This window comes from Vibrio sp. 1751 (assembly GCF_033339895.1).
Taxonomy (GTDB): domain Bacteria; phylum Pseudomonadota; class Gammaproteobacteria; order Enterobacterales; family Vibrionaceae; genus Vibrio; species Vibrio alginolyticus.
Genome location: NZ_JAWOVM010000011.1, coordinates 1 through 91185, shown reverse-complemented (window position 1 = coordinate 91185; position 91185 = coordinate 1). Strand labels below are relative to the sequence as shown.

Below are 91185 nucleotides of genomic sequence, written 5' to 3'. Positions count from 1 at the left end.
CAGTATATGGGGGCTAATTGTTTGGATTCAATAAGAGAAATAAAAAAAGGAGGTAATTACTTACCTCCTTTTTCATTATGGCTGAATTTACTCTGCTCCAGCTGCCTGATTGTCTGCGTTACTGTAAATAAGCAGTGGCTCTGACTCGCCATTAATGACGGACTCATCAATCACGACTTTACTAACGTCTGTTGCAGATGGTAATTCGTACATGGTTTCAAGTAGCACGCCTTCAAGAATCGAGCGTAAGCCACGAGCACCTGTTTTACGCTCCATTGCTTTTTTCGCGATAGCGCGCAGCGCATCTTCACGGAATTCAAGTTCGGCGTTTTCTAGCTCAAACAATGCTGCATATTGCTTGGTCAGTGCGTTCTTCGGTTCACATAGGATCTGAATCAACGCTTCTTCATCAAGCTCAGTCAGTGTTGTTGTTACAGGTAGACGACCAATGAATTCTGGAATGAGGCCGTACTTCACTAAGTCTTCAGGTTCAACTTGAGTAAATAGCTCACCTACCGTCTTCGATTCATTCTTCGAACGAACTTCAGCACCAAAGCCAATACCTGTACCTGTTGCAACACGCTGCTCAATCACCTTGTCTAAGCCAGCAAAAGCACCACCACAAATGAACAGGATCTTAGATGTGTCCACTTGTAGGAATTCTTGCTGAGGATGCTTACGACCACCTTGAGGTGGAACCGATGCAACCGTACCTTCGATAAGTTTTAGTAGCGCCTGCTGAACACCTTCACCAGATACGTCACGCGTAATAGATGGGTTTTCAGCTTTGCGTGAAATCTTATCAATTTCATCAATGTAAACGATGCCGCGTTCCGCTTTAGCTACATCGTAATCACATTTTTGCAGAAGCTTTTGGATGATGTTTTCAACGTCTTCACCTACGTAACCGGCTTCGGTTAGTGTCGTCGCGTCTGCCATTGTAAATGGCACATCCAAGAATCGAGCTAATGTCTCCGCAAGTAGTGTTTTACCGCTACCTGTAGGACCAATTAGAAGGATGTTACTCTTACCAAGCTCCACACCTTCGCTCGTTGTATCACCATTGCGTAAACGCTTGTAGTGGTTATATACCGCAACTGCGAGCACTTTTTTCGCGTAATCTTGCCCGATCACATAGTCATCAAGGTGTTCACGGATCTGTTTTGGCGTTGGTAACGCTTCAGATTCTTTCTTAGGGAGAACATCCTTGATTTCTTCGCGAATAATATCGTTACATAAGTCGACACACTCGTCGCAAATGTACACTGACGGACCTGCGATTAGCTTGCGAACTTCGTGCTGACTTTTGCCGCAGAAAGAACAGTACAGCAATTTACCGCTGCCACTTTCTTTGCTTTTATCTGTCATTCGCTAACCTCTTAGCCTTTACTCTTCATGAATGAGTGTATATCAATTTTTGCCAAAATGCGCTGGCAAATTACTCGCCACGGTGGCTTAACACTGCATCCACGATACCGTATTCCACAGCCTGCTCTGATGACATGAAGTTATCACGATCAGTATCGCGCTCAATGACTTCAAGAGGTTGGCCTGTATGTTCTGCTAACAACTTGTTTAGCTTCTGTTTAATCGTCAGGATTTCCTGAGCATGGATTTGGATATCAGAAGCTTGACCCTGGAAACCACCCAATGGTTGGTGGATCATTACACGAGAGTTAGGCAGTACGTAACGCTTACCTGGCGCACCACCTGCAAGCAGGAAGGCACCCATTGAACATGCTTGACCCATACATACTGTGCTCACATTTGGCTTAATGAACTGCATGGTGTCGTAAATAGACATACCTGCTGTTACGCTGCCGCCTGGTGAGTTGATGTATAGGAAAATATCTTTATCTGGATTTTCAGATTCTAGGAAAAGTAGCTGAGCCACGACAAGGTTTGCCATGTGGTCTTCCACTTGACCCGTTAAAAAAATCACGCGCTCTTTCAGCAGACGTGAGTAGATGTCGTAAGAACGTTCGCCTCGGGAAGTTTGTTCAACCACCATTGGTACTAGCGCGTCCATAATTGGCGACATTGCATTTTTTTCTTGGTAGCTCATATTCTTATGTCCCTAAAATAAATGGCCCGGATGATGACTATCATACGGACCATTGTTAGCAGAATAGTTAACGTTAAGTCAACCTTCTACGCAAGATATTGCTTATTAAGCAGCAGGTTGTTGTTGGTTAAGTAGCTCGTTGAAGCCTACTTCTTTCTCAGAAACCTGTGCTTTAGCGATGATCGCGTCGATTGCTTGCTCTTCTAGAGCTACGTTGCGCATGTTGTTCATCATTTCTTCGTTTTGCTCGTAGTAAGCAATAACTTCTGATGGATCTTCGTATGCAGTAGCCATTTCTTCGATTAGCGCTTTAACTTTCTCGTCGTCCGCTTTTAGCTCTTCAGATTTGATTACTTCACCTAGTAGAAGACCAACAACTACGCGACGTTTAGCTTGTTCTTCGAACAGTTCACGTGGAAGCTGAGCAGCAGCTTCTGGGTTACCACCGAAGCGTTGTGCAGCTTGTTGACGTAGAACTTGGATTTCTTGCTCGATAAGCGCTGATGGTACGTTGATGTCGTTTTGCTCAACTAGACCGTCAATCGCTTGCTCTTTGATGCGGTTCTTAACAGCTTGCTTAAGTTCGCGTTCCATGTTCTTACGAACTTCAGCTTTAAGTGCTTCAACACCACCTTCAACAACACCGAACTTAGCAACGAACTCGTCGTTTAGTTCTGGTAGTTCACGAGCTTCAACTTTGTTCACTTTGATTGCGAACTTAGCTGCTTTACCTTTTAGGTTTTCAGCGTGGTAATCTTCTGGGAAAGTCACGTCGATGTCGAATTCCATACCAGCAGTTTTACCTGCGATACCGTCTTCGAAACCAGGGATCATGCGACCAGCACCCATTTCTAGAGGGAAGTTCTCAGCTTTACCACCTTCGAACTCTTCACCGTCGATAGAGCCAACGAAGTCAATGCTTACGCGTTTGCCATCTTCTGCTGCTTCTTCAACTTCAACCCAAGTTGCTTGTTGCTTACGTAGAGTATCGATCATCTCTTCTACGTCTGCATCTTTAACTTCTGTTAGTGGTTTTTCAACAGTGATGCTCTCTAGGCCTTTAAGCTCAACTTCTGGGTAAACTTCAAAAGTTGCAGTGAAAACTAGGTCTGAACCTTCTTTGTTCTCTACAGGAGCGAAAGTTGGAGCGCCAGCTGGGTTGATTTTCTCTTTAACGATAGCTTCGATGAAGTGGCGTTGCATTACTTCACCAAGAACGTCTTGACGTACTGCTTTGCCGTACATCTTAGCAACCATTTTTAGAGGCACTTTACCCTTACGGAAACCATCGAAACGACGGTTTTTAGCGATGTTGCGTAGTTCAGCTGTTACAGCGTCTTCGATGTTTGCAGCTGGAACAGTAATGTTTAGACGGCGCTCTAGGCCCTCTAGCGTTTCAACAGTAACTTGCATTATATATAAACCTCTAAAGTGGCTCGGTTTTCCGAGCGTATGAGCGAAACTCAGAGGAGCTTACGCTTCATCCTTGTGTAGTGTTCTGTCCGAACACCTAATTTAAAATCGAGTATCGATACTGGTTGTCAGTACCGGACTAATCAGTGATATCTTCGATAAAATAACCAAAGGTATCTCCTATTAGCCTCAGGACAGAATTTTTAGACGCGACATTCTAGCGATCTGTCGCAACCCTGTCGAGCCAATAGCCACTATGTGGACATTGTCTGCGCTAAATTCTCGAATGCTGACCCATTTTTTCTTCAAAAATGCGATTCAGACACCGTCTAAGCATTGCCAGCATATCTAGAATGGGGACAATAGCGACTTTTTCAAGAGAATCGACCGGTTTTTTTATCGAAAAGCCTAAAAAGAGATCTTGCTCTTGTTTTACTCCACAGAGTTGAAAACTAAATCCCTAATCCTTCCTACAAACTATTAACATTTTCTTACGTGACCAAAGGAAGTTGTAAGGAGTGTAAGGATGTCGCAAAAAAAACGGATTCTGCTGACATTTTTTGCTTTCTATTTCCTGTCCGCAATTATCGGTGGCCATTGGGTTTGGCAGACCAGTTATCAATCTCTACTTGATAAACACCAATCACAGTTGGAGCAGTTTTCTGGCCATATAAAAAATAAACTCGATAAGTACGCCCATATTCCAAATCTTCTCGCTAAAGATGATCCTCTTTATCAAGCGCTTCTGCACCCCAACAACAGTGCGCAACTGGAAATCACTAATCGGTATTTAGAATCCGTTAATGGCGTGATTGAAGCAGCGGATACGTACTTAATCGATCAATGGGGTACAACGATCGCGGCCAGCAACTGGCGTAAAGAGCGCTCCTTTATCGGGCGAAATTTTGCATTTCGCCCTTATTTCAAACAAGCCATTGTAGGCAAAAGAAGCCAATACTACGCACTGGGCTCAACATCTGGTAAACGTGGCTACTACTATTCTTATCCCATCGTATACGCTGGCGGTGTACTTGGTGTCGTCGTGGTGAAGATGGACCTAAGTAAGATAGAGGACAACTGGCAGCAACCAAACAGTGTTTTTGTCGCCAGCGACCCATACGAAATTGTTTTCATGAGTAGCCGAAGTGAATGGCTGCTCAAAAGCTTACAACCACTGACAAAAAAAGAGAAAAAGCAAGTTTGGGCAAGCCAACAATATCTTGATGCGCCAATTGAAACGCTTGGATTAGTGGGTAGTTTGGACGAGGTGCATTCTGAGCTTAAACAGGGTTACCCATACAATAAAGGAACCTTGGTAGTCTCTTCGCTGCCCCTACCCGAACTCAAACTGACTATTCGTGTGCTGTCTCCTAAACAGTCGATCGTTTGGTTCACCATGGGTTACATCTTTGTACTCACTCTAGCATTCATGGTTTTGTTTTTAATTGGTCAGCTTATCTATCACCGTCAACAGCGTCACTTGCAACTTGAACGAATTCAACAAGAAGCAAATCAAAAGTTGGAATATCAAGTCATGGCACGGACTGCCGAGTTGCAAGCGGAGATCGCACAGCGTATCGATACCGAACAAACTTTACGCGTTACTCAAGACGAATTGGTGCAAGCAGCGAAACTCGCGGTGTTAGGACAAATGTCGGCCAGTATCAGCCATGAACTGAATAATCCACTTGCGGCAATTCGTAGCTTTGCGGAGAACGGCAAGCTGTTTCTAAAAAAAGAAAAATATGAGCGAGTGGAAGATAATCTCACTCGCATTTCTGCTCTCACTGACCGTATGGCAAATATCAGTCAGCAACTTCGCTCTTTCGCCAAAAAAACCAGTGGTGACGAGTTGGCTCAATCTCGACTGTTCCCTGTTATTGCCTCTGTAAAAGAACTGATGAAGCCCGCATTTAAATCAGGGCGCGTCACGTTAGAAACAAATTTGCCAGAGCATGATGTTGAAGTGCAGATCAATATTATTCAACTGGAGCAAGTGTTGGTCAATTTACTGACTAATGCGATAGAAGCACTCAAAGAGCAACAAGACAAACAGGTAGAATTATCTGTAGAACACGATGAGCACACTGATTTGGTTTGGATTCATGTTGATGATAATGGCCCAGGGCTTGGCTCTTTCTCACTTTCTGATTTATGTGAACCGTTTCTAACCACTAAACTGAACGGTTTAGGTTTGGGTCTCTCTATCTCGCAACAAATCTTAGCCAGTATGAATGGAAAATTATGTGCCCATAATCGAGAACAAGGCGGCGCTCGATTCTCATTGTGTTTACCTATCACTTCTTACAACACTGAACCATCAAAAGGATAAGATCATGTGTCAGGTGTTTTTTATTGATGATGAGGCCGATCTCAGAATCGCTATAGAACAGACCTTTGAACTGGCGGATATCGACGCCAAGTTTTTTGTGGATGCAGAATCGGCTTTAATAGCGATGCAGCAAGGAGAAGAAGCTGGCGTCGTGGTCACTGATATCTGTTTGCCGGGCATTTCTGGTATGGATATGCTGACAACTTTGACTCAACGCGATGCAAACTTACCCGTCATCATGATCACTGGACACGGTGATATTTCCATGGCTGTGCAAGCCCTTCATCAAGGCGCTTACGACTTTATTGAGAAACCTTTTGCGCCAGAACATTTGGTTGAAACGGTTAAGCGGGCGATTGAGAAGCGCAAACTAACCAATGAAAATGAAAAACTGCGCCTGTCACTTAAAGCCAGTAAAACCCTTGGTCCACGAGTTATTGGTGAAACCTCTAGCATCCAAATATTACGAGAGACCATCACCCAAATCGCCGATACCGACGCCGATATTTTATTGTTTGGTGAAACCGGTACAGGGAAAGAGTTAATCGCTCGTTCTTTACATGAGCAAAGCTCTCGCCGGAACCAAAACTTTGTCGCCGTAAATTGTGGAGCGGTTCCAGAGAACTTAATTGAGAGTGAACTCTACGGCCATGAAAAAGGCGCATTCACTGGCGCCGAAAGCCGTCGTATCGGTAAATTTGAGTTTGCACAAGGCGGCACACTTTTCTTGGATGAGATCGAGTCGATGCCTATCCAAGCCCAAATTCGTTTATTGAGGGTATTACAAGAGCGCGTGATTGAGCGTGTCGGTTCAAATGAATTATTGCCTTTAGATATTCGAGTGATTGCCGCAACAAAGGTCGATTTAAAACACGCAGCTGAAGAAGGTACTTTCCGTCAGGACCTCTACTATCGGCTCAATGTCGTGACCCTGGATCTCCCGCCACTACGCGAACGAAAAGAAGACATTCCCGCCCTCTTTCACCACTTTCTGTTGGTAGCAGCTTCACGTTATGGCAAAAGCTCACCTAGCTTGTCACCCCAAGATCTAGCGCAACTGATGAGCCATGACTGGCCTGGCAATGTTCGAGAACTCAGAAATGCTGCAGAGCGTTTTGTGCTATTGGGTAAGTTAATTCAGTTGGGAGAATCGAACCCAGTTGCTAAGTCTTCCTCAAGCCTTGCAGAGCAAGTGGCGGAGTTTGAGAGAGCAGCCATTGAAGGCGCTTTATTAGAAAACAACGGTAGTATTAAACAGACAATGTGCCAATTGAATGTGCCAAGAAAAACTCTTTACGACAAGATGCAGCGCTACCAAATAAATAAAGACCTTTACAAATAAAACACGTTCAAATAGCTGGCATTATATTCAACTTGAATCATAATTTTTAACAACGGGTTTATCATGGTTGTTATAGATATGAACGAAAAAGTGAGAATACCGATTGTTACAGATACCGTGCTCGTAGACGGTTGCTATCAAGAAGAGAGAAGATTCGGTGAAGAGCGTCGTAAAAATAAAAAGAGGTGGCGACACTATGAACGTCGAATTAATTCAGACCCGCGCAAAACTTGTTACAAGTCAATAGACGAAGAGGTGTGAATTCTCACACCTCTTTCTACTTTCTGGCTTCCATTACTTGGTAATGATCTCCGGCCCCATCAAGGTAGTAGGCAACCAAGTCGAAACCCATGGTACATATGTGACGATAATTAGGAACAAGAACATCACTCCAACCCAGGGTAATGCTGCCTTCACTACGTTCATCATCGACATTTTGGCAACACCAGCGGTCACAAATAAGTTAAGACCCACGGGCGGCGTTATCATTCCTATCTCCATATTCACCACCATCATTATGCCCAAATGAATTGGGTCTATACCTAATGCAATCGCAATTGGGAACACGAGCGGCGCAACAATGATCAACAAGCCTGATGGCTCCATGAACTGACCACCAATCAGCAACAAGACGTTCACCACAATCAAAAAAGTGATTGGTCCGAGACCAGCCGAGAGCATCGACTCGGTGATCATTTGCGGGATGCGTTCTTCCGTTAAAACATGCTTCAAAATTAAGGCATTAGCAATGATGAACAGCAGCATGATGGTGAGTTTGCCCGCTTCATACAGGGTGTGTTTCGTGTCTTTATGAACAAAGGTTTGGAAGATTTTAACGAGCGCAGGTTTAGTGTTTTTCTTGTCTGCAAATGGCCCCATGTCTTTGTATACAAAGTTAGCAATAAAGAATGAGTACACAGCAGCAACCGCAGCGGCTTCTGTCGGCGTAAAGATACCGCCATAGATACCACCAAGAATGATGACGACCAACAACAAGCCCCAGCTTGCATCCTTGGCGGCATCAAAAGTTTCTTTCCAACCGACAAAAGGTTGCTTTGGAAGGTTCTTGATTCTCGCGGCAATGTAAATCGCGATCATCAACATGACACCCGCCAGCAAACCGGGAATCACACCACCAAGGAACATACGTCCAACTGACACATCCGTTGCGGCTGCATACACCACCATCACAATCGAAGGTGGGATCAAAATCCCTAGCGTACCTGCGTTACAAATTACCCCAGAGGCAAACTCTTTTGAGTAACCGTTTTTGATCATACCTGCGATAACAATACTACCTATGGCAACAACCGTTGCAGGTGAGGAACCTGACAACGCGGCAAACATCATACACGCTACAACCGAAGCCATCGCCAAACCGCCGCGGAACCAGCCTACAATGGCAATGGCGAAACGAATGATCCGCTTTGCTACGCCACCCGTCGACATAAAGCTTGAAGCCAATATAAAGAATGGAATAGCCAATAGCGTGTAGTGGCCCGCGAATGCATTAAACAGCGTTTGAGCAACTGACGCTAAAGAGGCATCCGAATGCATTAAAAGGAAAAGAACACTGGAAAGGCCCAGCGAAATAGCAATTGGCACGCCAACCAGCATAAAGCCAATTACCATCAAAAATAGAAATAAGATATCCATGGCTTATTGCTCCTTGTTTTTAGCGTCTTGCGAGGCCTTTGGAGCCATTACGTCTTCAGCGTCACTCATCTCAGCTTTAAGAGATTCGAGCTCTTCCTCCGCTTCATGTCCTGCAATCAAGCGATCGAGCTTACCAGTAGCGATTTGCCACGTGACTTGAACAAATCTAAACGTTAGTAGCGCCATTCCAAGTGGCAAAGCGAAGTAAGGAATAAAACGTGGCAGCTTTTCATAACGCTCTCCCTCATTTAACCAGTCGGCCATGAACTGGAGTATTTCAGGCATCGGAATATCGTCCGTTTCATACCACGCTCGGTCGGTAGCGAACGGATACCAGTAGTTCCAAGCGCCAATTAACAGCAAAATAGAGAAGGCTAAGCAACACATTGCTGCAAAAAGCGCCAGGGCTTTTCGTTTACCTTCCGGAACGATGTTAATAATGACATCGACACCAATATGAAAGTGTTTTTTCACACCATAAGATGCGCCAACCAACACCATCCATGCGAACATGAAAACGGTGAGCTCAAGCGCCCAAAGAATATTGTCGTTAAAGACATAACGAAAGATGACATTGGCAAAGGTCAGCAAGGTCATGGCACCCAAGAAGAAAGCAATCAAAGTCTCTTCAATGGCATCGGTGATTCGTCCAGCCTTGGCAAAAAAAGTCTGTTCCATAATTACATCACGTCGTCTGTAGGGGGAAAGAGCCCCCTCAGTTTGAGAGGGCTAAATGTGCTAGCTGTTATTATTTTTGGTTAGACGCCAAAGCGGCTTCGATTAGGTCAGAACCAATGTCTTTTTCGAACTTCTTCCATACTGGTTGAAGTGCAGTGACCCACTCTTGGCGCTGTTCTGGCGTTAGAGTACGAACCACACCACCGGCTTCGATGATATTGTTCTTATTCGCAAGGTTTACTTTGGTTGACTCAGCATTACGCTGCGCAGTTACCTCTTGAATAATGGTATTTAACTGCTCGCGCTGATCATCTGGTAGGTTTTTCCAGAAGTCGTTTGACGTCACAACTAAGTAATCCAGAATTCCGTGGTTCGTTTCCGTAATGCCATCTTGAACTTCGAAGAATTTTTTGCCGTAAATGTTTGACCAAGTATTTTCTTGACCATCAATAACCTTAGTTTGCAAGCCGCCGTAAACTTCTTTGAACGACATTTTTTGTGGGTTAGCACCTAGCTGCTCAAACTGAGCAACGAGTACATCAGAGGCTTGAACACGGAACTTAAGTCCTTCAGCATCAGTTGGAGAAATGAGCGGCTTGTTGGCTGACATTTGCTTCATGCCGTTATGCCAAAACGCAATGCCTTGTAGGCCACGACGTTTCATTGAATTTTTCAGCTTTTCACCCGCTTCCGAGTTTTGGAAACGGTCAACCGCGTCGACATCATCGAACAAGAAAGGAAGATCGAAAAGGCGGTACTTCTTGGTGAATTTCTCAAACTTAGAAAGAGAAGGAGCAGCGAGTTGAACATCACCATTCAGTAGCGCTTCCAACACTTTGTCATCATCATAAAGTGTTGAGTTAGGAAACACCTGCATACAGACTTTACCGTTCATCTCTTCGTTGACGCGCTTTTCAAGTAACGAAGCCGCGATGCCTTTAGGGTGTTTGTCCGCATTCGTTACATGGCTAAACTTGATGACCGTTTCACCTGGGTCACAATTTGCGGCAGCATTAAAACTGGTAACAGCAAGTGCAGAGACAGATAGTAGAGTTAGAGGCTTAAACATTATTATTCTCCTTGTTGAATCACATCCCATCCCGTCCATGAGTAACTAGGTGTTAGGCGATGGGTACGGATGTTCAACAAAGAGCAATTAATGGACCATGTTAAAATTTATATGTATTTCAATAAATTAAAAAAGACCATTAACATGAATCCGAAGTGTAACGAGTGAATTCCACCCAAGAAAAAGATATAAATGGGTGGGAAATGACCCATTTATGAAGAACAGCTTATCTCCATTTTCTTCCCCCATTCCGGCGGCAATTTCGCATAATCATCAAACTCGGGTTGCTCATCAAATGGGCGTTTTAACAGTCCGGCCAATCGGTGTAATTCGCTAAAGTCCCCTTCTTCCGCTTTATCAATCGCCAACTGAGCCAAGTAGTTACGCAAGATGTATTTGGGATTGGCTTGACGCATCTGTTTGCAACGCTGTTCGGTTGAAATCTGGCCCCCTAGTTTATCAACCTCTAGCTCACACCGAGCTAAGTACAGATCAAGCCAAGCTCGCGCAGCTTCTCGGTCGAGAAATAAATCGATTACGGCTTGGGAAGGCGCATTATCAAGGTTTGAAAGTGTTCTGAAGAAGCGAGTGTAGTCCGTTTTGTTCTGGTGAAGAAGCTCAAACATAGCTTCAAACAAACGCCCGTCTTCCGCTATCTTAGTTTTTAAGCCCAACTTCTCACGCATGAGGCGGCTGAACTGCTGGCTTAAATGAACTTCAAATTGACTCAACGACGATTCTAAATCTTCTCGTTCAACGAGTGGCGATAGCGCATGCGCCAATGCTGACAAGTTCCAAAGCGCAATTCTAGGCTGTTGATCAAATGCGTAACGACCCTGGTAGTCTGAATGATTACAAATGTATCCCGGCTCATAATCATCAAGAAAGCCAAACGGACCATAATCAAAAGTTTGCCCAAGAATTGACATGTTATCGGTATTCATCACACCATGCGCAAAACCAAAAGCTTGCCAATATGCGATCATCTCGGCTGTTTTAGTCACGATGGCGTCAAACATCGCGGCATATGGTTTCTCCGCCGATGCACAATCAGCAAAGTGCCACTCAATCACCTTATCCGCCAACAGCTTCTGCTCTGCTAACTGGTTGGTGTAAAAGAAATGCTCAAAGTGACCGAATCGAACATGGGTTTCAGCCATTCGAAGTAACAAAGCGCCCGATTCCGTTTTTTCTCGATAAACAGGTGTATCACTGACCATCATACCGAGAGCACGTGTCGTGGGAACCCCAAGGCCTGCCATGGCTTCACTGCACAGGTACTCACGGATAGTCGAGCGTAATACCGCTCGCCCATCCCCCATTCGCGAGTAAGGCGTTAGCCCTGCACCTTTGAGGTGAAGATCAAACCAAGTACCATCCTGATGCTCAATTTCTGCCAACAGTAATCCACGTCCATCGCCCAAATCTGGGTTGTAAACGCCAAACTGATGGCCTGCATATTTCATCGCAAGAGGACGAAATTGTTCGAATTCACTTAGCCCAGAAAAAACCGCCAATAACTCATCGTTTTGCTCTTCTGGTAAACCAAACTGCTGTGCAAACTCACCATTCCAAGCGACCCAGCGAGTGTTGTCCAAGGGTTGTGGCTCGACCAACGTATAGAACGCTGACGGTAATTGACTAAAGCGATGGGTGAAATTGACCCGTTGCCAAATGGACATGTAGGGTTCCTTAATAAAAAGAAGTACTGTTGTGAGTATACGTGTGAATGTCCCTGTCATTCAGCCATGAAATTGGCATGGGTATTTTGCGTGAATAACGCGAAGGCGGCAGGAAGGTATCAACCTGCCGCAGACCATCTCCTAAACGGAGGTAGCATGTAAAAACGATCAAAGGGTTAAGCGGAAAATTCTTCACCCGTTTTTGGTGGCTGTGATGTCGTATCAAAACGAGCGCGTTCGATATCCACTACCGTTTTATAGCTCAACGATAACAATGCCAGCTGGTACGCGCCAAAAATACCATAGGCCACACCGACGAGGCTCAACATAAAGAGATTCGTAAAGTGGCTAAAGATCAGCTGACTGAGCAAGCCCGCACCCAATGGAATTAGTCCCATCAAAATGAATACTTGTTTGTTGTATGCTCTGCTCTGGTTCCACGAACGACGCAAACTGCGCGGTTGATGATCCATTGCAGTCGCTGGCAACACAAATGACCATCGCGCCATTACCCAATAGCCAGGAATGCTTGCAATCGTTGTGATAATAGCCATAGCAACAAAGTCGGCTTCACCACTTTCTGCAATGTAGATAAACGACAACACAAAGATCGGGATACCAATAACGAGCATCATCATCAGTCCAAACAGTATCCACCAGCCTATGAAACGGAATTCTCGAGCTGACAAACGAAATACATCCAACGCAGAGTGCATGTAATCGCCGGCTAAATAAATTCGATGCACACGCACAGCCGCCATAGCGGCAACAAGTGGGTACAAAATAATTGTGACGAAATAAAATCCTGCGACATTGCCTTCTTGAACGTTCGCTTGATCTTTCCCCGTCATTTCAGGATACATAAAAGCAAAAATTGAGTGCACGATAATCAACGGAATACAAGCAATAACAATTGCGAGTAGATTCCTTCTGACCATCACTGCCGCTTCTCGGCATATTTCCGAAACAGAAAAGGCCTCGGTAGACATATAACATCCTTAGTTCATAAAAATCGGCCCCTAGGGTAACCGCAGAGTAGAAAATCGCTTTAAAAATAATGAGAAACACATCTCATAAGACAATGAGAACGAAACCAAAATAGATCAGATAAAAAATAAGCCACTCAATGTGAGTGGCTTATACCGCAATTCAATACCGTTTTAGACGCGACGTCGCCAGCCTAATGTTGCAAGTAACATCAAAGCCCAATAAGAAACACTGCCGCTACCTTCAGAGTTCTTGAATGTCGTTGTCTTCAAAGAAGCAACAACCGTCACGATAACTTCCCCCGTAGCAGTGGCACCATGACCATCTGAAACCGTATATTGCAGCTTGATGCCGTCAGTAGGGCTATCCGGTGCTTGAAAACGGATTTTGCCATTCTCTACACTCGCACTTCCCACACCCGTTACGTTCTGTACGCTTTCTACAACCAGTTGATCGCCGTTCACATCCGAATCATTGCTCGCTGCATCAATCAGAATACTTTCACCAACGGCAACGGTCGCCGTATCTGCAAGCGTAACTGGCGCTGCGTTTTTCATGGTTAAATCGACGGTAGCACTGGACGTTTCATTACTAGGATCAGTCACGGTTAAACGGAATGTCAGAACCTCACCCGCTTTTGCACCTTGAGGCACCGTAAAGCTTGTGCTAACACTGGTTGCATTGCCAAGAGAAACTGAAGTGCCAGCCAACTGCTCCCATTTATAACTCAACACATCACCATCAGCATCCGTACTATTTAACGCAGACAACGTGACTCGCTGCCCAACCGTCATGTCTTTATTATCAATATCAATCACGGCCACTGGCGCTTCGTTGCTGCCAAGCACTTCCACTTGCACATTCACGATTGAAGATGAGTACGCACCATCAACCGACAACAAACGATATTGGAAAGTGTCCAGACCAACGAAGTTAGCTTCAGGTTGGTACTGGTTGCCAGAGATGGTGCCGTGCTCAGGCTTCTGCACAATGTCCACATTGAACTGATACCCTACCGCCATGAAATCATTGTCCATCAGGTTCAGTTTGATTGGCGTATTTTTATTGGTTTGTAACGAATCAGATTTCGCTTCAACCAAGTTGCTCGCATCCACATTTAATAATGCTGCAAACGGAATATAAGAGAACCCGGCTTTTTCTAGACCAAACGTGCCAATCTCACTGTAATCACCAGTCCACATTACAGGTAGGGAGGCTTTTTCAGTTTTTAGCAAGCGGCCGAAGTCAAAGTTTGCATCAAATTGACCGCCTTCCAATTCAACGACCAATAAGTGCTGACCCGCACTCAATTGGCTTGATTGGGGGAATAAAATTCGAGATGACTTTTGGAAGTTACCTTGTTGTAAAAGCTCAGCGTTGTTTTGATTCAATATTAATCGATAACCAATGTTTCCAGAAAATGGGAATCGCCAAACTCGATAAGTCATGTCACTTTGAGCGCTATCTCTTTGCGCGTAAAGTTGAAGGCCATCAAGCTCTGTATCACTATTCAAGTCCAGTGACACCGCCAGAGTGTTACTCCCACTCGCGTACACATAACCTTGGTGAAGAGAGTTCAGCCATGCTGATTTATTTGGTTCGTTTGTATGCTCAAGAGAAAAGCTACCGCCGTTGGTGTTGCTAGCAATGTTGGAAATACGAACCCCAGTATCAAACCCTGTGATCGCTCTCAGACCCGGGATCGATGTATCTGAAATGACATCGCCACCATTAGGGTACAAATCGTCAGCGTCACTCCTACCATCATTTTCTAACTCATTCAGACCATCAGCCTGCATGATTTGAACCTGCATCGCGCCAACATCATTAAAGCGGTTCTGGACATTGACTGACGTCGCCAGGATACCTTCAGCCGCCAATGCTCGGTCGTAACCGCTAAAGGTGCGATTTTCCAAGTAAATACGTGGACCAAACTCTTTCAAGTACGGGTCGAGATACACCAGCTTGACATCGTCGTTGTTCACAGAAATAGGCGCTGGACTTTCATGAGTTACCGTTGGTACAACAAAACCAGCAGCGTGTTTGCTCCATGCACTCATGTTCACCGGAGTGTCACCAGCGTATGAATCTCCCGGTTTCTGCGCCCATGAACCGCCACCCATCACGCCCCAAGAGCCAATCGAGGCATCACTGTTCCTTGCGTACAAATCCGGTAAGCCAAGCATTAAGTGACCAAGCTCGTGTACGATCACGCCCAACGTCGCTTGATGATCAACTTGATAGTCAGCGAACACACAATAGTCTGTGATCTTTTTACCATCTAGTGTGACATCATCGTGAGAGAATTTGTGCGGCCAAATCGCAGGACGGTTGAGAACCCCTGTTGAACGATCGCCCCCCGCAAAAATAAACATGACAGAGAGTTCTGACGGTTCTACGGTACCATTTTGATTGCTGTCGTAGGCCGAAAGATTAAAGTATGGATCCAGTTTTTGATAAGCCTCGGTGAAAACCGCATTCAACTTGGCGGTGCATGTCTTATCAGTCGAACTAGAGTGACAGTTAGGGTGGCTTTGTGCCACAGTCACATCTATCACACCGTCATTGGCGGTGCCGTAACTCTCAAGTGCAGGAACAACTTTGAATTTACCTTGAGAGTTTTTATCAAAGTAATCCACAACGCTTTGACCATTGGTATTAAATACGCGTTGCTCAAAATCATGCACCATTGCTTGGTCATCAAACGAAACTTGCACAACCAATAGGGGCTGCTGCTTCACCGTTGAACTGCTCATCGCCTGGTAACCTTGCGCCGAACGCAGTAGGTTTTTTCGTGCCATCGGCTCAATGGTTTTTAGAGAAGATAATTGCGGTTTAACTTGTAAATCCGGGCGAAACTTCGCCGACTCAGGTGGCTCACTCGACTGCGTTTTCACCACACCTGTCGAGATCAATATTGGCGTGTCTGACTCGCGCTGAATCTGCGCGAAAAACCAAACGCCGTCTTCCTGAAGTAAGGCATTGCCCTGCTTATCTTCAAACCAGTGGAAATCTGCCGTTCCACGTAGAATTGCCTCACTGGAGCTACCATCGCTCAACGCAATAGTATGCCAAACCGGCGATGGCGGAGTAGTTGCCATGCTCTTCCCTGCAAGAAGCGCAGTTAGCATAGCCATGGCGAGTGTGTTGAATTTCAAAGTACGACTCCATCTTTTCGATTCGTTCATTCATACCAAGCACAACAAACACAAAGTAACCCTATGGGCATAGAGTAAGACTGAGTGACTATTGACGAAGGCTGGTATCAATTCGCTCAGATAACACGACGTAGTTTGGTGTCACACTACAAAAGCGTCGGATTCCAAAACGCTGTTATGAGCGTAGCTTCTGAGAATATAAATTGAGTGAATGAATAGTATCGAAACGAAAGGAAGAAGAAATGAACTTCTACGAATTTGTAGGTAAAACTGGGCAACATTCCACATATTCTATAAATGTACGAGCACTGCTATTAATCAATGCTCGTAATGGTCGCGCGGCCATTGTTTAACGCTATATTAACCTGTAAGAACGGCGTCTTCTGGGTATTTGACCAAGGTAGGTTCAGGACGTGCCAACATGTAGGCAAGCGTGAGCGGCCCAATACGACCAATGATCATCACCACGATCATAATGTATTTACCAGGTTCAGAAAGTTCCGCAGTCAAACCGGCGGTGAGCCCCACTGTGGCAAATGCGGAAATGGTTTCAAACATAACCTTATCAAAGCTGGCCTTCTCGGTAAGCATCAATAAAAACATTGCGCTTGTCAGGATGGCTCCGCTCACAACGATAATTGCCAATGACTTAGTCACAGTTTGCCAATTTATGGTTCGCTTAAACATAACCACATGTTTCTTTTGGCGTAAAAAGGTCCACGTAGCCATAAACGCAACAGCAAATGTGGAAACTTTAATACCGCCCCCCGTTGAGGTGGAACCCGCTCCAATTAACATCAGAACAATCATGACCAGTAAGGCTGGCTGGGTAAACAACGCCAAGTCAACACTATTAAACCCTGCCGTTCGAGCACTCGCAGATTGAAAGAATGCCGCCAACCATTGCCATGTTGCAGGTAAAGACGCCATTGTGTTTGGGTTGCTTCGCTCAAGTAACCAAAACATCATCGTTCCGACTAAGAGCAATATCGGTGTCGCAATCAGCATGATTTTGGTGTGAAGATGCAAAAAGTGGAAACCTTTGCGCCAGTTTAGCCAGATGTCACCCACAACAGTAAAACCAAGCCCGCCAAAAATGAATAGCCCCGCCAGTGTAAAGATAACCAACGGATCATTCACAAAGCTCATCATACTGTCAGAAAACAGCGCGAACCCAGCGTTGTTAAATGCAGAAATTGCATGAAACAAGGCGTAAAACATACCAGTCTGCCAGCCCATTTCAGGGACCCAGCGGATAGAGAGAAAAATAAACCCGATCGTTTCTGCAACAAGCGCGAAAACAACAATCCGCTTTACTAGTCGGTTTAGATTGACTTGCCGATCTTGCCCTAATGCTTCTTTCGCCAGCGCTTGTTGACGTAAACTCAAACGCACGCCGAACATATAGAGTAAGACCGCCGACAACGTCATCTGCCCCAACCCACCGATTTGCATTAAAAACATCAGCAAGATTTTACCCGCAAGCGTAAAGTGTTGCCCAGTATCGACAACACCAAGCCCTGTCACACTAATAGCGGACGTTGCGGTAAACAAAGCATCCGTTATCGACAGGCCCGTAACAGAAAAAACTGGCAAGGTTAGCAATACCGCAGAAGGCAGTAAAACACCGAGAAAACTGAGCAATATAATTCGCGGTTCGTTGCCTTTCGCTTTCTCTTGTTTACCATCTGGTGCGTAAAAAACACCTTTCTGATGAAAATACGTCATAGCGATTTTAATTTATTTGCGAGCGCATCTTGAGGGCCGACCACAATAATTAGGTCACCAATTTCTAGTGTGGTATTAAGGTCAGGTGCCTTGGTAATTTCTGGGCCCCGTTTAAACCCTAGCACTTGCACGCCATCGACTTTGCACAGAGCCAAATCACTTAGTGTCTTACCCATCCAACGAGAGCCAATCACAAACTCCGTCATAGCTAAGCCACTGCCTAATGGGTGGAACTCAAGAACCCGTTTATCGAGCATTTTACGCGCGACACGTATTCCCATGTCACGCTCAGGCATGATAATGTGGTCTGCGCCAATTTTTTGCAGAACACGAGCTTGGAAGCGGTCGTTGGCTTTAACCCATACTGACTTTACTCCCGCCTCTTTAGCAATCAATGTCGCAAGAATACTGGCATTGACATCCGCTCCGATGGCAATCATCACCATGTCGTAATCATCAAGTTTGAGCTCAGCAACCGTCTCTTCGTGAGTACAGTTAGCCACAACCGCCTGACTAACAAAACTGGCGGCTTCTTTAACTCTGTCTTCGTTGATGTCAACGGCTAAAACTTGAGCGCCTGAATCTTGTAACTCTTTACACACTGCCAAACCAAATCGGCCAAGACCAATAACGGCGAATTGCTTATCACCTGTTTTCATTTGTGCCCCATCTTATGCATTCATTAGCAAGCAAAAAAGTTTGCGCCCATTCCTTACCTTGTGCAAACCTGCGGACAGATAATTGACAAAAGCTTAACGCACCTTGATTCACTTTACGTGTTAAGCGTATGACACTGATTAACTTTTTTCCTCATTACCGAATAGAAACCGTCGCGATGGCTACATAATTGGATGCCTTAAAACGCAAAAAGCCGCAAGAATGCGGCTTTTAGATCATGGGATAAACTGGCTATTTTGATTCGCGCTTATCGTGCGGTTTACGTTTATTCTTAGGCACGTAATTTAAAATTGAAATTGGTACTGGCTTTCTTGGCGCAAAACCTTCAATTTTCACTCGCTCTAGCAAGTGCCCTAAACGACTTTCAATCATGCAGAGGTTCTTAAAGTCGTCTTTTGAAACCAGTGATATCGCCTCACCTTTCGCGCCAGCACGACCTGTACGACCAATACGATGTACATACTCATCCGCTGGGTAAGGTAAATCGTAGTTGATGACAACTGGCAGATTATCAATATCAATACCGCGCGCAGCAACGCCGGTTGCGACTAAGTACTGGATTTCACCCGCTTTAAACTTTTCTATTAATTCCTGGCGAACACGCTGATTACGGCCACTGTGGAATGCTTCTGCCACAATGCCACGTTTCTCAAGTTGGCTTACCAGTTTGGCTGCGCCGTGTTTAGTTTCAATAAATACCAGTACTTGCGACCAGTCATTTTCTTTAAGCAAGTGACTTAACAGCGACGACTTCATGTCTTTATCGACGGTCGTGATCCACTGTTTAATATTTGATTTTGAGGCACTGTGCTTTGCAATCGTGATCTCTTCAGGATCAATAATCGCATTTTTCGCCAAGTCACGAACAGGGTTAGATAACGTCGCTGAGAACAGCAAACTTTGCACATGTTCTGGCATACAGTCGACGATTTTGTCGATCGCATCGATGAATCCCATATCCAACATTTTGTCGGCTTCATCAAGCACTAGCATTTCCACTTCATCAAAGTGAATCGCGCGTTGACCGTACAGATCAATCAAGCGCCCAGGCGTGCTTACCACAATATCGACACCCTCGATCAAGGCTTGTTTTTGTGGTGCATAATCCACACCACCAAACATCGCCATTGAGCGTAATGGTAAGTTTTTACCATAAGCTTCAATACTTTGATGAACCTGAAGCGCAAGTTCGCGTGTTGGCGTTAGGATAATCGCACGAGCGCGTTTTTTACGTTGCGTTTCGCCTCGACTAAGCTTTTCTAAGATTGGCAGAACAAAACTGGCCGTTTTACCTGTGCCCGTTTGCGCTGCTGCAATTAAATTGCGGCCACGCAATACGATTGGAATGGCTTTTTGTTGGATAGAAGTGGGTTTTTCATAACCTAGCGCTTTTACTGCATCAGCAATCGATGCGCTTAAACCAAGCTTAGAAAATGGCATAGAAAGGTCTCAACAGAGGAAATGGGCGCGTAGTGTATCAGAATCCCCGTGAAGTAACAGAAGGATTCATGCGCGAAAAACTAGGAACATGATACAATCTTAGCCCAGGAAATTGGGCTGCAAACCTTTTTCTAATTTTTTCCTCACTTTGTAGGAAACATCATTAAGCGTGATTTTCCCCGTTTTGTGGCGGTCGATACCTGCATTCTGTCGATAGGCAATTGAGCCTTGTCTGAACAAAACGAAAGACGGCGGTTTACCAATCGCAGCAGGGTAGAGAATGGCCATGTAAGCATCTTCTAAGCTATTAATTTTATTTCGATAGGGCCAATAGTACGCTTTCACATAGTCAAGTTGTTCAAGCGCGCCCATTCTCGCAAGAGTCTTTGTGTTCACTCCTAATGACTCTGCGGTAGAGGGCATAAATTGAATTAACCCTGTAGCCCCGCTTCCGGAACCATTTTTGATGCTTGGACTGAAAGTTTCAGCAGTTTCAAATGCCATGCACGCCATAAGATGATTAGGATTGATCTTTAGCTCTTTACTAATACGGATGACTTTAGATTTGAACTCTGGAGAAACTTTACCTCCCCACGCTACCGCGTTCTCGGGATCTGCAATCGAAGAGACCGTTGATGCGTCATGTTCTTCGACAATTTTAGAAAGTAGAGGAAGCGTTTGGCGTAGTCGATGGCTCGAACTCACCAAGCGAATTGATTTGGTAAGAAACTTGTCTTTTTTTTGGTGTAGTTTTTGGAACTTTACTAACTTATACAGTTGCTTATAAACCGTTTTCACAACGAAGCCGGATGTAGGGAACACTCCCAGAATGTAATCCATTTCCTACAAATTTAATATAAATATCAGCAACAGGAATTCTAGATGTGATCAATGTCACCATAAAAATTCTCAAATTCGATACACACCGATGTAAGTGGTCAATGTGTCTCCAACACGCTAGAAGTAAAAGTAAAGAGGCATTAAAAAGGTCTTACCAATTTTTTGGTAAGACCTAGGTTTACTGATTCTCGGATAAGCGAATGTATATTCTTACAGTTCAGCTTCCCGAACCAGTTCTGCAAGCGTCGACAAACGCTGCTCACTTTGTTTTACGTAAGGATTATTCGTATCCCAAGCATATCCAGCCAAAATCGCACTAATCATCTGTTTAATACGTGGATTCGGGTTTTGATAGAAAATCACATCTTGCAACGTGCCGTTGTACCAGCCTTCCACATAAGTGCGGAATGTGTTCACTCCCACCATTAAGCGTTGCGAGTACTCTTCTTGCCAATCAACCTTTTCACCATTCAGCTGACGAACCACGCAGTCCGCTGCAAACTCTGCCGATTTCATGGCGATAGTGACACCCGATGAAAATACAGGATCAAGAAACTCACCAGCATTACCAAGCAACGCGTAGTGCTCTGTCGCTAAACGTTTGACGTTAGCAGAATAGCCACCCAACTCGCCTGCTGGATTCGGGTAATTCGCGTTTCGCAATAAAGCAGCCAAACCCGGCTCTTCATTGGCTAACTGCTGCAACGCTGCAATCTTATCTTCTGGGTATTGTTCAAAAAATTCTGGCTCACCCACCACACCAAACGAACAGGTACCATTAGAGAATGGGATTAGCCAGTACCATACGTCGTGATTTTCAGGATGAACTGAAATTAAAATTTTGTTGCGATCGTATTCCGGCTCTTGGGGAGAGATATGATCTTCGATATGGGTAAAGATCGCTTTTCTAGGCGGAAGACAAGAAGGTTCTTCTAGCTCCAACAAGCGTGGCAAAACACGCCCAAAGCCACTTGCATCCAGCACAAAATCTGCTTCGATTTGATAAGCCTTCTTATTTGAGTCGAGCACTTCTAATCGAGACTTTTTCCCTTCAAACACTAGGTTGAGCAGCTCATGCTGATAACGAATCTCTACGCCTTGCTCTTCAGCGCTATCTGCCAATACTTTATCAAAGTTGGCACGTTGAACCTGAAACGTCGTGCCCGGTCCTGGTGTGTATTTGTTTGTAAAGTCGAACTGGGTGTATACGCCATTACGACGAAATGCAGCACCATCTTTATACTGGAAACCAAACTGCTTTACTGCATGAGTCATTCCTGCTTGTTCAACAACTTCCATACATGCAGGGAGTAGGCTTTCTCCTATGGAAAAACGTGGAAAAGTCGCTTTTTCTAAGACAACAACATCTATGCCACGCGATTTTAATAAGGCAGAAACGGTTGAACCTGATGGCCCCGCTCCTACGACAACAACTTGCTTGAGCTCTATTTTCATTCTGAATTTAGTTTGCTTGTAGTTTTAATAAGGTATGACCAAGGCCAATATTGTCGGTTCTTTCAACGACAGATAAACCTGCCGCTTCGACAATTTCTAAGAAATCATCACTGCGATAAAAGCGACTATTACCGTTAGCTAAACAGGTAAAATAAAGAGAAGTGGCATTAAGGCTATAGGAAGCTCCCGCGTATTTTTGAGCATCCCAAAACAGCTCCAATACGTAAATAGTATCTCCCTTCGTTAACTGGGCTTTAACTTTTTTAAGGATATTGAGGATCTCAATTGGGGAAAAGCAATCCAAGAACTGGCTCATCCACCATACGTCAGCATGCTCAGGCAATGTTTGTGCTTTATCAAGCATGTTTGCAGGGTATGGACGTACACGCTCGACGAACTGGTTTTCTGAAACATTCTTTATCGCTACTTCTAATTGCTGCGGTAAATCAACAATCGTCACTTGAACGTCAGGGTCATGTTTACAACACTGAATCGCCCATTTTCCCGTATTTCCGCCAATATCCACAAGATGCTTTGGCTTCCTTGCAAATACCTCTTTAAGCAGAAGTGGGAACGAGCGATCCGAATAGAAATGATCGAACTTAAACCAGCTCTGTTTGGCTTGTTCTGGTAACGTCGATAGACCTTGATAAATGGTCTCCCAATTGCCCAACTCTTTCAAACCTGACGGTTTACCTTCTTGAATTGCTTCCGTCAAATGCATCATCGCGGCGTAACAAACATCTGCCGTAAAATCCATGTTTGCATTCGTCATACCATCATGAAGAAGGTAAAAACCAAGGTTTGCAAGCGAATAGTTAGGTCGTTCCCATAAAACAATATGCGCACTAATCGCCATATCCAACAGTACTTTAACACCATATTCTGATACTCCCGTTTTCTCGGCAATATCTGTGGCACTCATGCCTTGAGCGCCAGCGCTGTCTAAAGCGGCTAAAATACCTAAATCTCGAAGCGTTTTGGCGGTCTGGAACACGATTGGTGCAAAAGATAACTTCTGAGCTTCTGTCTTCGCTTCAAAAGCATTAAAAGGGTCATTATTTTGATTTAACACGGAAAAACCTAACTGCAATTAATAGTTTTATTGTTGAGATTGATTGCCCAACAATGCAATAGCTCGCTGAATATCAACATTCAAGTTGTTTACCCAACGATTGTAATTGCGGTGGATTTTGCCATCACTTGCTTTGAGATTTACTGAGTTGAGATAAATAATTGAGTAATATTTATTATTGTATGGGATTTTTACTTCTGCAGAGTGTTTACGAACGTGGATTTTTGCAATAAGAACACCAGGGCTTACTTCTTCGATCGTCCAGCCTCGGTTAGTTGCTGATTGCACTATGGCCATTTTTACTTGTTTATTTTGAAGATCATAAGCAACTGGAGTATCCTCCACATTCATTACAGGTTGTACTCGTCCACAACCAACAAGAAGCAAAGTTAATAATAACGAGACATACAGCTTAAAACGCGACATGATAATTTCCTTTTTATTGTGAATTTGGGTCAACCCCAATTTGTATCGAGCTGTAAAATAAACAATTTAACCCAATATGCCAAACTCGAAGATCAACATTTCGTTCAATATTGATGCGTGGACAGCGAATTCATTCGGTTTATCCGAATCCAATGAATGGAAACAATGGGCAACAGAGATAAAATGGCCAGAAGATGGCAAAATCAATGTTGCAAATATTCCTGCGATGATGCGCAGAAGAATGAGCCCACTCAGTAAACTGGCGGTACAAACTGCAATCGAAATGCTTAATCAACATCAAGTTGATTACCTTGTATTTTCAAGCCGTCATGGTGAACTGCATCGCAGCGTCGCACTAGTTGAAGATATAATTAATGGAGAAGAGGCGTCTCCGATGGCTTTTTCTCAATCGGTGCACAATACCGCCGCAGGGCTTGCCACTATCGCAACTAAACAACCCATTCCCCTAACTTCTATCGCTGCGGCAGAAAACACATTCCAAAGCGCAATATTAGAAGCATGGCTGTTTTTGTCCGACAATCCTGACAAAAAAGTACTGCTTGTTGATTTTGATGAGCCTATGCCTGACTCTTATTTAGAATATGAAAACCAACAATACCAAGGGTTTGGACTTGGCTTAATACTTTCTCATGGAGACAAGTTCGCGATACAAAGCTCCATAAACGCAGAACGTTCCGGTCATCCTCTTCCTCAAGGTTTAGTATTTTTGCAACAATACTTGTTAGATAAAAGCCAGTGGACTATTCACGCTCCGAAACAAATTTGGGAATGGCACAAAAAATGACTCGCTTAAATCAGTATTGGCGTGTGCTAGCAACAGGCTTTTGTTTTTCAGTATTTGGGTTAGGTGGTTTAGTACTGAGCTTCATTGTTATTCCGACCATTCGTATTTTTGTTTCAGACCAAACGGAACGCGAATATAAAGTTCAAGGTGCGATTCGATATTCATTCAACACATTTTGTAAATTGATGAAGTTGAGTGGCGCAATCGATTATCAAATTATTGGTGCCGATATTCTTCAACAAGATCGTAATTGTTTAATTGTTGCCAACCACCCTAGTTTAATCGATTACGTTCTCATTGCTTCACAATTAAATCGCTGCGACTGTTTAGTAAAATCGGCAATATGGTCGAATCCTTTTATGAAGCACATCGTAAAAGCAGCCGGATATATTCCCAATGAAGCACCGGATGATTTATTAGCACTTTGTGATGAACGATTTAACAAAGGCAACGTGTTGCTTATATTTCCTGAAGGAACAAGAACAACACCAGGTGTAGAGCCGAAATTACAACGCGGTGCAGCACAAATTGCGGTAAGAACAGAACGAGATTTAAGAGTTGTCCATATTACGGTAACGCCAAGTTTCCTCACAAAAGAGAAAAAATGGTATCAAGTACCGGCAACAAAGCCCTTTTTCAGGGTTGAAGTTAAGGATAAAGTTGAGATTACCCCCTTTATAAAGCAAACTACGTCGCCGACAATAGCGGCGCGACGCTTACAACAGCACCTAGCTGAAAACATTTTTCCAGAAAACTTTTATTAATAAGCAGGTCCCAGTGGAACAGTTACACAACGACATTAAGCAACTTATTATTGATGCTTTAAACCTTGAAGATTTAACCGTAGATGATATTGAAACGGATGCACCACTTTTTGGTGATGGACTTGGCTTAGATTCTATCGACGCGCTTGAGCTTGGACTCGCAATAAAAAAACAATACAACATCGTTATTGATGCCGACGACTCAAATACGCGCGAACACTTTGCGTCTGTAGCAAATCTAGCGAAATACGTTTCTTCTCAAACTAATGAATAAGTTGTAGGTATATTCATGACTGATGTAAATAAAGATCAAGTATTTGAACAAGTTAAAGATGCGCTTGTTGAGCTGTTCGAAATTGACGCAGCCGACATTCAATCAGATGCGCACTTATACCAAGATCTCGATCTTGATAGCATTGACGCCGTTGATTTGGTCGTACACCTACAGAATGTCACTGGCAAAAAAATCAAGCCAGCAGAGTTTAGTGCAGTAAGAACCGTTGACGATGTGGTTAACGCTGTTACTGAGTTATTGAAGGAAAGTTAATGCGCCAATTGCTGACTGGTCTGTCTGCAATTGTACTGCTTGCCTACCCCTTCGCCGTCTATTTCGGTATAGATAAATTTGGCTTGAACTTAGTTGGGGGCTTGTTAATTGCTGCGTTACTTTTGCGTGTTTTCGTCGCAAATAAGACCCCACTAAAAGAGTTTAAATTCTTGGCGCTCGCTACGGGCGCTGTTGGCATTGTCCTAATTACGCTTGGCATGGTGTTTAAACAACATGGGTGGCTTCAGTTTTACCCTGTCGTTGTCAATGTATGTATGCTGTGTGTGTTTGGACTGAGCTTAAAACAGCCGCAATCGATCATAGAGAGGCTTGCTCGCTTGCAAGAACCCGACCTTCCGGCTAGTGGCGTGGCTTACACTCGCAAAGTGACGATGGTTTGGTGCGCCTTTTTTACGCTCAACGCTGCCGTTGCACTCTATACCTGTTTCCTACCAGTAAAAATATGGACGCTTTATAACGGCCTCATCAGCTACTTACTTGCTGGTGGCTTGTTCGCTGGAGAATGGATCGTGCGTCAATTTGTTCGAAAGGAACACTAATCGTATGAATACAACGTATTCGAGCTTTACCTCCCTTGCGACCTTGTTCATCGCAGAGAGGTCTGAGCAATCCCCAGTCTCTTACGATCGCGACACGGTTATCACGTGGGGTGATTTCCAGCAGCACGTCGCAACACTTGCTCAGCAGTTAGAAACCCAACCAACGCAAAACATTGCGTTGTGTTTTGGCAACAGCTACCTGTTTGCCGTTGGCTTTTTTGCTTGTTGTTATACAGGAAAATCCATTGTATTACCTGGTAATTACCAACTAGAAGCACTCAAAGAGCTCAGTGAGCACTACGATTTGTTGCTGCATGATGCCGATGTCTCGGTTCCAGAATTGGTGAGCTCGCTTTTGATCGAAGCTCAATCATTGCTAGAAACCACCGTGATTAACGAGCCAGAGGCCAAACAACCTTATTTTTGGCGTGAATTAAACCTGGCAGAAATACCAGTAACGCTATTTACTTCGGGTTCAAGCGGCACACCAAAAGCCATTGCAAAAACGCTGAAACAGCTCGATATCGAAGTTGCTATTCTAGATAACCTGTGGGGCGACACGGTTGCCAGCACACGCGTTGAAAGCACCGTCTCTCATCAGCACATTTACGGCTTGCTGTTTCGTGTATTGTGGCCTTTGTGTTCTGCACGTCCATTTTCAGCACACAACCTAGAGTTCCCTGAGCAAATTGTCCATCACGCCGATGTTGACACCACGCTAGTAAGCAGCCCTGCGTTACTAAAACGACTCAGTGAAGAGCATAATCCGGTTGCGATTCGGTGCGTATTTTCTTCTGGTGGCCCCCTGCCAAACCAAGCCGCGCAACACAGCCAGCTGTTGTTTGGGTCACTTCCTATTGAAGTTTTTGGCAGCACAGAAACCGGCGGCATCGCTTACCGTCAGCAGCACGTAGCCAGCACTCCCTGGACGTTATTCCCTGGTATTGAAGCCGAGCTTAACCATGAAAATTGTTTAAAGCTCCGCTCGCCACACATTGATGAAAACACTTGGTACCAAACTGCGGATGAATGCTATTTCCATGATAGTATTTCTTTTGAATTGCGTGGACGCACTGACCGAATCGTCAAAGTCGAAGAAAAGCGTGTTTCCCTTGTCGAAGTGGAAAAACGTTTAGATCAATTGCCGTGGGTTCAAGAAAGCGTGGTGATCCCAATGGAAGAATCTGGTCGTCTCACGTTAGTCTCGATCATCGTACTTAACGATCAAGGCAGCGATGTGCTTAATGAACTTGGTAAAGGCAAATTTTGGCTTGAGCTTCGCAAGGCACTGCGCAATTGGCTAGAACCGATCGCTATCCCGAGAAAATTCCGAGTGGTCGACGAAATTCCCTTGAACAGCCAAGGCAAACGCCAAGTTGCTGAAATTGAAAAACTATTCCAATAAAGCTAGTAACATGGATAAAAGAAAACCAACTATTCAGAATATTGAAGTGAGTGACCATACCGCGGAGCTGTCGCTGCGAGTGGATGCTGACATCTTAGATTTCCAAGGTCATTTCAATCACTTCCCTCTTTTACCCGGCGTCACTCAAATTGATTGGGCGCTGTTCTACGCCGTTCAACATTTGAATACTCCCAAGGTATTTAAAGGAATGGAAGTCATCAAATTTCAAGAGCCGATTCTACCAAACGCAGCCGTTTGCCTCTCACTCTCTTGGGACAATGAGCGCGAGAAATTGACCTTTAAGTACACATCGAAAAACGGTGAAACCTTGGTGACTCACTCTTCAGGCAAAATGAAACTGGGTGAGTCACGTGAGTGATTATCGCCCCTGCTTTTTAATTCCTTGCTACAACCACGGCAGCACAATTGCAGACGTGGTTGCGTCGTTATCCTCTTTCGCTTTGCCAGTGCTGGCCGTTGACGACGGCAGCAATGAAGACACCAAACAAGCGCTTTCTGCTTTGAGTGAACAAGGGCTGATAAAACTGATTAGTTTGAGTGAAAACCAAGGCAAAGGTGGCGCGGTGATGGCAGGCCTACATCAAGCTCACCAACTTGGTTTTACGCACACCATTCAAATCGACGCAGACGGTCAACACGACCTAGAAGCATTGCCGAAATTGCTCAGCGCCAGCGAAACAAAACCAGATAACCTGATTTCGGGCCAACCGATATACGACGAGAGCGTACCTAAATCCCGTTTGTATGGTCGCTACGCTACGCACGTGTGGGTGTGGATAGAAACCTTGTCACTGTCTATCAAAGACAGCATGTGCGGTTTTCGCGCCTACCCAGTGGCGAAAACGGTCGCCGTGTTGAACAAGTACAGTATCGGCAAACGCATGGATTTTGATATCGAAATTCTAGTGCGAATGTACTGGGAAGGCGTCGACATTGATTTTGTTCCAACGCGCGTGATCTACCCTGAAGGTGGCATTTCCCACTTCGACGCATTGTGGGATAACGTCAAGATAAGCTGGATGCACACTCGCCTATTTTTTGGCATGTTGCCGCGCATTCCTTCGCTACTCGCCAGAAAGCGCCAAAACACAGATGACAGTAATGCCCACTGGTCGAAACGAAAAGAACAAGGCACGATTTTAGGCATCAAAACCTTACTCGCGGTTTACCGCTTGTTCGGCAGAAAAGCGTTTGACCTGATTTTAAAATTAGTCATGCGCTACTACCACTTCACGGGTAAATCTGCCCGTGAAGCGTCTGAGATTTACCTGCAAAACTTGCAGTACTACGCAACGCAGCAGAGCATCGCACTACCAAAACAGTTGGACAGCTATCATCATCTGCTTTCTTTTGGGCGAACCATGCTCGACAAACTGGCAGCATGGCAAGGTGACTTTAACGTCGATAACCTAACCATTCACGGCCAGCATCATTTCGAAGAGATGGCGCAGAAAAAACAAGGCGTGCTCATTTTAGGCTCGCACCTTGGCAATATCGAACTCTGCCGTGCGCTTGGTCGTCGACACTCTCATGTCAAAATCAATGCCTTGGTATTTACCCAACACGCTGAACAATTTAATGCGGTAATGAAGGCGGTAAACCCAAATTCGGAACTGAATCTGATTCAAGTCAGCTCAATGGGACCAGACACCGCGATTCTGCTTCAACAAAAAATCGAGCAAGGCGAATGGGTGGTGATCGTTGGCGATCGCACTTCCACCTGCAAAGAAAATCGTGTCGTTTGGGCAGATTTTCTTGGTAAACCTGCACCATTCCCGCAAGGCCCATTCATGCTAGCCTCGGTATTAAAAGCGCCGGTTTACTTACTCTTCGGCCTACGCGACGATGAAGCGAACACTCCGCATTTTAATGTGTACTTTGAACACTTTAGTGACCAAGTCACGCTACCACGCAAGGAGCGTCAGCAGGCACTAGAACGCGTTGTTCAACAGTACGCACAAAGATTAGAACACCACACACTGCAAGCGCCGTTACAGTGGTACAACTTTTTTAACTTCTGGACTTTAAGTAATCAGCCACATGACAAACAACAATAATCACAACATCACTTTTGGTGCCCAATCTTTAACCATCGAAGATGTCGTTGCCATTGCTCAAGGTGCAAAGGCACACATGAACACCTCGCCAGAATTTACCGCGAAAATTGATCGTGGCGTGGCGTTTCTGGAACGATTACTGAAGGAAGAAGGCGTTATTTACGGCGTGACCACGGGTTACGGCGATTCATGTACTGTGGCGATTCCACCCGCTCTTGTGGATGAACTTCCGTTGCACCTTACACGCTTCCATGGTTGTGGCTTAGGTCAAATCCTTTCTCATGAGCAAGCTCGTGCGGTGCTGGCAACACGTTTATGTTCATTGTCGCAAGGCGTATCTGGCGTGTCTCACGATCTGTTGAACCAAATCGTTACGCTTATCAACCACGACATTGCGCCGCGTATTCCACAAGAGGGCTCGGTGGGCGCAAGTGGCGATTTAACGCCTCTGTCTTACCTAGCGGCGACCTTAATTGGCGAACGTGAAGTGCTTTACAAAGGTGATGTGCGACCAACACAAGAAGTGTTTGCAGAGCTGGGCATTGAGCCAATTCGCCTAAAACCAAAAGAAGGTTTGGCGTTAATGAACGGTACATCCGTGATGACTGCCCTCGCCTGTCTTGCCTACAAACGCGCAGAATACCTAGCTCAGCTTTGCACCAAGATTACCGCGATGGTCTCTGTGGGTATGCAAGGTAATGACTTCCACTTTGATGAAGCGTTGTTTGCGGTAAAGCCTCACCCTGGTCAACAGCAAGTTGCGGCTTGGCTGCGTGATGATCTCAATGCTGAGCGTCCGCCACGCAATAGCGACCGACTGCAAGATCGCTACTCGCTGCGTTGTGCGCCACACGTAATTGGCATGGTGCAAGACTCACTGCCTTGGCTACGTCAATTGATTGAGAATGAACTAAATAGTGCCAACGACAATCCAATTATCGATGGCGACAACGAGCGCGTTCTGCACGGCGGTCACTTCTACGGTGGTCATATCGCAATGGCGATGGATACGTTGAAAGTGAACATTGCCAACTTAGCTGATTTGCTGGACCGTCAGATGGCGCAACTGATGGATTACAAGTTCAATAACGGCCTGCCGTTTAACTTAACCGGTGCAGAAGGCGAGCGTAAACCGATCAACCACGGCTTTAAAGCGGTTCAGATTGGTATCTCAGCTTGGACGGCAGAAGCGTTGAAAAACACCATGCCAGCGAGCGTTTTTTCTCGCTCAACCGAATGTCACAACCAAGACAAAGTGAGCATGGGCACCATTGCGGCTCGTGATTGCTTACGCGTACTTGAGTTAACAGAGCAAGTTGCTGCGGCTTCACTCCTAGCAAGCGTTCAAGCGGTTGAGATACGTCGTCGTCATAACGAATTGGACGAACACCACATGAGTCAGAGTTTGCGAGTAATTCGTGACGCCGTGCTGAGCGAGTTTGAGTTTGTGATTGAAGATCGCCCATTGGAACAAGATTTGCGTCATTTCATTGAACGCATTCAGCAACGTCATTGGCCACTCTACGCGGAGGTATAATGCAAGAGCAGGTTCTCTACCCATTAGAAGCGGAGGTGACTATGGTCACCTCATTCCAAGATGCTGACCCGATGGGCGTGATATATCACGGCAACTTCTTTCGGTATTTTGAAGAAGCGCGTCGTGTGCTGATGGAGAAGATCCAATACAGCTATCGCGATATGCAAGACTCTGGGTATATGTGGCCGATCATCGACACGCGCGTTAAATACGTCAAGGCGATTCCGTTTAATCACACCATTCGCATTACCGCGCAACTCACGGAGTGGGAAAACCGCTTGCGTGTGGATTACGTGATTTACGACGCCGAAACGAATCAACGTATGTGCAAAGCGCATACAACGCAAGTCGCCGTATACATTGAAAAGCAAGAGATGTGCTTTGTTTCTCCAGCAGTCTTTTTAGATAAAGTAGAGCAATGGCACAACCATGGGAGCCTGAACTAATGCAAAAGTGGTTACTCTCTTTTTTGTTGATATTTTCTGTTCCAGCACTGGCCACACCGACAGCAAACGTAACGGATTTGGCATCGCTTCAACAGCAGTTGTCTCAGCATGAAATCGTACGCGGAGATTTTACGCAGCAGCGTCATCTGGAAATGTTTAGTCAACCTTTAACCTCTAAAGGTCAGTTCACACTGAGCAAAACACATGGCTTGTTGTGGCAACAAACTGAACCTTTCGCAGTCAATTTGGTATTGACGGAAAACAAACTTCGTCAGACTTTTGCCGACCAAGCTCCGAAAACGATTTCTGCTGAAGAAAACCCAATGGCGTTCTACTTTAGCCATGTGTTTTTATCCGTGTTCCACGGGGATACTTCTGCACTGCAAGAACAATTCACACTCGATTTTTCAGTTGAGAACAATCAATGGCAGCTCGTTTTAGTGCCAAAACAGTCGCCATTAAATGCGGTGTTTCAATCCATCACTCTTTCCGGTAAAACGCACATTGATCGCCTAACCCTACAAGAGCTGCGTGGCGATAAGACCGAAATCACGTTTACGAACCAGACCTCTCTACCTCAGGAACTCACGGATGCCGAAGACGCTCAATTCCGTTTCTAAACTCAGTCTTGGCACTCATACCTTTGCTCTGGTTTGGCTCAATCTCGTTGTTTTAGCGGGCGCGTTGCTACTCAAACAATGGGTTTGGAGCGCAGAATCTCCGATTGAGACCAACATTTTAAAACTGTTGCCGAAGAACCAACAAAACCCAGTGGCAGAGCAAGCCTTTGAGTCGGTCTCGGCAAGTATGAGCGACAAAGTCATTTTCGTGATCACAGCGCCGGACAAAAATGCCCTTTTTGCAGCGGCCACTGAATTTGATAAGGGGTTACGACAAAGTAATCATTTTCGCGATGTGGTGGGAAAAATCTCACCTCAAGAGCAGCAAGCTTGGGCGAGTTACTACTTTAAGCACCGTTTCCAATTGCTGACGCCTGAACAACGAGAGCGTTTAAGCCAAAATCCAGAACAGCAAGTGCAGCATGTGATTCAGTCGCTGTACAACCCGTTTTCTGGAGTGACCGGGCAAGAGTTACAAAATGATCCTTTCTTGCTATTTCGTGATTATTTGAGCCAAGTTACCCAGCAATCGTCCTCTTTCCGATTGGATAACGGCTATCTGTCCGTCGAAAAAGACGGTGCTCAATACTTGCTTATTACTGCCGAGCTAAAAGACTCGCCTTATAGCCTAACTGGGCAACTTGCAGTCCCTGATATTCAAGCGCTAGAACAAGGCGTCGCGCAGAAATATGGCGCTGAAGTCGCACATACTGGCGTTCTATTTTACGCTGACTTTGGTACGCAAAGTGCAAAATCGGAGATCAGCACCATCGGTGTATTCTCTCTACTCGGTATCATTGCATTGTTCTTGCTGGTCTTTCGGAGTGTGATGCCGCTGTCCCTAGCACTGCTTTCCATCACCATTGGTCTGCTCGTTGCTTTGTCCGTTACGACGTGGATTTTTGGAAAAGTCCATCTGTTCAGTTTAGTGTTTGGCGCAAGTTTAATCGGCGTGTCTATCGACTACGCATTCCACTACCTAACCGAACGTCTTGCGGCGGGAAATGAATGGGATAGCGAGCAAGGATTAAAGCATATTTTCATAGCTATCACACTTGGCTTAATCACCAGTTTGATCGGCTATTTGGGCATGTTAGTGGCACCGTTTCCAGGTTTGCAGCAGCTTGCGCTGTTTTCATCCATTGGTCTGATTGCTGCTTACATCACCGTGGTGGCTTGGTATCCGATACTGGCTCGTAACCCATCGCGATCCATTTCGAACTTACCAGGACAATCACTGTTGGCGAAATGGTTAACGCTTTGGAATCAACCTCGAATTAAAGTCGGATTACCGATGTTATGTGTGGTTGCGAGTGGCTTTTTCTTGCTGCAATTGAACTACGATGACGACATTCGTCTGCTGCAAACGATGCCGAAAGATCTCAAGCAGCAAGAAACCTTGATTACGACGCTCAGTGGCATGCAATCTTCGCAGCAAATGTTGGTCGTTACCGCCGACGATGACGAAAGCCTAATGAAAAAGCTGGAGTCTTTGACACCAACTTTAGAAGCGTGGAAAGCGGAAAGCACCATCGAAAGCTACCAGAGCCTGAGCCGCTACTTGAGCTCAGTGGAACGTCAGCAACAAGACTATCAATTGATTCGCGATCTTTACGCGACACAATCCAGCCCACTTACTTCCGGGTTGGGCTTAAGTAAAAAGCCCAAAATGGACGCCGACTTTATCCCTGTTACGGTTGAACAGTACTTGCAAAACCCGGTATCAGCGCCTGTACGTTTTCTTCATTTGGGTAAAATTAAAGAAAAATCGGCAACGGTTGTGGTGTTAAACCAATTGCAAGACTCCGCTGTTGTTAAGGCATTTGCCAAATCACAGTCTGATGTTGTTTACCTAAACAAAGCTGAAGAAATATCCGCCCTATTTGGTGAATACCGAATCAAAATCATGGAGCTATTGGCAGCCGCCAGTGCTGTGATCTTTCTGGTATTAATCAAGCGGTACGGTCTGCAACACAGTTGGCGAGTTTTACTGCCATCATTGATTGCTTGCGCCTGCGGTCTTGCAACTGCTGTCGCGATGGGAACAACATTAAACCTGTTCAACTTGCTTGGCTTGGTGCTCATTCTTGGTATCGGGATCGATTACACTCTGTTCTTTGCCGAGAAAGCCCGCAGTGTGAGCACACTATTGGCGATCACCCTTTCGGCAATGACCACTGTGTTGTCATTTGGGTTGCTGTCACTCAGCCAAACTCACGCGATTCACAGTTTCGGCATTACGGTGTTAAGTGGTATTTTTGTCGCTTGGCTGCTCTCTCCGATTGCAATTAAAACAGAGGAAACGACGTCATGATTTTCAATCACGCCTTTCGCTGCGCGACGTTATTCGCACTGAGCCTGTTTTTAAGTGCATGCAGCTTGGTCCCTCACCAATCGACGCCTCAGGTCGACATTGCCGAGCACACCCAAGTTAGCTTACCCACTCCCGCAAGCTTGGGCTATCAGTTGTCTGCCAGTCAGTTAATTACGGCTTCTTGGGCAATAGATGGTAAAACCAAATCTGAGCAACTTCCGGTACAACTGCAAGTGATCAACAACGAAGTGGTGCTGGCAGGCTTCTCATCCTGGGGGACGAGAGTACTCTCACTGTCTTACGATGGAGAACAAATTCAAACCGAAGTGCTCAACGGTTTACAAGGTTCGCTACCGCAGCCAGAACAGGTATTATTTAACCTGATGATCACGCTCTGGCCGAGTTCCGCTTGGGAAGGGTCGTTAAATGAGGTAAGGTGGCGAATTATTGATAAAAATAATTCTCGCGCCATCTTTGATAGCGACGGTGAAAAGATCATTGAGATTCAATACAGCTCGTCTAACAAGTTAGAGGGTAAGATTGATTTTCATCACCTCAAACATCAGTTTTCAATTTCTATTCAAACACTGCAACATCAGATTAATTAAGAACAATTTAGAATAACAATATGCCTATTCGCTCTTCTCAACCTTTGTATATTCAGGCCTGTGGCTTTCACTCTGCCATGGGACAAGATGATGCGCTCATCCATCAGTGTTTATCGGGAGCGAAGCCATCCAACATGGTGGTTGACCGAGATATTTTAAATTCAGGCCGCCAAACAGTAATCGGTCGAATTGCACAGACGTTACCGCAATTACCGACCGCACTCAGCCAGTTTGATACGAGAAACAACCGCCTCGCACTTTCGGCTTTGCTGCAAATCGAAGGCGACGTGCGTGACGCCATTGCTAAATATGGTCGTGACCGTATCGCAGTCGTGATCGGCACCAGCACATCTGGCATTTCAGATGGCGAAATCGCATTTGGTGAAAAGCTGGCAAAGGGTAATTTTCCTGCCGACTACCATTACACCAAACAAGAGCTTGGCAACTGCAGCGATTTTATTGCCGCCTACTTTGATTTGAGCGGCCCACATTACTCAGTTTCAACCGCCTGTTCTTCTAGTGGCCGTGTCTTTTTAACCGCGCAACGCCTGATTCGCTCTGGCATTGTTGATGCGGTTATTGTGGGTGGTGTGGATACCATTTGTCGCCTCACACTAAACGGCTTTAACGGTTTAGAAGCTCTATCCGATACCCTTTGTAAGCCGTTTGACCAACATCGCAACGGCATCAATATCGGTGAAGCCGCAGCATTAATGTTGCTAAGCAAAACACCTGCGCCCGTTGCTCTTCTCGGAGCTGGCGACAGCTCAGACGCACACCATATTTCCGCACCACATCCAGAAGGGTTAGGCGCAGAAGAAGCGATGAAAAAAGCGTTGGCCAATGCAGGACTTACAGCGCAAGACATTGGTTACATCAACGCGCATGGCACAGCAACGCCGTTAAACGATGCGATGGAAAGCAAAGCCATTCATCGCTGCTTTGGTGACTCCGTTCCCGTAAGCTCGACAAAGCCACTTACCGGACACACATTAGGCGCAGCAAGTGCAACGGAAGCCGCGATCGCTTGGCATATTCTCAAGTACAACCTTGATTTGCCAATACAACACTGCGAAACCAAGGCAGACGATATCCATATATCGTTAGTTGAGACGCCAACCAAACTGGGTAACAAAGCGATTCTCAGCAACTCTTTTGCTTTTGGTGGCAATAATATTAGTCTTATTTTTGGTTACGCTCATGACTAAACTTCCTCCCATCGAACAACTTTTGCCACACGACAAACCAATGATCTTGGTTGATCGTGCTTTGGATGTTCAACAAGATACGATTCACTGCCAGGTTGATATCGTAGAACACAACCCGTTCTTCGACTCAGCCTCTCAAACTGTGCCAGCTTACGTTGGCATTGAGTTTATGGCGCAATCTGTCGCGGCGTGGTCTGGTTACCACGCATTAATGAAAGAACAAGCGCCACCGATTGGCTTTTTGCTTGGTAGCCGTCGATACACGTCTGAATGCGATGCGTTTTCTCGCGGACAGGTGCTCGATGTGTATGCTGAAAAAGTTATGGAAGATAACGGTATGGCGGTTTTTTCAGCCCGTATTGAGCTACAAGGAACTGTTGTAGCGACTTGCCAATTGAACGTTTACGTTCCATCAGAAGAAAAATTACAAGAAATGAAAATCAGGAGTCAACAATGACCCGACAAGTCCTCGTTACAGGTGCCAGCAAAGGCATCGGTAAAGCCATTGCCGTTCAATTAGCCAAAGATGGTTTCCAAGTCATTGTCCATTACATGGGCGATCAACAAGGCGCGCAAGACACCCTAAACACCATCGAACAGCATGGTGGTAGCGGTCGTCTTATCCAATTCGACATCAGTGACCGTGCAGATTGTCGTGAGAAGCTAGAAGCCGATATCGCCGAACACGGCGCTTACTATGGCGTCGTAAACAACGCTGGCATCACAAAAGATACCGCTTTCCCTGCGATGACCGAAGAAGAATGGGATGGTGTAATTCATACCAACTTAGATAGCTTCTACAACGTTCTTCACCCTTGTGTTATGCCAATGGTGCAAAAGCGCAAAGGAGGCCGAATTGTTACCCTTGCATCAGTCTCTGGCCTAATGGGGAATCGTGGTCAAACTAACTACAGCGCAGCGAAAGCGGGCGTAATTGGTGCAACAAAATCACTCGCTCTTGAACTGGCAAAACGCAAAATTACCGTAAACTGCGTTGCTCCAGGGCTTATCGGCACAGGCATGGTAGACGAACACGTGAAAGAACACGCGATGCCGCAAATTCCTTTGCGCCGCATGGGAGAGCCAGAAGAAGTTGCTGGTTTAGTCAGTTACCTTATGTCTGACATCGCAGGCTATGTAACTCGCCAAGTCATTTCGGTAAACGGAGGCCTAGTATGAGCCGTCGAGTTGTTGTAACCGGAATGTCAGGCGTGACTGCGTTTGGTAACGATTGGCAATCTGTCGAACCAAAACTGCGTGACTGCCAGAACGCGACGCAATACATGCCTTCTTACGAACAGTATGATGGTTTGAACACCAAGCTCGCGGCACCAATTTTAGATTTTGAACTGCCAAAGCACTACAAGCGCAAGCAAGTACGCGGCATGGGGCGTGTTTCCAAATTGGCGACCGTCGCAACAGAAAACGCACTAAGCCAAGCAGGTTTGATTGGTAACGACGTGCTAACCAACGGTCAAACGGGTATCGCATACGGCTCATCAACAGGCAGTACCGACGCAATCGGTGCATTTGGTGTCATGCTAAATGAGAAAACCACTAAAGCGATCACCGCAACGACTTACGTGCAGATGATGCCGCATACTACGGCAGTGAACGTTGGTCTATTTTTCGGTTTGAAAGGCCGAGTGATCCCAACCAGCAGTGCATGTACTTCTGGCAGCCAAGCAATCGGCTATGCCTACGAAGCGATCAAACACGGCTACCAAACGGTGATGGTTGCTGGTGGCGCTGAAGAATTGTGCCCAACGGAATCTGCTGTCTTCGATACCCTTTTTGCCACCAGTCTGAAGAATGAAGACCCGAAAAGCACACCAAGACCTTATGACTCCGATCGCGATGGTTTGGTGATTGGTGAAGGTGCGGGAACGCTAGTTCTGGAAGAGTACGAACACGCCGTCGCTCGTGGCGCGAAAATCTATGCAGAAATCATCGGTTTTGCCAGCAACTGTGATGCCGCACACGTCACTCAACCACAGATGGAAACCATGCAAATCTGTATGGAAATGGCTTTGCAAAACGCGGGGATTCCTGCTGAGAAGATCGACTATGTATCTGCTCACGGCACTGCCACCGACCGCGGCGATATTGCGGAAAGCAACGCAACAGCGAATGCTCTGGGCAAAGTGCCAATAAGTTCACTCAAGAGCTACTTTGGCCACACACTAGGCGCCTGTGGCGCGATTGAAGCGTGGCTAGGTTTAGAAATGATGCACACAGGCTGGTTCAACCCAACGCTCAACCTAAAAAACCTCGACGAGCAATGTGGTGATTTAGACTACATCGCCGGACAAGGCCGAGAGCTGGACGTGAAATATTTGATGAGTAACAACTTCGCCTTTGGCGGCATCAACACCTCCATCATCTTTAAAAAGATGTAATGCCCTTAGTAAATGCAAAAGCGCTGGTTAACCAGCGCTTTTTTGTTGGTGGCTATCCAGATTGCTAGAAATTGCAATGGCTAGAATGCCATTCAAAAGTTGTAGATAGAGTGGCAATTACAGCCAAAAACCTAAAAACGACAAAGCCCCGACAACTCAAAGAGTTATCGGGGCTTTTGAATAAATGGCACGCCCTATTGGATTCGAACCAATGACCACATCCTTAGAAGGGACGTGCTCTATCCAGCTGAGCTAAGGGCGCGCTACAGGGACAGGATTATACGAGTTCAAACGGGTAAATCAACGGGTTTTCATAACATTCTGATCTGAATGCCTAAAAAAAGTCCATTAAAACGCTTAATGTTCAAAAACACCACAAAGCAAACGTTTGCGTATGGATGTTGATAAGAAATTCTGCGACAATGCGCCGCAGATAATCTGCCTTCTTAATTTATAAGGAAAGTCATGACTGCTCAAAATATAGACGGAACTCTCATTTCCCAAACTGTTCGATCCGAAGTGGCTGCACGTGTTAAAGCACGTGTTGAAGCTGGGCTACGTGCTCCTGGTTTAGCAGTGGTTCTAGTTGGTGAAGATCCTGCTTCTCAAGTTTATGTCGGTAGCAAACGCCGCGCATGTGAAGAAGTTGGGTTTGTTTCTAAGTCTTTTGACCTTCCTGCGTCTAGCTCAGAAGAAGAGTTACTAGCGCTGATTGATGAATTAAACAACGATGATGAAATTGACGGCATTCTAGTGCAATTACCCCTTCCTGCAGGTATAAACACAACACATGTTTTAGAGCGCATTCACCCAGAGAAGGACGTGGATGGCTTCCACCCTTATAACGTTGGCCGTCTTGCGCAACGTATTCCAAAGCTTCGCTCTTGCACGCCAAAGGGCATCATTACCCTACTCGACCGTTACAACATTGAGCTACGTGGTAAACATGCGGTTGTGGTTGGCGCATCAAACATTGTTGGTCGTCCAATGACACTTGAGCTGCTGCTTGCGGGCTGCACAACAACAACATGTCACCGTTTTACCAAAGACCTAGAGAGTCATGTGCGTCAAGCTGACGTTGTCGTGGTTGCGGTTGGTAAACCTAACTTCATCCCTGGAGAATGGATTAAAAAAGGCGCAGTGGTGGTCGATGTCGGTATTAACCGTCTTGATTCAGGTAAACTAGTTGGCGACGTGGAATACGACAAAGCACGTGAAAGTGCGAGCTTTATTACTCCTGTTCCTGGTGGCGTTGGCCCAATGACCGTCGCAAGTTTAATTGAGAACACGATGCTCGCTTGCGAACAGTTCCACACAGACAAATAACGTAAATTTCAGATACGAAAAAGGCTCCGCAAGGAGCCTTTTTGCTAATTGTTGATATCTATTTCAATTACAGACTTAAAATCACGCCCGCAATAGAAGCGCTCATTAAGTTCGCCATGACACCAGCGATAATCGCACGGAAACCATGCTTAGAAACAAATGCACGCTTTTCTGGTACCAAAGAGCCCAACCCTCCAATCAGCATCGCCATGCTTGAGATATTTGCAAAGCCACACAAAGCAAACGTCACGATTGCTTGTGAGTGTTCACTAAGTTGAGACTTCACTTCTGCAAGCTGGATGAAAGCGACGAACTCATTCACCACAATCTTGTTACCAATCAGCGAGCCTGCTGTGGTTGCTTCTTGCCATGGTATACCCAACAACCAAGCGACTGGCGCAAACACAAAACCTAGGATGAGCTCAAAACTTAATGGTGTCCCAATCAGATCACCTATCCAACCTAACATACCGTTTAGCATTGCAATGACACTAATAAACGCCAGTAACGTACCACCGACCGATACAGCAATGCGTACACCCGCCATGGCACCATCGGCTAATGCTTCTACTACGTTGGTTGCACGTGGAATTTCAACTTGGCTAATGTCGATATCTGCTGCTTTATCCGTATCTTCTGGCATTAAAATTTTTGCCATCAACAAGCCGGCAGGTGCCGACATAAATGCAGCTGCAATAAGATAGTTGAGGTCGACACCCAGTGATGCGTAACCGACCAACGTTCCGCCAGCAACTGACGCTAAACCACCTGTCATAACTGCAAAGAACTGCGAGTCAGTCATGTGTTTTAGGTAAGGCTTTACCATCAATGGTGCTTCAATGGTACCGACAAAAATGTTTGCTGTTGCAGACAAAGACTCCGCACGACCGATACCCAGCAGCTTTTGAATACCACCACCGATAAAGTTAATGATTTTTGGCATCACACCAATGTGATAAAGACCTGAGATAAGAGAGGAGAAGAAAACGATGATACCCAGAACATTGATCGCAAAGGTGAAGCCCCCTGTCGCCAAATTACCGAATAAAAACGCAATGCCCTCTTGACCATAGTTGATCAAATTCGACACAACACTGCTCACTGAATTCAGCGCATCTCTTCCTGCTGGTACATATAAAACCAACAACGCAAACAGTACCTGCAAAGCAAACGCAAACGACACCGTTCTCAGCTTTATATTTTTTCTATTTGTAGAAAGTAGCCATGCTAGGAATAGTATGGCTACGATACCAATAATTGAGTTCATAAAATGAATCCGACAGAAGGGGGATATAGAAGGCACCGGATTGTATAGCGGACTCAAAATGCTGCAAGTTGAGGATGTTAACAGTGTGAAAAGTTTAAGCGACCAATAACTGACCAGAAAAATAACCAATTGAATTTATTGAAGATAAACGTTTGCTTATTTTAATTGTTTCCATATGGAAAATATGTTTCTGATTCAGGAAAAATTTTTGTGAAGTGAATCACCTTATGTGTCGTTCTACAACGTCATTGATCCTGTTATTTAGGAATAGAGATGTAAGGCGCCAAACGTTGGTCCCAATGACAAGGGTTGCCGATCTTCTGTTTGATAAAGTTAATCACTGCGGATATTTTTTTTGGCATATGCTGGCGGCTTGGGTATACCGCATAAAACGGCATCGACTGGCTGGCTTTCCAATCAGGTAACAGCTGTATTAACTTACCCGTTCTGAACTCATCACCCAGCAAGTAAGTGGCAAGGTAGGCAATACCCCAACCTGCAATAGCCGCATCCCGAACGGCTTCTGCCAGATCTACTGAATAGTTACCCGAGACTTTTACGTTCAATTCTTGCTGATCTTTGGTAAACGCCCACCCCGTATAGTCACGCTCCCAGCTTCTGTATATGAGGCAGTTGTGAGCAGATAGGTCATCCGGTTCTGTTGGCGTGTCATGTTTCAATAAGTAATCTGGCGATGCCGCAACAACAAACTGGCAATCCGTCAAACGCTGCGCAATGTAACCTTCAGGCAAATGCTCGTTGTTGGTTACCCATAAATCGAGCCCTTCGGCTAACATATCGACCTTATAGTCAAACAGATGTACTTCCACTTGAAGTTGAGGATACAGTTCGCGTAACTCTTGAATCGCTGGAATAATGTGTAAGGTACCAAATGATTGCGACAACCCAAGACGTACCAAACCTGCCACTTCATCCCGCTGGGTTTCCATCTCTAATGTGGCGCTGCTCACCGCTTGTACCACTTGCTCACAGTGATGAAAAAAGGTTTTCCCTGCCTCAGTCGGCGTAAAGCTTCGCGTAGTGCGTTGAACAAGCTTGATACCAAGAGACGCTTCTAACTGACTCAACTGTTTACTCACATGAGACACCGACACGCCTAAGCTCTTTGCAGCAGCTGTGAAGCTTTTGTGTTTAAGAAGAGCGGAGAAAATCACCATTTGTGCGGCACGTTCAGATAACACGCTTTACCTCGATTTGGTTATAGAAAAAACAAAGGGCTCCGAAGAGCCCTTGTATTGAAGACTGAATGCCAAATTGTTTGATGGCAGATCAGTATTTAATGCGGTCAGCCAAGTGACTCACAGCAAGTGCGAAGTAGTAAGAGCGGTTCCACTTCATCAATACGTTGTAGTTATTGTAAACCAGATACGTACGACCATTCTCGTCGTCCGGCATGATCAACCATGCTTTGATGTCTTCATCCAGTTTTGGCAACGGGCTACCGTCATATTTTGTGATACCTAATTGGCTCCACTCTTGAAGGTATTTGCCTTTTTCAGCCGTGCGCCCTTCTAGGCTGCGATCAATATTTTTAGGAACCTTAACTTGGCGACCCCAAGTATATTTATCATCCCAACCAGACTTGCTCAAATAGTTAGCGGTTGATGCAAACACGTCCGCTTCAGATTGCCATATGTCTTTTTTACCATCACCGTTGCCGTCAGCAGCAAAACGAAGGAAAGAGCTTGGCATAAACTGGCATTGACCCATCGCACCAGCCCATGAGCCTTTAAAGTTCTCTAGCTCAATATGGCCTTGATCGAGGATCTGAAGTGCCGACATAGTCTCTTTACGGAAAAACTCTTCACGACGGCCTTCAAATGCCATTGTGGATAGTGCATCAATCACTTTAAAGTTGCCGGTAAACTTACCAAAGTTACTTTCAACTCCCCAGAGTGCCACAATAAAGCGCGGGTGGACACCGTACTCATCGCCTATACGCTTTAGCTCAGTGTAATGCTCTTTGTAGAGTTGTCTGGCTTGCTTCACCTTCCATTCAGGCACCGCGCGAGGAATGTACTCATCCAATGTCAGTTTCTTTTCTGGTTGGTTTCGGTCCGCTTTTACTGCTCGCGGCTTGTACTCAACATTAGCAAAAGCAGCACTAATGACCTGCTCTGAGATACCTTTATCACGAGCTTCAGCACGCAGCTTATTCAAGTATTCATCAAAACCCTCGCTACTTGCAAAAGCCGAGGTACACATACCAACGCTAAGCATGGTAGCCAGTATCTTTTTCATATTGCCCTCCTTGAGCAAGGCAGAAATCCCAGATGAAAAACGATGACGTTATTCGCCTTTCTGCTGGGCTTTTTGTTCTTTGTACTTTTCTAATAGGTTCTCCGGCGGCGGTGGAACCTGAAGAAAGAAGCCATCATTTTGTAATGAAGCCTTCACTTTTTCGATATCAACTTGTGCCAATTTACGGCCATCAAGTTTAATCGTCATGACAGCGATAGGCTTACCGAACATCTGCATTAAGGTGTCAGGAACCTGTGAAAAATCATCCTTTTTCGGAATATAGAGATAAGTACCTTCTTTTTTCGAGCTTTTATAAATAGAACAAAGCATGACACGCCTTTTATGCTGATTTAGCCGCGTTGAGTGCGGATTAGGTTGAAAACGTCAAATTCTCGCAAACTTAATAGCAAATTTGAGATTAATTCACCTATTTGCCCACGAGAGAACTTGCTGCGTCAAAGGATGAAATATAACATGACATACCTAGTTTAAGGCAACGCTCTTTCAATAAAGGCAAGAAGTCCACGATGACCCATTCACCAGACCTTAAAGGTAGCAGTTTTACATTGTCAGTTTTACACCTTTCTGACAATGAGATCGCAAAGACTGTCGAATTTTTGCAAGAAAAAGTTTCTCAAGCACCTTCTTTTTTTGCATCCGCGCCTTTGGTAATCAATATAGCAAAAGTACAAGGCGACATTGATTTCCCTAAGCTTAAACAAGGCATCTCAGATGCTGGTTTTATTCCGGTCGGTGTAACGGGCTGTAAAGACAAGCGTGTACAAAACCTTGCTTCCGAAGCTGGCTTCGCCATTATGTCGGCGAGCAAATCACCAAGCCAAGCACCTGCCAAAATGGCACCAACGAAAGTAGTTCGTACGCCTGTCCGCTCAGGACAACAGATCTACGCAAAAGATGGTGATTTGGTGGTGCTGGCGCACGTCAGTGCAGGTGCTGAAGTCATTGCTGACGGCTCTATTCATATCCATGGCACACTTCGAGGTCGTGCGATTGCAGGAGCAAGTGGTCAGCAGGAAGCGCGTATTATTTGCCACGATTTACAAGCAGAACTGGTATCCATTGCGGGTGACTACTGGTTAAGCGATCAAATTGAAAGCGAGTACTGGCAAAAGAAAGTAATGATCAGTAAAGCCGATGAATCATTACATTTAGAAGTTCTCGCGATTTAATCTAAAAAGGAAAAAAAATGGCACGCATTATTGTAGTAACGTCTGGTAAAGGTGGCGTTGGTAAAACCACTTCAAGCGCAGCCATCGCCTCTGGTCTAGCTCTTAAGGGAAAAAAGACCGCGGTGATCGATTTTGACATCGGTTTGCGTAACCTCGATCTAATCATGGGCTGTGAGCGCCGCGTCGTGTATGACTTTGTAAACGTCATTAACGGCGAAGCGACATTAAACCAAGCGCTGATCAAAGATAAGCGCACGGACAACCTATTTATTCTTCCTGCTTCTCAAACTCGTGATAAAGACGCACTGACAAAAGATGGTGTTCAGCGCGTATTCGGTGAACTTGATGAAATGGGCTTTGATTTTATTATTTGTGATTCACCAGCAGGTATCGAGCAAGGCGCGTTAATGGCCTTGTACTATGCCGATGAAGCCATTGTCACAACGAACCCAGAAGTCTCTTCTGTACGTGACTCTGACCGCATTCTCGGTATTTTAGATTCTAAGTCACTGCGTGCAGAACAGGGGCTAGAGCCAGTAAAACAGCATCTGTTACTGACTCGCTACAACCCATCTCGCGTCACTCAAGGCGAAATGCTAAGCGTTGAAGACGTTGAGGAGATCTTACATATTCCACTACTGGGCGTGATTCCAGAAAGCCAAGCCGTACTTAACGCGTCAAACAAAGGTGTGCCAGTCACTTTTGACGATAACACCGATGCGGGTATGGCTTATTCTGACACCGTTGATCGCTTATTAGGCAATCAGGTTGAATTTCGTTTCCTTACTGAGGAGAAGAAAGGACTCTTTAAACGACTCTTTGGAGGCTAGACATGTCATTATTAGAATTTTTCCGTCCACAGAAGAAAACTTCTGCGAATCTAGCTAAAGAGCGTTTGCAAATCATTGTCGCAGAGCGCCGCAGCCAAAATGATCCTGCGCCGTCTTACTTGCCTCAATTAAAAGAAGACATCTTGAAGGTGATCAGCAAGTACGTAGCAATTGATCCAAATATGGTTGACTTAACATTTGAGCACAAAGACGACGATATCTCAGTTCTTGAGCTGAATGTGAAGCTACCAGACGAAGAAAAGTAATCAGTTTCTCTCGCAAGACGAATGCTCTAATTAGAACGAAAAAGGTTGGCATCGAGGCCAACCTTTTTCATCTTTCATTACTTTAATGCTTTGTTCATCTTGTCGCCGAGTAAATCCAAACGCCACCCTTGCATCAAATCAGGCAATACTTCTGGGTCACGATCTTTTTTCCAAACCCAACTGATCAACTGATTGATCTGCTTTTTAGAGGCAAGGAACTCCGTGGCTAAACCTGACTTCTGCGAAGCCGATTTCACCAAGTCTTTCATATTTTTGAAGACCTGCTTGTAACCCGGATAGTCCATTAAACGCTCAATTTTCGCAGGATACTCTTCAGAAGGTGTTTGCTTCGCTTGCTTAACAATCGCGGCAATCTTCGCGCCATGGCGGTTAATCGCTCGGATATCAATATCTTCTGCTTCCATCTTCTTAAAGTTCGTTAAACCAAGACGAGCGACCGTTAATAGATCACCTTCTTTGAAGATAAAGTTCAGCGCTAAATCTCGTTTGATTGCTTCACGATAACGCCACGTCGCCAATGGCTTTAAAATCGCCAGCTCAGAAGGTTTTAATTGCCAAGCGCCCTTAATATCAAGGTAGGCATTCTCTTCATTGGTTACGCGAATACGTTTCGAAACGAGTAAATCACTTTCTTGCTGTACAGCTTCCCACCAACCTGCTTGCGTCACCTTATCGAACAGCTTTTCGTATAACGGTAACAAGTAATGAACATCTGCGGCAGCATAATCTAATTGCTTTTGTGTCAGTGGACGAGCCATCCAGTCGGTACGTGATTCACTTTTGTCGAGCTCTACGCCTAAATATTCTTCCACCAGCGATGCGAAGCCTGTCGATAGGCCGTGACCGAGAAAAGCGGCCATCAGCTGCGTATCCACCATAGGGAATGGTGTACAACCAAAAGCGTTTTGGAAAACTTCTAAATCTTCACCACATGCGTGCAGCACTTTTAGCACAGAAGTATCTTTTAATAGCGCTACAAACGGCGTCATATCCGTTAATTCAGTCGGATCAATCAGCGAGAGGCGATTACCATCGAAAAGCTGAATCAGACCTAACTGCGGGTAGAAAGTGCGAATACGAACGAATTCGGTATCCAGCATCACTACGTCTGCCTCTCGGGCATGAGTGCAAACCTCTTCTAGGTCTTTGTTTTTAGTAATAATTTGATAGTTCACATACTTCTCGCTATAAAAATGCCAGCAAAACGCTGGCATTCTATCATTTTTTAAATCTCTCGACTCGACGAAATCGGCTTATGCGCTTTTCTTCGCAAGTTCAGCGTCATTCTCTTCGCGTAAAACACGACGCAAGATCTTACCGACATTGGTTTTAGGTAAGTCTTCGCGGAACTCAACCAACTTCGGAACTTTGTAGCCAGTTAAGTGTTCTCGACAATGCGCGATCACTTCGTCTTTGGTCAAGCTCGGATCGCGTTTCACGACATAAATCTTCACTAATTCACCAGACACTTCATGCGGCTGACCAATAGCAGCAACTTCAAGTACTTTGCCGTGAAGTGCTACAACGTCTTCGATTTCGTTCGGGTAAACATTAAAGCCTGATACTAAGATCATGTCTTTCTTACGGTCAACGATATGCAGGAAGCCTTCGTCATCGAACTTAACGATGTCGCCGGTTGATAGCCAGCCGTCTTCGTTAATCGTATCTTTCGTTGCTTCAGGTCGTTGCCAGTAACCTTGCATAACCTGAGGACCACGAACTTGAAGTTCACCAGTTTCAGTATTCGCAAGAGCGTTGCCTTCTTCGTCCACGATACGAACTTCTGTTGATGGTACCGGCAGACCAATAGAGCCATTGTATTCAACAAGATCATGCGGATATGCCGCCACCAACGGAGAACATTCTGTTAGACCGTAACCTTCGAGCAAATAGCAACCCGTGGTCTTTTGCCATCTTTCTGCCACTGAGCGCTGCACTGCCATGCCGCCGCCAACGGCTAAACGTAGATTACTGAAATCCAACTCGTGGAAATCTTCATTATTGACCAATGCATTAAATAAGGTATTCACGCCCGTAATCGCAGTAAACGGATGCTTTTGTAGCTCTTTCACGAACCCTGGAATATCTCTAGGGTTGGTAATAAGTAAGTTACGACCACCCATTTCGACAAACAGCAGACAGTTTACGGTAAGAGCAAATACGTGATACAGCGGTAACGCTGTCACGACTAATTCACGCCCCGGAGATAAAACCGGTCCGTACGCGCCTTTTGCCTGTAGAACGTTCGCAATCATGTTGCGGTGAGTCAGAATCGCACCTTTCGCGACACCTGTCGTCCCCCCCGTATATTGCAGGAATGCAATGTCATCCCCAGACATAAACGGTTTAACGTATTGTAGACGACGACCTTTACGTAGAGCCTGACGCATTGAGATTGCACCAGGTAAATCGTACTTAGGCACCATGCCCTTAACGTACTTCACGACAAAATCGACAATCGTACCTTTCGCTCGTGGCAGCATTTGACCAAGACTGGTTAACACTACGTGTTTGACTGGTGTTTTATCGACGATTTGTTCTAGCGTGTTCGCAAAGTTAGACACAATCACAATCGTCGTCGCACCTGAGTCATTCAATTGGTGTTCAAGTTCACGAGGAGTGTAAAGTGGGTTAACGTTTACGGCGATACAACCTGCACGCAAAATACCAAATAATGCTACTGGGTATTGCAGTAAGTTTGGCATCATCAGAGCAACGCGGTCACCCTTTTGCAGTTTTAACTCGTTTTGCAGATACGCTGCGAATGCGCGACTACGCTCTTCCAATTTACGGAAGGTCATAACCGAGCCCATGTTCATGAATGCTGGTTGGTCTGCATATTTTTGTACAGACTGTTCAAACATTTCTACCAAAGACTCATATTGCTCTGGATTAATGGTTTCAGGTACGTCACTTGGATAACGTGAAAGCCATGGTTTATCCACGATGTTACTCCTCGTTTATAACTGGCTAAAAAATAGCGTCCTTTTTATTTTGAAAGCTATTACAGCACAGCGAACGTGCTTGAGCACGCAACTCTCAAACACTTGTTTAAATTTTGTTAACTACACCAAGAATTCGCGTTGCGACCTCGAGTATTTGCTCTAAATGACAGTGATGACCACCCTTGACAGAAACCACCTGCGGTGGGTTCTCTCCCCAATCAGCTTGGTTAGATGGTAAATTCTGAAATCCTTGATCGCCTAATACAATCAAATGAGGACAACGTATTTGGCTGGTAATCGAGTTAGCATGCGCTTGCGCCATTCGGTAAAGCGACGCACATTTTAACTTGGCGTCATGCCGCCAATACCATTTATCTCCTCGCTGCTCTGTTCCACGCTCGACTATCGGTAGAAGCTGCTCAGCGGTTAATTGGTTGGCTTGCATGCGTAATTTTAACGCCAGATCGAAGGAGGCAATGGCTCGCTCTGGCTTGTTTTGCTGTCTTATTCGACTTAAAACGCCATCGCGAAGACGAGGCAAACTGTTAGTAGGATCCTCATGAAGAGGTCCTGCTCCCTCAATTTGCACAAGAGCTTCGACCTGCTCTGGAAACGCTGCACTATAGCAACTTGCGATTAAAGCACCAAGTGAATGCCCTACTAATATCAGTCTGTTTGGTGATAATTCGTCCAAAAACTGATACAAATCGGCAATATAGTCGTGAAAGGGGTAATAATTATCGTGAGATTTATGACTCGATAAACCGTGACCAAAATGATCGATGGCGAGGAGGTGTAAGTGAGGATTAAGTTGATTCAACTGCTCCATGAGCGCTTTAAAGCTGCCCGCATTATCTAACCACCCATGAAGAAAAACGACTGACAAGTCAGCCGTTTTCTCGTTCCCTATCTCAAGGGCTGCCATTTTGCCGGCAGGAAGCTCGAATTGACGCTCATGCATCGCAGATTATTTGACCTGTTTTATCACTTTACCGTCTTGCGGGAAATCATTACGCCACATGCGGCAGTTAATCGAGTAACATGGGTAAAAGTAGGTTGGCGAGTCATACATGCGTACACGTTCTTCAATTTTCCATAAACGGTACCCTTCCCCCTTAATTACTGGGAAGATGTAACCGTGCTCACCGATCTTTCCTTCTTCTTCCCCTGCTCCTTTGCCTACAACCGTCACCAAACGGCCTTCACTAAAGGCGACAGGCTCTAAATAGCCATCAAAATAGGCGACAAAACGCCCCGTAGGCTCTTCATCAATATCAGGTTTACCAGACTTACTGATAGGAAGGTTTACAATCTCTAGACGCGTTTTATCTTTAAAGTTATCCACTTTAGCGATGATTCCACCAAGGCGAACATCTTCACTCACTTGCCCCTGAGACTCAGCAAACGCTTTATAGTCTGTAACGACCAATTCTGTGCTTGCATTTAGCTCCTCTGGCAAAGAGCTACACGCAGACAAACCAACCGTAGCAAATAATGCGAGAAAAAACCGTCCAAAAACCTTCATAAACCACCTTTCAATATTAGTAACCCCAAGCTGGGGAGATCTCACACGTAAATATCGACACCAAGTAATTGAGCCAGTTCCTCTTTTTTAGCTCGATTCATGACATCCATGTACTGCTCCATTGCTTTACGTGCGCCCCCTTCAGGAAGGTCATATTGCACTTGAGCTCGGTGAATTTGGGACTCATCCACGTGTTTTATGGAGTGCGCCACGGCGTTAGCAACCTTTGAAGGCTGACCTACAGGCTGCTTTGTTTGTGATTTATTTACCTGCTTCTTTTGACTGGCTTTATGAGTGCGATTTGCACCGGGAATCAAAGAAGGAGGCAAGCCATTAATCGACGCCATAGCACTCCATAAAAATACAGGGCAAACGCCCTGCTTTTTGTCAGGTTAATGAAAAACGGACTATTCGCGACCAGGAAGTTTTTTCCATGTCACATTATCACGTAAATAAACAGGGCTCGAATCTTCGACCGGCACGGTATTACCCTTTTTAAATTCTTGTTCAGCAAGAATCACGATGTCTTGTGAATCAGGGTACAGAACGTCACTATGCGTCAAATTAAACGGTAGGTCTGCTAATACTTCTTGGTAAGCATCCCAACCAGTACCTGCTGTCGTCCACGTTTTGTCGTCTGCTTGTGCTTCTTCAACGAGACGTGCTGGTGGAATTACGCACTCTGCATCCATCTCTGCCCACTCACCGTTTGCTTGGCGAGTGTAACGTGCCCAGTAAACTTCACCCATACGTGCGTCAATAGCCACAGCGACATCGGTCACACCATGTAAGCGATAGCTACCTTGAGCCATTGCAGCCAGCGTTGAAACGCCGATCATAGGTAAGTCAGCACCGAACGCCAAACCTTGTGCGATACCAATACCGATACGAACGCCAGTAAAGCTACCTGGACCACGTCCAAACGCTAACGCATCCAGCTCTTGTAGAGTCAGGCCAGCTTCTTTGAGTACTTCATCAACCATTGGCAGTACTTTTTTGGTGTGATCGCGTGGTGCAACCGCGCTACGTGAAATCACTTGATCATTAGCCAACAACGCAACTGAACAGTTTTCAGTCGCTGTATCGATAGCAAGAATTTTTGCGCTCATTTAACTCTCTACAACTCTCATTTATTGGGTTATGCCTCAGCACTTGCGTCTGTGACAGATTGTTCTGCTTTCAGGAATGCTTTGATTCCATCTAAGTCTCGCGTCCTTGGGATAGGTGGTAGACTTCCGAGGAAAATACCACCATAGTCTCGCGTGACGAGGCGATTATCACAAATGATCAACGCACCGTGATCCTTCTGATCTCGAATTAATCGCCCGACTCCCTGCTTTAACGTAATCACTGCATCCGGGATTTGTACTTCAGCAAATGGTTCACCGCCACGTAATCGACAATCCTCGATACGGGCTTTGAGTAACGGATCGTCAGGGGCGGTAAACGGTAATTTGTCGATAATAACACAGCTCAGCGCATCACCTCTAACATCAATCCCTTCCCAGAAAGCGCCCGTCGCCACGAGTAAAGCGTTACCCAGTTCCATAAACTCCGCCAAGGTTTTCTGCTTACTCATCTCCCCTTGCATTAACACAGGCAGCTCAAGTACTTCTCGGAACTTCTCACCTAGTTCACGCATCATGCTGTGCGAGGTACATAAAAAGAAGCAGCGACCATCATTTTCTTCAATCACCGGAGCAAGCATTCGGACTAACTTATCCGCTAAGCCGTTACTGTTTGGCTCTGGCAAATACCTTGGCACACAAAGGCGCGCTTGCTTTTGATAATCAAAGGGGGACGGCAGAGAAAATTGCTTTGTAGGCTTGAGGCCAAGGCGCTCAGTAAAGTGCTTGAAATCGCCCGATACGGCTAGGGTTGCTGACGTGAAAATCCAAGCGCCTTGTTTAATCTCTATTTGCTCATGGAACTTGTCCGCGACAGAAAGAGGCGTAATGTGCAGAGCGAAATGACGAGGCGAGGTATCGTACCAGTATGAGTAACCGGTAATATCGACATCACATACCCGGTCGATACGGCCTTTGATCAAATTTGCTCGTTCAAAGGCGGTATCCAGTAATTGACTGCGCCCTAAGGCTATTTTGAGTACATCAATCGCCAATTCGAGGCTGTCAGTTAAGCGCAATAATTCTCGCTTAATAGAACCTGATTGCAACGCCTCACGCCAGTTGCCACGAAAGCCTGGCTCACCCAATACAATCCGCATGTCCATTGCGCTTTGCATGAGTTTGTCGCCCACTTTTTGCAATTGACGCATATCTTTGGCTTCGGTGCGATAGGCTATTTCAATGTCTTTGGCAAGATCGTGAATTTGGCGGCTTGAAACTGACTGGCCGAAATATTCGCTCGCAATATCTGGCAACTGATGAGCTTCATCCAAAATAAACACATCGGCTTCTGGAATCAGTTCACCGAATCCTGTTTCTTTGATCGCTAAATCAGCAAGAAACAAGTGATGGTTCACTACAACAATGTCGGAATCCATGGCTCGCTTACGCGCTTTCAATACAAAGCAATCAGTGTAGCTCGGACATTCTTTACCTAAACAGTTATCATTGGTTGAGGTGATAGTCGGAATGATCATGCTGTCTTCTGGCAGATCATCACAATCACCAAGGTCACCTGTTTTGGTTTCTGATGACCAAGCACGCACTTTAACCAGTTGAGTTAATAACGTCGGGTCAGATTCATTAGTGTGGCTTTCGACCATTTGGCGGCTCAAACGATCCAAACACAGATAATTAGAACGCCCTTTTAATAACGCCACTTGGCCATAATAACCAAGCGCATTGACCATGAGCGGTAAGTCACGATGGTACAACTGCTCTTGCAAGTTTTTCGAGCCTGTACTGATGATCACTTTTTTACCGCTTAACAGCGCAGGGACTAAGTAGGCGAAGGTCTTACCGGTTCCGGTTCCTGCCTCCACCACCAACTGGGTTTGATCTTTGATCGCACTGCTGACGGCTTCCGCCATATCGATTTGTGGCTGACGAGCTTGAAAGCCAGGAATGGCCTTACCTAACGCGCCATCAGAGGAAAAAGTTTTTGCGATCATGCTTGGTATTGAGTTTGAAAAATTATCGAGAGTATATCAGAGGAATAGGAGTGACATCAGCCCACAATCTGACCAGCTTGCGGCGACACGCGGATATTTTGTTGAAACCAACGTAAGAATAGATTATTTATGGTGAAACATGGCAGTACAGTTACACCCGCCAGGGAATAATAACAAATTCGTACGCTAAAATATTAATGCATGGAAGTACCTGATTTATGGAAAAGAAAACACTGTTGACCCACTGTTCTGACGCCCCGGGTCTCATCTCGAAAATTACTAATATCTGTTACAAGCACCAACTCAACATCGTTCACAATAACGAATTTGTTGATAATACCAGTGGCCACTTTTTCATGAGAACAGAGTTGGAGGGGTACTTCAACGATCAAACGTTTCTTGCCGACTTGGACCAAGCTCTCCCGCAAGGTGCTAAGCGTAAATTGGTTGGCTCTCGCCGTAAGCGCATCGTCATTCTCGTCACAAAAGAAGCGCATTGTTTAGGCGATATTCTGATGAAAACCTACGATGGAAGCCTAGATGTTGAGATCGCCGCTGTGGTGGGGAATTACGACAAACTGCAAACTCTCACTGAACGCTTCGACATTCCTTACCACCATGTGACCCATGAAAACCTTAGCCGTGAAGAACACGAGCAGAAGATGCTAGAAGTGATCGATCAATACGATGCTGACTTTTTGGTGCTAGCTAAATACATGCGCGTATTAACGCCGACGTTTGTTGAGAAATATCACCACAAAATCATTAATATTCATCACAGCTTCTTACCTGCTTTTATTGGCGCGAAGCCATATCAACAAGCTTACGATCGCGGTGTGAAAATCATCGGTGCAACAGCACACTTCGTGACTAATGATTTAGATGAAGGGCCGATCATCAAGCAAGACGTAATTCCTGTCGACCATACATTCAATGCCCAAGATATGGCGCAAGCGGGACGCGATGTAGAGAAGAACGTATTGAGTAAGGCTTTGAATAAAGTGATCAATGACCACGTCTTTGTTTATGGGAATAAGACAGTGATCCTGTAATCCCTCCGTACTAGTTACAACGATAGTGAAACCCGTCCAACTTGGCGGGTTTCATCTTTTCAGAAGATCCCCCCTCCAATTCTAACCATCAAAGTTAAACCGATACGTTATAATTTTTCATTTCTCCACAACTATTTACTGAGAGAATGATTCCGTTTATCATTTGCCCTCCTTATAATAAACCACGTTAATATTACGGAATTAAAATGAAAAAAACGTTAGTGGCTTTTCTGATTGGGCTGACTTTACCAGCAACCACAATCGCAGATACTCTTGAGCCTGTTCAGAATGATGTATCCACTCGCATTATCGGCGGCGAACCTGCCAACACTTCCGACTGGAAATTTATTGCTTCACTGGTACGTAAAGGACAACCTACATCTATTGGTCACTTTTGTGGTGGCAGTTTCCTAGGTGGAAAATACGTATTAACTGCTGCGCACTGTGTGGAAGGTCTTAATGCGGACGATCTGGATATCGTTCTTGGTCTTTATGACAAAAACAGAGAGTCTCAAGCACAGCGCATCGCCATTAAAAATATCTATTCACATGATGAATATAACAACATAACAACGAACAATGACATCGCTCTTATTGAATTAGAACGCAATATCGATAGCGCAACTATTGACCTGGCAACGCCAGAACTTTTAGATAGCGTACGCGTAGGAGACAAGTTGCACGTGGCTGGATGGGGAAATACGTCCACGACAGACCGAATATACCCAACCGTTTTACAACAAGTAGATTTGGAATACGTAGATCGAGCTACCTGCCAAAACCTACCAGGAAACTACTCTAATGTATCAGATGACGGTATTTGCGCCGGATACTATTGGGGAGGTAAAGATAGCTGCCAAGGAGATAGCGGCGGTCCACTCATCGTTGATGATAACGGTATCAACAAATTGCTAGGCGTGGTCAGCTGGGGGGATGGATGTGCTCAACCAAACGCTTATGGTGTTTACGCCAACGTCGCTCATTTTCAACACAATGGATGGATAGATAGCCATCGCAATACTATCAGCTTCACTAAGTACCGAGATCTTCGTTTCGTTGAGCGAAAAGCGCAGCAAGAGACCTTTACTATTCGTAATGACGATACTATCCCATTCAACATCTACCAAAGCACAATATCATACGGAAGTACCATCGAGAAAAGCACTTGTACTGGTACCTTAAAGCCTTCGCAAAGCTGTCAAATTACCGTCGGCTACCAACCTAGCTATTCGGGATCAGAAACAACGATAGAGCTCTTTACCGATCATCCGAAACTGTCCAGACTCACAACAACTTTCGAGTATTCAGGTGTAGATAAAGCAAGCAGATCAGTGCGTAATGCCATTCCGCTAGCAGACGCAAATGTTTATACCGGTCAAAACGCTTGGACGGCTGAAAATGGTGAACTGCAATCAGCGGATATGGGAGCTTATCCTGGTGTATCTGAGCTGGTTTTGACCGATCTTCCGAAGGGCAAACTTACCATGGATCTCAAAGTAATGTCCGATGGTTTTGATTACTTGTTCATCTTAGTTAATGGTGAAATTTACGATAGCACCAACCAACTCCTCGATTATAAAGAGATCCAGATCGATCTTTACAAAGCATCTAATACGATAACGTTTGAATACGTCCAACACCCGTTTTCAAGTGGCATTTACAGCGCGCAAGCATTTGTTCGCAACATAAATATGTCAGTCAGCACAGATAATACGGGCGATGCTGGTAACGACGTTAATAAAAAGTCTAGTTCAGGCGGCAGTTTATCTATTGGCCTACTGGTGTTAATGGCTGCAGGTTCATTCGTACGACGCAAAAAAAGGTAACGAGATGAAACATAGACTCAAGATATTCCTACTTGGTTTGGGCACTATCAGTTTAACTGCATGTTCAGCAAACGCAGGACTGCAAACAAACCAGACGTCTGAGCACCAAGCAATGATGGTAGAGACTTATAGGACAAGTGAGAGTCAAATTTCATTTATCACAGAGTCTAACGGCTGCAGTAAGAACGATGATTTTAGCCTAAAAATAGAGCAAAGCTCACAGACAGAAGCTCTTATTACTATCGTTAGAGACAAGGCGGATCATTGTAAACGAATGCCGTTTGCCAAAACTTTTACACTGCCTTTAGATGAAGAGTTGAAAGGCAAAAAACTTTCCATTACCAACCCAAAAAGCAAGTCACTGGCTAAATAGTGATTCGCTTACGAAAGGGAGCCTCGGCTCCCTTTTTGCCTATCGCAACTCAGCAATTCTCACCCTAGCGTTTTACGCCTGCTCAGACTCCACAATACGCTTAAGTGAATGCGGGTGCAGTTTGATACAAATGCCTTGGTACTTAAACGCCACTGTTGGGTTATTCAAGCGTTCGCCATCCCCTTTCGGGCTCGACAGTTTGATCTTCACACCCAGCTCTTCTAACTCATTAAAGCGTGCGCCAAACGCTGGATAAGTGTGTCTCAAATCAGCAAGAAACTCATCTGCGGTTTCGGCATGAGACGGAATCACAAACTCCACATGTTCCCAGCTTTCAGTTGGGTAGATTTTGCCTTCCGCAGGGTATGGCAGCTCCAGACACTCAATCTTCCAGCCACGACTTTCCAACGCTTTATCGAACTCAATAACAATAATTGGGCGACCGTTGATTTTCGCTTGTGAAATCACCTTTCCGTATTGACTCCAAGCCTCATGCGCAGCTTTTGCGGTATCAGTATCGTTAATACGCAACGCAATATGGTCAGCTTGAGCAAAGCTCAGATCCAGTTTTAACAGGGATGCAAACTCTTCAATCTTCGCCATAAATGCATCCAAATCTTGGATCATCAATTCAGGCGCTAGGCGTTTTTCAACTAGTTGAGTCGTCATTGTGGTTCTCTTTTGGGGCGATTTATCTCATTACTCTGAGCGCAATAGTAAACGCAAACCAAACCACATTTCCATTCAATCGAAAAAGTATAAATTTCCCCAATTCCTCTCTGTATGAAAAGCAATAAAGTTGTTATCATTAGCCCCATTTTTGTGAACTCCAACAGAACTCGGCACTTACTTCGCCGAGTTCTTCGTCCTTGAATTGAAGGAAACGCGTGTGAATATCCAAGCACTTATTAATGACAAAGTATCTCAGGCTCTAGAAGCCGCTGGCGCACCTGCAGGCAGTCCTGCGGCAGTACGCCAATCAGCAAAGCCACAATTTGGTGACTACCAAGCAAACGGCGTAATGGGCGTTGCTAAAAAACTGGGTACTAACCCACGAGAATTTGCACAGAAAGTACTGGATGTTCTAGACCTAGATGGTATTGCAAGCAAGACAGAAATCGCTGGTCCTGGTTTCATCAACATTTTCCTAAGCGAAGAGTTCCTAGCAAAACAAGCGGAAGCAGCACTGGCTGACTCACGTCTTGGCGTTGCAGCAGACGAAGCTCAAACTATCGTTGCTGACTACTCTGCACCAAACGTAGCTAAAGAAATGCACGTTGGTCACCTACGTTCAACCATCATCGGTGATGCGGTGGTACGTACTCTTGAGTTCCTAGGTCACAAAGTGATCCGTGCGAACCACATCGGCGACTGGGGTACTCAGTTCGGTATGCTTATCGCAAACCTTGAACGTGTACAACAAGAGTCTGGCGAAGTTTCTATGGAGCTTGCGGACCTTGAAGGCTTCTACCGCGAATCGAAAAAGCTGTACGATGAAGATGAAGACTTCGCAGTAAAGGCGCGAAACTACGTTGTGAAACTGCAAAGCGGTGACGAGTACTGTGCAGAAATGTGGAAAAAACTCGTTGATGTAACCATGATCCAAAACCAGCGCAACTACGACCGTCTAAACGTGTCACTGACTCGTGACGACGTGATGGGCGAGAGCATGTACAACGACATGCTTCCTAAGATCGTTGCAGACCTAAAAGAACAAGGTCTTGCCGTTGAAGATGATGGCGCGCAAGTTGTATTCCTAGATGAATACAAGAACAAAGATGGCGAACCAATGGGCGTTATCGTTCAAAAACGCGATGGCGGTTTCCTATACACAACAACAGACATCGCATGTGCAAAATATCGTTATGAAGAGCTAAGCGCAGACCGTGTGCTTTACTTCATCGACTCACGTCAACACCAGCACCTAATGCAAGCTTGGACAATTGTTCGTAAGGCAGGCTACGTACCTGAGTCAGTATCTCTTGAGCACCACGCGTTCGGCATGATGCTTGGTAAAGATGGTAAGCCATTCAAGACTCGTGCGGGTGGTACCGTTCGCCTTGCCGACCTTCTAGATGAAGCAGAAGTTCGTGCAGCACAACTGATCGAATCTAAAAACCCTGAGCTAGATGCGGAAGAAAAAGAGAAGATCTCTAAAACAGTTGCAATGGCAGCGGTTAAATACTCTGACTTATCTAAACACCGTACGACTGACTACGTGTTCGATTGGGACAACATGTTAGCGTTTGAAGGTAACACAGCACCATACATGCAATATGCATACACTCGCGTAGCTTCTATTTTCGCTAAAGCTGGTGTTGCTATGGACGCTCTCCAAGGCGACATCAAAATCACTGATGAGAAAGAGAAAGCACTTATTGCTAAACTTATGCAGTTCGAAGAAGCGGTTCAATCTGTCGCTCGCGAAGGCCAACCGCACATCATGTGTAGCTACCTATTCGAACTAGCAGGTCAGTTCTCTAGTTTCTACGAAGCGTGCCCTATCCTAGTTGCTGAAGACGAAGCTGTGAAACAAAGCCGTCTGAAACTAGCTGCGCTAACAGCGAAGACCATCAAGCAAGGTCTGTCTCTACTAGGTATTGATACTCTAGAGCGTATGTAATCCGCTTTTACGTAGGTAGCTTAAGTAGCACAAGCTAAATGATGACAAAGGTTGACGTGAAAGCGTCAACCTTTTGTTTTATCTGGCGTATACTGATGTCATTCAATTCAAATCGGACAACATAATGAGTTTTGAACTGCACCCTCAACTGGCAAAAGACACCACCGTTATCGGCCACTTCCCACTGTGTGTGGCGCTTCTGCATAAAGATAACGCCGTGCCATGGGTTATCTTGGTCCCTAAACGTGCAAACCTAAAAGAGCTTCACCACTTGCCAATGCAAGAACAGCAACAGTTTTTGCTAGAGTCTCAAGCGGTAAGCCAAGCACTGGAAGCAACATTCCGTCCAGACAAGCTAAACCTTGGTGCGCTAGGTAATATGGTGCCACAGCTGCACATTCACCATATTGCTCGCTTCAAAGATGACGTAGCATGGCCGGGACCGGTTTGGGGTAACACCAAAGGTGAATTCCGTACAGAAGAAGAGCAAAACGAATTGCTTGGTCGCATTAAAAATGTGCTGTCACTGAGTTCTATTTTCCAAAAAGCATAAGCACTGCTAGCGAAAATAATTCGCCTTTGAATACGGCTGAAATAGACAGAGAAAGATTAATACGTATTTGTAACAATCTTTCTCATTTTTCTGGGATTATCACTAAAATAAAACTTGTTTAGACTACCAGCTCAGTTAGAGAGGGTCATCATGAAACAAGTCTTCAACACATTCCGATACGTCAGCTGGATCGCCATTATCTGTTCTATGGCTGCTTCATTCTTGCTTTTTCTTATGGGTGCAGCAAAAACCTATTCGGCATTTGCGGTCTTCATTCTCAATCAAACACCTCCAGAAGCACTCGCACATTTAGATAAAGCAGACATCGCGATCGCTTATTTGATCAAGTCACTGGATACGTTTCTTGTCGCACTAGTTTTGTTCATCTTTGCTCACGGCATCTACACACTATTTATTTCCAACAAAGCTAAAGCGAAAACACAAGAGCAGTCGGTTTTGCATTGGATCAGAACCCCAAACATCGGCCATCTAAAAAACATTTTGGCTGAAGTCATCATCGTGATCTTGTTTGTGAAGTTCTTAGAGCTCGTGCTGATTAACTTCGACAGCTTAGATTGGACGATCTTAACATTACCTATTTCGATTTTAGTTTTAAGTCTTGGTTTAAAGTTCCTAGAGTTAGGCGCGACTAAACACTCTGAAGAACATTAATTTCGCTGTATTCACAAACAATAACCAGCAAAATAAAAGCCGCATCATTGCTGATGCGGCTATGTCGTTTTTACGTGATAATTTTTAGGTGACTAATTTTGATAGTCGCTACATGGTGACTGTCAGAGACAAACCATCTTGTTTAGTCACTGAGTAGCGAACTCGAGTCACGTCATGAGCTTTATTGGTGTCAACTAGGCGGCTAATTTTGCCCTTCTTAATCCACACACTTAACATCGCGTCAGCACCATCTTCACTCATCCCAAACTGCTTAGCCAGATCTGACTGGGAAACGGTTCCTTTGTCTGCAATGTATTGATAAAGCTCTTTTAAAATCATGCTACTTGCGCCTCTAATACACCGTTTTGTTTCTTACCAACTCGTTTGAACACACGGTATGTGCCAAAGAAGATAGCTACGATCACTGCCATCCAAATGCCACTTGTCACTGGGCTATCTGCGAAATGCGTCAATTGGTTGTAGAACGTCGCACATAGGTAAGCCAAGCCCATTGTCCAAACCGCGATAAAGCGTGCGAACTTATGACCAAACTCACGTACGTAAGCCCCCATCGCCGCCACACAAGGTGTGTACAGTAGGATAAAGATTAGGTAAGCAAATGCGGCATTACCAGAAGCAAACTGCGATTTAATGTTACCGAAGATAGAAGCATCGACTTCTTGTTCTTCGGCAACGGCATTTGAGTCAGTTAAGTCACCCACTTCAATGCCTAGTGGATCTGAGTAGCTCAAACCGGCTAAGTTTTCAGGGATACTCATTACTGCCTCTTCTAGGCTGCCCATTAGATCAAATTCTGCGTCTTCACCGTCACTTGGCGTGGTGTATAGACTGTTAAGCGTACCAACTACCGCCTCTTTTGCGAAGATACCGGTAATGATACCAACCGTCGCTGGCCAGTTATCTTCTTGAACACCGATTGGCGCGAATACTGGAGTCACAACTTGCGCTGCTTTAGAAAGCACAGAGTTTTCGCTGTCTTCGTTACCAAAACTGCCATCAGTCCCCAATGAGTTGAAGAAACTCAGAATAGCAACAACGATAACGATGGTTTTACCTGCACCAAGTACAAAGCGCTTTAGCTTTTGCCAAGTTTTGATCACCACGTTTTGTAGCGTCGGAAGCTCGTAATCTGGCATTTCCATCAATAGGCTATCGCTGCTACCTGGGTAAAGCGTGTGCTTAAGGAAAAGACCTGTGAAGATCGCTGCCACAATACCAAGTAGGTAAAGTGCGAATACAATGTTCTGGCCAGAACCTGGGAAGAATGCCGCAGCGAATAGCGCGTATACAGGCAGACGAGCACCACATGACATAAATGGTGCCATAGAGGCAGCCAGTTTACGCTCACGTTCTTGGTCTAGAGTACGAGTTGCCATGATTGACGGTACGTTACAGCCAAAACCAAGAACCAACGGTACAAATGCTTTGCCCGGTAGGCCGATCTTCTGCATCACTTTATCTAGTACGAATGCTGCGCGAGCCATGTAACCTGAGCTCTCAAGTACCGCTAGGAACAGGTACAAACACGCGATAACCGGAATGAAGGTTGCAACCGTCTGGATACCACCACCGATACCATCAGCAAGAACCGTCACTAACCACACAGGCAAATGACCGTCTAACAAGTGATGCCCACCATCAACCAACAATGCGCCCACACCAATGTCAAAAAAGTCGATAAATGCACTACCGATGTTAATCGAGAACATAAACATCAGGTACATAACAACAAAGAAGAAAGGAATTCCAATCCACTTGTTCAAAATAAACTGGTCGAGTCTTTCAGTCACACTACGACTTAACTTGCCTTCGCTTCGGCGAACTTTTTTACACTGTTCATGCAGATGCGTGTACTTAGTATCCGCGACATGCAAATCGATATCCAAATCTAACGTCGTAATGACTTCCAAGACTTTGCTTCTATCAATATCAGAAAGACTATTGAGCACCATTGTGTCTTTTTCAAGCGCACGAATCGCTAGTGCACGATGAGCGACGTTTTGGTCGTTAAAAAGTGCGGAAACCGTTTGAATTGCCGACTCCATCTTCTCACCGTAATGCAAAGACAATTCTTTAAGTGGCACTCCTTGAACGATGGATTTATGGAGCTTTTCTTTAAACTCTGCCACTTGAGTTTTATTGGTTGCAGATAAACTGACAACCGGACAACCTAACGTTTTCTCAAGCTCTGCAACGTTAATCATCTGACGTTCACGCTTTAGCGCATCCATCTTGTTGAGGACAACAATCATAGGGCGACCAAGTTCGCGAAGTTGCAGCGTCATATATAAGCTGCGCTCTAAACTTGTAGCATCCACCACGTTAATAATGAGATCAGCAGGATGAGTTAGAACCGCACGCGATGCGATGGATTCATCAATACTATTACTATCATTACCACTGTCTAATGAGTAAATACCCGGAAGGTCAGTGAGCAAAAACTCATCCCCAACATGCTTGAATTGTCCTGTTTTCTTTTCAACCGTGACGCCTGCCCAGTTACCAACTTGCTGTTTTGCGCCAGTTAAACCATTAAATAGCGTCGTTTTACCACTATTAGGGTTACCTACGGTTAGCACTTGATATTGCATTACACTCGCTCCACTTCAATTTTCTGAGCAATTGTTTCTCGCAATGCGACAGACACACCACGGACTTCGACTTGTAAAGGATCGCCCATTGGCGCACGTCGAATCACTTTGACTTCTGTATTGGGAAGCAGCCCCATTACCATGAGTTTCTTTCTGATATCTGATGAAAGACCATCTAACAACCGAATCGTCACCGTATCGCCAGGATTAATCTCTGATAACTTCATAGTGGCCCTTAAGAGTATTGCTAATGAGAAATATTATTATTTAATAAGTTTAGGTTGCCAATATTACTCCCCTATACCCCTTCAATCCTTGTGTGAAATCAAAGATTCCGTAAATGTTTTCACGCTTTCAAACGTTAACTTCGTAAATTTCCTCTCGTTATTTACGTCAAAATTAACAATTAAAAATGACACCTAACGAAACAAAAATGTCACAAACCAAGATAGAAAACAAAAAATGCAAATTAAAACAGTGGGTTAATTAAAAAACAAAACGTTGTCGCTTTTCTCATATAAACATGGCGTTATTTTTATAAGAAAAATAAGTAACCTCTCGTATAGTTACTCCATCGAGAGGGCAACCTCTCTAATAAATTCCAGAGGTGGCATGGCAACATGTCACTCCGGCAGCAAGCGAAGGTGTCCTTGACACCCGTGGTATAGTCCCCCCGGCTATACCACGATATTTTTTTTCACCTCTTTCAAAACTTCTTTACCTTATTCATCTTTTCAACACAGTTTTCGTTTTCACGAATGTCGCACACCATCATTCACCCAAATGAACAACGCTCTTTTGATACAGCAATACAACTGTCATTTATTTGTTGCAACTATTAGTAAATCATTCTCTTGAAGCCATTTATGCTTATTGCTATGAACATCGCGACTAACAGATAGAACGTGATCGTGCTTACGTGTTGAGAATGGATTTGTAGGCTAGATGTGATGAAGAAACAATGAAACTCACTGCGTTAGCAACTGCAGCAATAATAGAGCACTGTATGCAGCTCCCCAGCATCTTAACTATTAACTAGGGAGCTTATAATGAAGGTTTTCTAGTTAATTTCTTGGCTTTCTTGAGTCAAAGCAAACTTGGAAGGGGGCAAACCAAAATGTAGCTTAAACTTTTGGCTAAAGTAAGATGGATCATTAAAGCCACAGTTAAAGGCGACTTCACTGATTTTCTCACCCGCCAATAACTTTTCACACGCCGTTTCCAAACGAACCTCTGTGACATAGTCTTTTAACGTTCTTGACGAGGCAGATTTAAAACGTCTCTGCAAAGAGCGTTCAGACATATACAGCATTTTAGCGGCTGACGCAGTGCCAAATTCAGGATCATGGTAATGCTCTGCCACTAATTGATAGACTTTTTGCAACCACTCTTTCTCTGGTGTGACTTGATCTTCTGCAATAGTTACAGGATTGAGTTCTTGCTGCGGTTCATCCAGATAACTCCTTTCCTTCGCAGATGGCCATGTAATCTCGACTTTGTTTTGAGCATCAGAAGAGAAGACAGCCAAATAACCACCACTCGTTGTCACTAGTTGGGCAAGGTGGTCAATACTCAACTCAGAGTGATTTAAGTTAGATGGAAGCCCAGTCGCGACTTTATTAGGTAATTGCGTCCCGTAATCAAGAAAGCTCAATGACACAATATCATGCCCCTCTTCTAGCATAATTCTAACCGTTTGACCTCGGAAAGAGCGCTTGATGATATTGGCAAAAATGCTATTGAAAATAACATCAAGATTAAAACTTTCCAGAGCAACCCGGCTCTGCTTGCTCTCATCTTCTAGCTCTACCAAAATACCCGCTTTTGCAAAGTCATCTTGCCATACATCAACCACTGACTGAGTTATCTGACTCAAGTTGTAGTTCTGACTCCCACCACTTACATCACTTGGAACACTTTTGAGTTCATTTAACTGCCAATTCGTTTTAGCCAAATGATCCTCCGTCGCAGTATCGAGAGGCATAGGTAGTTTCGCCACAATAAAGTCGACGCTTGATTTTATGGATAGAGCTACATGGTCTACGAGTAGGTTTCTAACTTGAATCTGTTTACGTAATTGCTGGTTGCTCGTAAGCAACACTCTACTTTGATGTCTTAACTGATTCGTTTTGAGAGTCACTTGAGCTGCTAGATCACGGTTAGCCTGTACAACGTAGCGAGAGCGCCAGAAAACAAGTAATGCGACGACCGCAATACTAGCTACGACAAAGCCTAAAATAGCAAATCGCGATAGATACCAAGGATGAAGGACGATAAAGTGAGATTCTAAACCAACGACTCCAGTGGCAACTTGAGACTCATTACTGACCTGCAAGTGATATTCACCGGAACTAAGGTGCTCGAGTGTCAGTTGGCCCCCCTCTAACGTTTGCCATGGGTCATCGTTGTTCAATCGATAGTACAAATTTTGACTGTCTGGTTTTGGCATCACACCGAATAAAAAACTCAGCGAAGATCCATATGGCAGTGTGATCCCATTCAGATCGGCACTACCAACTTGCAGAACTTCATTTTCAAGCACAACTTGGCTAACAATAAACTTAGACTCTGGGGGATTAGATACAAGCAGCTTGGATGCTTCTGCTTTTACGAGTCCGTACTTCGACCCCAGAACAAGCTCTCGCTCACCAATTTCTGTCTGCTGTATAACGCTACAAATACCAGGGAGGAACTCATTGTTCATTAAGCCTGATGACGATGAGTAATGTTTCACTAACTCACCCGAAAGGTGGTAATAGCTTAAACCGACAGAGGAAGCTAACCATACACCTTGCCTGTCTCTGATCAAGCAAGCAGGTCTGGCGTTGGGCTCACTCATTTCAACAACACGTTTTTCATCGCTTCGTGTATCAGTTTTAAACACACCATAAGATGAAGCAAACCACTGGCTGCCATCAACCGCCGTGGTCATGTCTAATGATTCACCAAACTTTTCTGAAAAACGGATAAACTGGATGTTGTCATTACTGTATTGGTATACGCCATGATCGGTGCCTATTAATAGGGCATCTTCAGTATCATATAGGCGCGTAACCTTAGCAGGCAAATACTGACTTACTAGCCACTCACTTCCAAAGTTTCGTACGCTTTGTGCAGCAGTATCAACATTGTAAAGATGGTATCCGCTTGATACCCAAAGACGGTCATCACCATCAACGGTCACATGCTCTACGGCATGTCCGGCCATAACCTGTAAATAAGGAAATGTAATCTTGTTGAGACCATTTAGCTCAAATATTTCCAGCCCTTTTGAGGTTGCAAGCCAAAGCATGCCGTTTTGAAACGCAAATTCATTGATCTGCGACTCCAACTCTAAGACTTGGTTAATCCCACTCTTTCCTGAACGATAAATCTTTCGGTCATCAGCAAACCAAAGCGCACCATCAGGACCTTCAATAGTTTGCCGAATTCGTCCTGATAGGGTGTGTGAGTCATAACTACTAAAGGTCACTCGTTCAAATTTTTTACTAAATAGCGAGTAATAACGAATACCTTGGTTAGTCGCAATCCACATCCCTCCCATATTGTCACTCAACAACGAATAAATCTTCGTGTTATCTAACTCTAACTCAAGAAAACTTGCAGGCGCGACTTCGGTGACCTCACCTGAAAAAAATGAGTACAAATAAAGGCCATGCTCTGTCCCCACCCAGTACTCTTGATTTGTCTCTGCGAATGTCAAAACATGTGAGCCGCCAATTCTAATCACTTCTTTATCAGGCTGGTAAATGTTGAAAATTAAAGCGCCACGCAATGTACCTATCAAAATTTCTCTTCGCGTGTGTGAATAATAGACTTTCTCAATGTAGTTTTGACCTGAGGCAGCGACATGGTCAAACTTATCACCTTCAGAAAGATAGAAGCCGGAAGTCGTTGCTAGTGCCCACTTCGTTTCAACTAGCACCGCATCATTAATGTAAACGTAGCTATTATTACTATGTTGATAGAGCTGCAATAGAGAGAAAGAGTTTAACTCGCTAGTGTCGATATTGTAGGTATAGAAATGCGCGCCATCACTCACCCAAATATAGTTCTTTGAAGACCCTATTTTTCTTATTTGTGAGCCTGGATTTAAACTAAAGACTAAACGTCGCTCCTGATTTGGATAAGTTCGATAGACCTCATTTTCAATAAAGGTCCAAAAAGCACCTTTATGATAGGCCAACTGCTTAGCCGACGTTTGTAGGAAGCTACCTGATTTAGGCAATATAGTTTGACCATCGTAAAACAGGACTCTCCCGTGTACGTCATGAATCCACAAACCGCCCTTTTCACCCAAGAACAACTTTTTAGCCGCGATAAAAGTACCCTTTGCCTGAGTTGGCAAAGGGTAAAAGATTGCATTTGCATTATGAAGCGCAAATGCTTGGTAGGATAAGACAAAGCCCAACAGAGCAAGGGCTAATTGGCGTAGCAAGACGAAAACCTTTTGTATCAATTTGTGCTCTGAAAGTGACCGTTCATCGTTTGTAAAACATGGATTGATACGGTTATTTTGAGCTGATAATTATTGGTAATGATATCTCAATTACTTTCTGAGAAAAGGCTCGCCTTACCAAAGGTTGTAATTCTTACTACTGGATCACGTTAAAAAGACTACTCCTACATTACGACAGCACTTAATCTGACTTTTTGTTCAAGCATTGCTCAAAACTATTCGCCATATTGTTGAGAAAAGTAAAGTAACTGCCAGGTTTTGCTTCAATTGTACTCCCTAACGGGTCAAGCTCGCCTTTAGCGACATCACTGCCTCTCATTACGCTCTGAACGACAGCCGGGGTAAACTGAGGTTCAGAAAATACACAAGCCACATCTCCACCACTTAGCTTTTGACGAATTTGAATTAAGGTCTTCGCTCCTGGCTTGCGTTCTGGGCTCACAGTAAAATGCCCCATTTGATTTAGTTCATAACGATCTTCGAAATAACCGTAAGCATCATGGAATACAAAGTAACCTTTGTTTTTTACTGGTGCCAGCTTCTGCTTTATCTGTTGGTCAGTGTCTTTTAGCTCGAGTTCAAACTTTTTGAGGTTCGCTTGATATTGTGCTGCACTTTTCGGATCAAGTGATACAAGTTGATTCACAACAGCCTTGGCCACTTGTTGTGCTTGGCTTACACCTAGCCAAAAGTGCGGATCATGTGAGCCATGATCGTGCCCATCATGGTCATGGTTGTGCTCACTATCAAATTCACGCAATTCTAGATTTGGAATTTGACTAATAGTCAAAGTATTCGATCTATCCGAAACAACTTTCTCTAGAAACGGTTCAAGATCATGCCCGTACCAGATAACCAAATCAGCCGAAGCGACCTTTTTAACATCCGATGGACGCAAAGCATAGTCATGAGGTGATGTGTTAGACTGCAATAACACGTCTGGTGAAGTTACTCCTTGAGTAAGCTCTGTTACTAACAACTGAATAGGTTTGATACTCGTCAGTACCGTTACCGCCTGTGCTGGCAGTGTTAACATTGCTGAGGCAGCAAGAATTAATGCTCTTTTCATAGTTTTACTTGGGATATGGCGTGGAAAGTGAGATAATGTTACATTATAACATTATTGATTTGCAAATGAGTTTCATTCATGTCTTCCTTAGTCCATCTTGAGCAGTTATGCGTCGAGTTCGATGGCCGCAGAGTTCTCGATAACATTAGTATGGAATTAGAAAAGGGCAAAATAACTACCCTAATTGGTCCCAATGGAGCGGGAAAATCAACGTTAGTCAAAGTTATCTTAGGTCTTCAAAAGCCGACTAGCGGCAAGTTGAACCGACAAAGAAAACTGAAAATTGGTTACGTTCCTCAAAAGTTGAAGCTCAATGACTCCCTTCCATTGAATGTAACCCGCTTTCTAAATTTAGCAGGAAAATACAGTAAGCAGGAGTGCATTGATGCATTAAGGCTTGTTGGCGCTGAACATTTACTTAATAGTAATATGCATCGCTTATCCGGTGGTGAAAACCAACGAGTGTTACTGGCGCGCGCTCTGCTTCAGCGTCCTCAGCTGTTGGTATTAGACGAACCAGCTCAGGGTGTGGATATCCAAGGTCAAATCGATCTCTATGACTTAATTGAGAGCATTCGTCACCGCTTTGATTGTGGCGTATTTATGGTGTCGCATGACTTACATTTAGTGATGGCGAAAACGGACGATGTTATTTGTCTGCATCACCATGTTTGCTGCTCAGGTTCACCTGCCACTATTACTCAGCACCCTTCTTACATCGCACTATTTGGCAATGCTGCGAGAGAGTCTCTCGCGTTTTATCATCACGACCATGAGCACCATCATCACGATTTATCCGGAACGCCAGTAAGCGGTGATGCGACATCATGCTCCCACCATAAACACGGACATCACCATCATGATTGAGTTTCTCCTACCTTCTATTCTTGCTGGTATTGGTATCGCGATCATTGCCGGTCCACTTGGGTCATTTGTCGTTTGGCGTAAAATGGCTTACTTCGGAGATACCCTAGCTCATGCATCGTTAATGGGCCTAGCGCTGGGCTTCTTGCTCAACGTAAATCTCTACCTTGCGCTACTCGTCTGCTGTTTAGCTCTGGCCGTTTTGCTTGTCACTCTGCAAAAGCAACAACTTGTGGCTACAGACACGTTGTTAGGTATCTTGGCACACAGTGCACTCTCTATCGGTTTAGTATCGGTTAGCTTTTTGGAAAACGTGCGCGTCGATTTAATGAGCTACCTATTTGGGGACTTACTTGCCGTCTCTCCACAAGATCTGATGTTTATTTACGCAGGTGTTGTTGCGGTAAGCGCGTGTTTATACGTCTTCTGGCGCCCACTGCTTTCTAGCACTGTCAGTGAAGAACTTGCCGCTGTTGAGGGCGTGAATACAGACTTAGTTAGATTGGTGTTAATGCTAATGGTGGGTGTAGTAATCGCAGTAGGTATGAAGTTCGTTGGCGCGTTGATCATGACTTCGCTCCTAATTATCCCAGCAGCAACAGCACGTAAAGTCTCTTCATCACCAGAGCAAATGGCATTGTTCGCATCCATTATTGGCTCAGTGGCAGTACTGATGGGGCTTAGCCTATCATGGCACTTCGATACACCGGCCGGCCCTTCCGTAGTGATCAGCGCAACATCCTTATTTATGCTGAGCCAGCTGATTAAAAGCAAAGCATAATCGCATGAGCATTAAACGCGAAAGACCTTGCTAACAACAAACATAAACCCACGGAAACGGAAAAAGAAAAGCCTGCGAAGTCGCAGGCTTTTTAATACTTATTAAGTAGTGTGGTCGATTACCAACCCGTCACTTCACGTAGACCTTGGCCAATCTCTGCTAGAGATTTCACAGTTTTAACGCCAGCCGCTTCTAGTGCAGCAAATTTGTCTTCAGCAGTACCTTTACCACCAGAGATAATCGCACCAGCATGGCCCATACGCTTACCAGGAGGTGCAGTTACACCAGCAATGTAAGAAACTACTGGCTTCGTTACATTTTCTTTAATGTATGCTGCTGCTTCTTCTTCTGCAGTACCACCGATCTCACCGATCATAACGATCGCTTCTGTCTCAGGGTCTTCTTGGAACAGTTTTAGGATATCAATGAAGTTTGAACCCGGGATTGGGTCACCACCGATACCAACACAAGTAGACTGGCCGAAACCTTCGTCAGTGGTTTGCTTAACTGCTTCGTAAGTTAGAGTACCGCTACGAGATACAATACCTACTTTGCCTTTCTTGTGGATGTGACCAGGCATGATACCGATCTTACACTCATCAGGAGTGATAACGCCCGGACAGTTAGGACCAATCATGCGAACGCCAGTTTCTTCTAGCTTCACTTTTACGTCGATCATATCTGTAGTAGGGATACCTTCAGTAATCGTTACGATTAGCTCGATACCCGCGTCAATCGCTTCTAGGATTGCATCTTTACAGAAAGGTGCTGGTACGTAGATGACTGTCGCTGTTGCACCAGTCGCTTCTACTGCTTCACGAACTGTGTTGAATACAGGAAGACCTAGGTGAGTTTGGCCGCCTTTACCTGGAGACACACCACCAACCATTTGCGTACCGTATGCGATAGCTTGCTCTGAGTGGAAAGTACCTTGACCACCAGTGAACCCCTGACAGATTACTTTAGTGTCTTTGTTAATTAATACAGACATTATTTAGCCTCCGCAGCAGCAACAACTTTCTGAGCAGCATCAGTTAGCGACTCAGCAGCAATGATATCAACATCAGAATTAGCAAGAACTTCGCGACCTAGGTCAGCGTTAGTACCTTCAAGACGAACAACAACAGGTACGCTTACGCCTACCTCTTTAACCGCACCGATAATACCTTCTGCGATCATGTCACAACGTACAATACCACCGAAGATGTTAACAAGTACCGCTTTCACATTGTCATCAGATAGGATGATCTTGAATGCTTCAGCAACACGCTCTTTCGTCGCGCCGCCACCTACATCTAAGAAGTTAGCTGGTTTGCCGCCGTGTAGGTTTACGATATCCATCGTACCCATTGCTAGGCCTGCACCGTTAACCATACAGCCAACGTTACCGTCTAGTGCTACGTAGTTCAGCTCCCACTGAGCTGCGTGTGCTTCACGCTCATCTTCTTGTGAAGGATCGTGCATTTCACGAAGCTTAGGCTGACGATACAGTGCGTTTGAGTCGATGTTGATCTTACCGTCAAGACATAGCAAGTTGCCTTCGCCAGTAATCACAAGTGGGTTGATCTCTAGCAGAGCAAGATCGTACTGAGAGAACATAGTGCCAAGACCCATAAAGATCTTAACGAATTGTTTGATTTGGTCGCCTTCAAGACCAAGTTTGAACGCTAGCTCACGACCTTGGTAAGCTTGTGGACCTACTAGTGGGTCAATTGCTGCTTTGTGGATGAGTTCCGGCGTTTCTTCCGCAACTTTTTCAATTTCCACACCACCTTCGGTAGAAGCCATGAAAACGATCTTACGGCTAGCACGGTCAACTACCGCACCTAGGTATAGTTCGTTCGCAATATTTGAAGCTTCTTCAACAAGGATTTTTGTTACTGGCTGACCATTTGCGTCTGTTTGGTAAGTCACTAGGTTTTTACCTAACCACTTCTGTGCAAACTCTTTAACGCCTTCTTTTGTATCGTGTAGCTCTACGCCACCCGCTTTACCACGGCCACCAGCGTGAACCTGACATTTAACTACTTTCTTGGCTGTACTAATACGGCCTGCGGCTTCAAAAGCTTCTTGTGGTGTATCACACGCGTAGCCTTCTGGCACAGGCAAACCGAATTCTGCAAACAGCTGTTTGGCTTGGTATTCATGCAAATTCATTTCGATATTCCGTTTGTTTTTCCCTTAAGGGATTTATTATTTCCATAACGCTGCAGTCTTGGCTGCTTGTACGTCTGTAGGGTCTTCTCAAATCAATCCTTCATCATGAGTTCTCATACTGAAGGATTCAAATGAAGGCCAAACGTTGAGCTAGTCTAGCCATTGAAATTTTTAACGTCTAGCTACCTACGATAACTAGACGTTTTAGCGATATTAAACGTCTAATAGGAGACGTGCTGGGTCCTCTAGTAACTCTTTAATCGTTACTAGGAAACCAACTGATTCACGACCGTCAATTAGGCGGTGATCGTAAGATAACGCTAGGTACATCATCGGCAAGATTTCAACTTTGCCATCCACTGCCATCGGACGCTCTTGGATCTTATGCATACCAAGAATCGCTGATTGAGGTGGGTTGATGATTGGTGTAGACATTAGTGAACCGAACACACCACCGTTTGTGATAGTGAAGTTACCGCCCATTAGCTCGTCTACCGTTAGCTTGCCATCACGACCTTTAATAGCCAGCTCTTTGATGCCTTTTTCAACATCAGCGAAACCAAGCTTGTCACAGTCTTTTAGGACAGGTGTAACTAGACCACGTGGCGTTGATACCGCCATGCTAATGTCGAAGTAGTTGTGGTAAACAATGTCATCGCCATCAATCGAAGCATTTACTTCTGGGTAACGCTTAAGCGCTTCTGTTACTGCTTTCACGTAGAAAGACATGAAGCCCAAACGAATACCGTGACGCTCTTCGAACTGATCTTTGTACTGCTTACGAAGGTCCATGATTGGTTTCATGTTCACTTCGTTAAACGTCGTTAGCATTGCCGTGTTGTTCTTCGCTTCTAGCAGACGGTTAGCAACTGTCTTACGAAGGCGAGTCATTGGAACACGCTTCTGACTGCGAGCCGCTGCCGGCACGTCAACCACTGCTGGCGAGTCTTCTTTTGACGCAGATTTAGCGTTCGCAAGATGCGCTTCAATATCTTCGCGCGTAATACGACCACCAACACCAGTGCCTTTCACTTGGCTTGCTTCTAAGCCATGTTCAGCCAATAAACGGCGCACTGCTGGGCTTAATGCGTCATTACTTTCTTCGCTAAGCGCAGCTTTGTGACGCTTATCAGGAGATGCTTCAGTACCTTCTGTTTTGTCTGCAGTTGGTTCACCTGCAACTGCGCCTGGCTTCAATTTAGCAATGATTTGTTTAGAAAGTACTGTCGCACCTTCTGCTTCAACAATAGCTTCTAAAACGCCAGCTTCCGGAGCTGGAACTTCTAGCACAACTTTGTCTGTTTCGATGTCAACCAAAACCTCGTCACGCTCTACTGCGTCGCCTGGTTGTTTGTGCCATGTCGCTACGGTTGCATCAGCAACTGATTCAGGTAAATCTGGAACCAGAATTTCAATTGTCATATCTGTTTCTTCCTTTAACTTCTAGTTCTTAATTCGAAGTTTTTGAGTTCACGTTCAGAGCGTCTTCAACCAACGCTTTTTGTTGTTTCAAGTGCACCGACATGTAGCCAACTGCTGGCGAAGCAGAAGCTGGGCGACCTGCGTATTTAAGATTTGCACCTGCAGGAATAGCGGCACGGAAGTTATGTTGGCTACAGTACCAAGCACCTTGGTTCTGAGGTTCTTCCTGACACCACACGAAGTCTTCAACGTTAGTGTATTGAGCAATTGCTGCTTGTACTTCTTCCATTGGGAATGGGTAAAGCTGTTCAATACGCACGATAGCAACATCGTCTTGCTCGTTGTTACGGCGCTGCTCTAGTAGGTCAAAGTAAACCTTACCAGCACAGAACACGACACGTTTCACTTTGCTTGGTTCTAAATCATCTACTTCTGGAATTGCAGATTGGAATGTACCATCCGCCAAGTCTTCAATCGTTGAAGTACATAGAGGGTGGCGCAGCAAAGATTTCGGCGACATAACAATGAGAGGTCGACGCATTGGGCGTACAACCTGACGACGAATCATGTGGTACACCTGAGCCGGTGTTGAAGGAACCACAACCTGCATATTTTGCTCAGCACAAAGCTGAAGGTAACGCTCTAAACGTGCAGATGAGTGCTCAGGACCTTGACCTTCATAACCATGAGGTAGAAGCATAGTAAGACCGCACAAACGCGCCCACTTTTGCTCGCCTGACGAGATAAACTGGTCGATAACAACTTGTGCACCGTTGGCAAAATCACCAAACTGTGCTTCCCAGATAGTTAAACCACCTGGTTCGGCTGTTGCGTAACCGTATTCAAACGCCAACACAGCTTCTTCTGACAATACTGAGTCAAAGACTTGGAATGGTCCTTGGTTGTCATGAATATTCGCTAATGGAATGTAAGTGCTTGCATCGGTTTGGTTATGAAGAACCGAGTGACGGTGGAAGAAAGTACCACGACCCGAGTCCTGACCTGAAAGACGAATACGCTTGCCATCGTCAACCAATGTAGCATACGCCAATGTTTCAGCCATACCCCAGTCAATAGCTTTTTCACCGGTCATCATTGCTAGACGATCGTTGTATAGCTTATTAACACGGCTTTGCAGTTTATGGCTTTCTGGGTACTGACACAGACGATTGCCTAGCTCAATAAGGCGTGTCTTGTCGTATTTTGAATCCCACTCCATATCCCATTCGTGCCCTAAGTAAGGGGACCAGTCTACAGAGTGCAACGCCATTGGACGCCATTCTTTAACAACCACTTCACCGCGATCCAATGCATCGCGATACTCATTGACTAACTGAGTCGCTGTCTCGATATCTGACTCATTTTTGTCGATCAGAACATCTGCATACAATTTGCGTGGTGTAGGATGCTTTTTGATTTTCTGGTACATCAAAGGCTGAGTCGCATTTGGCTCATCCGCCTCATTGTGACCGTGGCGACGGTAACATACAAGATCGATCACGACATCGCGCTTGAACTCGTTACGGTAATCCAATGCAATGCGAGTAACAAAAGCAACTGCTTCTGGGTCATCTGCGTTTACATGGAAAATTGGCGCCTGCACCATCTTCGCGATATCGGTACAGTACATCGTAGAACGCGTGTCACGAGGATTAGACGTCGTAAAGCCTACTTGGTTGTTGATGACGATACGTACCGTACCACCAACTTGGAACCCACGAGCAAGAGACATGTTGAACGTTTCGGCAACCACACCCTGACCAGCGATTGCAGAATCACCGTGGATGGTGATAGGAAGTACTTTGCTACCTTGATTATCACCCAAGCGGTCTTGACGTGCTCGAACTGAGCCCATGACTACCGGGTTTACGATTTCTAGGTGTGATGGGTTAAATGCAAGCGCTAAGTGAACATCACCGCCTGGAGTCGCAAAATCAGCAGAGAAACCTTGGTGATATTTCACATCACCCGTCCCCCAAGTTTCGTCGTGTTTACCGGCGAACTCATCAAACAGGTCTTGAGGTTTCTTACCAAGTACGTTCACCAGCATGTTCAAACGACCGCGGTGAGCCATACCGATAACCACTTCACGCATTCCACTTGTACCCGCATGACGGATCAACTCTTTCGTCATCGGAATCAGCGCATCACCACCTTCTAAAGAGAAACGTTTTGCACCTGGGAATTTCGCCCCGAGGTAACGCTCCAAACCTTCAGCGGCTGTTAGCTCTTCTAGGAATGTGCGCTTCTCATCTTTGTTGAATGATGGCTGGCCTACGACAGACTCAAGGCGTTGCTGAATCCAACGCTTTTGCTCTGTGTCAGTCATGTGCATGTATTCAGCACCGATGGAACCGCAATAAGTTTTGTTGAGGGCTTCATAGATATCTTTCAACTTCATGGTTTCTTGCCCAACAGCAAAAGAACCTACGTTGAAAGTTTCTTCGAAGTCATCTTCGGTAAGATTATGAAAAGCAGGGTCTAACTCCGCCACTGTTGGGCGTTGCCATAGACCTAGTGGGTCTAATTCTGCAGCTTCATGCCCGCGGAAACGGTATGCGTTGATTAGCTGTAGAACTTTTACTTGTTTTGCATCGACATCTGGGTCACTAACTTGGACATTGTAATGCTTTGTTTCTCTAGCGAGTCGTCGGAAGTAGTCACGGACACGTGAATGTGGTTGTTCTGCCACTTCTTCTGATGGCTTAGGCAAGCCTTCAAAAACACGTTTCCACTCCTCACTTACCAGATCGGGATCACTTAGATACAGTTCGTAGAGGTCCTCTACATACGTTGCATTGGCGCCAGCCAAGTGTGAAGACTCGAGCCATGCCTTCATCACGCCGTTGTGCATATTTTCCCTTAACCAGTAGTTTTCACGTTTGCTTCGGTCTTTGCCGAGCTATAAGAGCCGACTAAAAATACGGTCGGCAATTTTTGTATTCTTTACTCGAATATTACTGAAGCAGTGAAGCGGTCATATCGGGTGATCCGCAACACTGCGACACTCCTAAGAGCGAGTAAATTAAACCGAACGATTAACCAACATCGACTTAATGTGACCGATGGCTTTCGTCGGATTTAATCCCTTAGGACAAACACTTACACAATTCATGATGCCATGGCAACGAAAAACGCTAAATGCATCATCAAGATCAGACAAACGTTCATCTGTTGCCGTATCGCGGCTATCAATTAGCCAACGGTACGCTGCGAGAAGACCAGCTGGGCCGATGAATTTATCAGGGTTCCACCAGAATGATGGGCAAGACGTTGTACAACATGCACACATGATACATTCGTACAATCCATCTAAATGCGCACGGTCATCAGGCGATTGTAGATTCTCACGTGATGGTGGTAATGCACCATCATCAATCAAGAATGGTTTAACTTTCGCATAGTTATCATAGAACTGCGTCATGTCAACGATAAGATCGCGCACGACAGGTAACCCTGGTAGTGGACGAATAACTATCTTATCGCCTTGTAGAGCAGATAACGGTGTGATACACGCTAGGCCGTTTTTACCATTCATATTCAAACCATCAGAACCACACACCCCTTCACGGCATGAGCGACGGAAAGCGATGCTTGGATCTTGCTCTTTTAGCAGAATCAATGCATCAAGCACCATCATGTCTGAGCCTTCGTCTACCTCAAGGGTATACTCTTTCATGTAAGGCTTAGTATCCACATCCGGATTGTAACGGTATAAAGAGAAGTTTAATTTCATAGTCGTATCCTCCCTTTAGTATGTACGTACTTTCGGCGGGAAAGCTTCACGATGCGTTGGCGTCATGTTCACATCACGCTTAGTCATCGCTTCTGTTTCCGGATTGTAGATAGAGTGGCATAGCCAGTTCTCATCATCACGCTCAGGGAAATCGAAACGAGCATGTGCGCCACGACTCTCTGTACGGTAGTTCGCTGCAACGGCAGTTGAAAACGCGGTTTCCATCAGGTTATCAAGTTCTAGACACTCGATACGCTGCGTGTTGAACTCTGAAGACTTGTCCGCTAGATGCGCGTCTTTCAAACGTTCGCGAATCACTTTCAACTCTTCTAGACCGGTTGCCATCGCATCGCCTTCACGGAATACCGAGAAGCTGTTTTGCATGCATGCTTGTAGGTCTTTACGAATCTGAACTGGATCTTCACCACCAGTGCTGTTTTCCCAACGCATAGTACGCGCTAGAGACGCTTCAATATCAGATTCTGTTGCAGGACGAGCTTCCGATTGCGCTGCTAGCGTTTCGCCAAGGTGCAAGCCAGTGGCACGACCAAATACGACCAAGTCTAGTAATGAGTTGCCGCCCAGACGGTTAGCACCGTGTACCGATACAGAAGCAATCTCACCACATGCGTAAAGACCTTGTACTTCCATCTCGCTACCGTCGGCCTTCTGCTTAATTGCTTGGCCAGAGACTTGAGTAGGTACACCACCCATCATGTAGTGACAAGTTGGAATTACTGGAATTGGCTCTTTCACAGGGTCAACGTGTGCAAATGTACGAGACAGTTCACAGATACCTGGTAGACGTGATTCAAGTACTTCTTTACCAAGGTGATCAAGTTTCAACTTGATATGTGGACCCCAAGGACCATCACAGCCGCGGCCTTCACGGATTTCAATCATCATTGAACGAGCAACCACGTCACGACCAGCAAGGTCTTTCGCGTTTGGTGCGTAGCGCTCCATGAAGCGTTCACCATCTTTATTTAGAAGGTAACCACCTTCACCACGACAACCTTCCGTCACTAGAACACCCGCGCCAGCAATACCTGTTGGGTGGAACTGCCACATTTCCATGTCTTGCATTGGAACGCCTGCGCGAAGTGCCATACCAACGCCATCACCCGTGTTGATGTGCGCGTTAGTGGTCGATGCGTAAATACGACCTGCACCACCTGTAGCTAGAATGGTTGCTTTTGATTTGAAGTAACAGATTTCACCCGTTTCCATACAAATCGCAGTACAACCCATGATTGCGCCGTCTTGGTTTTTCACAAGATCCAAAGCGTACCACTCCGAGAAGATGGTTGTTTTGTGTTTTACGTTTTGCTGGTAAAGCGTGTGAAGAAGTGCGTGACCAGTACGGTCTGCAGCAGCGGCTGTACGAGCAGCCTGCTCACCACCAAACTCTTTAGATTGACCACCGAATGGACGTTGGTAGATGGTACCATTATCAAAACGAGAGAATGGCAGACCCATTTTTTCAAGCTCGATAACTGACTCAGGACCATTTTTACACATGTATTCAATCGCGTTCTGGTCACCGATGTAGTCGGAACCTTTAACGGTATCGTACATGTGCCATTGCCAATCGTCTTTGTGCGAGTTACCCAGAGCAACAGTAATGCCACCCTGTGCAGACACAGTATGAGAACGTGTTGGAAATACTTTTGACAACAAAGCACATGATAGGCCTTGTTCTGAAATTTGTAGTGCAGCGCGCATACCTGCACCACCAGCGCCGATTACTACGGCATCAAACTCACGAACTGGAATAGACACTTACGCACCCCACAGAATAAATAGACCAGAGAAGACATAGCCGAATAGCACGGCAATAACACCAAGTTGTAGTGCGCCACGTAGTTTCGCGCACTTAATGTAATCAGTTAATACTTGCCACAAACCAACCCAAGCGTGAATCAGGATCGAGACAAGTGCCAACATGGTGAATACTTTAGTGAAGGTACCACCAAAGAATTGGGTCCAAGATGCGTAAGAGATATCTGAAAATGCACAGAAGCTAATCAGATAAATCGTGTATAGCGTCATAATGATTGCAGTTGCACGAATTAGTAGGAAATCGTGTACACCATTACGACCAAATGAAGATACGTGTTTTACCATACCAAGATCCCCGCCAATAATGATAATACTGCTGTTGCACCAAACGCGACTTTAGCGCTCATCGTGCCTGAATCTAGTTCTTCAAAGTGACCTAGATCCATCAATAAGTGACGGATACCACCTGCGATGTGGTAGGCAAGTGCAGTAAGAATTCCCCACAGGATGAATTTTACGAAGAAGCTATCGACGATGTCAGCGGCTTCCATAAAACCCATTGGGGATGACAGAGAAATGGATAGTAACCACAGTAATATACCCACCGCAACAAACGTAATTACCCCAGACACACGGTGTAGGATGGATGCGATTGCTGTGATAGGAAAGTGGATGGTCTGTAAATCTAAATTAACAGGTCTTGACTTTCTTTCTTTCACGGGCTTGCTCACTCAGCTCCATTGAGCATTTATTGTTATAACCAATTTCAGCTTCCAAACGTACAAAAGTTAACATCTATTTAACAAATATCGCGAGTAACCACTCAGATAAGTGTAAACAAGTTGTTAACAAACGGAATCCAGCAACAAACCTCACTCTTTGTTTCTAGCCCCGAATTTATAAGGATTTAACTAAAATTTTCTTTGCCAATATACGGCGAGCAACATTCTAATACAATTGGTGTAACAAATTATGCTACATAGAACAGATTTTTAACGATTTTCATGAGAAAAATCATAACAAGTGCACACAAAGATGGAGAAAAATTGACTTTAAGCTTTAACAACAGTACAAAAATGGCACATAAACATCCTGGACGGATTAAATAATAAACAAAGGAGATTGTTATGGCGGATAAGAAAGCGACCCTTCATGTTGAAGGTCAAGCGCCAATCGAACTGCCAATTATGGACGGTACGCTAGGTACACCTGTAATTGACGTTCGTAAGCTGGGAGCCAATGGTTACTTTACTTTTGACCCAGGTTTTCTTGCCACTGCATCTTGTGAATCATCAATCACGTACATCGATGGCGGCAAAGGTATTCTTTTGCACCGCGGTTTCCCGATTGATCAATTAGCCAATAACGCAGATTACTTAGAAGTATGTTACATCCTTCTTTATGGTGAAGCCCCTACCCGAGAACAATACGAGCAATTCAAAACGACCGTTACTCGTCACACAATGGTACACGAGCAAATCGCAAGCTTTTTCCATGGCTTCCGACGCGATGCACACCCAATGGCGGTAATGTGTGGTGTAGTTGGAGCACTTGCAGCCTTCTATCACGACTCTCTTGACATTAACAACGACGAACACCGCGAAATTGCAGCGTACCGTCTGCTGTCAAAAATGCCAACACTGGCGGCGATGTGTTACAAATACTCTATCGGTCAGCCATTTATTTACCCTCGTAACGACCTTAGCTACGCAGAGAACTTCTTGCATATGATGTTCGCAAACCCTTGCGAAGAGTATGAAGTAAATCCTGTGGTTGCCCGTGCGATGGATAAGATTTTCACTCTACACGCGGATCACGAACAGAATGCGTCGACATCAACTGTTCGTCTAGCTGGCTCTTCTGGTGCGAACCCATTTGCATGTATTGCCGCTGGTATTGCATCCCTTTGGGGACCTGCTCACGGTGGTGCAAACGAAGCCTGCTTGAGAATGCTAGAAGAGATTGGCAGCGTCGATAACATCCCTGAATATGTAGACCGCGCGAAAGACAAAGATGACCCATTCCGCTTAATGGGCTTTGGTCACCGCGTTTACAAGAACTACGACCCACGTGCGACAGTAATGCGCGAAACGTGTCATGAAGTTCTCAAAGAGCTAAACATTCAAGACCCTCTGCTAGACGTTGCAATGGAACTTGAGCGCATTGCGCTTTCTGATGAGTACTTCGTGTCTAAGAAGCTGTACCCGAACGTAGACTTCTACTCAGGTATCATTCTTAAAGCGATTGGTATTCCAGTTTCTATGTTTACGGTTATCTTCGCGATTTCTCGTACCATCGGCTGGATTGCTCACTGGAACGAAATGCACAGCGATCCACTGAACCGCATCGGTCGTCCTCGTCAGCTATACACTGGTGAGACACAGCGTGAGTTTTCTCCACTTCACGAACGTGAATGATCTTTTTAGTTAGAAGATAAACAAAAGGGTTGAGATTTTGTCTCAACCCTTTTTTCTTTTCAGCGTTTCACGTTATGAATAGCGAACACTAAACCGGATTATCAATATCGATAAACTCCACATGTAGGCCATATTCATCCGCTAGCCATTTTCCTAAAGCCTGAACACCATAACGCTCAGTAGCATGGTGACCTGCAGCAAAGTAATGAATGTCCATTTCACGAGCGGTATAAGTGGTACGCTCTGAAATTTCTCCAGAGATAAATGCATCCAGCCCGTGTTGTACAGCAAGTTCAATGAAATCTTGCCCTCCACCAGTGCACCAACCGACTGTCTCAATCATCTTATCGGTATTCTCTGGAGCAATATGCAGTGGTTCTCTATCAAGAACTTGATTGATCTTGCTCGCAAACTCAGCACCAGACATCGGTTTTTTCAAGCGTCCAAACATGGCTACTGATTGAGGGTGTCCTTCAAGTCCACCTTCTACTTCGATTTCAAGTAAGCGAGCTAATTCGGCGTTGTTGCCTAGCTCTGGGTGAATATCCAGAGGAAGGTGATAACCATATAAGTTGATATCGTTTTTGATCAGACTACGAATTCGTTTACCTTTCATACCACGAATTGGCTCAGGTTCACCTTTCCAAAAATAACCGTGATGAACGAGTAATGCGTCTGCATTAAGCTCAATCGCTTTATCGATTAAGGCTTGAGAGGCAGTTACGCCAGTGATAATACGCTTTACGGCTGGCGTCCCTTCTACCTGTAACCCGTTTGGTGCGTAATCTTTAATTAACTGCGGTGACAGTTTGTCATTAAGAATCTGTTCTAGCTTTAAGTTATTCATTATTACTTCCAATTTCTAGCGCATGTAAACCTAAATAACCTCTCGATGGAATCAGACGAAAGAGTGCAACCTAGTTGATACAACAACGTTTTGACATCTGGCACCTTGATATCATTTAGGTCTTTAAAGTGTATCTCGAACCCTAATATCGATGCTAGCCACCCTACCCTCAAAAGCAAATTTAGTTACAATAACAAAGCTTGTCGCCTCACCATACATATAGGGATACGGATGAACCAACTGCAACGCTTTTACCAATGGATCGCCACTTCACCTCCTCTTTTCAAGTTACGCCCTCCGTTTACAACCTTAGAGGATCTTTCGGTAACGCCTTTAAATAACGCTGAGCAATACAATGGTAATCCAAGATTGGGCTTTTTATATCAGCACTTATGCACTGCAGTTCTCTCTAGTTCAGAACGATATCAGGTTATCGCGGAAGAGGTTCAGTTAAACGACATCGAAGGTAAGACTATTGGTGCTATCGACTTGGTGTTGCGGAATACAGAATCAAATCAAATAGAACACTGGGAAGTAGCGATTAAGTTTTATCTTCTTTATAACGGCGTATGGTATGGTCCGAATGCTCACGACCAGCTGCATACAAAACTGAATAGAATGCTTACTCATCAGTTGAAAATGAGCGATCGCCCGGAATTTCAAAAAATAATTCCGTTAAACGACGCTCCACAAGAACGTCTATTGATGCAAGGACGACTCTATATTAATCCGTTTACTCCAGAGCCAACTCCTAGCGAGTGCTTGGGTTATGAATTAAATCCAAGTCAGATTAGTGGTTACTGGTGCTATCAAAGTCAATGGGATTTAATTGGTAAACCCCTTTATCATTTACATAAACCATGCTGGGCGATCGGAACAGACGATTTCTCTCAACCTATTGAAAAGCCTTTAGATCGATTCATACACGCACAAACGGAAGACGGTCAATTCTGGTTTGTGGTACCAGATTCATGGCCCGGAGATAAAGCTGTTCGGGGCACTTAAACATGAAAGGGTTGATGTTTTCACATCAACCCTTTGCTAGATACATTGACCATTGGATGTTTTACAAACCAGCGGCTGCAAACACTTGATTAACTATTTCTTGTGCTTCTGCTTCGATTTGTTTTAGGTGCTCTTCACCTTTAAAACTCTCACAGTAAATCTTGTAGATATCTTCTGTGCCTGATGGACGAGCAGCAAACCAGCCATTCGCTGTTGTTACTTTTAGACCACCGATTGCAGCACCATTACCAGGCGCATGCGTGAGACGAGCCGTAATTGGATCACCCGCTAGTGTTTCAGCCGCGACCATTTCTGGCGACAACTTCTTCAGCACGTCTTTTTGTGGGCCATTTGCTACAGCTTGAATACGGTTGTACTTAGATTCACCGTGCTTCGCTGCAAGCTCTTCATAGTAATCTTGAGGGTTCTTACCCGTTACCGCAGTGATCTCTGCTGCTAGAAGGCATAGCAAGATGCCATCTTTGTCTGTTGACCAAGGCGTGCCATCTTTACGAAGGAAAGACGCACCAGCACTTTCTTCGCCGCCGAAACCAAACTTACCAGTGTACAGACCGTCTACAAACCATTTGAAACCAACAGGCACTTCACATAGCTCACGACCTAGATCCGCAACAACACGGTCAATCAGCGCACTTGAAACTAGTGTTTTACCAACAGCGACGTCTTTACCCCACGCGTCACGATGACGGTACAAGTAGTCAATACAAACGGCTAAGAAGTGGTTCGGGTTCATCAAACCTTTTGGCGTAACGATACCGTGACGGTCGTAGTCAGGATCGTTACCAAATGCTAAATCGTATTCGTCTTTCAGTGCCAATAGACCCGCCATTGCGTAAGGAGAAGAACAGTCCATACGCACAACGCCGTCTTTATCTAGTGACATGAATTGGAAAGAAGGATCGATCGATTCACTTACTAGCGTTAGGTCTAGGTTGTATGCTTGACCAATTTGACGCCAGTAATCGATACCGCTGCCACCCAATGGATCTACACCAATCTTCAGGTTCGCCTTTTGGATTGCTTCCATATCGATAACGTTCACCAGGTCATCGATGTATGGCTTCACCAAGTCCATCTCTACAAACAGATCCGATGCTTTTGCTTCTGCTAGTGGTAGGCGTTTAACACCTTGTAAACCTTCAGCAATCAATTCGTTCGCACGATCTTCGATAGCTTGAGTCAACTCAGCTTCAGCAGGACCACCATGTGTCGGATTGTATTTGATACCGCCGTCTTGTGGTGGGTTATGTGATGGGGTAATAACGATACCGTCTGCTTTTTCATCGTGTTTGATGTTGTAAGTCAGAATCGCGTGTGAAATACCCGGTGTTGGCGTGTAACCGTTGTCTTGTTGGACAATCACTTTCACACCATTTGCGATCAATACTTCAATCACACTTGAAAAAGCTGGTTCAGATAGCGCATGCGTGTCTTTACCCACAAACAACGGGCCAGTTGTGCCTTGCTCAGCACGAACTTCTGCTACCGCTTGAGCGATCGCTAAAATGTGGTTTTCGTTAAAAGTGTGCTTGTCTGCAGTACCGCGGTGGCCAGAAGTACCAAATTGAACTTTGTGTTCTGCGTTTGCCGCGTCTGGTTGAAGTAAGAAGTAGTTAGCAACGAGTGCTGGGATATTGTGAAGATCTTCCTGCTGCGCTTTTTGCCCAGCACGAGGGTGCATAGCCATGTTTGACATCCTTTCTTTCAATACAAATAAAATTAAAAAAGCCTCATAATATCCGCTCACTGCGACGCATTATGAGGCTTCTATCAGGTTTCTTAGATTGAACCTGTTACTTTTTCTATTAAGTCAGGTTGGAACCCCATGTGTGCCATCACTTGTTCAACCATCTGTCTTTTACGACTTGTATTGTTATTCGTGATAACCCAAAACGGTGTGCCAGGAATGGCTTTTGGCTTGGTCGTATTACCGTTTGCTAGCAAGGTTTCTTCATTGTCTGCAAAGTACACGCGTTTGCGTCCTTTTACATTCGTAGCCTGGGCGAAACCTTCTGGATTCAATTTATGTAAGGTCGATAATACCAACATAAAGCGATCAATCGCTTTTTTTAGACCGGCAAACTCATCAGAAATAAGCAGCGAACGCATTTCTTTCACTACATCAACAGATTCCGTTTTACCCGCATCTTTACTTACTACAATCCCTTGTGGCTTCTCTACTACAGGCGCGGCTTTAGCTTCCTGCAACTGACCATCAAGGTTTAAAAGGCGTCGCAAAATATCCGAGGCGCTTTCACCGATATGCTTAGTTTGACTAGCTATATAACGGTATAGATCCTCATCAACCTCAATTGTTTTCATTCGCTTTTCACATTCTCAATGTTTAAACTCTGGGGGATTATAACGAGATCCACGCGGATACTCCACGTTAAACCCATCACGAATAAGATAAAATGTCAGCATTACTCAACTATAAGCAGGAAGGCCAAGGCCAAACAGTTGTTTTGATTCACGGATTGTTTGGTAGTTTAAGTAATCTGGGTCTACTCGCCCGCGATCTTATTAAAGATCACACGGTGATCAGTATTGATCTGAGAAATCACGGCCTCTCTTTCCACTCCGAAGTCCATAACTATACCGATATGGCAAAAGATGTGGCTCAGCTCCTTCAGCACTTAAACGTTGAGCCATCTATTGTTATTGGTCACTCCATGGGCGGAAAAGTCGCGATGGCTCTTGTGGACATTGCTCCAAATGTAGTCAAGCAGTTAGTCGTTCTCGACATGGCGCCTGTAGCCTACACTACGAACCGCCACGATAATGTTTTTAACGGCTTACATGCTGTTATTAATGAAAAACCAGCAAATCGACAGCAAGCCATGGATATCCTAGCTCAACATATTGAACTCGATGGTGTAAGACAATTTCTCTCTAAATCACTGTACAAAAATGGCGATAAGATGGATTGGCGGTTTAACGTACCGAGCCTTTTTGAGAATTATGACCAAATTATTGGCTGGCAAGAAATCACACCAACAGATATCCCAACTTTATTTATCAAAGGCGGCGACTCTGACTACTTAATGCCAGAACATCAGCCGGCAGTGAAGCGACAATTTAACCATGCTAAAGCACACATTATCGCTGGCACTGGTCACTGGTTACACGCCGAGAAACCGACAGAAGTAATGAGAGTCATTCGAAAATACATTTCGAGTTAACAAATTCGAAAAGCAACACTAGATTATTGAAATAACCCTTCTTGTAGTGCATTAACTTTACCGTTTAACAGTGGTATAGTGCGCCCAAGATTTTTCGGCATGAAGGGCTAAAATGCTTTACGACTATATGGATATGCTCGAGTCTATTGGGCTCGATCTTCTTTTTGCTGCTATCTTTTTTTTCATCGGGATGGCGATAAAAGATGTGCTAAAGCAAGGCAATGTACCTGTTTTTGGTCGTCGTATTGTGTGGTTAGTCCTTTTCCTAGGCTGTGCTGGCTTTATTGCAAAAGGTGTAATTCAGCTAACTTGGGAAGGCTCAGGGTTAGGTTAAACCCTTAGTAACATCGCCAATAACAAACAATGTAAAGGTATAGACTCTATGGCAAGTGTAGGTATCTTCTTCGGTAGCGACACAGGTAATACTGAAGCCGTTGCAAAGATGATTCAAAAGCAACTAGGTAAACATCTAGTTCACGTTCAAGACATCGCGAAAAGCAGCAAAGAAGACATTGATAACTTCGATCTTCTTCTTCTAGGTATCCCAACTTGGTACTACGGCGAAGCACAATGTGATTGGGATGACTTCTTCCCTGAGCTTGAGCAAATCGACTTCTCTACTAAGCTAGTGGCTATCTTTGGCTGTGGCGACCAAGAAGACTACGCAGAATACTTCTGTGACGCGATGGGCACAGTCCGTGATATCGTTGAATCTAAAGGCGGCACAATTCTTGGCCATACCTCGACAGAAGGCTACGAATTTGAAGCGTCTAAAGCACTTGTTGAAGGTGACGAAAGCCAATTCGTAGGTCTATGTATTGATGAAGACCGCCAACCAGAATTGACTGACGAGCGTGTTGAAAGCTGGGTTAAACAGATCTATGAAGAGATGTGTTTAGCTGAGCTAGAAGGCTAATCAAATTGAATGATACAAAGACCTCCACTTGGAGGTCTTTTTGTATGTATTGTCACACAGCATCGGTAAGTACTTCCTCTTCGCGATACTGAGGTTTCTTTCTTACATAAAGCTTGCGTTGAACCTCTGAAACCACATTCCCCTGTTTATCTTTTACATGAGTAATAAACTCAGGAAAACACTTTTCTCCATTCCGTGTCATTTGATAAATGTTTTCCAGCATCCCTTCAGTGACCTCAAATTCTGCAAACAAATCACTTTGCCCCGGCTTAATAAAGTTAATGCTTGCCTCTTTATCCCACACATAATATTCCTCTCGTAGAATCCCCATCAGCATCAACGAGTAAATAGGATCAGTTAAAGAGAAAATACTGCCGCCATATTGGGTGCGATTGGCATTTTTATTCCACCAGCGAAGCTTTAAACGTACCTTTACAGTACGGAAGTCTTGAGAAATATGTAAGATTTTAATACCCGCCCCCCAAAAAGGAGGCCAAATATTGAGTGCGAACTTTACAATTCCTGGTTTGTATATCTTCGCTAGTCGCCTATTCATCGCTATCCCTGCCCTCTCCAAGCTTAATGTTACACAATTGTAACTGGTCAGAGCTGTAATATAATGGACCTGTTTCTAATTTACAAAAAGATTCTATTAACCCTTTGAAGTTCGTGGTTTAATGTTCCGAACGCTTATCCTATAATGGTAGGAAGATTGAATTCTGTTAAATCGCTGCAGATGATCCAACGGGAAAGTATATGTCAGATAATAATCAGGCGCTGAAGGATGCGGGTTTAAAAGTAACCCTTCCGAGGCTAAAAATTCTAGAAGTACTTCAGCAGCCAGACTGCCAGCACATCAGTGCTGAAGATTTGTACAAAAAGTTGATTGATCTAGGTGAAGAAATTGGCCTAGCAACTGTTTACCGAGTTCTAAACCAGTTCGACGATGCTGGTATTGTAACTCGTCACCACTTTGAAGGTGGAAAGTCAGTCTTCGAATTATCGACTCAACATCACCACGACCACCTAGTGTGCCTAGACTGTGGTGAGGTAATTGAATTTTCTGACGATCTTATTGAAGAACGTCAAAAAGAGATTGCAGCTAAGTACAATGTCACACTAACAAACCACAGCTTATACTTGTACGGCAAGTGTAGCGATGGTGGTTGTAAAGACAATCCAGATGCACACAAACCGAAAAAATAAGGGTTTGTTAATTTAAAAAGTAAACGTCAGCACATGCTGGCGTTTTTTGTTTCTAGAAGTCAGTACCTTAGACGTCAGTACTTTGGTTACAGAACAAAAGCTACTAAACACCCATCTTTTTTCTCCACAGTTTTGCACATCTATATAGCACTCTGTGGGATTAGGTATAAAAAATGCCAGCGTTTGCTGGCATTTTTTCATCTTTCTCAGCATTAATTGAGATTATTGATTCTCAATTTTTGCCCAGGTATCACGTAGACCAACCGTGCGGTTGAATACTAGATTATCTGCTGAAGAGTCTTTCGAGTCTGCACAGAAGTAACCCATACGTTCAAACTGGTAACCTTTTTCTGCTTCTGCAGAAGCTAGGCTAGGCTCGACGAAGCCATTGATCACAACTAATGATTCAGGATTGATAGTAGAAGCAAAATCTTCCGCTGCGCCTGGGTTTGGCACCGTAAATAAACGATCGTACAGACGAATTTCCGCTGGAAGAGCTTTATCAGCTGACACCCAATGAATAACGCCTTTCACTTTACGACCATCTGCTGGGTTTTTACCTAGCGTATCTGCATCGTAAGAACAGAAGATCGTTGTGATGTTGCCTTCGGCATCTTTTTCAACGCGCTCAGCTTTGATCACGTAAGCACCACGTAAACGAACTTCTTTACCTAGCACTAAACGCTTGTACTTTTTGTTCGCTTCTTCACGGAAGTCTTCACGCTCAATCCACAATTCACGCGTGAATGGCACTTCACGCACGCCCATTTCAGGTTTATTTGGGTGGTTGGCAACTGTCAAGTTTTCTACTGCGCCTGCTTCAAAGTTTTCGATAACAACTTTAACAGGATCCAGTACAGCCATTGCACGCGGAGCGTTCTCGTTTAGGTCATCACGAATACAAGATTCTAATGAACTAAACTCGATCATATTTTCTTGCTTCGTTACACCAATACGCTTACAAAACTCACGAATAGATGCAGGTGTGAAGCCACGACGACGCAGACCTGAGACAGTCGGCATACGTGGATCATCCCAACCATTAACCAGTTTTTCAGTAACTAGCTGGTTAAGCTTACGCTTAGACATCACTGTGTATTCAAGGTTTAAACGACTGAACTCGTATTGATGTGGACGGCTTTCGATCGTGATGTTGTCTAGAACCCAATCGTACAGACGACGGTTATCCATGAATTCAAGCGTACAAATAGAGTGCGTAATGCCTTCTAATGCATCAGAAATACAGTGCGTAAAGTCGTACATTGGGTAAATGCACCACTTATCACCAGTTTGGTGGTGCGTAGCAAAACGCACACGGTATAAAACTGGATCGCGCATGACCATGAATGAAGAACCCATGTCGATTTTAGCACGAAGACACGCTTTACCTTCTTCAAATTCACCAGCGCGCATTTTTTCAAACAACGCCAAGTTCTCTTCAACAGAACGGTCACGGTATGGACTTGGTTTACCTGGCGCCTTTAGTGTGCCGCGGTATTCACGAATTTGCTCTGGACTTAGCTCATCTACGTACGCTAAGCCTTTGTTAATCAATTCAATTGCATATTCGTAAAGCTTATCGAA

Annotated in this window: 84 protein-coding genes and 1 tRNA gene; 38 read left to right on the top strand and 47 right to left on the bottom strand. The window is 44.9% G+C overall.

The features are described 5' to 3' along the window. Positions 1 to 87: 87 nt before the first annotated feature. The 3 genes from clpX to tig all read right to left on the bottom strand — a co-directional run bounded on the left by clpX (position 88) and on the right by tig (position 3478). The gene (gene clpX, locus R7041_RS06540) at positions 88 to 1368 is read right to left on the bottom strand and encodes an ATP-dependent protease ATP-binding subunit ClpX (protein ID WP_005382345.1); all 1281 of its coding nucleotides are present in this window, start codon (positions 1366 to 1368) and stop codon (positions 88 to 90) included. A 70-nt stretch (positions 1369 to 1438) separates the two neighbouring features. Beyond that, positions 1439 to 2065 carry an ATP-dependent Clp endopeptidase proteolytic subunit ClpP gene (clpP, locus tag R7041_RS06535; RefSeq protein WP_005382347.1) on the bottom strand — a complete coding sequence of 209 codons (627 nt, stop codon included), beginning with the start codon at positions 2063 to 2065 and terminating at the stop codon, positions 1439 to 1441. A gap of 105 nt (positions 2066 to 2170) precedes the next feature. After that, on the bottom strand, positions 2171 to 3478 hold the full coding sequence (tig, locus tag R7041_RS06530; RefSeq protein WP_005382251.1) for a trigger factor: 1308 nt from the start codon (positions 3476 to 3478) through the stop codon (positions 2171 to 2173). A 526-nt stretch (positions 3479 to 4004) separates the two neighbouring features. On the opposite strand from tig, the gene R7041_RS06525 reads away from it, so the two are divergent. From R7041_RS06525 to R7041_RS06515, 3 genes are all read left to right on the top strand, one after another. Beyond that, positions 4005 to 5810: an ATP-binding protein gene (locus tag R7041_RS06525; protein WP_033906887.1), complete on the top strand. Its 1806-nt coding sequence runs from the start codon at positions 4005 to 4007 to the stop codon at positions 5808 to 5810. A gap of 4 nt (positions 5811 to 5814) precedes the next feature. Next, a complete protein-coding gene (locus R7041_RS06520) occupies positions 5815 to 7152 on the top strand; it encodes a sigma-54-dependent transcriptional regulator (RefSeq protein ID WP_005382254.1) in 1338 nt (445 codons plus the stop codon). Positions 7153 to 7230: 78 nt separating this feature from the next. After that, positions 7231 to 7413, top strand: a complete 183-nt coding sequence (locus R7041_RS06515; RefSeq protein ID WP_021034161.1) for a hypothetical protein — start codon at positions 7231 to 7233, stop codon at positions 7411 to 7413. A gap of 33 nt (positions 7414 to 7446) precedes the next feature. Here R7041_RS06515 and R7041_RS06510 read toward each other — a convergent pair whose 3' ends face one another. The 13 genes from R7041_RS06510 to R7041_RS06450 form a co-directional block, all read right to left on the bottom strand. Then, positions 7447 to 8808, bottom strand: coding sequence for a TRAP transporter large permease (locus R7041_RS06510; RefSeq protein WP_005382255.1), 1362 nt, complete (start codon positions 8806 to 8808; stop codon positions 7447 to 7449). Between the two features lie 3 nt (positions 8809 to 8811). Next, entirely contained in the window at positions 8812 to 9486 is a 675-nt protein-coding gene (locus tag R7041_RS06505; RefSeq protein ID WP_005384308.1) for a TRAP transporter small permease, read from the bottom strand. A 70-nt stretch (positions 9487 to 9556) separates the two neighbouring features. After that, positions 9557 to 10555, bottom strand: coding sequence for a TRAP transporter substrate-binding protein (locus tag R7041_RS06500; RefSeq protein WP_017634784.1), 999 nt, complete (start codon positions 10553 to 10555; stop codon positions 9557 to 9559). 212 nt (positions 10556 to 10767) lie between these two features. After that, positions 10768 to 12237: a protein adenylyltransferase SelO gene (locus R7041_RS06495; RefSeq protein WP_206949637.1), complete on the bottom strand. Its 1470-nt coding sequence runs from the start codon at positions 12235 to 12237 to the stop codon at positions 10768 to 10770. 176 nt (positions 12238 to 12413) lie between these two features. After that, complete coding sequence (locus tag R7041_RS06490; protein ID WP_064369074.1) at positions 12414 to 13226, bottom strand: hypothetical protein; 813 nt, start codon at positions 13224 to 13226, stop codon at positions 12414 to 12416. 171 nt (positions 13227 to 13397) lie between these two features. Then, the gene (locus R7041_RS06485) at positions 13398 to 16382 is read right to left on the bottom strand and encodes a M6 family metalloprotease domain-containing protein (protein ID WP_172797323.1); all 2985 of its coding nucleotides are present in this window, start codon (positions 16380 to 16382) and stop codon (positions 13398 to 13400) included. Between the two features lie 360 nt (positions 16383 to 16742). After that, positions 16743 to 18110 (bottom strand): TrkH family potassium uptake protein, encoded by a 1368-nt coding sequence (locus R7041_RS06480; RefSeq protein WP_064369073.1) that lies wholly within the window; start codon positions 18108 to 18110, stop codon positions 16743 to 16745. Further along, positions 18107 to 18769: a potassium channel family protein gene (locus tag R7041_RS06475; RefSeq protein WP_005388291.1), complete on the bottom strand. Its 663-nt coding sequence runs from the start codon at positions 18767 to 18769 to the stop codon at positions 18107 to 18109. Before R7041_RS06475 ends, R7041_RS06480 begins: the two co-directional genes overlap by 4 nt. Positions 18770 to 19019: 250 nt before the next feature. Further along, the gene (locus R7041_RS06470; RefSeq protein WP_206949636.1) at positions 19020 to 20228 is read right to left on the bottom strand and encodes a DEAD/DEAH box helicase; all 1209 of its coding nucleotides are present in this window, start codon (positions 20226 to 20228) and stop codon (positions 19020 to 19022) included. 99 nt (positions 20229 to 20327) lie between these two features. Then, the gene (locus tag R7041_RS06465; RefSeq protein WP_085569947.1) at positions 20328 to 21068 is read right to left on the bottom strand and encodes a transglycosylase SLT domain-containing protein; all 741 of its coding nucleotides are present in this window, start codon (positions 21066 to 21068) and stop codon (positions 20328 to 20330) included. 210 nt (positions 21069 to 21278) lie between these two features. Continuing rightward, a complete protein-coding gene (locus tag R7041_RS06460) occupies positions 21279 to 22523 on the bottom strand; it encodes an NAD(P)/FAD-dependent oxidoreductase (protein WP_206949635.1) in 1245 nt (414 codons plus the stop codon). 7 nt (positions 22524 to 22530) lie between these two features. Then, positions 22531 to 23598: a class I SAM-dependent methyltransferase gene (locus tag R7041_RS06455; RefSeq protein ID WP_206949634.1), complete on the bottom strand. Its 1068-nt coding sequence runs from the start codon at positions 23596 to 23598 to the stop codon at positions 22531 to 22533. A 27-nt stretch (positions 23599 to 23625) separates the two neighbouring features. Continuing rightward, positions 23626 to 24024, bottom strand: coding sequence for a hypothetical protein (locus tag R7041_RS06450; RefSeq protein ID WP_005382272.1), 399 nt, complete (start codon positions 24022 to 24024; stop codon positions 23626 to 23628). A 76-nt stretch (positions 24025 to 24100) separates the two neighbouring features. Between R7041_RS06450 and R7041_RS06445 the strand changes: the two genes are divergently transcribed. The 17 genes from R7041_RS06445 to R7041_RS06365 are packed head-to-tail and all read left to right on the top strand — an operon-like array spanning position 24101 to position 39315. Further along, entirely contained in the window at positions 24101 to 24829 is a 729-nt protein-coding gene (locus R7041_RS06445; RefSeq protein WP_206949633.1) for a beta-ketoacyl synthase chain length factor, read from the top strand. Then, the gene (locus R7041_RS06440; RefSeq protein WP_005388305.1) at positions 24826 to 25593 is read left to right on the top strand and encodes a lysophospholipid acyltransferase family protein; all 768 of its coding nucleotides are present in this window, start codon (positions 24826 to 24828) and stop codon (positions 25591 to 25593) included. The genes R7041_RS06445 and R7041_RS06440 overlap by 4 nt, the downstream gene beginning before the upstream one ends. A gap of 13 nt (positions 25594 to 25606) precedes the next feature. Further along, on the top strand, positions 25607 to 25867 hold the full coding sequence (locus R7041_RS06435) for a phosphopantetheine-binding protein (protein WP_005382278.1): 261 nt from the start codon (positions 25607 to 25609) through the stop codon (positions 25865 to 25867). Between the two features lie 15 nt (positions 25868 to 25882). After that, positions 25883 to 26140, top strand: coding sequence for an acyl carrier protein (locus R7041_RS06430; RefSeq protein WP_005382279.1), 258 nt, complete (start codon positions 25883 to 25885; stop codon positions 26138 to 26140). After that, positions 26140 to 26700: a hypothetical protein gene (locus R7041_RS06425; RefSeq protein WP_206949632.1), complete on the top strand. Its 561-nt coding sequence runs from the start codon at positions 26140 to 26142 to the stop codon at positions 26698 to 26700. The genes R7041_RS06430 and R7041_RS06425 overlap by 1 nt, the downstream gene beginning before the upstream one ends. A 4-nt stretch (positions 26701 to 26704) precedes the next feature. After that, complete coding sequence (locus R7041_RS06420) at positions 26705 to 28105, top strand: AMP-binding protein (RefSeq protein WP_206949631.1); 1401 nt, start codon at positions 26705 to 26707, stop codon at positions 28103 to 28105. Positions 28106 to 28115: 10 nt separating this feature from the next. Next, complete coding sequence (locus R7041_RS06415; RefSeq protein WP_053315508.1) at positions 28116 to 28484, top strand: 3-hydroxyacyl-ACP dehydratase; 369 nt, start codon at positions 28116 to 28118, stop codon at positions 28482 to 28484. Beyond that, on the top strand, positions 28477 to 30183 hold the full coding sequence (locus tag R7041_RS06410; protein ID WP_206949630.1) for a glycosyltransferase family 2 protein: 1707 nt from the start codon (positions 28477 to 28479) through the stop codon (positions 30181 to 30183). The genes R7041_RS06415 and R7041_RS06410 overlap by 8 nt, the downstream gene beginning before the upstream one ends. Continuing rightward, positions 30167 to 31720: an HAL/PAL/TAL family ammonia-lyase gene (hutH, locus tag R7041_RS06405; protein ID WP_047102876.1), complete on the top strand. Its 1554-nt coding sequence runs from the start codon at positions 30167 to 30169 to the stop codon at positions 31718 to 31720. Before R7041_RS06410 ends, hutH begins: the two co-directional genes overlap by 17 nt. Then, positions 31720 to 32166 carry an acyl-CoA thioesterase gene (locus R7041_RS06400; protein WP_206949629.1) on the top strand — a complete coding sequence of 149 codons (447 nt, stop codon included), beginning with the start codon at positions 31720 to 31722 and terminating at the stop codon, positions 32164 to 32166. The genes hutH and R7041_RS06400 overlap by 1 nt, the downstream gene beginning before the upstream one ends. Beyond that, complete coding sequence (locus R7041_RS06395) at positions 32166 to 32786, top strand: LolA family protein (protein ID WP_017634795.1); 621 nt, start codon at positions 32166 to 32168, stop codon at positions 32784 to 32786. The genes R7041_RS06400 and R7041_RS06395 overlap by 1 nt, the downstream gene beginning before the upstream one ends. Further along, the gene (locus R7041_RS06390; protein WP_206949628.1) at positions 32758 to 35100 is read left to right on the top strand and encodes an MMPL family transporter; all 2343 of its coding nucleotides are present in this window, start codon (positions 32758 to 32760) and stop codon (positions 35098 to 35100) included. Before R7041_RS06395 ends, R7041_RS06390 begins: the two co-directional genes overlap by 29 nt. Beyond that, entirely contained in the window at positions 35097 to 35708 is a 612-nt protein-coding gene (locus tag R7041_RS06385; protein WP_053350454.1) for a DUF3261 domain-containing protein, read from the top strand. Before R7041_RS06390 ends, R7041_RS06385 begins: the two co-directional genes overlap by 4 nt. Positions 35709 to 35728: 20 nt before the next feature. Beyond that, positions 35729 to 36916 (top strand): beta-ketoacyl-[acyl-carrier-protein] synthase family protein, encoded by a 1188-nt coding sequence (locus R7041_RS06380; protein WP_064369067.1) that lies wholly within the window; start codon positions 35729 to 35731, stop codon positions 36914 to 36916. Then, entirely contained in the window at positions 36909 to 37373 is a 465-nt protein-coding gene (locus tag R7041_RS06375; RefSeq protein ID WP_047009504.1) for a hotdog family protein, read from the top strand. Before R7041_RS06380 ends, R7041_RS06375 begins: the two co-directional genes overlap by 8 nt. Continuing rightward, entirely contained in the window at positions 37370 to 38095 is a 726-nt protein-coding gene (gene fabG / locus R7041_RS06370; RefSeq protein ID WP_064369066.1) for a 3-oxoacyl-ACP reductase FabG, read from the top strand. Before R7041_RS06375 ends, fabG begins: the two co-directional genes overlap by 4 nt. Beyond that, positions 38092 to 39315 (top strand): beta-ketoacyl-ACP synthase, encoded by a 1224-nt coding sequence (locus R7041_RS06365; protein ID WP_005382295.1) that lies wholly within the window; start codon positions 38092 to 38094, stop codon positions 39313 to 39315. The genes fabG and R7041_RS06365 overlap by 4 nt, the downstream gene beginning before the upstream one ends. A gap of 185 nt (positions 39316 to 39500) precedes the next feature. Here R7041_RS06365 and R7041_RS06360 read toward each other — a convergent pair. Further along, a tRNA-Arg gene (locus tag R7041_RS06360) sits at positions 39501 to 39577 on the bottom strand. 203 nt (positions 39578 to 39780) lie between these two features. On the opposite strand from R7041_RS06360, the gene folD reads away from it, so the two are divergent. Continuing rightward, positions 39781 to 40641: a bifunctional methylenetetrahydrofolate dehydrogenase/methenyltetrahydrofolate cyclohydrolase FolD gene (folD, locus tag R7041_RS06355; protein WP_054702170.1), complete on the top strand. Its 861-nt coding sequence runs from the start codon at positions 39781 to 39783 to the stop codon at positions 40639 to 40641. Positions 40642 to 40708: 67 nt separating this feature from the next. Here folD and R7041_RS06350 read toward each other — a convergent pair whose 3' ends face one another. From R7041_RS06350 to R7041_RS06335, 4 genes are all read right to left on the bottom strand, one after another. Further along, positions 40709 to 41908, bottom strand: a complete 1200-nt coding sequence (locus R7041_RS06350; RefSeq protein WP_005382298.1) for a NupC/NupG family nucleoside CNT transporter — start codon at positions 41906 to 41908, stop codon at positions 40709 to 40711. Between the two features lie 257 nt (positions 41909 to 42165). Then, a complete protein-coding gene (locus R7041_RS06345; protein ID WP_017634801.1) occupies positions 42166 to 43110 on the bottom strand; it encodes a LysR family transcriptional regulator in 945 nt (314 codons plus the stop codon). An 88-nt stretch (positions 43111 to 43198) separates the two neighbouring features. Next, on the bottom strand, positions 43199 to 44170 hold the full coding sequence (locus R7041_RS06340; RefSeq protein ID WP_005388330.1) for a lytic transglycosylase domain-containing protein: 972 nt from the start codon (positions 44168 to 44170) through the stop codon (positions 43199 to 43201). Between the two features lie 48 nt (positions 44171 to 44218). Continuing rightward, a complete protein-coding gene (locus tag R7041_RS06335; RefSeq protein WP_005382303.1) occupies positions 44219 to 44500 on the bottom strand; it encodes a YcgL domain-containing protein in 282 nt (93 codons plus the stop codon). A gap of 197 nt (positions 44501 to 44697) precedes the next feature. Here R7041_RS06335 and minC point away from each other — a divergent pair, with 197 nt between their 5' ends. Genes minC through minE form a run of 3 tightly spaced genes read left to right on the top strand, consistent with a single transcriptional unit; the run spans position 44698 to position 46456 of the window. Then, positions 44698 to 45360 carry a septum site-determining protein MinC gene (gene minC / locus R7041_RS06330; RefSeq protein ID WP_005382304.1) on the top strand — a complete coding sequence of 221 codons (663 nt, stop codon included), beginning with the start codon at positions 44698 to 44700 and terminating at the stop codon, positions 45358 to 45360. A gap of 17 nt (positions 45361 to 45377) precedes the next feature. Next, positions 45378 to 46190, top strand: coding sequence for a septum site-determining protein MinD (gene minD / locus R7041_RS06325; RefSeq protein WP_005388331.1), 813 nt, complete (start codon positions 45378 to 45380; stop codon positions 46188 to 46190). Between the two features lie 2 nt (positions 46191 to 46192). Beyond that, positions 46193 to 46456 (top strand): cell division topological specificity factor MinE, encoded by a 264-nt coding sequence (minE, locus tag R7041_RS06320; protein WP_005388332.1) that lies wholly within the window; start codon positions 46193 to 46195, stop codon positions 46454 to 46456. Positions 46457 to 46533: 77 nt separating this feature from the next. On the opposite strand, the gene rnd is transcribed toward minE, so the two are convergent. The 7 genes from rnd to R7041_RS06285 all read right to left on the bottom strand — a co-directional run bounded on the left by rnd (position 46534) and on the right by R7041_RS06285 (position 54026). Then, on the bottom strand, positions 46534 to 47652 hold the full coding sequence (gene rnd, locus R7041_RS06315) for a ribonuclease D (RefSeq protein WP_031777213.1): 1119 nt from the start codon (positions 47650 to 47652) through the stop codon (positions 46534 to 46536). A gap of 78 nt (positions 47653 to 47730) precedes the next feature. Beyond that, a complete protein-coding gene (fadD, locus tag R7041_RS06310; protein WP_005382216.1) occupies positions 47731 to 49422 on the bottom strand; it encodes a long-chain-fatty-acid--CoA ligase FadD in 1692 nt (563 codons plus the stop codon). A gap of 106 nt (positions 49423 to 49528) precedes the next feature. Next, positions 49529 to 50383: an alpha/beta fold hydrolase gene (locus R7041_RS06305; RefSeq protein WP_005382215.1), complete on the bottom strand. Its 855-nt coding sequence runs from the start codon at positions 50381 to 50383 to the stop codon at positions 49529 to 49531. 6 nt (positions 50384 to 50389) lie between these two features. After that, complete coding sequence (locus R7041_RS06300; protein ID WP_005382214.1) at positions 50390 to 50947, bottom strand: Slp family lipoprotein; 558 nt, start codon at positions 50945 to 50947, stop codon at positions 50390 to 50392. 41 nt (positions 50948 to 50988) lie between these two features. After that, positions 50989 to 51294, bottom strand: coding sequence for a hypothetical protein (locus R7041_RS06295; RefSeq protein WP_017819942.1), 306 nt, complete (start codon positions 51292 to 51294; stop codon positions 50989 to 50991). Positions 51295 to 51354: 60 nt separating this feature from the next. After that, positions 51355 to 52056: a tRNA (adenosine(37)-N6)-threonylcarbamoyltransferase complex dimerization subunit type 1 TsaB gene (gene tsaB, locus R7041_RS06290; protein WP_017819943.1), complete on the bottom strand. Its 702-nt coding sequence runs from the start codon at positions 52054 to 52056 to the stop codon at positions 51355 to 51357. A gap of 29 nt (positions 52057 to 52085) precedes the next feature. Beyond that, complete coding sequence (locus R7041_RS06285) at positions 52086 to 54026, bottom strand: ATP-dependent DNA helicase (RefSeq protein WP_064369064.1); 1941 nt, start codon at positions 54024 to 54026, stop codon at positions 52086 to 52088. 218 nt (positions 54027 to 54244) lie between these two features. Between R7041_RS06285 and purU the strand changes: the two genes are divergently transcribed. From purU to R7041_RS06270, 3 genes are all read left to right on the top strand, one after another. Continuing rightward, positions 54245 to 55078, top strand: a complete 834-nt coding sequence (gene purU / locus R7041_RS06280) for a formyltetrahydrofolate deformylase (protein ID WP_005382206.1) — start codon at positions 54245 to 54247, stop codon at positions 55076 to 55078. A gap of 206 nt (positions 55079 to 55284) precedes the next feature. Continuing rightward, positions 55285 to 56904 (top strand): S1 family peptidase, encoded by a 1620-nt coding sequence (locus tag R7041_RS06275; RefSeq protein WP_005382202.1) that lies wholly within the window; start codon positions 55285 to 55287, stop codon positions 56902 to 56904. 4 nt (positions 56905 to 56908) lie between these two features. Continuing rightward, positions 56909 to 57277, top strand: coding sequence for a hypothetical protein (locus tag R7041_RS06270; RefSeq protein ID WP_005382200.1), 369 nt, complete (start codon positions 56909 to 56911; stop codon positions 57275 to 57277). A 72-nt stretch (positions 57278 to 57349) separates the two neighbouring features. On the opposite strand, the gene R7041_RS06265 is transcribed toward R7041_RS06270, so the two are convergent. Further along, positions 57350 to 57946: a VOC family protein gene (locus R7041_RS06265; RefSeq protein WP_025766980.1), complete on the bottom strand. Its 597-nt coding sequence runs from the start codon at positions 57944 to 57946 to the stop codon at positions 57350 to 57352. A gap of 220 nt (positions 57947 to 58166) precedes the next feature. Between R7041_RS06265 and argS the strand changes: the two genes are divergently transcribed. The 3 genes from argS to R7041_RS06250 all read left to right on the top strand — a co-directional run bounded on the left by argS (position 58167) and on the right by R7041_RS06250 (position 61125). After that, on the top strand, positions 58167 to 59900 hold the full coding sequence (argS, locus tag R7041_RS06260) for an arginine--tRNA ligase (RefSeq protein WP_005388349.1): 1734 nt from the start codon (positions 58167 to 58169) through the stop codon (positions 59898 to 59900). A gap of 124 nt (positions 59901 to 60024) precedes the next feature. Next, the gene (locus R7041_RS06255) at positions 60025 to 60453 is read left to right on the top strand and encodes an HIT family protein (RefSeq protein WP_005382194.1); all 429 of its coding nucleotides are present in this window, start codon (positions 60025 to 60027) and stop codon (positions 60451 to 60453) included. 150 nt (positions 60454 to 60603) lie between these two features. Beyond that, positions 60604 to 61125, top strand: a complete 522-nt coding sequence (locus tag R7041_RS06250; protein ID WP_005382193.1) for a YqhA family protein — start codon at positions 60604 to 60606, stop codon at positions 61123 to 61125. Positions 61126 to 61233: 108 nt separating this feature from the next. On the opposite strand, the gene R7041_RS06245 is transcribed toward R7041_RS06250, so the two are convergent. The 5 genes from R7041_RS06245 to znuA all read right to left on the bottom strand — a co-directional run bounded on the left by R7041_RS06245 (position 61234) and on the right by znuA (position 69265). Further along, positions 61234 to 61464: a FeoC-like transcriptional regulator gene (locus tag R7041_RS06245; protein ID WP_005426709.1), complete on the bottom strand. Its 231-nt coding sequence runs from the start codon at positions 61462 to 61464 to the stop codon at positions 61234 to 61236. Next, complete coding sequence (gene feoB, locus R7041_RS06240; RefSeq protein WP_206949627.1) at positions 61461 to 63737, bottom strand: Fe(2+) transporter permease subunit FeoB; 2277 nt, start codon at positions 63735 to 63737, stop codon at positions 61461 to 61463. The genes R7041_RS06245 and feoB overlap by 4 nt, the downstream gene beginning before the upstream one ends. After that, the gene (locus R7041_RS06235) at positions 63737 to 63964 is read right to left on the bottom strand and encodes a FeoA family protein (RefSeq protein WP_005382190.1); all 228 of its coding nucleotides are present in this window, start codon (positions 63962 to 63964) and stop codon (positions 63737 to 63739) included. Before R7041_RS06235 ends, feoB begins: the two co-directional genes overlap by 1 nt. Positions 63965 to 64797: 833 nt before the next feature. Continuing rightward, positions 64798 to 68175, bottom strand: a complete 3378-nt coding sequence (locus R7041_RS06230) for an AraC family transcriptional regulator (protein ID WP_064369061.1) — start codon at positions 68173 to 68175, stop codon at positions 64798 to 64800. Positions 68176 to 68377: 202 nt separating this feature from the next. Next, entirely contained in the window at positions 68378 to 69265 is an 888-nt protein-coding gene (znuA, locus tag R7041_RS06225) for a zinc ABC transporter substrate-binding protein ZnuA (RefSeq protein ID WP_064369060.1), read from the bottom strand. Between the two features lie 78 nt (positions 69266 to 69343). Here znuA and znuC point away from each other — a divergent pair, with 78 nt between their 5' ends. After that, positions 69344 to 70132, top strand: a complete 789-nt coding sequence (gene znuC / locus R7041_RS06220; RefSeq protein ID WP_005382185.1) for a zinc ABC transporter ATP-binding protein ZnuC — start codon at positions 69344 to 69346, stop codon at positions 70130 to 70132. Beyond that, positions 70125 to 70910: a zinc ABC transporter permease subunit ZnuB gene (znuB, locus tag R7041_RS06215; RefSeq protein WP_005382183.1), complete on the top strand. Its 786-nt coding sequence runs from the start codon at positions 70125 to 70127 to the stop codon at positions 70908 to 70910. Before znuC ends, znuB begins: the two co-directional genes overlap by 8 nt. A gap of 118 nt (positions 70911 to 71028) precedes the next feature. On the opposite strand, the gene sucD is transcribed toward znuB, so the two are convergent. The 8 genes from sucD to sdhC form a co-directional block, all read right to left on the bottom strand. Then, positions 71029 to 71901: a succinate--CoA ligase subunit alpha gene (sucD, locus tag R7041_RS06210; protein ID WP_005382181.1), complete on the bottom strand. Its 873-nt coding sequence runs from the start codon at positions 71899 to 71901 to the stop codon at positions 71029 to 71031. Beyond that, positions 71901 to 73067, bottom strand: coding sequence for an ADP-forming succinate--CoA ligase subunit beta (sucC, locus tag R7041_RS06205; protein ID WP_005382179.1), 1167 nt, complete (start codon positions 73065 to 73067; stop codon positions 71901 to 71903). The genes sucD and sucC overlap by 1 nt, the downstream gene beginning before the upstream one ends. A 213-nt stretch (positions 73068 to 73280) precedes the next feature. Further along, a complete protein-coding gene (gene odhB / locus R7041_RS06200; protein ID WP_005382177.1) occupies positions 73281 to 74489 on the bottom strand; it encodes a 2-oxoglutarate dehydrogenase complex dihydrolipoyllysine-residue succinyltransferase in 1209 nt (402 codons plus the stop codon). Positions 74490 to 74517: 28 nt separating this feature from the next. Then, positions 74518 to 77343: a 2-oxoglutarate dehydrogenase E1 component gene (sucA, locus tag R7041_RS06195; protein WP_005382176.1), complete on the bottom strand. Its 2826-nt coding sequence runs from the start codon at positions 77341 to 77343 to the stop codon at positions 74518 to 74520. 171 nt (positions 77344 to 77514) lie between these two features. Next, positions 77515 to 78225 (bottom strand): succinate dehydrogenase iron-sulfur subunit, encoded by a 711-nt coding sequence (locus R7041_RS06190; protein ID WP_005382174.1) that lies wholly within the window; start codon positions 78223 to 78225, stop codon positions 77515 to 77517. A 15-nt stretch (positions 78226 to 78240) separates the two neighbouring features. Then, positions 78241 to 80007: a succinate dehydrogenase flavoprotein subunit gene (gene sdhA, locus R7041_RS06185; RefSeq protein WP_064369058.1), complete on the bottom strand. Its 1767-nt coding sequence runs from the start codon at positions 80005 to 80007 to the stop codon at positions 78241 to 78243. Next, positions 80008 to 80352: a succinate dehydrogenase, hydrophobic membrane anchor protein gene (gene sdhD / locus R7041_RS06180; protein WP_005382169.1), complete on the bottom strand. Its 345-nt coding sequence runs from the start codon at positions 80350 to 80352 to the stop codon at positions 80008 to 80010. Continuing rightward, positions 80346 to 80738 carry a succinate dehydrogenase cytochrome b556 subunit gene (sdhC, locus tag R7041_RS06175; RefSeq protein WP_017634811.1) on the bottom strand — a complete coding sequence of 131 codons (393 nt, stop codon included), beginning with the start codon at positions 80736 to 80738 and terminating at the stop codon, positions 80346 to 80348. Before sdhC ends, sdhD begins: the two co-directional genes overlap by 7 nt. A 396-nt stretch (positions 80739 to 81134) precedes the next feature. Between sdhC and R7041_RS06170 the strand changes: the two genes are divergently transcribed. After that, on the top strand, positions 81135 to 82424 hold the full coding sequence (locus R7041_RS06170; protein ID WP_005382163.1) for a citrate synthase: 1290 nt from the start codon (positions 81135 to 81137) through the stop codon (positions 82422 to 82424). An 88-nt stretch (positions 82425 to 82512) separates the two neighbouring features. Here the strand turns inward: R7041_RS06170 and R7041_RS06165 are convergent, their stop codons facing one another. Then, the gene (locus R7041_RS06165) at positions 82513 to 83271 is read right to left on the bottom strand and encodes a Nif3-like dinuclear metal center hexameric protein (RefSeq protein ID WP_005393019.1); all 759 of its coding nucleotides are present in this window, start codon (positions 83269 to 83271) and stop codon (positions 82513 to 82515) included. 231 nt (positions 83272 to 83502) lie between these two features. On the opposite strand from R7041_RS06165, the gene R7041_RS06160 reads away from it, so the two are divergent. Then, entirely contained in the window at positions 83503 to 84276 is a 774-nt protein-coding gene (locus R7041_RS06160; protein WP_064369057.1) for a DUF1853 family protein, read from the top strand. Between the two features lie 61 nt (positions 84277 to 84337). Here the strand turns inward: R7041_RS06160 and pgm are convergent, their stop codons facing one another. Both pgm and seqA read right to left on the bottom strand, forming a co-directional pair. After that, positions 84338 to 85984, bottom strand: a complete 1647-nt coding sequence (gene pgm / locus R7041_RS06155) for a phosphoglucomutase (alpha-D-glucose-1,6-bisphosphate-dependent) (RefSeq protein WP_053303294.1) — start codon at positions 85982 to 85984, stop codon at positions 84338 to 84340. A gap of 92 nt (positions 85985 to 86076) precedes the next feature. Further along, on the bottom strand, positions 86077 to 86619 hold the full coding sequence (gene seqA, locus R7041_RS06150) for a replication initiation negative regulator SeqA (protein ID WP_005382149.1): 543 nt from the start codon (positions 86617 to 86619) through the stop codon (positions 86077 to 86079). 92 nt (positions 86620 to 86711) lie between these two features. On the opposite strand from seqA, the gene R7041_RS06145 reads away from it, so the two are divergent. The 3 genes from R7041_RS06145 (at position 86712) to fldA (ending at position 88395) form a co-directional block, all read left to right on the top strand. Beyond that, on the top strand, positions 86712 to 87479 hold the full coding sequence (locus tag R7041_RS06145; RefSeq protein WP_017819953.1) for an alpha/beta fold hydrolase: 768 nt from the start codon (positions 86712 to 86714) through the stop codon (positions 87477 to 87479). Between the two features lie 112 nt (positions 87480 to 87591). Next, entirely contained in the window at positions 87592 to 87813 is a 222-nt protein-coding gene (locus R7041_RS06140) for a DUF2788 domain-containing protein (RefSeq protein ID WP_005393038.1), read from the top strand. 48 nt (positions 87814 to 87861) lie between these two features. Further along, a complete protein-coding gene (fldA, locus tag R7041_RS06135; protein ID WP_005382146.1) occupies positions 87862 to 88395 on the top strand; it encodes a flavodoxin FldA in 534 nt (177 codons plus the stop codon). A 52-nt stretch (positions 88396 to 88447) separates the two neighbouring features. Here the strand turns inward: fldA and R7041_RS06130 are convergent, their stop codons facing one another. Further along, positions 88448 to 88951 (bottom strand): DUF4442 domain-containing protein, encoded by a 504-nt coding sequence (locus R7041_RS06130; protein WP_005382144.1) that lies wholly within the window; start codon positions 88949 to 88951, stop codon positions 88448 to 88450. Positions 88952 to 89151: 200 nt separating this feature from the next. On the opposite strand from R7041_RS06130, the gene fcrX reads away from it, so the two are divergent. Continuing rightward, the gene (gene fcrX, locus R7041_RS06125; protein ID WP_005382141.1) at positions 89152 to 89601 is read left to right on the top strand and encodes a ferric iron uptake transcriptional regulator FcrX; all 450 of its coding nucleotides are present in this window, start codon (positions 89152 to 89154) and stop codon (positions 89599 to 89601) included. A gap of 222 nt (positions 89602 to 89823) precedes the next feature. Here the strand turns inward: fcrX and glnS are convergent. Then, positions 89824 to 91185, bottom strand: a 1362-nt coding sequence (gene glnS / locus R7041_RS06120; RefSeq protein WP_318128600.1) for a glutamine--tRNA ligase, incomplete at its 5' end; no start/stop codon positions are given.

Bases quoted from the DNA above. Each gene is read 5' to 3' on its own strand.
- znuA (WP_064369060.1), bottom strand. From the start codon at position 69,265: ATGAAAAGAGCATTAATTCTTGCTGCCTCAGCAATGTTAACACTGCCA.
- znuB (WP_005382183.1), top strand. From the start codon at position 70,125: ATGATTGAGTTTCTCCTACCTTCTATTCTTGCTGGTATTGGTATCGCG.
- pgm (WP_053303294.1), bottom strand. From the start codon at position 85,984: ATGGCTATGCACCCTCGTGCTGGGCAAAAAGCGCAGCAGGAAGATCTT.
- znuC (WP_005382185.1), top strand. From the start codon at position 69,344: ATGTCTTCCTTAGTCCATCTTGAGCAGTTATGCGTCGAGTTCGATGGC.
- R7041_RS06335 (WP_005382303.1), bottom strand. From the start codon at position 44,500: ATGCTTTGTTCTATTTATAAAAGCTCGAAAAAAGAAGGTACTTATCTC.
- R7041_RS06395 (WP_017634795.1), top strand. From the start codon at position 32,166: ATGCAAAAGTGGTTACTCTCTTTTTTGTTGATATTTTCTGTTCCAGCA.
- R7041_RS06385 (WP_053350454.1), top strand. From the start codon at position 35,097: ATGATTTTCAATCACGCCTTTCGCTGCGCGACGTTATTCGCACTGAGC.
- R7041_RS06490 (WP_064369074.1), bottom strand. From the start codon at position 13,226: ATGTCTACCGAGGCCTTTTCTGTTTCGGAAATATGCCGAGAAGCGGCA.
- R7041_RS06160 (WP_064369057.1), top strand. From the start codon at position 83,503: ATGAACCAACTGCAACGCTTTTACCAATGGATCGCCACTTCACCTCCT.
- tig (WP_005382251.1), bottom strand. From the start codon at position 3,478: ATGCAAGTTACTGTTGAAACGCTAGAGGGCCTAGAGCGCCGTCTAAAC.
- R7041_RS06420 (WP_206949631.1), top strand. From the start codon at position 26,705: ATGAATACAACGTATTCGAGCTTTACCTCCCTTGCGACCTTGTTCATC.
- R7041_RS06235 (WP_005382190.1), bottom strand. From the start codon at position 63,964: ATGAAGTTATCAGAGATTAATCCTGGCGATACGGTGACGATTCGGTTG.
- R7041_RS06130 (WP_005382144.1), bottom strand. From the start codon at position 88,951: ATGAATAGGCGACTAGCGAAGATATACAAACCAGGAATTGTAAAGTTC.
- R7041_RS06250 (WP_005382193.1), top strand. From the start codon at position 60,604: ATGAAACAAGTCTTCAACACATTCCGATACGTCAGCTGGATCGCCATT.
- R7041_RS06300 (WP_005382214.1), bottom strand. From the start codon at position 50,947: ATGAAGGTTTTTGGACGGTTTTTTCTCGCATTATTTGCTACGGTTGGT.
- R7041_RS06475 (WP_005388291.1), bottom strand. From the start codon at position 18,769: ATGAAAACAGGTGATAAGCAATTCGCCGTTATTGGTCTTGGCCGATTT.
- R7041_RS06265 (WP_025766980.1), bottom strand. From the start codon at position 57,946: ATGACGACTCAACTAGTTGAAAAACGCCTAGCGCCTGAATTGATGATC.
- folD (WP_054702170.1), top strand. From the start codon at position 39,781: ATGACTGCTCAAAATATAGACGGAACTCTCATTTCCCAAACTGTTCGA.
- sdhD (WP_005382169.1), bottom strand. From the start codon at position 80,352: ATGGTAAAACACGTATCTTCATTTGGTCGTAATGGTGTACACGATTTC.
- R7041_RS06500 (WP_017634784.1), bottom strand. From the start codon at position 10,555: ATGTTTAAGCCTCTAACTCTACTATCTGTCTCTGCACTTGCTGTTACC.
- fcrX (WP_005382141.1), top strand. From the start codon at position 89,152: ATGTCAGATAATAATCAGGCGCTGAAGGATGCGGGTTTAAAAGTAACC.
- R7041_RS06375 (WP_047009504.1), top strand. From the start codon at position 36,909: ATGACTAAACTTCCTCCCATCGAACAACTTTTGCCACACGACAAACCA.
- clpX (WP_005382345.1), bottom strand. From the start codon at position 1,368: ATGACAGATAAAAGCAAAGAAAGTGGCAGCGGTAAATTGCTGTACTGT.
- R7041_RS06465 (WP_085569947.1), bottom strand. From the start codon at position 21,068: ATGGATTACATTCTGGGAGTGTTCCCTACATCCGGCTTCGTTGTGAAA.
- R7041_RS06425 (WP_206949632.1), top strand. From the start codon at position 26,140: ATGCGCCAATTGCTGACTGGTCTGTCTGCAATTGTACTGCTTGCCTAC.
- R7041_RS06415 (WP_053315508.1), top strand. From the start codon at position 28,116: ATGGATAAAAGAAAACCAACTATTCAGAATATTGAAGTGAGTGACCAT.
- R7041_RS06170 (WP_005382163.1), top strand. From the start codon at position 81,135: ATGGCGGATAAGAAAGCGACCCTTCATGTTGAAGGTCAAGCGCCAATC.
- clpP (WP_005382347.1), bottom strand. From the start codon at position 2,065: ATGAGCTACCAAGAAAAAAATGCAATGTCGCCAATTATGGACGCGCTA.
- R7041_RS06525 (WP_033906887.1), top strand. From the start codon at position 4,005: ATGTCGCAAAAAAAACGGATTCTGCTGACATTTTTTGCTTTCTATTTC.
- R7041_RS06430 (WP_005382279.1), top strand. From the start codon at position 25,883: ATGACTGATGTAAATAAAGATCAAGTATTTGAACAAGTTAAAGATGCG.
- fabG (WP_064369066.1), top strand. From the start codon at position 37,370: ATGACCCGACAAGTCCTCGTTACAGGTGCCAGCAAAGGCATCGGTAAA.
- R7041_RS06515 (WP_021034161.1), top strand. From the start codon at position 7,231: ATGAACGAAAAAGTGAGAATACCGATTGTTACAGATACCGTGCTCGTA.
- minC (WP_005382304.1), top strand. From the start codon at position 44,698: ATGACCCATTCACCAGACCTTAAAGGTAGCAGTTTTACATTGTCAGTT.
- R7041_RS06440 (WP_005388305.1), top strand. From the start codon at position 24,826: ATGACTCGCTTAAATCAGTATTGGCGTGTGCTAGCAACAGGCTTTTGT.
- R7041_RS06480 (WP_064369073.1), bottom strand. From the start codon at position 18,110: ATGACGTATTTTCATCAGAAAGGTGTTTTTTACGCACCAGATGGTAAA.
- R7041_RS06350 (WP_005382298.1), bottom strand. From the start codon at position 41,908: ATGAACTCAATTATTGGTATCGTAGCCATACTATTCCTAGCATGGCTA.
- R7041_RS06340 (WP_005388330.1), bottom strand. From the start codon at position 44,170: ATGAAAAAGATACTGGCTACCATGCTTAGCGTTGGTATGTGTACCTCG.
- minE (WP_005388332.1), top strand. From the start codon at position 46,193: ATGTCATTATTAGAATTTTTCCGTCCACAGAAGAAAACTTCTGCGAAT.
- R7041_RS06400 (WP_206949629.1), top strand. From the start codon at position 31,720: ATGCAAGAGCAGGTTCTCTACCCATTAGAAGCGGAGGTGACTATGGTC.
- R7041_RS06495 (WP_206949637.1), bottom strand. From the start codon at position 12,237: ATGTCCATTTGGCAACGGGTCAATTTCACCCATCGCTTTAGTCAATTA.
- R7041_RS06295 (WP_017819942.1), bottom strand. From the start codon at position 51,294: ATGGCGTCGATTAATGGCTTGCCTCCTTCTTTGATTCCCGGTGCAAAT.
- R7041_RS06275 (WP_005382202.1), top strand. From the start codon at position 55,285: ATGAAAAAAACGTTAGTGGCTTTTCTGATTGGGCTGACTTTACCAGCA.
- sucC (WP_005382179.1), bottom strand. From the start codon at position 73,067: ATGAATTTGCATGAATACCAAGCCAAACAGCTGTTTGCAGAATTCGGT.
- feoB (WP_206949627.1), bottom strand. From the start codon at position 63,737: ATGCAATATCAAGTGCTAACCGTAGGTAACCCTAATAGTGGTAAAACG.
- hutH (WP_047102876.1), top strand. From the start codon at position 30,167: ATGACAAACAACAATAATCACAACATCACTTTTGGTGCCCAATCTTTA.
- R7041_RS06450 (WP_005382272.1), bottom strand. From the start codon at position 24,024: ATGTCGCGTTTTAAGCTGTATGTCTCGTTATTATTAACTTTGCTTCTT.
- minD (WP_005388331.1), top strand. From the start codon at position 45,378: ATGGCACGCATTATTGTAGTAACGTCTGGTAAAGGTGGCGTTGGTAAA.
- R7041_RS06245 (WP_005426709.1), bottom strand. From the start codon at position 61,464: ATGATTTTAAAAGAGCTTTATCAATACATTGCAGACAAAGGAACCGTT.
- R7041_RS06255 (WP_005382194.1), top strand. From the start codon at position 60,025: ATGAGTTTTGAACTGCACCCTCAACTGGCAAAAGACACCACCGTTATC.
- R7041_RS06380 (WP_064369067.1), top strand. From the start codon at position 35,729: ATGCCTATTCGCTCTTCTCAACCTTTGTATATTCAGGCCTGTGGCTTT.
- R7041_RS06305 (WP_005382215.1), bottom strand. From the start codon at position 50,383: ATGCATGAGCGTCAATTCGAGCTTCCTGCCGGCAAAATGGCAGCCCTT.
- R7041_RS06365 (WP_005382295.1), top strand. From the start codon at position 38,092: ATGAGCCGTCGAGTTGTTGTAACCGGAATGTCAGGCGTGACTGCGTTT.
- R7041_RS06390 (WP_206949628.1), top strand. From the start codon at position 32,758: ATGCCGAAGACGCTCAATTCCGTTTCTAAACTCAGTCTTGGCACTCAT.
- R7041_RS06190 (WP_005382174.1), bottom strand. From the start codon at position 78,225: ATGAAATTAAACTTCTCTTTATACCGTTACAATCCGGATGTGGATACT.
- R7041_RS06165 (WP_005393019.1), bottom strand. From the start codon at position 83,271: ATGAATAACTTAAAGCTAGAACAGATTCTTAATGACAAACTGTCACCG.
- odhB (WP_005382177.1), bottom strand. From the start codon at position 74,489: ATGACAATTGAAATTCTGGTTCCAGATTTACCTGAATCAGTTGCTGAT.
- R7041_RS06520 (WP_005382254.1), top strand. From the start codon at position 5,815: ATGTGTCAGGTGTTTTTTATTGATGATGAGGCCGATCTCAGAATCGCT.
- tsaB (WP_017819943.1), bottom strand. From the start codon at position 52,056: ATGAGCGCAAAAATTCTTGCTATCGATACAGCGACTGAAAACTGTTCA.
- sucD (WP_005382181.1), bottom strand. From the start codon at position 71,901: ATGTCTGTATTAATTAACAAAGACACTAAAGTAATCTGTCAGGGGTTC.
- sucA (WP_005382176.1), bottom strand. From the start codon at position 77,343: ATGCACAACGGCGTGATGAAGGCATGGCTCGAGTCTTCACACTTGGCT.
- seqA (WP_005382149.1), bottom strand. From the start codon at position 86,619: ATGAAAACAATTGAGGTTGATGAGGATCTATACCGTTATATAGCTAGT.
- R7041_RS06470 (WP_206949636.1), bottom strand. From the start codon at position 20,228: ATGCCATTTTCTAAGCTTGGTTTAAGCGCATCGATTGCTGATGCAGTA.
- R7041_RS06140 (WP_005393038.1), top strand. From the start codon at position 87,592: ATGCTTTACGACTATATGGATATGCTCGAGTCTATTGGGCTCGATCTT.
- purU (WP_005382206.1), top strand. From the start codon at position 54,245: ATGGAAAAGAAAACACTGTTGACCCACTGTTCTGACGCCCCGGGTCTC.
- R7041_RS06445 (WP_206949633.1), top strand. From the start codon at position 24,101: ATGCCAAACTCGAAGATCAACATTTCGTTCAATATTGATGCGTGGACA.
- fldA (WP_005382146.1), top strand. From the start codon at position 87,862: ATGGCAAGTGTAGGTATCTTCTTCGGTAGCGACACAGGTAATACTGAA.
- R7041_RS06510 (WP_005382255.1), bottom strand. From the start codon at position 8,808: ATGGATATCTTATTTCTATTTTTGATGGTAATTGGCTTTATGCTGGTT.
- R7041_RS06285 (WP_064369064.1), bottom strand. From the start codon at position 54,026: ATGATCGCAAAAACTTTTTCCTCTGATGGCGCGTTAGGTAAGGCCATT.
- R7041_RS06270 (WP_005382200.1), top strand. From the start codon at position 56,909: ATGAAACATAGACTCAAGATATTCCTACTTGGTTTGGGCACTATCAGT.
- R7041_RS06145 (WP_017819953.1), top strand. From the start codon at position 86,712: ATGTCAGCATTACTCAACTATAAGCAGGAAGGCCAAGGCCAAACAGTT.
- R7041_RS06505 (WP_005384308.1), bottom strand. From the start codon at position 9,486: ATGGAACAGACTTTTTTTGCCAAGGCTGGACGAATCACCGATGCCATT.
- R7041_RS06460 (WP_206949635.1), bottom strand. From the start codon at position 22,523: ATGAAAATAGAGCTCAAGCAAGTTGTTGTCGTAGGAGCGGGGCCATCA.